At 71.0% G+C, this 112,321-nt stretch carries 105 protein-coding genes and 1 pseudogene; 52 read left to right on the top strand and 54 right to left on the bottom strand.

Annotated features, from left to right (window positions below; translation table 11 throughout):
- Positions 1-24: 24 nt before the first annotated feature.
- From ACLBYG_RS23235 to ACLBYG_RS23215, 5 genes and pseudogenes are all read right to left on the bottom strand, one after another.
- On the bottom strand, positions 25-1,674 hold the full coding sequence (locus tag ACLBYG_RS23235) for an ABC transporter ATP-binding protein (RefSeq protein WP_447683046.1): 1,650 nt from the start codon (positions 1,672-1,674) through the stop codon (positions 25-27).
- 390 nt (positions 1,675-2,064) lie between these two features.
- Positions 2,065-2,379 (bottom strand): hypothetical protein, encoded by a 315-nt coding sequence (locus tag ACLBYG_RS23230; RefSeq protein ID WP_020095892.1) that lies wholly within the window; start codon positions 2,377-2,379, stop codon positions 2,065-2,067.
- A gap of 301 nt (positions 2,380-2,680) precedes the next feature.
- Positions 2,681-3,502, bottom strand: coding sequence for a hypothetical protein (locus tag ACLBYG_RS23225; RefSeq protein WP_447683045.1), 822 nt, complete (start codon positions 3,500-3,502; stop codon positions 2,681-2,683).
- Positions 3,503-3,961: 459 nt separating this feature from the next.
- A pseudogene (locus ACLBYG_RS23220) lies at positions 3,962-4,112 on the bottom strand (IS3 family transposase); the annotation flags it as partial.
- 48 nt (positions 4,113-4,160) lie between these two features.
- Positions 4,161-4,565: a hypothetical protein gene (locus ACLBYG_RS23215; protein WP_244534999.1), complete on the bottom strand. Its 405-nt coding sequence runs from the start codon at positions 4,563-4,565 to the stop codon at positions 4,161-4,163.
- A gap of 191 nt (positions 4,566-4,756) precedes the next feature.
- Between ACLBYG_RS23215 and ACLBYG_RS23210 the strand changes: the two genes are divergently transcribed.
- Complete coding sequence (locus ACLBYG_RS23210) at positions 4,757-4,981, top strand: hypothetical protein (protein WP_447683053.1); 225 nt, start codon at positions 4,757-4,759, stop codon at positions 4,979-4,981.
- Between the two features lie 114 nt (positions 4,982-5,095).
- A complete protein-coding gene (locus tag ACLBYG_RS23205) occupies positions 5,096-6,553 on the top strand; it encodes an FAD-dependent monooxygenase (RefSeq protein WP_447683052.1) in 1,458 nt (485 codons plus the stop codon).
- A gap of 185 nt (positions 6,554-6,738) precedes the next feature.
- On the opposite strand, the gene ACLBYG_RS23200 is transcribed toward ACLBYG_RS23205, so the two are convergent.
- Complete coding sequence (locus ACLBYG_RS23200; protein WP_447683044.1) at positions 6,739-13,089, bottom strand: autotransporter outer membrane beta-barrel domain-containing protein; 6,351 nt, start codon at positions 13,087-13,089, stop codon at positions 6,739-6,741.
- A 599-nt stretch (positions 13,090-13,688) separates the two neighbouring features.
- On the opposite strand from ACLBYG_RS23200, the gene ACLBYG_RS23195 reads away from it, so the two are divergent.
- The 3 genes from ACLBYG_RS23195 to ACLBYG_RS23185 all read left to right on the top strand — a co-directional run bounded on the left by ACLBYG_RS23195 (position 13,689) and on the right by ACLBYG_RS23185 (position 15,205).
- On the top strand, positions 13,689-14,012 hold the full coding sequence (locus tag ACLBYG_RS23195) for an ArsR/SmtB family transcription factor (RefSeq protein WP_020095886.1): 324 nt from the start codon (positions 13,689-13,691) through the stop codon (positions 14,010-14,012).
- A gap of 314 nt (positions 14,013-14,326) precedes the next feature.
- On the top strand, positions 14,327-14,752 hold the full coding sequence (locus tag ACLBYG_RS23190; RefSeq protein ID WP_056524264.1) for a YeeE/YedE family protein: 426 nt from the start codon (positions 14,327-14,329) through the stop codon (positions 14,750-14,752).
- 3 nt (positions 14,753-14,755) lie between these two features.
- Positions 14,756-15,205: a DUF6691 family protein gene (locus tag ACLBYG_RS23185; RefSeq protein WP_042673736.1), complete on the top strand. Its 450-nt coding sequence runs from the start codon at positions 14,756-14,758 to the stop codon at positions 15,203-15,205.
- Positions 15,206-15,452: 247 nt separating this feature from the next.
- On the opposite strand, the gene ACLBYG_RS23180 is transcribed toward ACLBYG_RS23185, so the two are convergent.
- Genes ACLBYG_RS23180 through ACLBYG_RS23160 form a run of 5 tightly spaced genes read right to left on the bottom strand, consistent with a single transcriptional unit; the run spans position 15,453 to position 20,140 of the window.
- Positions 15,453-16,340 carry a VOC family protein gene (locus tag ACLBYG_RS23180; RefSeq protein ID WP_447683043.1) on the bottom strand — a complete coding sequence of 296 codons (888 nt, stop codon included), beginning with the start codon at positions 16,338-16,340 and terminating at the stop codon, positions 15,453-15,455.
- Between the two features lie 52 nt (positions 16,341-16,392).
- On the bottom strand, positions 16,393-17,340 hold the full coding sequence (locus ACLBYG_RS23175; protein ID WP_447683042.1) for an efflux RND transporter periplasmic adaptor subunit: 948 nt from the start codon (positions 17,338-17,340) through the stop codon (positions 16,393-16,395).
- Between the two features lie 57 nt (positions 17,341-17,397).
- Complete coding sequence (locus ACLBYG_RS23170; protein ID WP_056524255.1) at positions 17,398-17,607, bottom strand: DUF1656 domain-containing protein; 210 nt, start codon at positions 17,605-17,607, stop codon at positions 17,398-17,400.
- The gene (locus tag ACLBYG_RS23165) at positions 17,604-19,646 is read right to left on the bottom strand and encodes an FUSC family protein (protein WP_447683041.1); all 2,043 of its coding nucleotides are present in this window, start codon (positions 19,644-19,646) and stop codon (positions 17,604-17,606) included. The genes ACLBYG_RS23170 and ACLBYG_RS23165 overlap by 4 nt, the downstream gene beginning before the upstream one ends.
- Positions 19,643-20,140 (bottom strand): MarR family winged helix-turn-helix transcriptional regulator, encoded by a 498-nt coding sequence (locus tag ACLBYG_RS23160; protein WP_447683040.1) that lies wholly within the window; start codon positions 20,138-20,140, stop codon positions 19,643-19,645. The genes ACLBYG_RS23165 and ACLBYG_RS23160 overlap by 4 nt, the downstream gene beginning before the upstream one ends.
- Positions 20,141-20,494: 354 nt before the next feature.
- Between ACLBYG_RS23160 and ACLBYG_RS23155 the strand changes: the two genes are divergently transcribed.
- Positions 20,495-20,686 (top strand): DUF1127 domain-containing protein, encoded by a 192-nt coding sequence (locus tag ACLBYG_RS23155; protein ID WP_100253134.1) that lies wholly within the window; start codon positions 20,495-20,497, stop codon positions 20,684-20,686.
- A 14-nt stretch (positions 20,687-20,700) separates the two neighbouring features.
- Here the strand turns inward: ACLBYG_RS23155 and ACLBYG_RS23150 are convergent, their stop codons facing one another.
- On the bottom strand, positions 20,701-21,366 hold the full coding sequence (locus ACLBYG_RS23150) for a phosphatase PAP2 family protein (protein ID WP_447683039.1): 666 nt from the start codon (positions 21,364-21,366) through the stop codon (positions 20,701-20,703).
- Between the two features lie 273 nt (positions 21,367-21,639).
- On the opposite strand from ACLBYG_RS23150, the gene ACLBYG_RS23145 reads away from it, so the two are divergent.
- Entirely contained in the window at positions 21,640-21,858 is a 219-nt protein-coding gene (locus ACLBYG_RS23145) for a hypothetical protein (protein ID WP_020095876.1), read from the top strand.
- An 819-nt stretch (positions 21,859-22,677) separates the two neighbouring features.
- Here the strand turns inward: ACLBYG_RS23145 and ACLBYG_RS23140 are convergent.
- Positions 22,678-25,500, bottom strand: coding sequence for a hypothetical protein (locus tag ACLBYG_RS23140; RefSeq protein ID WP_447683038.1), 2,823 nt, complete (start codon positions 25,498-25,500; stop codon positions 22,678-22,680).
- Between the two features lie 422 nt (positions 25,501-25,922).
- Between ACLBYG_RS23140 and ACLBYG_RS23135 the strand changes: the two genes are divergently transcribed.
- From ACLBYG_RS23135 to ACLBYG_RS23120, 4 genes are all read left to right on the top strand, one after another.
- Positions 25,923-27,803, top strand: coding sequence for a di-heme-cytochrome C peroxidase (locus tag ACLBYG_RS23135; protein ID WP_447683037.1), 1,881 nt, complete (start codon positions 25,923-25,925; stop codon positions 27,801-27,803).
- A 154-nt stretch (positions 27,804-27,957) separates the two neighbouring features.
- Positions 27,958-29,097 (top strand): helix-turn-helix transcriptional regulator, encoded by a 1,140-nt coding sequence (locus ACLBYG_RS23130; protein ID WP_020095872.1) that lies wholly within the window; start codon positions 27,958-27,960, stop codon positions 29,095-29,097.
- A 59-nt stretch (positions 29,098-29,156) separates the two neighbouring features.
- Positions 29,157-30,473, top strand: coding sequence for a cytochrome P450 (locus tag ACLBYG_RS23125; protein WP_447683036.1), 1,317 nt, complete (start codon positions 29,157-29,159; stop codon positions 30,471-30,473).
- A gap of 184 nt (positions 30,474-30,657) precedes the next feature.
- The gene (locus tag ACLBYG_RS23120; protein ID WP_447683035.1) at positions 30,658-31,998 is read left to right on the top strand and encodes a peptidoglycan-binding protein; all 1,341 of its coding nucleotides are present in this window, start codon (positions 30,658-30,660) and stop codon (positions 31,996-31,998) included.
- A gap of 50 nt (positions 31,999-32,048) precedes the next feature.
- On the opposite strand, the gene ACLBYG_RS23115 is transcribed toward ACLBYG_RS23120, so the two are convergent.
- From ACLBYG_RS23115 to ACLBYG_RS23085, 7 genes are all read right to left on the bottom strand, one after another.
- Positions 32,049-32,231 carry a hypothetical protein gene (locus ACLBYG_RS23115; RefSeq protein WP_020095869.1) on the bottom strand — a complete coding sequence of 61 codons (183 nt, stop codon included), beginning with the start codon at positions 32,229-32,231 and terminating at the stop codon, positions 32,049-32,051.
- A gap of 26 nt (positions 32,232-32,257) precedes the next feature.
- A complete protein-coding gene (locus tag ACLBYG_RS23110; RefSeq protein WP_020095868.1) occupies positions 32,258-32,959 on the bottom strand; it encodes a GntR family transcriptional regulator in 702 nt (233 codons plus the stop codon).
- A 279-nt stretch (positions 32,960-33,238) separates the two neighbouring features.
- Entirely contained in the window at positions 33,239-34,540 is a 1,302-nt protein-coding gene (gene oxlT, locus ACLBYG_RS23105) for an oxalate/formate MFS antiporter (RefSeq protein WP_091682085.1), read from the bottom strand.
- Positions 34,541-34,969: 429 nt separating this feature from the next.
- Positions 34,970-36,388 carry an FAD-binding oxidoreductase gene (locus ACLBYG_RS23100; RefSeq protein WP_447683034.1) on the bottom strand — a complete coding sequence of 473 codons (1,419 nt, stop codon included), beginning with the start codon at positions 36,386-36,388 and terminating at the stop codon, positions 34,970-34,972.
- Between the two features lie 236 nt (positions 36,389-36,624).
- Positions 36,625-37,926: an MFS transporter gene (locus ACLBYG_RS23095; RefSeq protein ID WP_447683033.1), complete on the bottom strand. Its 1,302-nt coding sequence runs from the start codon at positions 37,924-37,926 to the stop codon at positions 36,625-36,627.
- Between the two features lie 129 nt (positions 37,927-38,055).
- On the bottom strand, positions 38,056-39,228 hold the full coding sequence (locus ACLBYG_RS23090; RefSeq protein WP_447683032.1) for an alpha/beta fold hydrolase: 1,173 nt from the start codon (positions 39,226-39,228) through the stop codon (positions 38,056-38,058).
- Between the two features lie 131 nt (positions 39,229-39,359).
- Positions 39,360-39,569, bottom strand: coding sequence for a hypothetical protein (locus ACLBYG_RS23085; protein WP_091981529.1), 210 nt, complete (start codon positions 39,567-39,569; stop codon positions 39,360-39,362).
- Positions 39,570-39,792: 223 nt separating this feature from the next.
- Here ACLBYG_RS23085 and ACLBYG_RS23080 point away from each other — a divergent pair, with 223 nt between their 5' ends.
- A complete protein-coding gene (locus ACLBYG_RS23080; RefSeq protein WP_010685278.1) occupies positions 39,793-40,707 on the top strand; it encodes a manganese catalase family protein in 915 nt (304 codons plus the stop codon).
- Between the two features lie 61 nt (positions 40,708-40,768).
- On the opposite strand, the gene ACLBYG_RS23075 is transcribed toward ACLBYG_RS23080, so the two are convergent.
- On the bottom strand, positions 40,769-41,059 hold the full coding sequence (locus ACLBYG_RS23075) for a hypothetical protein (RefSeq protein ID WP_026605349.1): 291 nt from the start codon (positions 41,057-41,059) through the stop codon (positions 40,769-40,771).
- A 281-nt stretch (positions 41,060-41,340) separates the two neighbouring features.
- Positions 41,341-41,559 carry a hypothetical protein gene (locus ACLBYG_RS23070; protein ID WP_020095860.1) on the bottom strand — a complete coding sequence of 73 codons (219 nt, stop codon included), beginning with the start codon at positions 41,557-41,559 and terminating at the stop codon, positions 41,341-41,343.
- A 412-nt stretch (positions 41,560-41,971) separates the two neighbouring features.
- Between ACLBYG_RS23070 and ACLBYG_RS23065 the strand changes: the two genes are divergently transcribed.
- The 4 genes from ACLBYG_RS23065 to ACLBYG_RS23050 all read left to right on the top strand — a co-directional run bounded on the left by ACLBYG_RS23065 (position 41,972) and on the right by ACLBYG_RS23050 (position 43,018).
- A complete protein-coding gene (locus ACLBYG_RS23065) occupies positions 41,972-42,139 on the top strand; it encodes a hypothetical protein (protein WP_020095859.1) in 168 nt (55 codons plus the stop codon).
- Complete coding sequence (locus tag ACLBYG_RS23060; RefSeq protein WP_447683031.1) at positions 42,132-42,479, top strand: hypothetical protein; 348 nt, start codon at positions 42,132-42,134, stop codon at positions 42,477-42,479. The genes ACLBYG_RS23065 and ACLBYG_RS23060 overlap by 8 nt, the downstream gene beginning before the upstream one ends.
- A gap of 91 nt (positions 42,480-42,570) precedes the next feature.
- Positions 42,571-42,765 carry a hypothetical protein gene (locus ACLBYG_RS23055; RefSeq protein WP_132368208.1) on the top strand — a complete coding sequence of 65 codons (195 nt, stop codon included), beginning with the start codon at positions 42,571-42,573 and terminating at the stop codon, positions 42,763-42,765.
- Positions 42,766-42,784: 19 nt separating this feature from the next.
- Entirely contained in the window at positions 42,785-43,018 is a 234-nt protein-coding gene (locus tag ACLBYG_RS23050; protein ID WP_056524217.1) for a hypothetical protein, read from the top strand.
- Positions 43,019-43,738: 720 nt separating this feature from the next.
- On the opposite strand, the gene ACLBYG_RS23045 is transcribed toward ACLBYG_RS23050, so the two are convergent.
- Positions 43,739-45,853, bottom strand: coding sequence for a prolyl oligopeptidase family serine peptidase (locus tag ACLBYG_RS23045; RefSeq protein WP_447683030.1), 2,115 nt, complete (start codon positions 45,851-45,853; stop codon positions 43,739-43,741).
- Between the two features lie 410 nt (positions 45,854-46,263).
- Between ACLBYG_RS23045 and ACLBYG_RS23040 the strand changes: the two genes are divergently transcribed.
- Both ACLBYG_RS23040 and ACLBYG_RS23035 read left to right on the top strand, forming a co-directional pair.
- Positions 46,264-46,815, top strand: a complete 552-nt coding sequence (locus tag ACLBYG_RS23040) for a lipocalin-like domain-containing protein (RefSeq protein ID WP_244527019.1) — start codon at positions 46,264-46,266, stop codon at positions 46,813-46,815.
- Between the two features lie 66 nt (positions 46,816-46,881).
- Positions 46,882-47,316: a YybH family protein gene (locus ACLBYG_RS23035; RefSeq protein ID WP_056524205.1), complete on the top strand. Its 435-nt coding sequence runs from the start codon at positions 46,882-46,884 to the stop codon at positions 47,314-47,316.
- Between the two features lie 45 nt (positions 47,317-47,361).
- On the opposite strand, the gene ACLBYG_RS23030 is transcribed toward ACLBYG_RS23035, so the two are convergent.
- From ACLBYG_RS23030 to ACLBYG_RS23020, 3 genes are all read right to left on the bottom strand, one after another.
- A complete protein-coding gene (locus tag ACLBYG_RS23030; RefSeq protein ID WP_020096171.1) occupies positions 47,362-48,768 on the bottom strand; it encodes an MFS transporter in 1,407 nt (468 codons plus the stop codon).
- A gap of 83 nt (positions 48,769-48,851) precedes the next feature.
- Positions 48,852-50,375, bottom strand: a complete 1,524-nt coding sequence (locus tag ACLBYG_RS23025; protein WP_447683029.1) for an aldehyde dehydrogenase — start codon at positions 50,373-50,375, stop codon at positions 48,852-48,854.
- 95 nt (positions 50,376-50,470) lie between these two features.
- Entirely contained in the window at positions 50,471-51,103 is a 633-nt protein-coding gene (locus ACLBYG_RS23020) for a GntR family transcriptional regulator (protein ID WP_447683028.1), read from the bottom strand.
- A gap of 126 nt (positions 51,104-51,229) precedes the next feature.
- On the opposite strand from ACLBYG_RS23020, the gene ACLBYG_RS23015 reads away from it, so the two are divergent.
- Both ACLBYG_RS23015 and ACLBYG_RS23010 read left to right on the top strand, forming a co-directional pair.
- Entirely contained in the window at positions 51,230-52,015 is a 786-nt protein-coding gene (locus tag ACLBYG_RS23015) for an alpha/beta fold hydrolase (RefSeq protein ID WP_056524196.1), read from the top strand.
- Positions 52,016-52,111: 96 nt separating this feature from the next.
- Entirely contained in the window at positions 52,112-52,351 is a 240-nt protein-coding gene (locus ACLBYG_RS23010; protein WP_012329666.1) for an Lrp/AsnC ligand binding domain-containing protein, read from the top strand.
- Positions 52,352-52,409: 58 nt separating this feature from the next.
- On the opposite strand, the gene ACLBYG_RS23005 is transcribed toward ACLBYG_RS23010, so the two are convergent.
- Positions 52,410-53,018 (bottom strand): helix-turn-helix domain-containing protein, encoded by a 609-nt coding sequence (locus ACLBYG_RS23005; RefSeq protein WP_020096176.1) that lies wholly within the window; start codon positions 53,016-53,018, stop codon positions 52,410-52,412.
- Positions 53,019-53,221: 203 nt separating this feature from the next.
- Here ACLBYG_RS23005 and ACLBYG_RS23000 point away from each other — a divergent pair, with 203 nt between their 5' ends.
- The 5 genes from ACLBYG_RS23000 (at position 53,222) to ACLBYG_RS22980 (ending at position 57,420) form a co-directional block, all read left to right on the top strand.
- Positions 53,222-54,550, top strand: a complete 1,329-nt coding sequence (locus ACLBYG_RS23000) for an MFS transporter (RefSeq protein ID WP_091682098.1) — start codon at positions 53,222-53,224, stop codon at positions 54,548-54,550.
- Positions 54,551-54,640: 90 nt separating this feature from the next.
- A complete protein-coding gene (locus ACLBYG_RS22995) occupies positions 54,641-55,030 on the top strand; it encodes a Rid family detoxifying hydrolase (RefSeq protein ID WP_447683027.1) in 390 nt (129 codons plus the stop codon).
- Positions 55,031-55,050: 20 nt separating this feature from the next.
- Complete coding sequence (locus ACLBYG_RS22990; protein WP_447683051.1) at positions 55,051-55,620, top strand: MOSC domain-containing protein; 570 nt, start codon at positions 55,051-55,053, stop codon at positions 55,618-55,620.
- Between the two features lie 14 nt (positions 55,621-55,634).
- Positions 55,635-56,582 carry a PDR/VanB family oxidoreductase gene (locus ACLBYG_RS22985; protein WP_447683026.1) on the top strand — a complete coding sequence of 316 codons (948 nt, stop codon included), beginning with the start codon at positions 55,635-55,637 and terminating at the stop codon, positions 56,580-56,582.
- Between the two features lie 553 nt (positions 56,583-57,135).
- Positions 57,136-57,420 (top strand): helix-hairpin-helix domain-containing protein, encoded by a 285-nt coding sequence (locus tag ACLBYG_RS22980; RefSeq protein WP_234083251.1) that lies wholly within the window; start codon positions 57,136-57,138, stop codon positions 57,418-57,420.
- A gap of 69 nt (positions 57,421-57,489) precedes the next feature.
- On the opposite strand, the gene ACLBYG_RS22975 is transcribed toward ACLBYG_RS22980, so the two are convergent.
- Both ACLBYG_RS22975 and ACLBYG_RS22970 read right to left on the bottom strand, forming a co-directional pair.
- Positions 57,490-57,903 carry a thioesterase family protein gene (locus ACLBYG_RS22975; protein ID WP_091927586.1) on the bottom strand — a complete coding sequence of 138 codons (414 nt, stop codon included), beginning with the start codon at positions 57,901-57,903 and terminating at the stop codon, positions 57,490-57,492.
- Between the two features lie 185 nt (positions 57,904-58,088).
- Positions 58,089-58,868: an alpha/beta fold hydrolase gene (locus ACLBYG_RS22970; protein WP_447683025.1), complete on the bottom strand. Its 780-nt coding sequence runs from the start codon at positions 58,866-58,868 to the stop codon at positions 58,089-58,091.
- Between the two features lie 271 nt (positions 58,869-59,139).
- Here ACLBYG_RS22970 and ACLBYG_RS22965 point away from each other — a divergent pair, with 271 nt between their 5' ends.
- From ACLBYG_RS22965 to ACLBYG_RS22955, 3 genes are all read left to right on the top strand, one after another.
- Positions 59,140-60,288 carry a hypothetical protein gene (locus ACLBYG_RS22965; RefSeq protein WP_447683024.1) on the top strand — a complete coding sequence of 383 codons (1,149 nt, stop codon included), beginning with the start codon at positions 59,140-59,142 and terminating at the stop codon, positions 60,286-60,288.
- 146 nt (positions 60,289-60,434) lie between these two features.
- Entirely contained in the window at positions 60,435-61,463 is a 1,029-nt protein-coding gene (locus ACLBYG_RS22960; protein WP_056524304.1) for an amidohydrolase family protein, read from the top strand.
- Positions 61,464-61,631: 168 nt separating this feature from the next.
- Complete coding sequence (locus tag ACLBYG_RS22955) at positions 61,632-62,087, top strand: hypothetical protein (RefSeq protein WP_447683023.1); 456 nt, start codon at positions 61,632-61,634, stop codon at positions 62,085-62,087.
- A gap of 125 nt (positions 62,088-62,212) precedes the next feature.
- Here the strand turns inward: ACLBYG_RS22955 and repB are convergent, their stop codons facing one another.
- From repB to ACLBYG_RS22930, 5 genes are all read right to left on the bottom strand, one after another.
- The gene (gene repB, locus ACLBYG_RS22950; RefSeq protein WP_447683022.1) at positions 62,213-63,289 is read right to left on the bottom strand and encodes a plasmid partitioning protein RepB; all 1,077 of its coding nucleotides are present in this window, start codon (positions 63,287-63,289) and stop codon (positions 62,213-62,215) included.
- A gap of 4 nt (positions 63,290-63,293) precedes the next feature.
- Positions 63,294-64,469 carry a plasmid partitioning protein RepA gene (gene repA / locus ACLBYG_RS22945; protein ID WP_020096188.1) on the bottom strand — a complete coding sequence of 392 codons (1,176 nt, stop codon included), beginning with the start codon at positions 64,467-64,469 and terminating at the stop codon, positions 63,294-63,296.
- A gap of 121 nt (positions 64,470-64,590) precedes the next feature.
- Positions 64,591-65,928 carry a plasmid replication protein RepC gene (gene repC, locus ACLBYG_RS22940; RefSeq protein ID WP_447683021.1) on the bottom strand — a complete coding sequence of 446 codons (1,338 nt, stop codon included), beginning with the start codon at positions 65,926-65,928 and terminating at the stop codon, positions 64,591-64,593.
- Positions 65,929-66,119: 191 nt separating this feature from the next.
- A complete protein-coding gene (locus tag ACLBYG_RS22935) occupies positions 66,120-67,208 on the bottom strand; it encodes a replication protein RepA (protein WP_100253112.1) in 1,089 nt (362 codons plus the stop codon).
- Positions 67,209-68,638: 1,430 nt separating this feature from the next.
- The gene (locus ACLBYG_RS22930; RefSeq protein ID WP_447683020.1) at positions 68,639-69,037 is read right to left on the bottom strand and encodes a RidA family protein; all 399 of its coding nucleotides are present in this window, start codon (positions 69,035-69,037) and stop codon (positions 68,639-68,641) included.
- A gap of 141 nt (positions 69,038-69,178) precedes the next feature.
- On the opposite strand from ACLBYG_RS22930, the gene ACLBYG_RS22925 reads away from it, so the two are divergent.
- Entirely contained in the window at positions 69,179-69,766 is a 588-nt protein-coding gene (locus ACLBYG_RS22925; RefSeq protein ID WP_447683019.1) for a TetR/AcrR family transcriptional regulator, read from the top strand.
- A gap of 348 nt (positions 69,767-70,114) precedes the next feature.
- On the opposite strand, the gene ACLBYG_RS22920 is transcribed toward ACLBYG_RS22925, so the two are convergent.
- Positions 70,115-70,420 (bottom strand): hypothetical protein, encoded by a 306-nt coding sequence (locus tag ACLBYG_RS22920; protein WP_091927594.1) that lies wholly within the window; start codon positions 70,418-70,420, stop codon positions 70,115-70,117.
- A gap of 200 nt (positions 70,421-70,620) precedes the next feature.
- Entirely contained in the window at positions 70,621-72,120 is a 1,500-nt protein-coding gene (locus ACLBYG_RS22915; protein ID WP_447683018.1) for a carbohydrate porin, read from the bottom strand.
- A gap of 152 nt (positions 72,121-72,272) precedes the next feature.
- Between ACLBYG_RS22915 and ACLBYG_RS22910 the strand changes: the two genes are divergently transcribed.
- The 4 genes from ACLBYG_RS22910 (at position 72,273) to ACLBYG_RS22895 (ending at position 73,484) form a co-directional block, all read left to right on the top strand.
- Positions 72,273-72,593, top strand: a complete 321-nt coding sequence (locus ACLBYG_RS22910; RefSeq protein ID WP_026605361.1) for a PsiF family protein — start codon at positions 72,273-72,275, stop codon at positions 72,591-72,593.
- Positions 72,594-72,834: 241 nt separating this feature from the next.
- Positions 72,835-73,059 carry a hypothetical protein gene (locus tag ACLBYG_RS22905; RefSeq protein ID WP_020095939.1) on the top strand — a complete coding sequence of 75 codons (225 nt, stop codon included), beginning with the start codon at positions 72,835-72,837 and terminating at the stop codon, positions 73,057-73,059.
- A gap of 13 nt (positions 73,060-73,072) precedes the next feature.
- The gene (locus tag ACLBYG_RS22900; protein ID WP_020095938.1) at positions 73,073-73,282 is read left to right on the top strand and encodes a hypothetical protein; all 210 of its coding nucleotides are present in this window, start codon (positions 73,073-73,075) and stop codon (positions 73,280-73,282) included.
- Positions 73,266-73,484 carry a hypothetical protein gene (locus ACLBYG_RS22895; protein WP_020095937.1) on the top strand — a complete coding sequence of 73 codons (219 nt, stop codon included), beginning with the start codon at positions 73,266-73,268 and terminating at the stop codon, positions 73,482-73,484. The genes ACLBYG_RS22900 and ACLBYG_RS22895 overlap by 17 nt, the downstream gene beginning before the upstream one ends.
- 56 nt (positions 73,485-73,540) lie before the next feature.
- On the opposite strand, the gene ACLBYG_RS22890 is transcribed toward ACLBYG_RS22895, so the two are convergent.
- The gene (locus ACLBYG_RS22890) at positions 73,541-73,963 is read right to left on the bottom strand and encodes a hypothetical protein (RefSeq protein ID WP_447683017.1); all 423 of its coding nucleotides are present in this window, start codon (positions 73,961-73,963) and stop codon (positions 73,541-73,543) included.
- Positions 73,964-74,557: 594 nt separating this feature from the next.
- Between ACLBYG_RS22890 and ACLBYG_RS22885 the strand changes: the two genes are divergently transcribed.
- The 3 genes from ACLBYG_RS22885 (at position 74,558) to ACLBYG_RS22875 (ending at position 78,389) form a co-directional block, all read left to right on the top strand.
- Positions 74,558-75,604: an ABC transporter ATP-binding protein gene (locus tag ACLBYG_RS22885; RefSeq protein WP_447683016.1), complete on the top strand. Its 1,047-nt coding sequence runs from the start codon at positions 74,558-74,560 to the stop codon at positions 75,602-75,604.
- 81 nt (positions 75,605-75,685) lie between these two features.
- Positions 75,686-76,711, top strand: a complete 1,026-nt coding sequence (locus tag ACLBYG_RS22880; protein ID WP_020095934.1) for an extracellular solute-binding protein — start codon at positions 75,686-75,688, stop codon at positions 76,709-76,711.
- 16 nt (positions 76,712-76,727) lie between these two features.
- Positions 76,728-78,389, top strand: a complete 1,662-nt coding sequence (locus tag ACLBYG_RS22875; RefSeq protein WP_447683015.1) for an ABC transporter permease — start codon at positions 76,728-76,730, stop codon at positions 78,387-78,389.
- 111 nt (positions 78,390-78,500) lie between these two features.
- On the opposite strand, the gene ACLBYG_RS22870 is transcribed toward ACLBYG_RS22875, so the two are convergent.
- Entirely contained in the window at positions 78,501-79,286 is a 786-nt protein-coding gene (locus ACLBYG_RS22870) for an SDR family NAD(P)-dependent oxidoreductase (protein ID WP_447683014.1), read from the bottom strand.
- Positions 79,287-79,400: 114 nt separating this feature from the next.
- On the opposite strand from ACLBYG_RS22870, the gene ACLBYG_RS22865 reads away from it, so the two are divergent.
- Together ACLBYG_RS22865 and ACLBYG_RS22860 are read left to right on the top strand one after the other, a co-directional pair.
- Positions 79,401-80,297 carry a LysR family transcriptional regulator gene (locus ACLBYG_RS22865; protein WP_447683013.1) on the top strand — a complete coding sequence of 299 codons (897 nt, stop codon included), beginning with the start codon at positions 79,401-79,403 and terminating at the stop codon, positions 80,295-80,297.
- A 357-nt stretch (positions 80,298-80,654) separates the two neighbouring features.
- On the top strand, positions 80,655-80,927 hold the full coding sequence (locus ACLBYG_RS22860) for an usg protein (RefSeq protein WP_020095930.1): 273 nt from the start codon (positions 80,655-80,657) through the stop codon (positions 80,925-80,927).
- A gap of 141 nt (positions 80,928-81,068) precedes the next feature.
- Here ACLBYG_RS22860 and ACLBYG_RS22855 read toward each other — a convergent pair whose 3' ends face one another.
- The 3 genes from ACLBYG_RS22855 to ACLBYG_RS22845 form a co-directional block, all read right to left on the bottom strand.
- Positions 81,069-82,637 (bottom strand): GMC family oxidoreductase, encoded by a 1,569-nt coding sequence (locus ACLBYG_RS22855; RefSeq protein WP_447683012.1) that lies wholly within the window; start codon positions 82,635-82,637, stop codon positions 81,069-81,071.
- Between the two features lie 108 nt (positions 82,638-82,745).
- The gene (locus ACLBYG_RS22850; RefSeq protein ID WP_244527024.1) at positions 82,746-83,282 is read right to left on the bottom strand and encodes a gluconate 2-dehydrogenase subunit 3 family protein; all 537 of its coding nucleotides are present in this window, start codon (positions 83,280-83,282) and stop codon (positions 82,746-82,748) included.
- Positions 83,283-83,350: 68 nt separating this feature from the next.
- Positions 83,351-83,656 (bottom strand): VOC family protein, encoded by a 306-nt coding sequence (locus ACLBYG_RS22845; protein WP_447683011.1) that lies wholly within the window; start codon positions 83,654-83,656, stop codon positions 83,351-83,353.
- A 253-nt stretch (positions 83,657-83,909) separates the two neighbouring features.
- Here ACLBYG_RS22845 and ACLBYG_RS22840 point away from each other — a divergent pair, with 253 nt between their 5' ends.
- Complete coding sequence (locus tag ACLBYG_RS22840) at positions 83,910-84,350, top strand: ribbon-helix-helix domain-containing protein (RefSeq protein WP_447683050.1); 441 nt, start codon at positions 83,910-83,912, stop codon at positions 84,348-84,350.
- 78 nt (positions 84,351-84,428) lie between these two features.
- A complete protein-coding gene (locus ACLBYG_RS22835; protein WP_447683010.1) occupies positions 84,429-85,274 on the top strand; it encodes an aspartate dehydrogenase in 846 nt (281 codons plus the stop codon).
- Between the two features lie 151 nt (positions 85,275-85,425).
- Here ACLBYG_RS22835 and ACLBYG_RS22830 read toward each other — a convergent pair whose 3' ends face one another.
- From ACLBYG_RS22830 to ACLBYG_RS22820, 3 genes are all read right to left on the bottom strand, one after another.
- A complete protein-coding gene (locus ACLBYG_RS22830; protein WP_447683009.1) occupies positions 85,426-86,775 on the bottom strand; it encodes a dicarboxylate/amino acid:cation symporter in 1,350 nt (449 codons plus the stop codon).
- A gap of 82 nt (positions 86,776-86,857) precedes the next feature.
- Complete coding sequence (aspA, locus tag ACLBYG_RS22825) at positions 86,858-88,309, bottom strand: aspartate ammonia-lyase (protein WP_100253099.1); 1,452 nt, start codon at positions 88,307-88,309, stop codon at positions 86,858-86,860.
- A gap of 227 nt (positions 88,310-88,536) precedes the next feature.
- Complete coding sequence (locus tag ACLBYG_RS22820; protein WP_447683008.1) at positions 88,537-89,436, bottom strand: LysR family transcriptional regulator; 900 nt, start codon at positions 89,434-89,436, stop codon at positions 88,537-88,539.
- A gap of 850 nt (positions 89,437-90,286) precedes the next feature.
- Between ACLBYG_RS22820 and ACLBYG_RS22815 the strand changes: the two genes are divergently transcribed.
- From ACLBYG_RS22815 to ACLBYG_RS22805, 3 genes are all read left to right on the top strand, one after another.
- On the top strand, positions 90,287-90,613 hold the full coding sequence (locus ACLBYG_RS22815; RefSeq protein WP_139257097.1) for a hypothetical protein: 327 nt from the start codon (positions 90,287-90,289) through the stop codon (positions 90,611-90,613).
- Between the two features lie 229 nt (positions 90,614-90,842).
- Entirely contained in the window at positions 90,843-92,414 is a 1,572-nt protein-coding gene (locus tag ACLBYG_RS22810) for an ABC transporter substrate-binding protein (RefSeq protein ID WP_056524301.1), read from the top strand.
- A 221-nt stretch (positions 92,415-92,635) separates the two neighbouring features.
- Positions 92,636-93,817 carry a serine hydrolase domain-containing protein gene (locus ACLBYG_RS22805; RefSeq protein WP_447683007.1) on the top strand — a complete coding sequence of 394 codons (1,182 nt, stop codon included), beginning with the start codon at positions 92,636-92,638 and terminating at the stop codon, positions 93,815-93,817.
- Positions 93,818-93,874: 57 nt separating this feature from the next.
- Here ACLBYG_RS22805 and ACLBYG_RS22800 read toward each other — a convergent pair whose 3' ends face one another.
- From ACLBYG_RS22800 to ACLBYG_RS22790, 3 genes are all read right to left on the bottom strand, one after another.
- Positions 93,875-95,839, bottom strand: a complete 1,965-nt coding sequence (locus tag ACLBYG_RS22800; protein WP_447683006.1) for an alpha/beta hydrolase domain-containing protein — start codon at positions 95,837-95,839, stop codon at positions 93,875-93,877.
- A 167-nt stretch (positions 95,840-96,006) separates the two neighbouring features.
- Positions 96,007-96,438, bottom strand: a complete 432-nt coding sequence (locus ACLBYG_RS22795) for a hypothetical protein (protein ID WP_234083319.1) — start codon at positions 96,436-96,438, stop codon at positions 96,007-96,009.
- Positions 96,439-96,619: 181 nt separating this feature from the next.
- Positions 96,620-96,874, bottom strand: coding sequence for a hypothetical protein (locus tag ACLBYG_RS22790; protein ID WP_026605357.1), 255 nt, complete (start codon positions 96,872-96,874; stop codon positions 96,620-96,622).
- A 521-nt stretch (positions 96,875-97,395) separates the two neighbouring features.
- On the opposite strand from ACLBYG_RS22790, the gene ACLBYG_RS22785 reads away from it, so the two are divergent.
- The 5 genes from ACLBYG_RS22785 (at position 97,396) to ACLBYG_RS22765 (ending at position 99,668) form a co-directional block, all read left to right on the top strand.
- Positions 97,396-97,533, top strand: a complete 138-nt coding sequence (locus tag ACLBYG_RS22785) for a hypothetical protein (protein ID WP_157861912.1) — start codon at positions 97,396-97,398, stop codon at positions 97,531-97,533.
- 536 nt (positions 97,534-98,069) lie between these two features.
- Complete coding sequence (locus ACLBYG_RS22780) at positions 98,070-98,201, top strand: hypothetical protein (RefSeq protein WP_020095914.1); 132 nt, start codon at positions 98,070-98,072, stop codon at positions 98,199-98,201.
- A 37-nt stretch (positions 98,202-98,238) separates the two neighbouring features.
- Positions 98,239-98,637, top strand: coding sequence for a DoxX family protein (locus ACLBYG_RS22775; RefSeq protein ID WP_427510361.1), 399 nt, complete (start codon positions 98,239-98,241; stop codon positions 98,635-98,637).
- Between the two features lie 344 nt (positions 98,638-98,981).
- Complete coding sequence (locus ACLBYG_RS22770; RefSeq protein WP_026605355.1) at positions 98,982-99,242, top strand: hypothetical protein; 261 nt, start codon at positions 98,982-98,984, stop codon at positions 99,240-99,242.
- Positions 99,243-99,455: 213 nt separating this feature from the next.
- A complete protein-coding gene (locus tag ACLBYG_RS22765) occupies positions 99,456-99,668 on the top strand; it encodes a hypothetical protein (protein WP_447683005.1) in 213 nt (70 codons plus the stop codon).
- Between the two features lie 71 nt (positions 99,669-99,739).
- Here the strand turns inward: ACLBYG_RS22765 and ACLBYG_RS22760 are convergent, their stop codons facing one another.
- The 5 genes from ACLBYG_RS22760 to ACLBYG_RS22740 form a co-directional block, all read right to left on the bottom strand.
- The gene (locus ACLBYG_RS22760; RefSeq protein WP_447683004.1) at positions 99,740-100,144 is read right to left on the bottom strand and encodes a response regulator; all 405 of its coding nucleotides are present in this window, start codon (positions 100,142-100,144) and stop codon (positions 99,740-99,742) included.
- A gap of 285 nt (positions 100,145-100,429) precedes the next feature.
- Entirely contained in the window at positions 100,430-100,606 is a 177-nt protein-coding gene (locus ACLBYG_RS22755) for a hypothetical protein (protein ID WP_020095909.1), read from the bottom strand.
- A gap of 158 nt (positions 100,607-100,764) precedes the next feature.
- Positions 100,765-101,895, bottom strand: coding sequence for a plasmid replication protein RepC (gene repC, locus ACLBYG_RS22750; protein ID WP_447683003.1), 1,131 nt, complete (start codon positions 101,893-101,895; stop codon positions 100,765-100,767).
- Positions 101,896-102,076: 181 nt separating this feature from the next.
- A complete protein-coding gene (locus ACLBYG_RS22745) occupies positions 102,077-102,301 on the bottom strand; it encodes a hypothetical protein (RefSeq protein WP_020095907.1) in 225 nt (74 codons plus the stop codon).
- A gap of 733 nt (positions 102,302-103,034) precedes the next feature.
- Entirely contained in the window at positions 103,035-103,724 is a 690-nt protein-coding gene (locus ACLBYG_RS22740) for a sigma-70 family RNA polymerase sigma factor (RefSeq protein WP_447683002.1), read from the bottom strand.
- A 438-nt stretch (positions 103,725-104,162) separates the two neighbouring features.
- On the opposite strand from ACLBYG_RS22740, the gene ACLBYG_RS22735 reads away from it, so the two are divergent.
- A complete protein-coding gene (locus ACLBYG_RS22735) occupies positions 104,163-104,417 on the top strand; it encodes a hypothetical protein (protein ID WP_447683001.1) in 255 nt (84 codons plus the stop codon).
- Positions 104,418-104,502: 85 nt separating this feature from the next.
- On the opposite strand, the gene ACLBYG_RS22730 is transcribed toward ACLBYG_RS22735, so the two are convergent.
- On the bottom strand, positions 104,503-104,829 hold the full coding sequence (locus tag ACLBYG_RS22730) for a helix-turn-helix domain-containing protein (protein WP_020095904.1): 327 nt from the start codon (positions 104,827-104,829) through the stop codon (positions 104,503-104,505).
- A gap of 373 nt (positions 104,830-105,202) precedes the next feature.
- Here ACLBYG_RS22730 and ACLBYG_RS22725 point away from each other — a divergent pair, with 373 nt between their 5' ends.
- Genes ACLBYG_RS22725 through ACLBYG_RS22715 form a run of 3 tightly spaced genes read left to right on the top strand, consistent with a single transcriptional unit; the run spans position 105,203 to position 111,291 of the window.
- Entirely contained in the window at positions 105,203-106,966 is a 1,764-nt protein-coding gene (locus tag ACLBYG_RS22725) for a type I secretion system permease/ATPase (protein ID WP_447683000.1), read from the top strand.
- Positions 106,967-106,969: 3 nt separating this feature from the next.
- The gene (locus tag ACLBYG_RS22720; protein WP_447682999.1) at positions 106,970-108,334 is read left to right on the top strand and encodes an HlyD family type I secretion periplasmic adaptor subunit; all 1,365 of its coding nucleotides are present in this window, start codon (positions 106,970-106,972) and stop codon (positions 108,332-108,334) included.
- A 38-nt stretch (positions 108,335-108,372) separates the two neighbouring features.
- On the top strand, positions 108,373-111,291 hold the full coding sequence (locus tag ACLBYG_RS22715) for a hypothetical protein (RefSeq protein WP_447682998.1): 2,919 nt from the start codon (positions 108,373-108,375) through the stop codon (positions 111,289-111,291).
- Between the two features lie 230 nt (positions 111,292-111,521).
- Here the strand turns inward: ACLBYG_RS22715 and ACLBYG_RS22710 are convergent, their stop codons facing one another.
- Complete coding sequence (locus tag ACLBYG_RS22710; RefSeq protein ID WP_447682997.1) at positions 111,522-112,031, bottom strand: sigma factor; 510 nt, start codon at positions 112,029-112,031, stop codon at positions 111,522-111,524.
- Between the last annotated feature and the right edge of the window lie 290 nt (positions 112,032-112,321).

Here is a 112,321-nt window from a genome sequence, read left to right as displayed (position 1 = left end):
CGGCTGTCGACCCATCTCAGACGGTTACGCCTGTGGTGGGGACGCCGACAGGCGGACGTTCTGATCTCCTGGCCGTATCATGGAGGTGCGGTGCGTGACGGCGATGATGGTCAACCCGTCAACAAGGTCACGTAAGCCGTCCATGATGTGCCGCTCGGTCTCGTCGTCGAGGGCCGAACTGGCTTCGTCCAGAACGAGAATCGCCGGTTCGCCGTAGAGCGCCCGCGCGATGGCGATGCGTTGCCGTTCACCGCCCGACAGCTTGAGGCCCCGTTCGCCCACGACGGTCTCAAACCCTTCCGGCATGGCCTCGATGCGCGTGAGGATGGAGGCCTGCGCGGAGGCCCGGCGGAGGCGCTTCGCGTCGAACGGACGGCCCAGCACGATGTTGGCCGACAGCGTATCGTTGAGCAGTGTCACCTCTTGCGGCACGACGCCGACATGGTTGAACCAATCATCGCTCGCGATGCGAGTCAGGTCGGTTCCGTCGGCGAAGATGTGGCCGCCGTTCGGTTGCAACCCCTTCAACAGCAGGCGAACGACGGTTGATTTGCCTGCACCGGTCTCACCCGTAAGGAAGGTCGGCGTGCCGCGGCGAGCGACGAAGGAGAGGTCGGCAACGCCACGACCATTGGCGTAGCGAAAGCTGACGTTCTCGAAAGCGACGATGCCGAGGGACGGGCGGTAGGGCAGCGGATCGGCGGGCTCGAGCTCTTCCGGTGCTCTCCACATCATCGCTAAGGGCCGGAAGCGGGCCGCTGCTTCGACCGACTCCTTGATGGCCATGCCGACCATGTGGAACGGCTCATTCAACTGGATCAGCAACGTGTTGAAGAGCACGATGCCGCCAATCGAGATCAGGCCGCCCTCGAACCGGGGGACGAGGATCAGGAACGTGACCGTCAACTGCAAGGCTGCAGCGATGCCCAGAAGCCCACAGAAGGCGCTGCTCACCAGCGCGTAGCGCCGCAAATTCGCGAAGGCATCACCCGCGCTGGCAGTAAAACGCTCGGTGATCCATCGTTCGCCGCGTGTCTGGCGCAGGGTGTCGATGACGGCGATGGCGTTGCCGACCAGGCGCGCATTGGCCTGACTTTGATTCATCGCCTCATTGAGAGCGGGTTTGACTTTGCCGATACGCGTGTAGTCGAGCGCGATCACGACCACGCCGTAGATGAATATGATCAGGGCTATGTCCCAGCTGACGAGGTTGCCGAGGACTAGGACGCTGAAGGCGATCTGGACGCATCCAGGGAGCAAGCCTCCGAGCCCGAGCTGGGTGATGAGGTTCAGCGTCTGGGTTCCCTGCTGACGGGCAGTCCCGATCTCCGCGGCGTTGTGCTCCAGGAAGAAGGCTGGCGTCTTGTGTAGGAGGCGCGCAAAGAAGGCCGTATTTGCAATGAACGATAGACGCTCCGCGCATAGCACGATCAGGAACCGTGATCCAATGCCCAGAGCTTTCGCGCATCCGAACAGGAATGCGTAGGACATGAGGAGCGGGAGCGCGTCGGACCGCACTTGTCCGCGGGCCAGATCGTCGACGGCGCGTGAGAAAAGGTACGGAGCCGAGATCGAGGCCAATGCACCGAGCAAACTGGCCGAGATCACCGCGATGGTCGTCAGGCGGGCGTCACGCCAGTAGGCTCGCAGCAACGCGTTCAGAATCGATATCATTCGAAATTGCCAGGGAAAATCCTGAGGGCGATTTTCGAATCCCTCGCAAGCTTGAGGGATGCAAGATTTTTCGCGGCAACCCGCGACTGGATCTGTCCGCCGCGATGCATCCGCCGTCCGGGAGAGGACAGGCAAGAAGCCAACTATCCCGAATAGTTGCCCTGTTCTGATCTATGACCGAATGACGATCGAATACCCGATATCAACACGCGACATGTCCAGCGCGGGATACATCACACACTGCCATGCCAATCGATTATCCCTCACGCAATCCGGAAATTCGACCTGCTCCGACCCAAGCATCAATACAAGTTCTATTTTGCGGAGAACCAGAATGAACCAATAGTACCTGAGTACGAGAGCACCGCTTGACGCAGATCTGCACGCGATTCAATTGGGTTTCCCATCTTCCGCGATGTCCGCCGTGAGCGGGCCGGCGGCCATTTCCTCAATGTGTTCAATCGCGGCTTTCAGACTTATGAACGCGCCGAGCGGGCCGCGCAGGTGTACGACTATCTTTCGCCGACTGATCGGGGTGCCGTCCGCGCTGGGCTCGGAGAGCATCATCTCGAGAGCGAGGCGACCGACGCCTCCTCCGACGCCATGCGTCGATGTGGCTTCGAAGTAGATGACGGGAGCTTCGAGAGTACCTTCGACCTCACTGGGGACGATCGGAACGGAGCTGATCTTGGGACGGCTGGTCAACGGTGTGTCTCCGGTGTTGGCCGCGTCGAGGGTGCAACCGGCCACATTGAGCACGCCATGCGGGCGTGCGCCTTCGCCGAGGTCCTTCCATCGCTGCCTGTTCGACCTCCTCTGTCGCGTGCCAACGGTCGCCCGACAGAGCCACGGTGCGCCCCTATTCAAAAGTGTCGGGACGATCATCGTCTCCCTGAGAGAGCGAACAGAGGACGAGCGTCACCCGGATCGAGAGGCGGACCGTCGATCCTGAGCAGAAAATGCTCCGGCGACGGCACCGCCCCACCCTCGACTTCGAGAGTTCCGCTCACGGGATGACAAAGGGATCCTCGAAGTCGTCGGGATACGTCGAGCAGGCCGGGGCGTCATTGAGCTTCCGACACGGCCATTGCGATCGGGTAATTCGATCGACGAGCTCGAAACGAGAACCGGTCCAGTGGACGAAGCCGAAGTGGGCCCAAGGGCCCGCGGCCTTCGGATCGTCCTTCTCGAGTGGTGGCGAGTCAGGATCGAATTCCATGATCCAGCGCATGGTGGGCGCATAAGGCAGCTTGTCGTCGAGCAGAAACAGGACGCTGCCGCCGTACTTCGTCTGACGCACGCGGTCGTCGGAGCTCAGGACCGGATCCGTCGGCAGCACGTCCGCACTGACATCCCGCAAGGCGCCGTCGGCAGCGAACCGAAAAGCCTTCCGACCCATGCCGTTGTAGCAATTCAACCCCGCCTCACCCTCGTCGCATCGTACGGGCCAGATCAGGTACACGGTGTCTCGGGGGTCCGCTCCCTCGAAGCTGCGGACCATGAACGCGCCGGCCCCCAGCGTGAAGTCAGGACGGCGCCCGAAGCCGGGAGCCGCCAGGTAAAAAGCTTTGCGCAGATCCTCACGGCGCGTGTCACGTTCGAGGTCGAACGCTCGGACAGGGAGGGCCAAGACAGCGTGTGCCACATGCTCAGGAGCCGGGCCGAAGCAGTGATCGTCGAAATGAAGCCCGAGGAACGAGGTCCCTCCGCCCGCGTCGTGGGGCTTGCAGATCGCCCCCATGGTCCGCCCAACCTCGAGGGGCATCCACGGACTTGGCATGATCGCCGGGACCCGAGGAAAGACGGGCTCGGCGTCAAACAGCTTCATGGCCGCGGGACGCACGATGGCCCCACGTGCGTCACCCAGTCCCGGAGCATGCCCTCGCGCGCACCCAATGCTGTAAAATCCGACCAGTGATGCGGCCACAAAGAGACGGGATAAGGAATTCATCCGACGACCTTGTCGCACGTCCGCAAATAAGCGACGTCACCAGCTATGGTTCAGCAGGAACTCGGCCCTGTATGGTAGGCGAATGTTAGGCTTGCTCATTGCCGCGAGCCACCAACATTCCTGCTCTGACTTCGGCAACCGTCGCATACCCGTCGGACAAATCCGAGTCCGCGCGGCGCAAGCGCCTGTGTTTCTGTACGCCGCGTAACAGGCGTCGTCACGCCACGGCGATGAGCTAGTCCGCTGGACAAGCTCATCGAGGTCTATGGTTTTGCGGGCCTGCGCCGTCACCCGCAGTGAACCGCGGCGGCTTTCCCGGAGCCTGTCCGGTTCGGGTCAGGCGGCCAAGGCTCGGACCTCGGCTTCGGCAGAAGCGGCGGGTTTCCGTCTCGGCGGAAGGCAGCGTGCCGATCGGTTCGAGCGGCCGCCGGTGGTTGAACCAGTCGACCTATTCGAGGGTGGCGTACTCGACCGACTCGAACGAGCGCTCAAGATCTCACGCCGCAGCGTCCATCGCGCCCGACAGGACGCAGCATCACCGGAATCGCTCGGGCCGTCCCCGCCCCTCGAATGACTGGTCGGGCCGCTCGCGCCCCTCGTGTGACTGTACCATCGGGCTCCAGAAGCCATCCGGCGACCAACTGTGCGGCTGCACGGGAACATGCCCGCCGTCCCAGTTGCGAGGCCTCATGTCGGCGATCAGCCTCGACCCAGTGTCGTAGCGGTACATCTCACGGCGGTCGCCATCGGCGCGGCGTCGCACCGCGCTCAGGTCCGTGGTGATGTCGATGGGAGCCATCTTCCGGGAAGCGCTGCGCGGCGCGCGCTTCGCGGTCACGGGCTTCGCATCGAAATAGTCACGGTAATCCCCGTACGACTCGACCGCCATCGCGCCGACCGTCGATCCGAGAAGTATGGCGGCTGCGAGCAACGTCTTCACTATCCCACACCTTCTGCATGCATGGTGGCGTCTAGCAGATCCGCGTTTACGTCGGCCCGCCGAACTGTGTAGGATTGTAGGCGATCTTCCAGAGATTGCGGTGACGTGCAGCACAGGCCGGATGCCGCTCAGGCCGCACGAAGGCGCGGCTCTCCAGCTCTCACGCGGCTCCTGATTTTGCTCCGCCGCGCATCCCGATCTTCCTGGCGCAGGGCAGCACGGACAACCGCGTGCCGCCGCGGGTGACCGAGGACCATCGCGCGTGGCTGTGCCGAGCCGGCAGCCGGGTCGCGTTCGACCGCGTGCCTGGCGTGGGACATCTGTCGATGGCCGAGGACGCTGCGCCGGCGGCTCTCGACCGGATCGGTGACCGCTCCGCCGGCGTGCGGGCACCGAGCGAGTGCGGCGAGCCTTGACCGCCGGACGGCGCCCTTTAGGGTCGGGTCTCTCCGCTGGGCGAATTCGAGACTGAGGTGAGACCGCCTCAGGATATGCGACCGAGCGAGCCACGTGGCGCGGGAGGCGGGTCCATGACGGACATTCTCATCGTCGGCGCGGGGCCGGTCGGTCTGACCATGGCGGCGGAGCTGGCCCGCTACGGCGTCGGAGTGCGCCTGATCGACCGCGCCCCGCGCGCCACGGAGACCTCGAAGGCCCTCGTGGTCTGGTCGCGCACCCTCGAACTCATGGATCGCATGGGTTGCACGCGAGCCTTCCTGGATGCGGGACTGCGCGCTCCCGGTGCCTCGATCCGCAGCGGCGGCAAGGTGCTCGGCAGCCCGCGCCTGGAAGGCGTGGAGAGCGCCTACAACTTCGCCTTGATGATCCCACAATGCGAGACGGAGCGCCTTCTCACCGCGCAGCTGGGCGCCTTCGGCGTCGAGATCGAGCGTCAGGTCGAGCTGGTCGACTTCGCCGAGACGGCGGACGGCATCGACGCGCACGTGCGACACGCCGACGGACGCGAGGAGACGGTGAGGACGCCGTGGCTGATCGGCTGCGACGGTGCTCACAGCACGGTCCGGCACAAACTCGGCATCCCGTTCTCCGGCTCGGCGCAGGGGGACGACTGGCTGCTCGCCGACGTGCGCCTCGAGGGGCCCGCAGCACCGCCGGCGGACGAGATCGCGACCTACCTGCACCGTGACGGCCCCTTCGTCGTCTTTCCGATCCCGGGCGGTCGGGCGCGCGTCATCGCGACGGTGGGCAAGGCGGATGCGGCGCACCCGCGGCCGGAGCCCACCCTCGACGACGTGCAAGCCCTCGTCGATCAGCGCGCCGGCGGCGGCTTCCGCGTGTCTGACCCGGTCTGGTTGACGCACTTCCGCATCAACGAGCGCAAGGTCGCGGATTACCGGCGCGGGCGCGCCTTTCTCGCCGGCGATGCGGCGCACATCCACAGTCCCGCAGGCGGACAAGGGATGAACACCGGTATGCAGGACGCGGTGAACCTCGCCTGGAAGCTGGCGATGGTGGTGCGCGGTCAAGCGAGCGCGTCCCTTCTCGACAGCTACAGCCCAGAGCGCAGCGCGGTCGGGGAGCTGGTCCTGCGCAACGCGACCCGGCTGACCGACATGGCGACGCTGTCGAACCCGGCGGCGCAGACGGCGCGCAACCTCGCGCTGCGCTTCCTGCTCGGCCTCCATGTCGTCCGCGACCGGATGGCGACGCAGCTGAGCGAGATCGAGATCGCCTATGCCGACAGCCCGCTCTCCCTCGGACACGGCGCCGGGGCGCGTTGGGAGCCTGCTGCCTACGCGGGACCGCCCCCGGGCGCCGGCAGCGAGCCGCGCTTCGTCCTCTATGCGGCGGACGCGACGCGTGGGGCTGAACTGATCGAGCGCTTCCCCGGCCTGCTCGAACCGACCCGTCGGTCGCGGCCGAGCGGTTCCGACCTCATCGTTGTCCGACCCGACGGCTATATCGGTCTGGCTGCGAGGGACGGCGCGTGGGAGACCGCCGAGCAGTATCTGCGAGCCCTCGCGTAAGGTCCGAGCACCACCTGCTCCGCGCTCGTCTTCTGACCTCGCCGCATGCCCGACTTCTTCGGTCCTGGCCGATCCTCTCAATCAGCCCGGTCCAGAGCCAGTCGGTCAGGTCACACCGGCCTGTCCGTCACGCCCGCTTCGTCACCTCCGCCTACGCGACGGCCCGGAAATGGTCCACGTCGCGCTCAGAAGCGCAGCTGCATCCGAGCAGTCCCCGCATGCGAGAGGAAGTGATCGCCGACTTGACCCTGATACTCGCCGGTCACCTCGATGCCGCCACCGAGGCTGATCTGAAAGCCCAGCCCCATCTCGCCGAGGCGATCGGGGATCGACGATTCCGTAGCGAACAGGCCGAGGGCGCCGGTCCCCTGGAAGCTCGCCCGACCGGTGAAATGGTCGTCCGAGAGGAGCGTCACGCCGAGGATACCGTAAGGCCGGATCCAGCGCCCCGCATCGAGGTCGATCCGGCCGCCGATCTCCAGCATCGGGCTGAACGCCACCAGAGTCTTGGCGACCGGTCGCATGTCGAGGTTGAAGCCGGGGGCCCCGGTCTCTGAATAGGCGGGACTGTAGCTGTAGAGCAGATCCAGATCCGCGTAGGGCTTGAGATACCAATCACCGAACAGGACTTGGTAGCTTGCCCGCAGCCGCCCGCCCGCCGAGAGGATCCCGGACTTGCTGCGCGCCGTGGCCGTGGCGCCGCCGAAGTCGATCAGGCGCCTGTTCTCGGCCCAGGAATAGCCGAGATTGGCCGATGCCGCGAGCAGCCAAGGGCCGATCTGGTGCTTGAGCGCCGCCGAGACATCGCCGGCATCGCTGGTCGTCCCGGTGATCCGGTCGGGATCGCTCTGGATGGCGCGTGTGTAGGCGCCGGTCAGACCGAAGAACCAGTCAGGGGCGAACTCGGTCTGGAGGCCGGTCTGGTAGCTGAGGGCGGTCTGGCGATAGCCGCCGTCCTCCGCGGTCGCGGAAAGGGTCGTGTGGGCGCTCGTGATCCGCCCCCAGACACACTCGCCCTCACGCAGGAGCGTGCCGGTGCCGCTGAAGGCCGGACAGCTCATGGCCCGCTGAAGACCTTTGCGGGTGTCGAGCGTCCGGTCGGTCAGGCTGTCCTGGTTGGACTCGGGCTTCAACTCGTCGAGGGCGGCGGCGTAGGCCTTCTGGCTGTCGACCGAGAGGAAGCGCCCGTAGAGCGTTCCGAGCTGCCTGGTATTGCCGTCCCAGGCATCCTGCAGGCCCTGCGCGACGCTGCGCTGGTCCGGCGTGAGCGTGACGCCCGTCGGCTCCGTGAACCGGGCTCTCGGGACCAGGGAGAGGGTGTCGCCCGACGCGACGATCGACCAGGAGATCGGAACCGCGCCGGAATGGAGGCTGCCGCCGACAGCCATGGCGCCGCTCTCCACGACCTGACCGGCCCGGAGGAAGGCGTACCGGCCGGGCAGCAGCCCGTCGATCAGATGCGGCTCGACGAGGCCCTTCAGCGATGCGGTGCCGGTGACGGTGAGGAGATCGGCGCGCAGGGCCCCCTCCGGGGCCAGGGGCGCCACGTCGACGAGCATCCGCCCGTACGCGCTCTGCTCGAAATTGCCGGTCACCGTCGCTCGGGCGACCTTGCCGACGCCGCCGATGTCGAGGGTGGCGCTGTTGTGCAGGCGGCCGTTCGGCCCCAGGGCGATGACGCCTTCGGGTCCGGTGCGCAGGATCGCCGAGGTCCCACCCGTGTTCTGGAAACCGCCGTTGACGAAGGTGACGCCCCCCGCCTGGCCGGCGGCCAGGTCCACGTCGCCGATCACGGTGCCGTAATTGTTGATCTCGCCGGCGGAGAACACGCCGACGATGGCCCGGCCCGAAGCCGCGCTGACCACGGCGCGCCCGCCGATCACGATCGTAGTGGAGCGCCCGCCGTCGATGCGGATCGCCGCCCCGGTGCCGCTGCCGCCCGTGACGAGGCCGTTCACCTGGAGGTTGATCGTGCCGCCCCGCTCCGGGTCGGGTTCGAGGCTCCCGTCGGTGCGTTGGACGCCGGACTGGACGAAGATCGCGTTCGCGTCGCGGCCCGACGCGATGATCGATCCGGACGACGCGACGGAGATGTCGCCGCCCTTGCCGGTCGCGTTCAGACGGCTCTGACCCGACGCCCCGGCGGCCGGGCCGGTGAGGTCCAGGAGCAGGCCGCCGCCGCCCCCGAGGCTCTGGGCGAGGAGGCCGTGGGACTGGGCGCCCGACGTGCGGATCGCGCTGCCCTCCTCCAGCGTCACCCGGATCGTCCCACCGTTGCCGTCGGACCCGTCGCGCAGTGCGTAGGGCACCGCGTATCCCATCGCCTGGTGCGCGCCGCCGTAGCCACCGCCGCCGCCGATCGACTGCAGCAGCAGCGCCGGCGCCGCGTCGCCGACGGTGGAGACCTGCGCGCCCGCGGTCAGGCTCACCCCGACCGGGCCGCCGCTCCCCGAGGCGCCGCCCGCGCCGCCGATCCCGAACGTGTAGCGGTGGCCGCCCGGGCCGGCCGCCACCGAGGCGAGGCCGCCGCCGCCGCCGATGCTCTGCGCCAGGATGCCCACCGCCCCGAAGCCCGTCGTGGCGACCGTGCCGGATTGCACGATCGTCACGCCGCCACCATCGCCCGCCACGCGCCCGGAGCCGCCGAGCGTCAGGCTGCCGGATCTCTCGGAGACGCCGGCCGGATCCTCCGGTGGGGCGATCCGCTCGATGTCGAGCGCGGCGAGCAGGGCGTCCGCCAGCGCCTGGGCGTCGCTCTTCGTCCCGCTCTTCGCCTCGCTCTTGGTCTCGCTCTGAACCTGGCTCGCGGCCGGCTCCTTGGATGATTCCGTCCCCTCCGCCGCGGCGGGGGTGGCAGCGGCGGGGGTGTCGGCCTCGGCGGAGGGCGCCGAGAAGCTTCCGCCACCGCCGCCGATGCTCTGGGCGACGACGGCATGCGCCTCGGCCCCGGCGGTGGTCACCGAGCCGCGGTTATCGACCCGGACAGATCCGCCCCGGGCGCCGGTCCCTCCCGATCCGCCGACGGTCAGGTTGAGCGTCAGGCCCTTGTTCGCTTGGCTGCCGGCGACCGTGGCGCCGACGCCGTTGCCGCCGCCGCCGCCGATGCTCTGCGCGTAGAGGCCGTAGGCGGCATCGTCCGCCGTGGCGACGGAACCGGAGTTCACGATCTTGGCCGTGCCGCCGATGTTGCCGCTGCCGCCCGTGCCGCCGAGCGTCGCCGTCACGGTCGTCCTGTTGGTCGCCTCCGCGTAGGCGAGGCCGCCCTGGCCGCCGCCGCCGCCGATGCTCTGCGCCAGGATGCCGTGCGCGCCGATCCCCATCGTCCGGACGGTGCCGCCGTTCTCGACCGAGACGCGTCCGCCGTTCCCGCCCTGCGCGCCGCTCCCGCCGAGCGACAGGGTGAACGCCACGTCGGGCAGCTTGGTGGCGCCCTTCTTCTGCGCGTCCAGATAGCTCGAGACGCTGCCGCTGTAGGACTTGAGCGCCTTGCCAAAATCCGAGTTCTTGAGCTGATCCGCCAGGCCCTTGTACGTGTCGCTGGACTTGATGTCCTTCAGGAATCGATCGAGATCGTCCTTGTTCTCCTTGTCCTTCGCCCACTCCTGGTAGGCGGCGACACCGATCGTCTTCTTGATCTGCGTCCAGATCGTTCCGACGGTGTCGGGGTCGGAAACGTCACGCGCCGCGACGCTGCCGCCCATGCCGCCGCCGCCGCCGACGCTCTGCGCCACGATCCCGTGCGAGCCGTCGCCGCTGGTCGCGATCACGCCGGCGGCGGCATTGGTGACGGTCACGTCCCCGCCGCTGCCGCCGCTGCCGCCCTGGCCGCCGAGCGTCAGGCCGACGGTGAGCTTGCCGACGGCCGATCCGGACACGGTGCCGCCGTTGCCGCCGCCCCCGCCGATGCTCTGCGCCTCGATGCCGTGGGCGTTCGACCCCTCGGTCGTGATCGCGCCCCGGTTCGTCACCGTGACCGCGCCGCCGACATTGCCCTTGCCCTTCCCGCCGCCGATCGTCTCCGTCACCGAGAGGGTATCGGCGATCGGAAGCTTTCCGACGAGGCCGTTCAGGGTCTTGTCGAAGGAGAAGCCGGGGGCCGCGAGGCTCGCGGCGTTGCCGCCGTTGCCGCCGCCCCCACCGATGCTCTGCGCGAGGATGCCGACCGCGCCGGCTCCCCCGGTGGTGACGCTGCCGGACTGCGTGACCGTGACCGCGCCGCCGACCCCGGCGACGCCCGCGGTGCCGCCGATGCTCCGCGCCACCGTGACGTTCTGCTTGAGGCTCAGGCTGTTGCTCGTCGCGGTCGCGCCCCCGCCATTGCCGCCGCCCCCGCCGATGCTCTGGGCCTGGATGCCGATCGCGCCGTCCCCGGACGTGCGCACCGCGCCGCTATTCGCGGCGGTGACGGTGCCGCCATTGCCGCCGCCGCCGCCCGTCCCGCCCAGCGTGGAGGTGGCGGACACGGCCATCTGGCCCGGCGGAGCGACCGCCAGCGCGTAGGCGGCGGCATCGCCGCCGATCCCGCCGCCGCCGCCGACGCTGAGGACCAGCAGCCCCGCGGCCGCGTCGCCGTAGGTGGTGACCCGGCCGGCATTGATCACGCCCGCCGGGCCGCCATTGCCGCCGTCGCCCCCCGAGCCGCCGATCGCGGTGGAGAAGGCGAAGCTCGGCAGCGACTGCCCGCTCGGCGTGGCCAGGGGCGTCGTGATCGCCGTCGCGCTGGCCAGGCCGCCGACGCCGCCGCCGCCGCCGATGCTGAGGACGGCCAGGCCGTCCGCCCCGAGACCGGCGGTGGTCACGGTGCTGCTGCTCTCGATGCGGGCCTCGCCGCCGTTGCCCCCCTTGCCGCCGGATCCGCCGATCGCCCACGAGGCGGAGAGGGCCGCGCCCACCGCGATGCTCCTGACGTCGCCGCCGGCGCCGCCGCCGCCGCCGATGCTCTGCACCAGCACGGCCGTCGATCCCGCCCCGCCGGTCTCGATCGCGCCGGCCCGGCCGGTGAAGCGCGCGAGACCGCCATCACCGCCGCCGCCGCCGCTGCCGCCCAGGCCGACCGCGAAGAAGGCCCCGGCCGGGAAGGCGCCACCACCGCTGCCGCCGCTGCCACCGATGCTCTGCACCAACGCCCCGAAGGCCGAGTCGCCCTCGGTCGTGATCCGGCCACCCGCGTTGACGATCTCCGCGGTCCCGCCCGCGCCCCCGGTCCCGCCGGCCCCGCCGCGGCCGAACCAGAGCGAGATGCCTCCGGCCCCGCCGCCGCTCCCGGGCGCCACGTCGAGGGCCGCGAGCGGCAGGGCCGAGAGGGCGCTGCCGCCGCCGATGCTCTGCGCCACGAGGCCGGTCGCCCCGGCGCCGGACGTCGTCACCGTCCCGCTGTTGGTCAGGGTCACCGATCCGCCCGGGGCGGCATCGCCCCCGCCGCCGCCACCGAACACGCCGCCGCCGCCCTTGCCGCCCGGCCCGCCGACCGATTGCGCGACGAGGCCGAGGGCGTAGTCGCCCGCCGTGACGATCGTGCCGCTCTGGGTCACCGTGACGGTCCCGCCGTCACCGCCCCGGCCACCGGGCCGGCCGCCGGCATCGGGCTGTATCCCGCCGTCGCCGCCGATGCTCTGGACGAGGCCGCCGAGGGCAGAGTCGCCGGAGGTCCGGATGGTCCCGGCCATGTCGAGGCGCGCGGTGCCGCCCGCGCCGCCCGGCGTCACGAAGGGGTTGCTGTAGAAGGTCCCGGACCCGCGGATCGAGCCCGCGCCGCCGATGGACTCGACAATCACCGCGGTCGCCCCGACACCGTCGGTCGTCACCTGCCCGGAGCGTGTCACCGTGAGCGCGGCCGCGCCGCCGGCGCCGCCCCGTCTGGAGGCGGTCTGGTCGGCGTCGGTGCCCCCGCGGCCGGCATCGCCGCCGACCGCACTGACCCGGACCCCCAGGAAGGCCTGCCCCTCGGTCGCGACGCGGGACGACAGGGTCAGGGTCGCCGGCCCGGCATCGCCGCCGGCGCCGACATCCTTCTGGGCGTCGCCGCCGTTCCCACCCCGGGAGAAGACCCAGAACCGCGGGATCGGCCGGAACTGGAGCTGGGAGACGCGGGCGCGCGTCGTGTAGCCGACCTGATCCCCCTCTCCGCTCACATCCTCTCCGAGCGTCACCGCGACGGCACCGCCGCGCCCACCGCTCGCGCCCGGGACGGATGCCAGCCCCGGGATCGCGTCGCCGCGCCCGCCCGCTCCGCCCACCGAACCGGTCCGGATCGTCGCGGCGAGGTCGTTGCCGGCGGCCGCGGCATCGACATTGATCAAGGACAGGTCAGGGCCGTCAGCACCGGCCGTCGCGACGACATTCGACGCGATGACGTTGGCTCTACCATCGCGGCCGCTGGTGGCGGTCACCACCTCGGGCCGAGGTCGCTCCGCGGCGCGCGCCGGCAGGTCGAGGACCAGGACCAGGCCGGTGCTGGCCGCGACGACGAGCCGTCCGCCATCGCGGATCTTCCGGTCGCGGCGTGGGACACAGAGCTGACCTGGCCGGTGACCCATCAGGAACGCGTCTCTCTGCGCCGCTGTCTCAAGAAAAAAATCCGGGCCCTCGCGGCTCAGGGCACCCAGCGATCGTCCACACGAAGTTTTGAATGCATTCCTCTCACATGGTTAACAAAACGTTTAGAACGATCTTTCGGGCCGATGATGGTCCTATTTTTCCCAATTCTGGAGCAAATGTGCGGACTGAGATCGATATTTCTGACAGCGGCCGAACCCATATTTCTTGGTGAATTCACGATTTTTAGTATCCGACTCCATGTTTCAATGTCCTCAGATATTCGAGGCCGCGCCTGGAGCGAATTGCATGCGCTGCTGGTGCAGCAATGTAGGTGCGGTGGATTTCAGACGGTCGGCGTTGCCCACCCCGTCGGGGGACGCGTTTCACACCGCCACAGGCCGGAGACGGGACAGGAATGACGGCTGTCCCTCGGCGACCGTCCTCTCGGGTCTCGTCGCCGTAGCCGGCCGTCGGAACCGGACACGCTCGCCGAGCTGCTCGGTGAGGCGAGGCGCGCGCCGGCGTGGCAAACGGCGACGCCCGCGGTATATTAGGATCCGCTAAATAAGAGATCCTGAGAACGCCCGGATCCGGACCGATGGACGTCGTCACGCCGAACGAACTGCTGCGCCTTCAGGACAGGGCCGGCGACGCGGCCCGTCTGCTCCGTCTCCTCGCCAACGAGAAGCGCCTGCTCATTCTGTGCCTGCTGGTCGCCCGCGGCGAGATGGACGTGACGAGCCTCGCCGAGGCGGTCGGACTCAGCCAGTCGGCCCTGTCGCAGCACCTCGCCAAGCTGCGGGAGGACGGGCTGGTCGCGTACCGGCGCGAGAGCCAGACGCTTCACTACCGCCTGGAGGATCCCCGGGTCGCCCGCGTGCTGGCGACACTCAAGGACATCTTCTGCCCGGAACTCGCCTGACCGCGTCAGCCACGCAGGATCTCCACCGCGAGTCCCGAACGGTCCGGCCGGTTGCGCAGCCGCAGGCTCGGCCCGCTGCGGCGTGACGCCATCGCGGCGATGGCGAGAGCGAGCCCGCGGCCCGTCGCGCGCGGCGACCGCGGAGGAAGCCCGCGCGCTCCGGGAAGCCGGCCGGCGCGTCGCTCCGGCGCTCGCAGGCTTGCCGCAGAACATTAGGGTGCGCTAAATAAGAACCGTCTAATGTTCTCGCGTGGGACAGCGTTCTCCGCCGCCGAGCCGGGCCTCGCCTGGACCGGAGCTGTAGGCAGATCGAGATGGATCACTTCACCCCGGTGGGCGCCCTTCTCGGCGGAGCGATGATCGGCGCATCCGCGTCGCTCCTCCTCCTCCTCACCGGGCGCGTCGCCGGCATCAGCGGCATCCTCGGCAGCCTCCTGGTCCCGCCCGCGCGCGGGACCGCTTGGCGGGCCGCCTTCGTGGCGGGCCTCGTCCTGGCGCCGGTCGCTTACAGCGGTCTCGGGGGCGACCTGCCGCCGGTGACGATCGGGGCGTCGTTCCCGCTCCTCGTCGTCGCGGGTCTGCTGGTCGGCTTCGGCGCGCGCCTCGGATCCGGCTGCACCAGCGGCCACGGCGTCTGCGGCATCGGCCGCGGCTCGCCCCGCTCGCTGGCCGCGACCGGCACGTTCATGACCGTCGCGATCCTCACCGTCCTCGTCGCGCGGCGTCTCGTCGGAGCCTGAGCCATGGCCAAGACCGTCTCCGCCCTCGCCGTCGGCCTCCTGTTCGGCCTCGGCCTCCTCGTCTCGGGCATGGCCGACCCGGCCAAGGTGCGCGCCTTCCTCGACGTGACGGGCCGCTGGGACCCGAGCCTCGCCCTCGTCATGGCGGGTGCCGTCGCGGTCTCGGCCGCCGGTTACCGCCTGGCGCTGCGGCGCGGCCGGCCGGTGCTCGCGCCCAGGTTCGATGTCCCGACCCGGCGCGACCTCGACCTGCGTCTCATCGCCGGGGCCGCGATCTTCGGCCTCGGCTGGGGCCTGGTCGGCCTCTGCCCCGGCCCCGCCCTCACCATCCTGACGGTGGCCCCGGCCGAGGCCCTGACCTTCGTGGCGGCGATGGTCGCCGGCATGCTGCTGTTCCGCCTCGTGCCGCCGGTGCGTCCGAAGCCGAAGGCCGTGCCGGGAGCCGGCGCCTGAAGCGCACCACTCGGGCGAGCGGGTTCGCTGCGTCGGGATCGGACGCTCCCGCCATGTCGTCCGCGTGCCGGCGTCGCCGTGCGCTCGCGGTCGACAGCCTCAAGGCGACGCTCTGCGGGCGCGGCGGGCACGGCTCGGGTCCGGAGGCCGGCATCGCTCCGGTGGTGGCGGCCGCGACGGTGATGCGGCTCCAGCCTTCGGGTCTCGCGCTCCGCGCATCGCGCCCGACGGAGCGTCGGCGGCGCTGTCAGTCGGTGGGCTGGAGCCGCAGAGTTATGCCCCAGGGATCGCGGACGACGAGCGCGCCGTCGTCCGCGCCGAGGGGCGCGTCGGCCTCGCGCAGACGGGCTCCCGTCGATGCCAGGGTCGGTCGATCGACCAGCAGCAGCACCTCGGCGAGGCCCGTCCGCCCCTCGGATCTGACGGCCGCACCGCGGCTGTTCCAGACGTTGCCGGCCAGCTGATGGTGGTAGCCGCCGGAGCCGAGGAACAGGGCTCCCGGATAGCGGCACATCACGTCGAAGCCGAGCAGGTTCGCGTAGAAGCGCTCTGCCGCTCCGAGGTCGCCCACTTGGAGATGGACGTGCCCGACGCAGGCGGCGGCCGGCATCGCCGACCAGGGACGTGTCGCGGCACCGACGATCCCCGCCTGATCGAGCCGTTCGTTGCGCATCACGACCGAACCGTCCGACGCACGCGGCCACGCCGATGCCGGGCGATCGACGTAGATCTCGATGCCGTTGCCTTCCGGATCGTCGAGGTAGACGGCCTCGCTCACGAGGTGGTCGGCGGCGCCCATGAGCGCGATGCCGTGCCTCTCCGCGTGCAGGAGCCAGGCACCGAGGTCACTCCGGTCGGGCAGCAGGAACGCCGTGTGGAACAGGCCGGCCTCGCGCGGGTCCCGTGACCGCGCGTTCGGGTCACGGCGCAGGACGAGGCGCGTCGCGTCGCCTGTCCCGAGCTGCACGGCACTCTCGGTCTCCGAGAGGAGGCCGAGCCCGATGATGTCCCGGTAGAACCGCGTGAGCGCGTCGAGGTCGTGCACGGCCAGGGTCACCGCACCGATCCGGTACGGCGCCTCGGCCAGGACGCGGTCCGGCCCGGCCTGGGGCCGGCTCGAAGCGGGTGTCGCCATGGTTCGTCTCCCGATCTCTGTCCGTCCGGCAGGTGGGATCGCCGGCCGGTCCTCAGCGGCTTCTCGTCTCCCGGGCGGCGGGTTCCGGCGCCCCGCGCCAGGATCCGAACAGGCTGAAATGCGGGGTCCCGCCCTCGGACGCGACCGCGACCGTCGCCGTGCGGCCCGCGACCAGGCGGGTCTCGTCGGGAACGTCGTCCAGCTTGATCCGCACCGGGATGCGCTGGGCCAGCCGGACCCAGGCGAAGGTCGGGTTGACGCTGGCCAGCAGGTTCGAGCCCGCCGTGCGCTCGCGGTCCTCGATGCCGCCCGCGAAGCTCTCAACGCGGCCGTTCAGCGTCGACGTCTCGCCCATCAGGCGGACGCTGGCCTTGTCGCCGACATGGATGCGCGGGAGCTTCGTCTCCTCGAAATAGCCCTCGACGCGCAGCGTGTCGCTGTCGATGAGCGCCATCACGCCCCGCCCGGTGGACACGTAGGTGCCGGGACGCAGCTCCATGTTGGTGATGCGCCCGTTGACCGCGGCCTTCACCGCGGAGCGTTGGAGGTTGAGCTTGGCGAGGTCACGGTCGGCCACCGCCTGCCCGTACGCCGCCCTGGCCTCCAGGTCGGTCGCCCGGGCGGCCTCGACCCTCTGCTGGGACGCGGCGGCGTCGCTGAGCTTCTGATAGCGGACGTAGTCGGCCGCGGCCCGCTCGGCGGTCGCCTGCTTGCCCTCGACCACCGCCTCCGCCTGGCGCAGGGCGAGATCGAAGCGCTCGGGATCGATGCGGAACAGCACGTCGCCCCGCTTCACCACCTGGTTGTCCGCCACCAGCACCTCGGTGACGAGGCCGGAGACGTCGGGGGCCACCTGCACCACGTCGGCGCGCACGCGCCCGTCGCGGGTCCACGGCGCCTCCATGTAGTAGTCCCACAGCGCCAGCCCGACGACGATCGCGGCGGCGACCGTCCCGAGGGTGACGAGGAGGCGGAACGAGAGGGCGAGAAGCCGGGGCATGGAGGGATCCGGAAGGTGTGGGCAGGGCGAGACCGGGCGGCCGGACGAGCCCGCCGGTCAGGAGGTGAGAGGGACCGCGACCGAGACGACGAGGCCGAGGAGCACGACGTAGAGGGCGAGGTCGAACAGGGGCCGGTGCCAGACCATGCGGTAGAACCCGGTTCGGGCCAGCACCCGCCGCAGGAGCAGGCTCAGGGCGAAGGCGATCAGCATCCAGGCCGCGAGGCTCGGCACGAACACACCGTACAGGTCGAGTTCACCCGTCATGCCGCGAGCTCCGGATGCGTGGTGGTGGGCAGCGTCGACCGGTAGGGCGGCGCGTCCGGGAACAGGCCGCGCCGGACGCCGACGAGACCCATCAGCGCGGCCCGGCCGGCCGCCTGCCGCGCGTCGCGGGAGACGGCGTCGAGGGCCCCGTCGACGGCCTCGAGCAGGCCGGGGGCGGGCTTTCCCGGCTCGGCCGCGAAGTGCCGCGACAGCGCGACGAGGAGTGCTTCGACCGCCGCCCGGGCCGGCTCCGAGAGCTGCCGCCGGTCGCGCCGCAGTTCCACGACGTTGATGCCGACCCGGACCTCGGCGAGGAGGTCGGCGGTCCATTCCGCGTCGTCGGACGGCAGGGCGGCCAGCCGCGGCGCGATCAGGCCGACCCGATCGAGCATCAGCGCGGCGAGTTCGAGACCGTTCTGCGCGCCCTGGCGCCCGGCGGCGCGGGCGAGGCTGCGGCGGTTGACGGCCCGCAGGCGCCGCGCCGACCAGCCGGCGCCGACCGAGCGGACGAGGCGCGTGACGATGGCCGCGACCCACATGCCGACGATGACCGCGACGGAGGCGTTGGTAGAGGCCGCGAAGTCCCCCGTGTAGCTGCCCTGGAGGGCGATCATGGCCGAGCCGTTGACCGCCGCGCCCATCGCCAGGGGCGCGGTCCTCGGCTGGGCCATGAACACCCCGCAGGCCAGGAGGGCCGGGGACAGCGCCAGGGCCAGCATCTCGAAGGTGGTGGCCAGCGGCAGGACCGCGAACAGGTAGGCGCCCGCCCCCAGGGCGCCGACGATGGCCGAGTTGGCGAAGCTGACGATGAACGGGGCGGGATCGTCCTGGGCGGCGAAGAAGCAGCAGCCGACCGCGGCCATCATCGGGGCCGCCGAGCCGTGCGGCCATCCGGTCGCGATCCAGATCGCGCAGGTGACCAGGATGGTCAGGAACACGCCCAGGGCCGACAGCAGCGCCATGCCGTGGTCGCGGTGGCGGATCGTGCGCGCCGCCGCGGTGTACCGGAAGGTCAGGTCCTCGGTGACCGGCGTCCCGTCCGCGATGTGCCGCTGCAGGATCCGGGCGTCCTGGCGCAGGTCGATGAAGTCGCGCAGCCGCGCCAGGAGGCTCGCCAGCACGAGGGCGTCCCAGGACGGCCGCTCCCCGAGCCCGGGTTCGAGGGCGTCCGCCTCGGCCTTCAGGCGGTCGGCCTCGGCCTGTTCGGTGGTTCCGGAGGCGAGCCAGCCGGCCATGGCGTCGAGGAGGGCGCGCAGGCGCTGCGGCAGCGCGCTCGCCCGCTCCAGCGTCTCGATGCGGTCCGAGACCGCCGAGGCGATGGGCAGGAACATCAGCATGTGCTGGCGCAGGGTCGCCATGGCATCCGCCGAGCGTTCCGCGCCGGTCATGTCGTAGCGCAGCGGCGTCGCCAGGGCATCGAACGCGACCGCGTCCGAGGCCAGCTTCAGCCGGGTGGCCTGCGTGTCCGTCGTCGCGCGGGTGCGGCCGAGGACGTCGATGACCCAGCCCCGCGCGTCGCGCAGCCAGAGGTCGAGCCGGCCGGAGATCACCGGCGCCACCGACTGCGGCAGCACGATCGTGTTCACGAGGCTGGCGCAGAGGATGCCGAGGGTGATCTCCTCGGCCCGGGCCACCGCGACATCGAACATCGTCCCGGGATCGCCCACGGCCGGGAAGCCGATCAGCGCCGCCGTGTAGCCGCCGAGCATCATCAGGTAGCTGCGCGGGGTCCGGTCGAGGAGGGAGAAGTACAGGCACGTCGCGACCCAGGTCGCGATGGCGAGCGTCAGGAGCTCCGGCGCGTTCACGAGGTTCGGCACGAGGGCGACCGTGACCACGGCCCCGAGCAGGGTGCCGAGCACCCGGTAGAGCGCCTTGGAGCGGGTGGCGCCGGCCAGCACCTGGCTGGTGATGTAGACGGTGCCGAGCGCCCAGTAGGGGTTCGGCAGATCGATCCAGAACGCCAGGAACAGGGCCAGCATGCCGGCACCGAAGGTCTTGAGCGCGAAGGCCCAGTCGCGCCAGCCGGGGAGCGTCATTCCGCGGCCTCGCCGCGACGCGCCCCGGCCTCCGCCCCGTCGAGCCAGGCCTCGCCGCGGAGATGATCCTGCAGGGCCTGGAACACCCGCAGGCCGGCCTCCAGGTCCGCGGCGCTCACGGTCGCGAACACCGTCTCCCTGAGGCGCTCGAGATCCGCCTCGATCCGCGCGACGACCGCCTGTCCCGCGGGCGTCAGGGTCAGAACCTTCGCGCGGCGGTCGGTGGGGTCCTCCCGGCGCGCGACGAGGTCCGCCTTCTCCAGTTGATCCAGGAGCCGCACCAGCGACGGCCCCTCGATGCCGATCGCGTCCGCCAGGGTGGTCTGGCGCGGCTCGCCGCCCATGCGGGCGATCAGCACCAGCGGCAGGGCCTTGGCCTCCGAGATGCCGTGGGCCTCGGTCGCCGCGTTGGCCAGGCGCCGCCACTGCCGTCCGGAGAGCAGCAGCGTGTGGGTGTAGGCCAGACGGAGCTGCCGCAGGGTCTTGGCTGCCATCTCAAGCCTCCCGGCGGATCGTGGTGACGCGCATCGGGCGGCCCCGCACCGATATTGATAGTAACCTATCGATTGGCGCGGCGCTGTTCAAGGGCGCGCGCCGGCGGGCCACAACGCGCGGTGGTCCATCCCGCGGATCTTCGAGGCCGGAAGCCCGGTCCGCGAGGAACGCGACGCCGGCCTCGGCGATGCGCCCCTCGCGGCCGATGAGCCGACGCCGGCGCCGTCTCCGCCTGGGGCGCCCCGGCAACGCGGCGTGTGCGGCCGGGGGGCTCCCACCGTCCCGCCCATGCGGCGGGCCAGGTGTCCGGGCGTCCGTGACCTTCGTCACGGTCGCGGAGCGGCGCACAGGGCATGTCAGCCTCCGCAGGCCAGGAGGATCAGATGACGGCTCCGTTCTCCCTCATCAGGCGATGGCTCGACTGCCGTCGCGCGCGGAGCGAACTCGCATCGTTCAGCGAGCGCGACCTCGCGGATCTCGATCTCGTCGGCTGTGACGTGAAGCGCATCGCCTCGGCGCGGTCCGTGCGGAGAGGCGCGGCCTGAGGATCCCGGCGCCGTCAGCGCGGCGACCTGCGCCGGTCGCGTGTCAGGCGGTCGACGGCGAACTCCGCGGCGATGCCGATGACGGCACCCGCCAGCACGTCGGCGGGGAAGTGCGCCCCGCGGAGAACCTGCGCGGTGACGACGCCGGCTGCGGCGGCGTAGGACGGTCCCCTGATCTCCGGATAGGCGCGCGCGGCGGCGCGCGCGACGGCGGTGCTCAGGGCGGAATGACCCGAGGGGAAGGATTGCCACGGACCGATGCCCGTTCCCGGCCATCCCCGCACGTAGACCCCCTCATCCATCAGGACGTTCGGCCGCGTCCGATGCACCGCCCGCTTCAAGCTCGTCTTGACGACACCGGCCAGGAGACCGGCTTGCAGCATGTGCCGCCCCGCTTCTGCCATCCGGCGATCGCGCACCATGAGCCCCAGGACGAGGGTGCCGGCAGACAGCGAGAGCAGGGACTGCCAGCTCCCGATCTCGCTCGCCGTCCCCACCGTTCGAACGACGGGGTGGTCTTTCGCGCGTGCCAGCCCGACGCCGAGGGCGACGTCGGCCGCCTCGAATCGGTTGGCGGTGTCGCGTGCTCTGACGTCGGACGGGCTGTTCGGGGATCGCGCAAGCATGGCCATAAACGCGCCCGACGGGCGTTCGTTCGATGCGGCCTCCGCGAACGGCACCCGCCACCGCACCCGCGCCCGATCAGGGACGCGCGCCGCGTCGGCGAACTCACGGTCCGGACGGAAGAGGCCGTGATCGCCTGAACTCGGGCTCGGCGGATGGAGAGAATCGGCCAGGATCTGAGCCAGGATCTGAGCCAGGATCTCAGTCAGGACCGGCGGAATCGGACATGCGGCTCGGCCCCGAATACCCGTCAGGCCGGCCCGGAGTTGACGGAATCGGACAGATTGGACAGGTTCCAGTGACTAACCTGTGTTACAGTCAGGGCGACGATGTCCACTGATCTCCCCCAGGGTAGAGTCACGTTCCGCGGCCGCGGTCTGGCCTTCGCGCACGGCGCCAAGCTGGTGCTGAAGGTCTGCCCGCTGTGCTCGCAGTGGAACGCGCCCCGGGCTGCCGACCTCGGGCAGTGCGGCTGGTGCGCCTACACCCCGTCCTGTCGCGACGTCGAACCCGCGCCGAGCCGCCACGACACCGACGTCACCTCGTGAGACCGCGGAGGCTCGGACCGGCGCGCGACGCCGCGCATCGCGACGGTGCGGGCGCGGCGTTCCGCACCGATGCCGGCATGCCCCGCGCCGTTCAGCTGTACTGAAGCTCGGCCCGCGCGCGGGAGAGCTTGCGCAGGATACGGCGGATGTGCTCGCGGAGCATGAGGGTCTCGTCCGTCGGGTTCTCTTCCGAAGCCATCGCCGACACATCCAAGACACTTACGGCCCGGTAGCGCATCCGCTCCTCCGCACGACATCACGACGTGTCCTAGCAGCTACTTTCAATTAACGCATCCATCATTTGATCGATTCCGCGCCTCTGCAGCGCGCAAGTTTACGTAGATTTCTCAATCGATGCCCTGATCGGGCCGCGCAATAGAGTTTCCACGTCCCTCGCTTCACCGATCTGGCTTGCGTACGAAATAATCCCGGCCCCGATCAGCTTCGGCCGCTCGGTCTCGTGGCAGACGGTGGCCGGCTCGACACAGACCGCGCGCGGGTTCGAAGGACTTCCCTGCCCCGCCGGCCGGGCGGCGCTCGGGATGCCGCGGACAGGGGGCGCTCTGGTCGAGCCGCGATGCCTTGAACGACGTGCCGAGATCCTGAGCGCGGCCGGATCGGCATCGGCTTTCCTGCGCTTTGACCGCCCCGGAAGGAACTGATCTTCCGCTCTGCTACGACGCGCCGCCGCCGGGGCGCGGCCGGCGCGACGGACACCTCACCCCGGCGCCGGTCGTCCCGGACCTGCGCGTCCGCGCGGCCGCAGCGTTCGGCCGAGCGACCGTGATCGGGAGGTGCGCGCGTCCGGCGTCGCCCGCGCTAGGAATCCGCGGTCCGGCGCCCGATCTCGCTGTCGAGATACACGGACCAGTCCGACAAGGTCGTGAGCTGCGAGCCGAACATCTTGCTGACCTGGTAGTAGCCCAGGGCGCGATAGCTCTCGAACTGGCTCTCCGAGAACCACTGGTTGGCCGTGCTCTCGTGCGGGAAGGCCGGGCTGGTGGCGCCGTAGGCGCGGACTTCGGCGGGGATGTCGTCGAGGAAGCTCGGCTTGATGTAGATCAGCGAGGCCGCGTCGCGGCCCCCCGGATACGCGATCGTACCCCGCGCGTAGCCCAGCGCACCGGCACGCTTGCCCTCGCGCTCGATCGTCGCGCGGGGGAGAATGCGCATCTCGCCCATCTGGACCTTCGCCAGCCCGTCCACCTCGGCCTTCCGGATCACGTTGCCGAGGTCGAAGAACGTGCAGCGTTCGTCCTGGCCCGCGTCGATCACCACGATCCACGCGCAGCGCCGCCGCAGCATCTCGTAGACGCCGAGATTGTCGAAATGGCCGCCATCCGAGAGGTAGATCGCCTGCCGGACATCGGTGCTGCGGCCGCCGAGCTCGCTCAGGAGCGCGAGCACGGAGTTCCTCGGCTTCGCGAGCTTGAGGTCGTCCCGGCGCGCCACCGCGGGGTTGGGCAGCCAGGCGCCGAGCCGGACGTTGAACAGGGTCATCAGGAACGCGATCAGGCGCGACGAGTGATAGCCCCAGTTCGGGCTGACCGCCGCCCCGGAGATCGTCAGCAGACCGCCCAGCAGCGGCCCTCGGCCCGCGCTGACACGGTCGCCCGGAGTCTCCATCCCGGCATATTGTGACGTGCGGATGTAGGCCCCGCGCGGGCCGACGGTGCCGGGCCGGTCGCGCGCCCTGTCGGCGCGGTCGAGGATCGCCGAGCCGCAGGCGAAGGGTGTCGCGGTGAACGAGGCGGCCTTCCGCTCCGCCCACTCGGTGTGGAGGAGATCCGTCAGATTGAGCGTCATGTTGACGACGGGCAGGAGCCGCTTCTCGGTCCCGAGATCGGCGATGCGCGGGCTGTCCTCCTCGTCGAAGTCCGTGAACGGATCGGCGTCGCGCCGCGTCCGCGCCGAGCCGAGGAAGCCCCGGGTCAGGCGGTTGCGGTAGACGCCGTGCATGGAGAAGCGGTTGACGTTGACGCGGCCGAACAGCCAGACGGCCCCGGCCAGGATTGCCGCCACCGCGACGTCCAGGATCACGATCATGCCGTAGGGGTTGATGCCGCAGACGGAGCCGGCATCCGCGCCGGTGTCCGCGCCGCCGAGCGCCCGGCGCGGCAGCAGGCAGTTGCCCCACCAATCGTGCGCCTGGCCGAGGAAGCGGCCGAGGCACCAGCCCATCAGGGCGAACAGGCTGATCCCGAAGACCGCCGCCATCGCGCTGAGGCCGATCATCACGAGGTCGTCCATGCGTCCCTTGGCGGCCAGGGACTGCGCGCGTACGAAGACCTGCTTGCCCAGGAAGGCGGCGGCCGGGCCGGTGGCGAGGGCGCCGAGCGCACCGAACAGGGCGGGGATCTGCGCGTCCTGGCGGCCGAGGGCGTCGGCGGACAGGACGAGGCAGCACAGGCACAGGCCTGTCCAGCCCATCGCGGCCAGCAGGAGCTGGCCGTCGACCCGCGCGACCCACTCGCGGTCGAGGTCGGCGCACTCGGCGCTCTTCCGGAACCCGATGAAGATGACGCTCTGGAGAAGGTGGATGACGATCAGCGCCGGCGGGGCCGCGACCGTCAGGATCTGAGAGACCTCGGCCTTCGCGGCGTCGAAGCCGGCAGCGGAGCCACCGACCAGCCAGCCGATGGACGCGTCGGCGCAGACGCAGATCAGCCCGGCCGAGACGAGGCTGCTGGCGAGCCAGGGACCGAGATTCCGCTCGTACAGCCAGAGGCCCGGATGGCCCTTCGAGGTCTGCCAGATCAGGCCGCTGAGATAGGCCGCGACCTGCACGGCGAAGTAGGCGAGGCCCAGGCGGCACAGGGAGAGGCCCGAGACCGGCAGCGGCTGCTCGAACAGCGCGCGGAGCGTGAACGGCAGCGCGAGGGCCCAGACGCAGGTCGGCGCGATGATGCAGGCCGCGATCCGCGCCGGGGACGCGTACGCCGTGACGCCGCCCGTCCGCGGCCGATGGCTCGGCAGGAGGGTGCAGGCGCTGAACGTCGCGACGAACAGCGCCGCGCTGCCGAGCACCAGGGGCAGCCACAGCGTGCTGCCGCTCGCAGCCTCAAGCGCCGTCCGGTAGGCGAGCAGCGCGAGGGGGACGAACAGCAGCAGCGGGAAGATGATCAACCAGTTGAGGATCGTGTTCCGGATGTAGAGAACGATGCCGGCCCAGGTGTCGCGCGACAGGATCCCGACCTCCGGGGTCAGGTAGTTCGTGTAGCGCCGCAGCTTGGCGAAGATCTCGTTGCCCGAGCCGCCGAGCTGGCGCTCGGCCTCGGCGATGCTGCCGCACTGACGGATGAACGTCTGCAGCCAGCCGCCGGCGAAACCGCCCCCCGATACCGTCGACAGGTAGTGGAACTCGCCGAGCATCCGCCGGCTGGCCAGGGCCTGCAGGGCGCCGAGGCAGAAGGTGGCGCTGCGGATCCCGCCGCCGGACAGGCACAGGGCGGCGAGCCGGGCCTGGTCGGCCCGCGCCTGCCAGGGCGCGCGATCGCCGGACTCCGGCGGCCCGCAGAAATGATCCATCTCCTCCGCGAGCGCCTGCTCGGTGTCGAGGAACCACGCGTCCCGGCCCGTCGTCAGGGCGGGCAGATGGTGGGGAGAGGCATCCGCCTGGATGTCCGCGACACTGGCGCTCATCGCTCCTCCTATCGCCCGCTATCGCCCGCGCGGTGCCGGACCGTGCCGGACTGTGCCGGACTGTGCGGTTCAGCCGCCGGGGCACGACAGCGACCGTACCCCGGCCGTCCTGATCGGTGACCTCTCGAACATCTCCCCGCCCGATGTCGAAACAAGTGACGATAAAATTTTACGGAATCAGTAACCGCTATATAAACGATATCGAGAATAACGATCGGGAGAACAGGTTACCCGAATCAGCATTGCGGCCGAGCAGGGGCGCCGCACGACCGAAGCCCGAAACTACCGGCGCGCCGACCCTCACAGAAAAACTGTATTCGAACATCATCCATTCGAATGACGCGCGCATGGGGATCGGCGTTTATTGAAATCGGCGAGACGCTTCGCGAAGGCAGGGTTCCCGCCATGTCCCAGGTGCGATCGTGACCCGCTCCCAGGCCGCCCGCCAGACCGCCCGCCACGCCGCCCGCCACGCCGCCCGCGTCGTCGCGCTCACCGCGGCGATCCTGCTCCCGGCGCAGGCCGGATCGCGCGCCGCCGACCGAGGACCGACAGACAGGCCGGGTGACGGGCCGGCAGACGGGCCGAGCGACAGGCCGGACGGCACCCCGCACTTTCTCGAACAATCCTGGACGCCGCAGGAGCGCGCGTGGTTCTACCGGGCGAGCCAGGGCTCGCAGATCATGCCGTATGCCTGGTTCATGTCCCTGGAGCGCCCGGACGACGACACGCTCTTCGTCGCGGACGGGCTCGCGCGCTTCGGCTACCTGCCGAACCCGTACGACGGGACGCGCGGATCGGACCGCAGCGGGCTCCCCATCGGGTTCGTGAAGGACGTCGACGATCGCGGCGAGTGGATCGGCATGACCTGCGCCGCCTGCCACGTGAACCGGGTCGACCTGCGCGGTCGGTCGATCCTGATCGACGGCGGCCCGGCCGATGCCGACATGTTCGCCTTCATCGAGGAACTCGGCCGCGCCCTCGCGCGGACGCGCGACGACCCGGCGCGCTTCGAGCGCTTCGCCCGCCGCGTCATCCCGGCGGAACTGTCGGCGCCGGGGACGGGCCCGTCCGAGCCCGACCGCCGCCGCCTGCGGGCCAGCCTGACGCGGCTGGCCGAGGACTTCTCCCGTTACGTCGCGTCGAGCCGGACCGCGGTGCCCTGGGGGCCGGCACGCCTGGACGCGTTCGGCATGATCTTCAACCGGGCGACGGGCATCGATCTGCGCGACCCGCACAACATCGCCCCGCCCGACGCGCCCGTCAGCTACCCGTTCCTGTGGGATACGTCGTGGCACGACCGGGTGCAGTGGAACGGCTCGGCCGCGAACGGGCTCGCCGTCGAGCGCCTGGGCCGGAACGTCGGCGAGGTGCTGGGGGTCTTCGCCCGCACCGACATCCGGGAGCCGACCCTGCCGCCGCTCTGGTTCGAGACCTCGGCGGACCGGGTCAACCTCCTGCGGATCGAGAACCAGCTGGGCGCCCTCACGGCGCCGGCCTGGCCCGACCGGATCGCGCCGCGCACCGAGGCGCAGGTCCGGGACGCCGCGGCCGGCAAGGTCCACTACGACCGGTACTGCCTGTCCTGCCACGCGATCGCCCCGACCGGCGCGAACCGCACGCTGACCGTGACCCTGACGCCGCTGGCGGAGATCGGGACCGACCCGAAGATGGCGACGAACGCCGTGTCCCGGCGCGCGCGGACCGGGATCCTCGAAGGGATCCGGATGCCGTTCCTGGCGACGACGCCGCCGCTGGCCGCCGAGACGAGCAGCCTCGAACTCGTGGCCACGCTCGTCGCCGGCGCGATCCTGGCGCCCCTCGACCGTGGACCGGACCCGGCGGGCGTCGGGGCGGACCAGACCGTCATCCTCGACCGGCTGCTCAAGCGCGGCACCGCCGCCCTCGAGGCCCGCAACGCGATGCTCGACGACGTCTCGACCGCCGGCGGCAAGGGCCTCGTCGCCGCGTTCGTCGGGTCGCGGAGAGACCGCGACCTCATGGTCTACAAGGCGCGGCCGCTCAACGGCATCTGGGCGACGGGCCCGTACCTGCACAACGGCTCGGTGCCGAACCTGTACGAACTCCTGCTGCCGTCCGGCCGGCGATCCAAGACGTTCCGGGTCGGCAGCCGGGAGCTGGACGAGGACCGGATCGGGTTCCGGTCCGATGTCGGGCCGTTCCTGTTCGACACCGCGCTGCCGGGCAATGCCAATACCGGCCACGAGGGGCCGACCTACGGGACCGAGCAGCTCGACGACGCGCAGCGCCGGCAGCTCCTGGAGTATCTGCGAACCCTGTAGGCGCACTCCGCGGTTTCGATTTCTATCTTATCAGTATTGATTTGTCGTTCGATTGCATCCGTAATGGAACAACCGATTTCGGCACCTGTCGGTCCGACCGGATGGCTGGAGATCTGACAACACTCAAGACTCGCACTCAGCGCGGAGCGTGGCCATGCAGGATCTCGAGGCGTATTCGGTTCTGGTGGGGTCGATCTACGACCGCGTCGGCCAGCCGGAGGAGTGGTCGGCGCTCCTGGAGGATCTGACCGATTTCGTCGGCGGCCGGGTCGGCCAGCTCGCCGTGTTCAGCCTCGACGGGAACCGCAAACCGCTCTGGGCGGTGTCCGGCTTCGAGCGGTCGCGGTACCGCGAGTTCCTCTACCGACACGCCACCGAGGATCCGCGCCTCCCCTACATCCTGTCGAACCAGGGCAAGGTCATCCGCGCCGAGGAGGGGGTCGACGCGGTGCAGTTCCGCGAGTCCGCCCTGTTCAAGGAGGTCGTGCAGCCCTTCGAGATCGAGCACAGCCTCGTCACCTACTTCGCCAAGGAGGCCGACGTCATGGCGACGCTCGCGGCGATGCGGGGCGAGGAGGGCGGCCCGTTCCGGTCCGACGAGGTCCGGCGCCTGGCGATGCTCGTCCCGCACCTGCGCCGGGCCTTCGAGCTGTACGCGCTGATGCGGCAGGCCTCCGAGCGCACGTCCGATCTCGCCTCCGCCCTGGACCTGCTCGACGCCGCGGTGATCCTCACGGATTCCGACCTGCGCGTCGCGCACGCCAACCGCGCCGCCGAGGCGCTGGCGCGGTCCCGGACCGGCCTGTCCTTCGTGAAGGGCAGCCTCGTCCTCAAGGACAGCCAGACCGGGCGGCGGATCGCCCGCGCGGCCGGCGAGGCGCTCGCGGCCGCGAGCGGCGACGTCGCGATCACGCAGGCCGACCACATCACCGTGACCTGCGGCGAGAGCGGCATGCCCTACCGGGTGTCGCTGCACCCGCTGTCGAAGCGGCCGGCCGGCACCGGGTCGAAGGTGCGGGCCGAGCTGGCGATCGTGATCCGGACCGGGACCCCGAAGGTCCAGGGGAGCAACGCCGCGCGGCTGCAGAAGCTGTTCGGGCTGACCGTCGCCGAGTCGATCCTCGCCAACGCGGTCGCTTCGGGACGGTCCCTCGACGACCACGCCCAGGACCGCGGCATCGCGATCTCGACCGCCCGCACCCAGCTGCGCGCCCTGTTCGCCAAGACCGAGACGCACCGGCAGGGCGAGCTCGTGGCGCGCCTGCGCGAGGGGCTGGACGTCTCGCTCAACTGACCACCGGGCGCCGGGCCGGACGGCCCGCGCCGCTCCGCGAACGCCACAGGAGGTCGTGCATGCGCGCCGCCGCTCCCGAGACGCCCTGCCTCGCCTTCCTGGAGGCCCTGCCGGTGGCGGAGCGCTGGCAGCGCGCCCGGGACTGGATCGCCCGCGCGCCCCGGCCCTTCTTCGCGCAGCTGCGCGCGCGGCGGACCGCCCTGGATTGCGGCGCGGCCATCCTCGTCGCCGGCCGCGCCGAGGTCGAGGAGATCCTGTCCCTGCCGCAGGTCTTCTCCGTCGCGCTCTACAAGCCCAAGATGGGCGAGTTCATGCTGGCGCTCGACGGCACGGAGGTGAATTACCGCGACAAGGCGGTCATGCGCGCCGTGCTGTCCTGGCGCGACCTCCCGGCGATCCGCGCTCTGGCGGGCGCCGAGACCGACGCGGCCCTCGACGCGGGCCTCGACCAGGGGCTCGACCAGGGGCTCGACCAGGGCGGCGGATCCATCGACGTCGTGGCGTCGGTCTCGCGCCGCGTGCCGCTGCGGATCGTGCAGCGCTTCTTCGGGTTCGCGGCGCCCGATGCCGACCTGCTGCGCTGGTCGTACGCGAACCAGTTCGACCAGTTCAACAACCTCCCCTTCGACGAGCGCCCGGACGCCGACGCGATCCACGCGGCGGCGGATCTGGCGCGCCAGGAGATGCGGGCGGCCTTCGCCAGGATCATCCCGGCGCGCGTCGCGGCGATCGAGGCCGGTGCCGACCTGCCCGACGACGTCCTCACCCGGCTGCTCCGGCTGCACCTGCCGGCGGCGACCGGCTTCGGCATGGACCGCGTCGTCATCAACGTCGGCGGCCTGCTGATCGGGGCCATCGAGACCACGTCGGAGGCGGTGGTGCACGCCCTCGCGGAGCTCCTCGGCCGGCCGCAGATCCTCGCGGCGGCCCGCGCGGCCGCCCGGACCGGCCCCGCCGCCTTCGACGGCTACGTGTGGGAGGCGCTGCGCTTCGCGCCGATCGTCGCCTTCATGTTCCGCCAGGCGGAGACCGACCACGTGCTCGGCCGGGGCAGCCCGGCCGAGAGCCGGATCGCCAAGGGCCGGGTCGTCCTGCCCCTCAGCCTGTCGGCGATGTTCGACGCGACCGGCGTGCCCGACCCGGACCGCTTCGACCCGGACCGCCCGGAGCAGACCTATCTCCATTTCGGCCGGGGCCATCACGAGTGCCTCGGCCGCTACGTGGCGGGCGCGATGGTCCCGGAGATCGTTCGCCGCATCCTCCTGCGCGACGCCGTGCGGGCCGAGGGCGCGGTCGAGGACGGGGGCACGCCGTTCCCGACCGCGTTCCGGATCTCCTGCGCCGGCCGGCCGGCGGGGGCCGCCGGGCCCGGTTAGCCCGGCGCGCGCAGGACGTCGCCGACACCGCGCCCGGTCCCTCCGTCGCGAGCCCGGGCGGCGCGCGACCGCGCGCGCCCGGATCCGGGGCGTCGCCCGGAGCCCCGCCCGATCGGCGCCCGGCCGCGCGCAGGTGCCGGCCGTCCCATCAAGGCTTCGTCACCGCAGAGCCCGGAGCATCGACATGGCATCCTTCCAGGATTTTCAGAACGGCTACGAGCGGACCTGGGCGTCGCTCCAGATCCGGCCGGAGAAGCTCGCGACCGTGCGCAAGCTCGCGCAGCAGCTCGCCGCCGGCAAGCCGCGCTACCAGGAGATCGAGGCGCGCACCGGCGTGCCCTGGTGGTTCATCGGGCTCTGCCACTACCGGGAATCAGCCTTCGATTTCGACACGTATCTCGGCAACGGACAGAAGCTCGGACGGCGCACCACGATCGTCCCGAAGGGGCGCGGGCCGTTCACGGGGCCGCAGGCCTTCGTCGAAGGGGCGGTCGACGCGCTGCGCCTCCAGGGCCTGGTCGGGCTCGGCGACTGGAGCGTCGCGCGGGCCCTCTACCGGCTCGAAGGATTCAACGGCTACGGCTACCACGGCCGGGGCGTGAACTCGCCGTATCTCTGGGGCGGATCGACGGCCTACGGGCCGCCGGGCGCGCGCGGCGGCAAGTTCGTGCGCGACCACGTGTTCGACTCGAACGTGGTCGACACGCAGATCGGCACCGCGGTGATCCTGCGGAGCCTCATCGACCTCGACGCGACGGTCGCGCTCGCGGCGCCGCGCGCCGTCGAGGCGGCCGTGTCCCGCGAGCCCGACGACGAACTCGCCGACAGCACGCTCTGGGTCCAGCAATCGCTCAATCGCCTCGGCGCGACGCCGCCCCTCGTCGAGGACGGCCGGAACGGGCCGCGGACCATGACGGCCGTCGCGACGTTCCAGGCGCGGTGCGGTCTGGACGATACCGGCCTCGCGGACGCGCGCACGATCGCCGCCATCCAGGAGGCGCTGCGGCCGGCGGCGCCGGACCACGCGGTGCTGACGCGGATCCAGGACCTGGAGCGACAGCTCGCCGCGAGGGCGGTCACCCCGATGCAACCTGCCTCGATGCCCCCGGTGGTGATCGCGCCGGCCGCGCCGCCCGCCGACGTCGCGGCGCGGCTCGACGAGTTCCTCCAGGCCCTGCGCCGACAGATCGACGGTGCGCGCCTCCCGACCGCCCCGATCTTGCCCGGCCCGCCCGCGGCGCGTCCCGACGGCGCGGTCCTCGGGCCGGTCAACGGCGCGCTCGGGCAGACGATCGGGCAGCTGCTCTCCGGCAAGAAGTCGGCGATCGGCATCATCGGCGCCGTCGCCACGCAGATCCTGTCCCAGGTTCCGCTCAACACCGGTCTCGGGCAGGTGCTCGCACAGCTCACGCCCGCCTTCGGGCTGAGCCCCTACACGATGCCGATCTTCATCGGGCTGACGGCGTGGGGCGCGCTCGGAAAGTTCGAGAAGTGGAACGCACGCGGGGGGCAGGCGACCCCGTAGCGCGCGGCGGTTCTCCGGGAAGTCCGACGCTCACGACGCGCCGCGCCCGCTCACTCGGCGAGCACGAAGGCGAGGCCGAGGATCGCCACCAGCAGAGCCCCGCCCGCGAGCTCCTCGCGCGGCTCCTCTGCGAAACGCGCGGACCGGCTCGCGCTGGCGATCCCAGCTGCGGCGAGCCCGATGATCAGGAAGCCGAGGCCGAGCAGATCGGTCGTCTGAACGGACGGTAGCATCGGTGGTCCTCCGTCAGAGGTGCCTCTCACCCCTCTGGCCAAACCCAGTGCGCCTCGACATGGGCGATCAGCCCGAGCGCGTGATCGCGGACGAGGATCGCGGCCCGATCCGCGTCGCGTGCCTGCAAGGCGGCGATGATGGCGGCATGCTCGCGCATCGAGTCCTCGAGCCTCCCGGCCCGATGGAGGAAGGCCGACCGGATCGCCCGCATGTGGATGAACAGGTTGGTCGTCATCTCGACCATCAACCCGCAGCCGCCGAGACGGATGATCGTCCGATGGAAGTCGAGGTTGGCCTCGTCGTAGGCCTTCAGATGGTCGGGCAGAGTCGCGATATCGAACGCCTCGAAGGCCCTGCCGAGCGCGCGGAGATCGGCATCCTCGGCGTTCCGTGCGGCGGCATGGGCCGCCATGCCTTCGAGTGCGGCCCAGACGGTGATCATCTCGACGATCTCGCGCTTGTTCTTGCGCGTCACGAAGAGGCCGCGGCGCGGCACCGTGGACACGAAGCCCTCCCGCTCCAGGAGCGTCAGGGCTTCCCGGACCGGCGTGCGGCTGATGCCGAGATCCTGCGCGATCTGGTGTTCGTGCAGCCGGATCTGCGCCGATCCGGCGTAGAGATCCATCGCCAGGATCGATTGCTTGATGCTGTCGTAGGCCTGTTCACGCAGACTCAGCGTCTGTCCGATCGAGGCTAGACCCAGAGAGGTCTCGGAAGGCTGCAGCACAGTCGAACTCCGGGAACGCGAGAATGGATTCTGGCCTCAGGTCCTGGAATGGCGCCGAGCGCGGCCGGGCTATCGCGTGAGAGCGAGGCGCCAGGAAAGCCGCCCCTCGCCCGATCGTCGATGCGCGCCCGAACATGCGCGATCGTCCGCGGCGCCCTGCGTCTCGACGAGACGGTCTCCGTGCGGGCCAGCTGCCCGGTGCTGGCCGACCCGGCTCCGGAATTCCGGAGCCGGGTCGGGGAGGCTTCGCCCCGGCCGCGGAGCGGCCGGGGCCGTCGCTCAGGCGTGGGCCAGCTTCATCGCCGGAGCCGCCGCGTCGTTGTTCGCCGCGTGGTGCTGCTTGAGCATCGGCCGCAGGACCGCGATCGCCAGGACGGCGGCGATCAGGTCCATGGTCGCCACCGTGTAGAGGACGGTCGCCCAGGTGCCGGTCGCCTGCATGATCAGGTTGCCCACCGGCACGAACAGCGCGGCGAAGCCCTTGGCGCAGTAGAGCACACCGTAGATCTTGCCGATGTGCTTCGAGCCGAAGGTGTCGGCGGCCGTGGCGCTGAACAGCGAGTAGACCTCGCCCCAGGCCAGGAACACCACACCGGACAGGATCACGAAGGCCCACGGGTTGGAGCCGAAGTAGCCCAGCGCCACGATGCCGATACCCTCCATCGCGAACGCGATGAACATCGTCTTCTCACGGCCGATCCGGTCCGAGACGAACCCGAAGAGGGGGCGCGAGATGCCGTTCATGATCCGGTCGAGCATCAGCGCGAAGGGCAGCGCGGCCATGGCGAAGAAGTACAGGTTGACCTGGAAGTTCTTCACCCCGAGATCCTGCGCGATCACGCCGAGCTGGGCCACGGCCATCAGGCCGCCCGTCACCGTGCAGGTGAACATCAGCAGCATCACGTAGAACACGGGGGTGCGCAGCGCCTCGCCCAGGGTGTAGTCGCGCCGCGACTGCAGGACCTTGGTGGAGAAGGGCACCTGATCCTTGCGCGGGGCGCGCATGGCGATGGCGGCGGCGATGATGATGGCGCCCTGGATCAGGCCGAAGACGAAGAAGGCCTGGGCGTAGTTGCCGCCGTCGATCATCTTGGCGATCGGCAGGATGGTGAGCGCCGAGCCGGCGCCGTAGCCGCCCGCCGTGAGGCCGACCGCGAGGCCGCGCTTGTCCGGGAACCACTTGAGCGCGTTGTTGACGCAGGTGGCGTAGACGCAGCCGACGCCGATACCGCCGGCCACCGAGCCGAGGTAGAAGCCGCTCAGGCTGGTGGCGTAGGAGTTGATGACCCAGGCCAGGCCCGTCATCAGACCGCCGAACATGACGACGCGGCTCGGGCCGTACTTATCGATGAAGTAACCCTCGATCGGAGTCAGCCAGGTCTGGACGACGACGAAGATCGTGAAGGCGACCTGGATCGCGGCGCGGTCCCAGCCGAAGGTCTTCTGAATCTCGGGGACGAACAGCGTCCAGGCATACTGGATGTTCGCCGCTGCAACCATGCAGATCACGCCGAGCACGATCTGCAGCCATCGATTTGTACTGGGTACTGCCGTAGCCGGCGTGGCATTTGGCATGGCCATGAGCTTCCTCCCTCATTCCTGCGCTGACATTCAGCGACGTGCTATAGGATTGGCGTGCACGCCGACGAATTCCTTGCCCGCGCCGGAACCTTATGTCGGGTTCCGAAATTGGCACGGCGGCATGCATTATTCTGTGTGCCAGGAACGTATGGCAAGCAGAATAATTCATCCATTTCGGCCGAGAATTCGGGATTAGAGGGCGATCTCGCGCGTGCTACCGGATCGCGCGGCCGGCCGCCGCTCTCGCGGATGCCCGTCCTCGGTGTGCCGGCGCCATCTGAGACCCGGCCCGCGGCGTCGGCGCGATCCCCAGCTTTGAGGATCGGACGACGTGATCGCTCGGCCCTGAACAGCACCGATGCAGACGATCGGCCCGGATTGGGGGGATCGACGGGCGACGCGGACGGCGGCGCCGGGTCGCGGGGCGCGTCAGGGAATCAGCTTGCCGGGATTCATGAGGTTCCGGGGGTCGATCGCGCGCTTCAGGGTCCGCATGAGGCCGAGCGCCTCCGGCCCGTGCTCGCTTTCCATGAAGCGCATCTTCTTCTGGCCGATCCCGTGCTCGCCCGTGCAGGTGCCGCCCAGGTCCAGCGCGCGGGCGACGAGCCGGTCGAGGAAGCCGGCCACCGCGGACATCTCCGCGGGGCTGTCGGCATCGACGAGCGGCAGGGTGTGGAAGTTGCCGTCGCCGACATGGCCGGCGATCGGCGCCGTGAGCCCGGTCGCGGCGATGTCGCGCTTCGTCGCCTCCACGCATTCCGCGAGCCGCGAGATCGGCACGCAGACGTCGGTCGACATGTTCTTGATCGTGGGACCCGGCCGCAGCGCGACCGAGGCCCAGTACACGTCGTGGCGCGCCTGCCAGAGGCGCGCGCGCTCGTCGGCCCCGGTCGCCCAGTCGAACGGGCCGCCGCCGAGATCGGCGGCGATCTCGCCGAACCGCTCGGCCTGCTCGCGCACGCCCGCGTCCGTGCCGTGGAACTCGACGAGGAGCAGCGGGGTCTCCGGCAGGGCGAGCTTCGAGTAGCGGTTGCAGGCCGCCACCTGCACCTCGTCGAGCAGCTCGATGCGCGCGACCGGGATGCCGGACTGGATCGTCAGGATCGTGGCGTCGCAGGCCGCCTTGATCGAGGGGAACGGGCAGATGCCCGCCGAGATCGCCTCGGGGATGCCGTGCAGGCGCAGCGTGACCTCGGTGATGATCCCGAGCGTGCCCTCCGAGCCGACGAGGAGCCGGGTGAGATCGTAGCCGGCCGACGACTTGCGCGCCCGCCGGGCGGTCGTGACGATGTCGCCGTTCGGCATCACCGCGGTGAGCGCGAGCACCGCGTCCTTCATCGTCCCGTAGCGCACGGCGTTGGTGCCCGACGCCCGCGTCGCCGCCATCCCGCCGATCGTGGCGTCCGCCCCGGGATCGATGGGGAAGAACAGGCCGGTGTCGCGCAGGTACGCGTTCAGCGCCCTGCGGGTGACGCCGGCCTCGACCGTGCAGTCGAGGTCGTCGGCATGGACCGCGCGGACGCGGTTCATCGCCCCCGTGTCGATCGAGACGCCGCCGAACGGCGCGTTGACGTGGCCCTCGAGGGAGGTGCCGACGCCGTAGGGCACGATCGGCACGTCGCGCTCGGCACAGGCGCGCACGACGGCCTGCACCTCCGCGGTGGAGTGCGGGAAGACCACGAGGTCCGGCGGCTCGCACAGCGCCCAGGTGAGCTGGTTGGCGTGCTGCTCGCGCACCGCCGGGCTCGCCGTCACCCGGTCCCCGAGCACGGCCCGCAGGGCCTCGGCGAGACCCGCGATCGTCGCCGCGTCCGGGCGAGTCCGCGGGGCGGGAACGGGGGCGTTCATGGGCTGCTCCGATGGGCTCGAACTGGGGCGTCGCCGGGGACGGCGCCGGGGACGGCGTGTCCCGGGGGTCGCGCGGCCCGGCGACACGGCCGCTGCCGGGACGACATGGCGACGCGACCGTAGGTCGATCGGCGGCCGCCCGCCACCCGGGCGCGGCAGGGCGGCGGCGCTGCCCCCTCCCCCCCCGGGTCGCGTTCACCCACCGCGTCTGCCCCGCCGCGTCTGCCCCGCCGCGCCTACTCCGCCGCCCGCGCGCCGCGCGCCGCGGCCTGCTCCAGGTGCCGGTCGTGAGTGAGGCAGAGGACCGTCACCATGGCGGCGAGGCCGGCCGCCGCGATGAGGAGGAGGCCGCCCGTGAAGGTGCCGGTGGCATCCTTGATCGCGCCGACCGCGTAGGGCGCGGCGAAGCCGGAGAGGTTGCCGAGGGCGTTGATGATGGCGATGCCGCCGGCCGCCGCGGCGCCAGACAGGTAGGCGGTGGGCAGCGTCCAGATCACCGGGAGGCCGCCGAAGATGCCGAAGGCCGAGACGCTGAACAGGGCCATCTTGGCGTAGGGATCGGAGACCAGCGCCGCCGCGGCCGTGCCGCCGGCCGCGAGCAGGAGCGCGAAGGCCGCGTGCCCCTTGCGCTCGCCCCTGCGGTCCGAGGAGCGCCCGAGGGCGAGCATGCCGACGATCCCGATCGCGAAGGGGATGAGACTGACGAGACCCGTCTGGAGGTTCGTGAGGTCGAAGCCCTTGACGATCTGCGGCAGGAAGAAGCTGAGCCCGTAGAGCAGCGCCACGTTGCCGAAATACACGAAGGCGACGGCGAGCACGCGCCGGTCGAGGAGCGCCTCCGCGACGCTGTAGCGGCGGGCGGATTCGCGCGCCCGCCGCTCCTGCGCGAGGCGCCCGGTGAGCCACGCGCGCTCGTCCTCGGGCAGCCAGGCCGCCTGCGCCGGCCGGTCCGTCAGGAAGGCCAGGACGATGCCCGCGAGGATGACGGCGGGCAGCGCCTCGAGGACGTAGAGCCACTGCCAGCCCTTGAAGCCCCAGACCCCGTCGAGGCCCAGCAGCGCCCCCGAGACCGGCGAGCCGATGACGCTCGAGAGCGGGACCGCGGCCATGAAGGCGCCGATGATACGCGCGCGGTAGCGCGCGGGGAACCACAGCGTGAGGTAGAAGATGATGCCGGGGAAGAACCCGGCCTCCGCGGCGCCCAGCAGCAGGCGCACGGCGTAGAAGCTCTTCTCGCCGACGATGAAGGCCATCGCGCCCGACAGGAGTCCCCAGGTCAGCATGATGCGGGCGATCCACACCCGCGCCCCGACCCGCTCCAGGATCAGGTTCGACGGCACCTCGAAGACGAAGTAGCTCAGGAAGAAGATGCCGGCCCCGAGCCCGTAGGCCGTGGCGGAGATGCCGAGGTCCCCGTTCATGGTCAGCGCGGCGAAGCCGACATTGACCCGGTCGAGGTAGGAGATGAAGTAGCAGGTGATCAGGAGGGGCAGGAGCCGCCTGCTGACCCGCCGGATGGCGCGCGCTTCCACATCCATCGTCGCCCCCTCGAGGATCCGGAACGGACGCCGGGCGCCCGATCCGACCGGGCCTCCGGTCAATTCGCGGGAGACATAGCCGGGCCGTCGGCGCCCCGATAGGAGCGGACGCGGTGCGGCGGCGGGCGCCTACGCGCCGGGGCGGGATCCGGCCCCGCCGCGACCGAGCGCGTCGAGCAGGAGGTCCGCGACGGCCCGGGGCTGCTCCTGCTGAACCCAGTGCCCCGCCCCCGCCACGAAGTGGCAGCCGACCAGGCCCGCGCCGGCGGCCTCCTTCATGCGCTCCAGCGCGCCCGGCGCCTGGAACGGGCCCCAGTCGCGCGCCCCGGACACGAACAGGAGGGGGACCTCGATCCGCCGGCCGGCGAACCGCGCGAGGTCGCGGTCGATGCTGCCATCCATGCGGCACCGGTAGCCCTGGAGCGCGCCCTGGAAGCCGGAGCGCGCGTACTCGGCCGCGTAGACGGCGAGTTCCGCTTCCGTCAGCCAGGCGCAGTCCGCGCCGCCCCGCTCCGGCATCTCCGGCGCCACGGTCGCGGGCATCGTCCGGCCTTCATCCATCACGTAGTAGGTCGGCATCTCGGCGAGGGCCTCGGCCGTCCAGCCGGCGAGCGCGCGGGGTCGATTGTCCGGCCAGTCCGCGCTCTTGTGGTGGAAATAGGCGCGCAGGAACGCGGCGAGGCCCTGGGGACTGCGCTCCATGTCGGCGGCGGCGCGGCGCGTCGCGTAGTAGCGGTGGTAGTGCGTGCGCGGGCGCGGCAGGGCGGCCAGCGCCGCGTGGATCGGGTCGTCGGCCGGCGTCCGGAGGCCGCCGGCCAGGGCGTCGAGCCCCGGCGCCCCCGCGAAGGGCGCGCTCATGAGGGCGACCATGCCGAAGAGATCGGGCCGCGCCAGGGCGCAGTAGCCGCAGACCCAGGACCCGTAATCGTGTCCGACGAGCGCCGCGACCCTGTCGCGCTTCAGGGCGCTCATCAGGCACAGCAGGTCGAGGAGAAGGTTGTGCAGCCGGTAGGGCGCGAGGTCGTCCGCGAAGGCGACCGGCGCGTCCGCGGTGCGGCCGTAGCCCCGGAGGTCGGGGGCGACGACGTGGTAGCCCGCCGCGGCCAGCGCCGGCATGACCTTCCGCCAGGAATAGGCGATCTCGGGGAAGCCGTGCACCAGGAGGATGAGCGGGCGGTCGGGACCGCCGTCGCCCGCCTCCAGCACGTGCATGCGCAGGCCGTTGACGCCCTCGACGAAGCGGGCGCGGATTCCGGCCGGGAGGGCGGCCGGATCGAGCGGGGGCAGGACGTTCGTCACCATGGCCGCGCGCTCCCGTGCCGATTGTTCGACGGCCGCCGAGCGTACACGCTCCGCGATCCGACCGCGAAATCCGACCCGCGCGCATCCGGCCCCGCCCCACCTCCGCGCCCGGTCGGTGCGCCGCCGAACCGTCAGGCGGTCAGGGCGGCGGGGGCCTGCCGGTGCCCGGCCTCGGCCCGCCACGCGTCGCGCTCGGCCTCCAGGCCCTGGATCCGGGCATGGAGCTGCCCGGCATCGATGGCCGTCTCCATCAGCATGTCCTGCGCGCTGGCGAGCTGCTCGCGCAGCTCGGAATTCTCGGTCACGAGGGTCAACAGGATCGCCGCCACGTCGTCGCCCATTCGTCCACCTGCCTCACCGTCCGGGGTCGCGGCTGGTAGGACCGGCATGGTTACCGCTCCGGAAAGGATGGCGGCCGGGCGCCCGCGCCGAGGCCACTGTCCACAGCCGGATGGCGCCGGCCGCCGGGAGGCCGCCCGCGGGCCGCCCCGTCTCAGCCGCAGGAACAATCGTCCGTGCGGGAAGATGCCGTCATGCGCACCCCGCGCGAACGGAGCTGCTCGCATGTTCATGAAGCTCGACCGCCTTCAGGCCGAACTGCCACAGCCGAAGAAGCCCGATCCCAACGCGGCGGCCGCGCTGCAGGAGCTGCTCGGCGGCAAGTACGGGGAGATGTCGACCCTCGGGAACTACATGTTCCAGAGCTTCAACTTCCGCAACAAGTCGAAGCTGCGCCCCTTCTACAGCCTCGTGTCGAGCATCTTCGCCGAGGAGCTCGGGCACGTGGAGCTGGTCTCGACCGGCATCGCGATGCTCAACAACGGCCCCGGCGACGACACCGAGGAGGTCGACGTCTCGAAGGCCCCGTTCCACGACATGCAGGACATCCGGCTCGCCGGCAGCTTCCTGAGCAACGGCGGCGGCGCGACACCGGTCAATTCCAACGCGCAGTCCTGGAACGTCGACATGGTGACGACGACGGGCAACATCATCATCGACCTGCTGCACAACTTCCACTTGGAGTGCGGCGCGCGCCTGCACAAGCTGCGCGTCTACGAGACCCTGAAGGACCCGACCGGCCGCGAGGTCTGCGGCTACCTGCTCGTGCGCGGCTCGGTGCACGCGCACGCCTACGCGCTGGCGCTCAAGAAGCTGACCGGCGTCGAGATCGAGAAGATGCTGCCGACCCCGAACATCGTTCTCGACAAGATTCCGGAGTGCCAGAAATATCTGCAGGAGGGCTCGCACCGGCGCCTCTACCGCTTCAGCCCGGACGACTACAAGGAAGCGGCCGGCGTCTGGTCGAACGACGAGGTCGCGCTGCCGGGGGATCCGCCCGGCAACCTGGAGGTCGTCGACGGCCTGCCGGAGGGCGGCAAGATCCCGGAACTCGACGGCAATTACGGGGCCTTCGCGCCCAACTACGCCCCCGAGGAGATCTTCGAGATCGCCAGCAAGCTCTACAAGAAGGGGCGCTGAGGCGCGCTGAGAACCGGGCAGGGCCCCGCGGTCTCAGAACCGCGGGCCGCGCCGTCCCCGGTCAGTACCAGTCGTCGTCGTCGGCGGGCGATCCCGGCGGGAGGGGGCCGTCACCCATCACGCCGGGATCCCCGTAGTTGAACGGAGGTCCGTCGAAGCCGACCACACCGTCCGGATTGTCCGGCGTCACGTTGGGGTCGACCTTCAATTCGGTATCCTCGCGCCCGAGCCGTTGATCGAGGCGATCCATGCGCTTGAGATCCTGCTGGATCGGGATGTCCTGCTGGGCCTGCGCGACGATCGCGGGACTTGCGAGGGCGAACACCAGCGCGGCGACGGTCAAGCGTGTCATAGCAATCGGCCCTTCGCGTCCCGGCGCGCTCCTGAAGTCGATGCATACCGTGGACGGACCACCGAGCATAGCATTGACGGCCGTCAACACTAATCGCGCGTGCATGTCGACCGGGCGCGCGCTCGGCGAATGCGCGTCGCCGCCCGGCCCGACCGGATCGAGATCTGCTATCGCGCCGTGAGACGTGCCCTCCCCGCCAGGCATCATGCGGGCACCGTGCAGGCCTCGTGCAGGTCAGATCGCGGAAGGCCGGCAATCCTGCGGGCGCCGGGCCTGACCGGTCAGCGCGGCTGGCGGCCGGCCGGGCCGGCGACGTGCGGGCCGGCGGAGCGGTCGGCCGGCACGGGCCGGTGGTAGGTGACGGAGATCTCGGGCAGCATCACCGCGGTGACGTCGGACAGGCCGTGGCGTGCGGCGGATCCCTGCGCGGAGGCGGGCGTCGCGAGGGCGGCGGCGAGGGTCGCGGCGAGCGCGGCGGCAGCGAACAGGCGGACGGTCATGGCAAACCTCTTCTGACTTCGGCACGAAGTCATCCGGTCAACTGTCGCGAGTGAGGAAGATCGTCGTTCCGGCGGTCTTGATCGCCTCGGCTCTGTCGGGCCGAATGTCATCCTTCAACATGGATGTTAGGCCGGCGGTTGCCGCGAATGCGTGCGACGCCGCACAATCGTCAGTATCGGATCGAGCGCGAGGTCTCTTCGTCGCGCCGGACCGGCCCCTTTTGGGCGCGCCCGGCACCGCGGCTCGATCCGGCGCGGCGACGGCCGGCATCCGCGACTCGCGGGCGCGCCGGGGCGCTCCCGCCGGGATTTCGTGAACGGACGTTCGCTTTCCGTACTCATGTGGCATCGGAGTGGCAGCCGGCGCGCGACGGCTCCGCTACGGTGCGGACGTCTCCCTGAGGCGCCCTCGATGCTCATCCCCGCCCCGACCATCCGCCGTCTCCTCATGCTGGGGCTCGTGCTCGTCGCCCTCGTCGCGCTCGCGGACGGCGTGGCCCGCCACGAGTTGCGCACGGCCGCGCGCGCGATGACCCTTGCCGACGCGGCCCCGCAGACGGAGCGCGCGTCGGATGAGTAGGCGCTCGCCCCTCGCGGCCGGCCAGGCGCTCCTCGCGGCCCTGGCGGGGGCCGAGCCTGCCGCGGCGCTGGCAGCGGAGCCGGCCGACCTGCCGGGCCTGGAGCGGGCGTGGCACGGCTGCGTCCGCGAGGCCTTCGACCAGCAGCCGGCGCACCGGAGCAGGCCCGGCCGGGAGCGGGGCGCCCTGGACGCGTGCAAGCCCCAGGAGGACGCCTACGTGGCGGCCCTGATGGCCGCCCGGCCGATCGACGCGAACCGCCCTGCCCTGGCCTGGGCGCGGACCTGGATGGCCTACGTGGTGGATCCGCTGAGGGACTGGATCGCCGCGCTGCATCGCTGAGCTGTCCCAGCCGCGGCTGGGCGGATGTCGGGCGCGGACGGCCGCCCGCGCGGGGCGGGACGCAAGCAGGTCTCGCGCAGCTCTACCGAAGGTGCGCCCCGAGCATTCGCGCCAGTATTGTGCATCCCTTTCCGATGTTCGCGCGTTCCAATCTCGAACCGGCCGATATTTCGGTGCGATTGTCGACATAGAGGAGGCGCGAATGCTGCGCGGTGGATTGCTGTGGCTGCTGGGAATCCCGCTGCCGATCATCCTGTTGCTGTATTTCCTCGGCGTGTTCCACTAGGTCGCGGCGGACGGTCGTCGTGCCCTACACGGTCGAGATCACTACGCCGCCGGTGCGGATCGACGGCGCCGAGCAGGCCTCGCGGATGTATCAGCTGCCGGACCCGTTCAGCACGCTGGCCGAGGCCAAGGAAGCGGCGATCGCGCATATCGGCGGCCTCGGCCTCGATCCGGCCGGCATCCTCTACACCGTCTTCGATCGCGAGGGGTTCACGGTCGCCTCCAACGCGGATCAGCGCGCCGAGGCCGGATAGAGCGGGCCGGCGGATCAGGGTCCCGTCCCGCTCTGCGGGGCCCTCCGAGCCCGGAGGCGGCCTCCCTGCCCGCCTCCGGCCGGTGCGCGGCCCGGGATCCGTGCGCGAGCGGCGGCCCTGCAGGTGTTCCGGGACACGCCGGACCTGAAAGCTTGGGCGTACATCGGGATCACACCGCGAACACAGTCGCGAACCCGATGGAGACGACGATGACCTGGACCAACCGCATCGCCCTGGCGGCGACCCTGATCGCCGGCGCGGTCGCCCTCGTGACCTACGCGCAGGCCCTCAGCCTACCGGCCCATTTCGCGTGAGCGAGACGGGCCCGGCGGCCGTCTCGCCCACCGTCGCCGCCTGAATGCGCGCCGAACGGTTCCGCGGCGCAGCGTGACTCTTCGCACCGCACGCAGCCGGCCGATCCGGCATCATCATTGCAGTCGGTGATCCCGGGTCTCGCCCGAGACCCGCTGCTCGATGAGAGGCGTGCACGACATGGTCCTGAAGGGCTTCTCCTACGCGATGATCGGCGCCTTCCTGGGCGGCCTCGCGATGACGGTGACCGGCTCGGCCGGGGTGCTGATGGGCTTCTGAGCCGCGGCGGTCCTCGAGGCCGCCCCGGGCGACGGACTGCCCGAACGGACGGCGGGAACGGCGGGGCGAGAGCCCCGCCGTTCCCGTATGCGGACCCGGACGATGCCGCGGTTCGGGTCGAGGCCGTGCTCACGCGACCGGGTCATCCCATCCGATGGCGCGGCGCAGGAAGGTGAGCCCCAGCGCCCGGAACGCCGCCGTCTGCTCGCTGTCCTTGCCGGCGCCGTGCCCGCCGGTCGCGGGCTCGTAGAAGGCGACGTCGCAGCCGAGGACGCGGAGCTTCTGCGCCATCTTCCGCGCGTGGCCGGGATGGACCCGGTCGTCGCCGCGGCTCGTGGCCAGCAGGATCGGCGGGTAGGCCCGCCCGGCCTCGGCGGCGTGGTAGGCGGAGATGCCGGACAGGAACGCCCAGTCCTGCGGGTCGTCCGGATCGCCGTACTCCCCGATCCAGCTCGCGCCGGCCAGGAGCTTCGTGTAGCGGCGCATGTCGATCAGCGGGATCGTGCAGGCCAGCGCCCCGAACCGCTCCGGGTAGCGGGTGAGCATGTTGGCGATCAGCAGGCCTCCGTTCGAGCCGCCCTCGGCCGCGATCCGCCCCGGCCGCGTCACGCCGCGGGCGACGAGATCGGCGGCCACCGCGGCGAAGTCGTCGTGCGCCCGGGCCTTGCCCTCGCGCCGGCCCGCGTGGTGCCACCGGGTGCCGAACTCGCCGCCGCCGCGGATGTTGGCGGTCACGCAGGTGCCGCCCCGCTCCAGCCAGAGCTTGCCCAGCACGGGCTGGTAATCCGGCAGGCGCGAGAGCCCGAACCCGCCATAGGCCGTCAGGTAGACGGGGGCCGCACCGGTCTCGGCTTCCGGCCCGACCTGGCTCCCGACCTGGACATAGGGAACGCGCGTCCCGTCCGCCGACACGGCCTCGTGGCGCGTCACCCGGATGCCGCGCGCGTCGAAGGCCGGGGGCGCCCGACGCAGGACGGCCGGGGCATCGAGCGCGGGCGGGAAGGCGAGCAGCGCCGGCGGCGTCACCGGGTCGTGGGCCAGCGCCAGCAGGGCTCCGTCCGCCCGCTCCGGATCGCCGTCGAGGGGCCAGAGATGGACGGAGCCGAGGGCGGGCAGCCCCGCGAGGGGCCGCTCGGTCCAGCCGCCCGGCCCCGGCTCGAAGACCCGGTAGGTGGGACGCAGGTCCTCGAGCACGTCCACGATCAGCCGCCCGGCCGACCAGAACACCCTCTGCAGGGCGAGCCGCGCGTCCGGCCGCCAGAGGACCGTGAAGGCGCGACCTCCCGCCAGCAGGTCGGGGAGCGCGATCGCCAGCACCGTGTCGGTGTCATGCGCGACGCCGTCCACCGTCCAGGGCCGCCGCAGCCGCACGGACAGGTGGTCGCGGTGCAGCTGGACCCCGGCATGCGTGGGCAGGTCGAGGCGCGCGCGCAGGCCGCCACGATCGCCGATATGGACAGCCGCGTCGAAGAAGCCGAGCTGCTCGACGACCGTGATCCGCTCGGTCCCGGTCTGCCGGTCGGACGCGCCCCAGACCGCCATGCTGGTCTCGGCGGTCTCGAACAGGACGGACGCGTCGCGCGGGTCCGTGCCGCGCGGCCAGAGCCGGACGGTGCGCGCGTAACCGGACCGCGTGGCCATGCCCGGGCCGAGGGCGCTCGACAGGAGCACCGTCTCGCGATCGAGCCACGTCGCGCCGCCCTTGCCCTCGGGCAGGACGAAGCCGTCGGCCACGAAGGTGCGGGTGTCCAGATCGAACTCGCGGATCACGGCCGCGTCCTTGCCGCCGCGGCTGAGGCGGACGAGGGCGCGATCGAGCGCGTCCCTGAGGATCGTCGCCCCGGCCCAGACCCAGTCCTCGCCCTCGGTCGCCGCGAGATGGTCGAGATCGAGCAGGATCTCCCAGTCCGGGACCGCGGCGCGGTAGCCGGCCGCGTCGACGCGCCGCCACAGGCCGCGCGGATGCGCGCCGTCCGTCCAGAAATTGTAGAGCCAGGCGCCGAAGCGCTGGACGAACGGGATGCGGTCCGGCCGGTCGAGAAGCGCGCGGGCGATGTCGCGGTCGCGGAGGAAGCCGGCATCGCCGTAGCGGGCGAGCGTCTCCGCGTTGCGCGCCTCGACCCAGGCGAGCGCGTCGGGCCCGTCGACCTCCTCCAGCCAGACGTACGGATCGTCGTCGGGCCGCGCGAGGGTCGGCCTGGGGTCGGGGTGGGGGTCGGGGTGGAGGTCGGTTGCCGCGGACATCAGTGGGAGCGTAGCCCCTGCGCGCCACCCTCGATAGGCGCGCGGCATTCTCCCGATGAGCGGTCAATCGTCTCGGACGCGCAGATGTTCGCACGCCTCGCGCAGGTGGAAAGGACGATCCGGACACGCGGATCAGGACGTTTCCGCATGCGGGCGGCCGATCTCCTTCCCGAACGTCGCCTCCGCGCGCGCCGTCGACTCGGCCGGCAGGCCGCGCAGGTCTCTCGGGCGCATCTATACTTATCTTTCCAGCATCATTCGGACCATATCAGATTTTTGACTGTTTTCGTTTTTATCAAATCAGCACATATGCCTTGCATTCGCACCGATCATGGTATTCAATGATGGTTCGGTCGCGTACGGTCTGGTTCGTGCTCTGAGTCCCCATGGCCTTACCGAGGGTCGCTGCGATGCGCGTCGTCGAACAGGGGTTGCGCAGGTCTCGGCTCGCCGAGGCGGCGATGGTCGGCGTCGCGGGCGCCGCCGTCCTGGTCTCGGGTTGTCTCGGCATCTCGCCCGGGTGGGCGGTGGACGCGGACGCGGTCGTCGGGACCTGGCGCCTCGCCGCGGCCACGCGCCGGATCGTGGACACGGGAGAGACCATCGACGCCTACGGCGGCCCGAAGCCGACCGGGTGGATCCATTACGGCCGCGACGGGCGCATGATGGTGGTCTGCGCCCACGAAGGCCGGGAGCGGCCGATCGCCAACGACAAGATGTCCGACGCGGACCGGATCAAGCTCCACAAGACCTTCTTCGCCTATGCGGGGACCTACCGGCTCGAGGGCGACCGGATCGTCCACGACATCGACACGTCCTGGAACGAGGCCTGGACCGGGACCTCCCAGGTCCGGCACGTCGCGCAGGAGAACGGGCGGCTCGTCCTCACGACGGTGCCGTTCAAGTTCAACGTCGACGGCAGGATGAGCGTCATCACGCTCACCTGGGAGAAATACCCTTAGTCAAGATCCGGAGCTCCCGCGCCTTCGCACCGTGATCGACCAGAACACTTCACGATGGAGGAAGACATGCTGCGCCCCCACGTCCTGCACGCGACCGTATTCGCTGTCGCCCTGATGACGCCGAGCCTGTGCCGGGCGGACACCGTCCAGGCCGACGCGCAGAGCGCCGCGAGCCAGTGGGACGCGGCGTATAACGGCGGCGACATGGACGCGCTGGCCAAGCTCTACACGCCCGACGCGATCGTCGTCACGAAGGGCGCGCCGCAGACCAGCGACGGCATCCAGAAGTTCTTCGCCGGGCTGAAGGCGAAGGGATGGGACGAGCACAAGACGACGGTCAAATCCGCGCTGCCGAAGGACAACCTGCTCATCGTGTCCGGCCGCTGGGAGATGACCGGCCCCGGGGACGGGGGCGCGAAGAAGAAGTTCGAGGGCAACTGGGTGAACGTGCTGGAGAAGCGCGACGGCGCCTGGCGCACGGTCCTGCACACCTGGAACTGATCGCCTCGCCCGGCCGGGGACGGCCGGGCGGAGCGCCTCCCGGTCTCAGTGGATCGGGCGCGGAACCGTGCCCCGCGCCCGGGCGGCCGGGCCGCCCTCGGCCGGCGCGACGCCGGCCTCCAGGCTCTCCAGGCTCTGGCTGCGCGGCTCGACGCCGAAGGCCGCGACCGCCACGATCTGCAGGGCGAGCAGCCCGATCATCAGGCCGGTCACGCCCGCGATGCCGTAGGTCTCGAACAGGGTGACGACCAGGAAGGGCGTCACGATGGTCGCCCCGCGCCCGACCGTGTTGCACAGGCCCGACGCCCGCAGGCGCACCTCGGTCGGGAACAGCTCGGGGATGTAGATCCCGAACAGCAGGGCCACCAGCACGTAGATCGGCACCGTCAGCCCGAACCCGACCAGCGGCAGCAGGACCGGGTCCAGGGTCATCGGGTAGAGGATCCCGAACAGGATGGCCGTCGCCGAGGCGCCGATGATCGTCGGCTTGCGGCCCCAGCGGTCGGCGGTCAGGGCGCCGATGGCGCTGCCCACCGGCGCGCCGAGCCCCATCAGCAGCGCGTAGCCGAAGGAGGTCGCCACCGAGAGGCCCTGCCGGATGAAGAAGGTCGGCAGCCAGGTCACGAAGCCGTACAGCAGGGTGTTGATCACCACGAGGCACAGGCAGCCCAGCAGCAGGCGCGACAGCAGCGGCGGCCGGAACAGGGCGGCGAGCCCGAGCTGCGTGACGGGCGCGGCCGCGGCGGCGGGCGGCAGCGGCGCGCCGCGGGCCGCCTCGGCCTCGATCGCGCGCATCAGCGCCTCGGCCTCGGCGTGGCGCCCCACGGCCTCGAGCCAGCGCGGCGATTCCGGCAGGCTCTTGCGGGCGTACCAGACGGCGAGCGCCCCGAGGCCGCCCAGCGCGAACATCGCCCGCCAGCCGAAGGTCGGGATGATCAGGTAGCCGATCAGGGAGGCGGCCGGCAGGCCCGTGACGACGAACACCGCCATGAGGCCGAGGAAGCGCCCGCGCGAGCGTGCCGGCACGAACTCGGTCATGGTCGAGTAGCCCACGACGTTCTCGGCCCCGAGCCCCACGCCCATGATGAAGCGCAGCACGATCAGCACCGTCATGTTGGGCGCGAAGGCCGCCCCGATGGCGGCCAGCCCGAAGACCAGGAGGTTGGCCTGGTAGGTGAAGCGGCGCCCGTAGCGGTCGCCGAAGAAGCCCGTCAGGAACGAGCCCGCCATCATCCCCACGAAGGTGGCCGAGACGAACCACGCGTTCTGCGGCAGGGTCGAGAAGCCGCTCTTCAGGGTCGCGCCGAGCACGGTGGCGGCGATGTAGATGTCGAACCCGTCGAAGAACATGCCGATCCCGATCAGCCACATGATGCGGCGGTGGAACGGGCCGATCGGCAGGCGGTCGAGGCGGCCTCCGGCGTTGACCGCCGGGCTCACGGCTTCGGACATGGGGCGTTTCCTTCCTCGGGTTCGGGGCCGGCGCGGAAGGGGTCCGTCTGGCGCGGACCTCGCATCCCCCGCGCCGCCGGTCGTCAGTTCAGGCGGCGCTGGCCGGCCGTGTCGCGGTACCAGTCGAAGGGCCCGTCGCCGGTGGCGACCATCACGCTCTTCACGTCGAAATGGTCGTTGAAGCTCTCGATCCCGCACTCGCGGCCGAGCCCGCTGTCGCCGACCCCGCCCCAGGGCGAGGCCGGGTCGAGGCGGTGGTGGTCGTTGATCCAGACGATGCCGGCCTTGACCGCGTGCGCCACCCGGTGGGCCCGGGCGACGTCGCGGGTGCGCACGGCCGCGGCGAGGCCGAAGGGCGAGTCGTTGGCCAGCCGGAGCGCGTCGGCCTCGTCCTCGAAGCGGGTCACGCTGGTGAAGGGCCCGAACACCTCCTCCTGGAAGATGCGCATGTCGGCGGTGACGTCCGCGAACACGGTGGGCTCCACGAAGTAGCCGCCCTCGAAGCCCGGCACCCGGGCCGCCCGCCCGCCCGCCACCGCGCGGGCGCCCTGGTCGCGGCCGTAGCCGGCATAGGCGAGGACGCGGTCCCGCTGGCGCTCGGAGATGACCGGCCCGAGCTGGGTCGCCGGGTCGAAGGGGTCGCCGAGGCGGATCGCGGCAGTCTTGGCGGCGAGCCGCTCCACGAACTCGTCGTAGATCGAGGCCTGGACGAGGTGGCGGCTGCCGCACACGCAGGTCTGGCCGGCGCCGATGAAGGCGCCGAAGGCCGCGTAGTTCACCGCCCGCTCGACGTCGAAGTCGTCGAACACCATCACGGGGGTCTTGCCGCCGAGCTCCATGGTCTGGTGGGCGAAGACCTTCGCGGCCGCCGAGCCGGCGATCCGGCCGGCCTCGGTGCCGCCGGTGAGCACGAGCTTGTTGATGTCGCCGTGCTCGGCCAGCGCCTTGCCGGTCGAGGCGCCGAGTCCCAGCACGATGTTGAACACGCCCGGCGGCAGGCCGGCCTCGGTGAAGATCTGCGCGAGCTTCAGAGTCGTGAGCGGCGTGTACTCGGAGGGCTTGACCACCGTGGTGCAGCCGGTGGCGAGCACCACCGCCAGCGACTTGCACAGGATCATCAGCGGGTGGTTGAACGGCGTGCAGTTCGCCACCACGCCGATCGGGGTGCGGCGGGTGTAGTTGAGGTAGTTGCCCTCGACCGGGATGACGTCGTCGCGCCGCGCCAGCGCCACGCCCGCGAAGTAGCGGAAGAAGTCCGGCAGCCGCGAGAGCTGCGCCCGGGTCTCGTTGACCGGCCGGCCGTTGTTGGTGGTCTCCAGCCGGTAGAGCGTGTCGAGGTTGGCCTCGAACGCGTCGGCGAGCCGGTTCACCAGCCGGGCGCGCGCCCGGATGTCCATCCCGCCCCATTCCCGGCCCTCGAAGGCCGCCCGGGCCGCGCGCATCGCCCGGTCGACGTCGGCCGGCCCCGAATTGGGGATCCGGGCGATCACCGCGCCGGTGGCGGGATTGCGCACGTCGATCAGCGTCCCGTCGCCGGCCTCGACCTCGCGCCCGTCGATGAAGTTGCCCCGTGTTTCGACGGTCGGTTCCGGCGCGTGCAGGGTCATGGCGTCTCTCCCGTGTCGGGTCCGTTGTCGGGCCGGGTCGGGCCCGGTGTCGTGTTCGACCGCGTCCCTCGGCTCCGCGCCGGGCGCGGGCTCGTTCAGAGGACGATCGCGCTGCGTTCCAGGGCGGTCAGGATGCGGCGCTCGGCCTGGGCGACGTGCGCGCGCACGAGGCGGCGCGCCCCGCGCCCGTCGCGCCGCTGCACGGCGTCGATGATGGCGGCGTGCTCGTCCACCAGCTGCGCCGGGTCGCGCCCGCGGATGCCGTCGAGGCTGACCCGGACGAGCCGGTCCGCCTGCTCGACGAGGTCGCGCACGGTCGCGGCCATGCGGCGGTTCCCCGACGCCTCGGCGAGGGCGATGTGGAAGGCGCGGTTCTCCGCGATGAAGTCGGCGCCGTCCGCGACGGCGCGGAACGCGTCGAGGGACGCCAGGACGGAAGCGGGCGCGCCGGCCGCGGCCTCGGCCGCGCAGGCCGGCTCCAGGGCGAGGCGCATGCGCAGCAGATCGCGCGCGTCCGCCACCGAAATCGCGTTGATCTGATATCCCTGACGCGCGTAAACCGTGACGAGCCGCTCGCGCTCCAGGCGCAGCAGCGCCTCCCGGACCGGCTGCCGGCTCACGGCGTAGCGCTGGGCCAGTTCCTGCTCGCGCACCTCCGCGCCGGGGCGCAGGACGCAGGCCAGGATGTCGGCACGGATCGCCGCGTAGATGTTGTCTCTGAGCAGCACGCACGGCCTCGTTCGATCGACACATGCTGCCATTCGTGAAATATCACGTCAACCGGATTGCGAGCGAACGCGTCGGATGCGACAGCGTCGTGGAGCCGCCGGCAGAGGCGGCGGGGGAGGTCTCGGATGCAGGCGATGTTCGCGGATGGCCAGGTCGCGGTGACCCTGTCCGGCGAGGGCCCGCCCCTCGTCCTGCTGCACTCGCTGCTCGCCGACCGGACGAGCTTCGACCGGGTCACCCCGGCGCTCGGCCGCGACTTCCGGCTCCTCCTCCCCGACCTGCCCGGGTTCGGCGCCTCCGCGCCCGCGCCGGGCGGCCTCGAGGCCGTCGCCGACCGGGTCGGCGCGGCATTGCGCGCGGCGGCCGGGGGCCGGCCGGCGGCGGGGCTGGGCAACGGCTACGGCGGCTTCGTGCTGCTGCTCTGCGCCCTGCGCCACCCCGACCTCTTCGACCGGCTCGTCTTCGCCGATTGCGGCGCCTGCTTCCCGGAGCCCGGCCGAGCCGCGTTCCGCGGCATGGCCGGCGCGGCGGCCGAGAAGGGGCTCGCGGCGCTCGCCGACACGGCCATGCGCCGGCTGTTCGCGCCCGCGTTCCAGGCCGCGCACCCGGACCTGATGGCCGAGCGCCGGGCCGCCTTCCTGCGCACGGACGTCGACGTGTTCCGGGCGGCCTGCGCGGCCCTGGCCGGCCTCGACCTGCGCGCGCGCCTCTCAGAGATCCGCGCGCCGGCGCTGGTGCTCGTCGGGGAGGAGGACGAGGCGACCCCGCCGGCCATGGCCCGCGAGCTCGCGGCCGGGCTGCCGGACGCGCGGTTCGTGACGCTGCCGGACTGCGCCCACGTCCCGCAGCTCCAGGCCCCCGAGATGTTCGCCCGCGAGGTCCTGGCGTTTCTCCGGCCGGGTGCCGCCTGAGCGGACGCGCGGAACGGTGCTAGGTTCGGCCGCTCCGGCGGGGTCGGCGGCCCCGATCCGCGCGGCCGCGGCGGCGCGCCATCCAGCGAGACGGACATGAAGACATTTTTCGTGCAGATCAAATGCGAGATCGGCAAGACTTACGCCGTGTCCGACGCGCTCGTCGCGATGGAGATCGCGTCCGAGATCTACTCCACGGCCGGACGGTTCGACATCATGGCCAAGTTCCACGTGGACAACGGCGTCGATATCGGGCTGTTCGTGAACGACTTCCTCCTGCGCCTCGACGGCGTGAAGGATTCCGAGACGATCATCGCGTTCAAGGCCTTCCACTGACGCGCCCGACCGGGACCGGCGGCCGGCCCCGCGCGCCGCGGACGTCCGGGGCGCCGGCTCAGCGGACGCGCGACGGGTCGATCACCAGGAAGTACTCGCACGCCTCTGTGCCGACGTTGGTGAAGGCGTGCCCGGCATCGGCCTCGAAATACAGGCTGTCGCCGGTCTCCATGATGACCGCGCGCTCGCCGATCACCGCCCGCAGGCGGCCGCGCAGGACGTAGATGTACTCGGACACGCCGCGGCGATGGGCGGTGAACTCGCCGGTGCTGGCGCCGGGCGGCAGCGTGTTGAGCACCCAGTCGATGCCGCGCCCGGGCAGGACCGGCGAGATGCAGCGCCGCAGGTAGCCGGACGCCTCGTCGCGCAGGATCGGCTGGCGGCTCGCCGGGATGACCAGGATCTCGCGCTCCGTCGCGGGCGCCATCAGCCGCGAGAAGGTGACGCCGAGCGCCTCCGCGAGGCGGGACAGCACCACCGTCGACGGCACGGCCTCGGAGCGCTCGATCTTGGAGATCATCGAGCGGCTGACGCCCGAGCGCGCCGCCAGCGTCTCCAGCGACAGGCCCTGCTCCCTGCGGCGCCGTCGGATCTCCTCGGCGATGTGGATCTGCGGGGACGTCTCCGTCGCTGCCGGGTCCGCCCCGATGATCGTCCTCGCCGTCATGCCCCGTCTTCCGCGCCCGCGTCCGGGCCGCGCGACCGGGGCGCGGCACCGAGAGAGTCGCCCCCGCCTAGCGCAGGGGCTGCCGAAATGCACCTTGCGCCGCACCTTGCGCCGAGGCGCACTCCGGAACGCGCGTCGCCCGGCTGGCACGCCGCTTGCCTCCACAAGAATGGATTTTTATCCATCACAGTGGAGGATGTGCCGTGGCCGATACCGCGTTGCCCCTTGAGGCGTCCCCCGTTCTCGATGCCGGCCCGGTGCCGGTCGCCGACCGGCGCCAGATCGTCTGGTCGAGCGTCATCGGCACGACGGTCGAGTGGTACGACTTCCTGATCTACGGGACGGCCACGGCGCTCGTGTTCAACAAGCTGTTCTTCCCGAGCTTCGACCCGCTGGTTGGCACCATCGCGGCGTTCGGCTCCTACGCGGTGGGCTTCCTGGCGCGCCCCCTCGGCGGCGTCATCTTCGGGCATTTCGGCGACAAGATCGGCCGCAAGGCGATGCTGTCCCTGACCATCATCATCATGGGCCTCGGCACGTTCCTGATCGGGTGCCTGCCGACCTACGCGCAGATCGGCATCTGGGCCCCGATCCTGCTCGTGGCGCTGCGCCTGGTCCAGGGCATCGGGATCGGCGGCGAGTGGGGCGGCGCGGTCCTGATGGTGGTGGAGAGCGTCCCGGCGGAGCGGCGCGGCTTCTTCGGCAGCATCGTCCAGCTCGGCTACCCCCTCGGCGTCATCGCGTCGATCGGGGCCTTCGCGCTGTGCGGCTTCCTGCCGGAGGCGGACTTCCTCGCCTGGGGCTGGCGGATCCCGTTCCTGGCCAGCGCGCTGCTGGTCGGCCTCGGCCTGTTCATCCGCCTGCGCCTGCACGAGACGCCGGCGTTCCAGCGGGTGAAGCGGCGGTCCGCGGTGGCGCGCCTGCCGGTCATGGAGATCCTCACCGAGCACCCGCGCACCTTCCTGAAGGCCGTGGGCCTCAAGGTCTCCGAGATCGCCTACGTCAGCGTCGTGACCGTGTTCTCGATCTCCTACGTGACCGGCCAGCTCGGGCTGTCGCGCAGCATCATCCTGAACGGCATCCTGGTGGCGGCGGTGATCGAGCTCTTCACCCTGCCGGCCTTCGGCTGGCTGTCGGACCGCTACGGCCGCCGGACCCTGTTCGTCGCCGCCTGCCTGTTCTCGATCGCCTTCGCGTTCCCGCTGTTCACCCTGCTCGACACGCGCGACCCGACGATCATCACCCTGACCGTCGCGGTGGCCCTGAGCTTCGGCCAGGGGATCATGTTCGGCACCGGCGCCGCCTGGATGTCCGAGCTGTTCGACGCGCGCCTGCGCTACAGCGGCGCCTCGCTGGGCTTCCAGGTGGGCGCGGCCCTCAGCGGCGGCTTCACCCCGCTGATCGCCGCGGCCCTGCTGGGCTGGAGTTCCGGCGCGACCTGGCCGATCTCCGTCTACCTGATCGCCCTCGCCTGCATCACCCTGACGGCGACGCTCCTCGCCCCGGAGACGGCGCGGAAGCCGATCGACTGACCGGATGAGCCGCCCCGGACGCGCGCGGCGGCTTCCCATAGAGTGGATTATCGTCCACTATCTGAAACAGACCGACGCGAGATCGACCGCATGACGAAGCACACCATACGCACCGAGAAGGCCGCCCTGGCGGTCGGGCCCTACGCCCAGGGAATCCGGGCCGGCGGGCTGGTCTTCGCCTCCGGACAGCTGCCGATCGATCCCGCCACCGGCGCGTTCCCCGAGGGGGTCGAGGCGCAGACCCGGCGCTCCCTCGCCAACCTCGCCGCCGTCCTCGAGGCGGGTGGCGCCAGCCTCGCGAGCGTCGTGAAGACGACCGTGTTCCTCAAGGACATGGCGGAGTTCGCCGCGATGAACGCGGTCTACGCCGAGCACTTCCCGGGCGAGGCCCCGGCCCGCTCCACGGTCGAGGTCGCGCGCCTGCCGCGCGACGCCCGGGTCGAGATCGAGGCGATCGCGCTCGCCACGGAGGCCGCATGACAACCGAGGCGACCAGCACGATGACCGGCGAGACCGCACCCCGCATGGTCGAGGCCTTCGCGCACGCGGCCGGATCGGCCGCCGTCCGGGTTCCGGGCGGCGCCGCCGGCTGGGTCGGCAGCCTGACCCACATCCACATCGCCCCCGCGGCGAGCTACGAGATGGAGGAGGTGTCCGAGGCCGTGTGCGTGGCCGGCCGCGGGATCGAGGGCGACCGCTACTTCCTCGGCACCGGCACCTACTCGCCCAAGCCCGACGTGCGCGAGGTCACGCTGATCGAGCAGGAGGCCCTCGACGCCCTCAACCGCAACGACCCGCCCCTGCAGGAGGGGCCGCTGCGCCTCCTGCCGGGGGACCATCGGCGCAACCTCACGGTGCGCGGCGTGCCGCTCAACCACTTGGTCGGCCGGCGCTTCCGGGTCGGCGCGGTGATCCTGCGGGGCGGGCGCCTCAATTTCCCCTGCCGCTATCTCGAGGAGCTTCTCGGGATGCCGGTCTACCTGCCGCTCTACAATCGCTCGGGCCTGAACTGCGGGATCGAGAGCGGCGGCGTGATCCGGCCCGGCGACGCGATCGAGCTGCTGGACTGACGGAGCTGCGCGCGATGACGGCCCGCCTGATCATGAAGCTGCGCGTCGCCGACGCGGTCGCGACGACGCCGGAGGTGCTGCACCTCGGTCTGGTCCATCCCGCGCGCCCGGAACTCCCCGCCTGGACGGCCGGCGCCCACGTCGACCTGCGCCTGCCGGACGGGCGGGTGCGGCAGTACTCGCTGTGCGGCGACCCGGCCGACCGGAGCCGCTACGAGATCGCGATCAAGCGGGAGGCGGCCGGCCGGGGTGGCTCGGCCTGGGCGCACGAGACGCTCGCGCCCGGGGCGTTCGCCCACGTCTCGGCGCCCCGCAACAACTTCCTCCTCGACCCCGAGGCGCGCCGCCACCTGCTCGTGGCCGGCGGGATCGGGGTGACGCCCCTGCTCGCCATGGCGCGCGCGCTCGCCGCGTCGGGAGCGGAGTTCGCGTTCCACCTCTGCGCCCCCTCCCCCGAGGCGGCGCCGCTGCTGGCAGCGGTGCGGGCAGTCTGCGGGCCGCGCCTCCGGTGCTGGTTCGGGTCCGAGGGGCGGCGCTTCGACCCCGACGCCCTCGGCCCGGCCGAGACCGGGACCCACGCCTACGCCTGCGGGCCGCGGCGCCTCATGGACGCGGTCCAGGAGGGTCTGGTGGTGCGGGGCTGGCCCGCCGAGCGGGTGCACAGCGAGCATTTCGAGCCGCTGCGCGACGAGGGCTTCGTACCGGAGCCGTTCGAGGCGCGCATCGCCTCCACCGGGCAGGTGCTCCACGTGCCCGCCGACCGGTCGCTGCTCGACGTGCTGCGCGGCGCGGGGCTCGACCTGCCCTCCTCCTGCGAGCTCGGCGTCTGCGGCGCCTGCGAGTGCGGCTATCGCGACGGCGCGGTCCTCCACCGCGACGCGGTCCTGCCGCTCGCCAAGCGCGGGAGCCGCATGATGCCCTGCGTCTCGCGTGCGCGGGACGCCGTGACGCTCGAGCTCTGACGGTCGGACCCGCGCTGCGGCGTTATCAGACGTGTGGCCCCGCGCGGGCGACGACGCCGGCCGCCTCGCCGCGCGGCCCGCGCGACCGTGAGCTGCGCCAGCGCGCCGCACGATTCGGATCAGCGAACCTCACGCGGCGGATGGCGATGCCGGTCGGGCTGGGTTAGCCCGCCTCGACAGTGCCATCGCCGTGGGGCAGTGCCCCGCCCGCCAAGAGGAGGTTGTGAGAATGAGCCGATCCACGCTGTCCATCAGCGCCGGTCTGGCGGCGGCCGCAGTCGTCCTGGCGGGCCTCTGGATCTCCTACGGGCCCCGCCCTCACGCGAGCCGCGACAGGCAGGCGTCCACACCGATTCCCGTGTCCAAGCAGGACCGATCCGGGATCGACCCGCAGGGCGAGGCCATCCGGTCCGTCTATCCGGGGCCGAACGCCGGATCCGCCCCGCGCGTCGCCCCGGCACCGCGGAACGCGACAGCCGCCCCCCCGTCGTCCCTGGCGGCAACCCCGCCCGCATCGCCGCCCGCATCGCCAGATGCCCCCGCGGCGAGCGGGGTGGCGAAGCCGGCGGCGCCGCCGCAGCAGGCCGAGGGCGCGCCGGGCTCCGGCCAGCCGCCGGCCTCTCCGGGCCAGGGCGTCGACCTCAACACAGCGTCCGTCGAGGAGCTGAACGCCCTCGGGGCCGGCATGATCGGGCGCCGGATCGTCGCGTTCCGGCCCTACGGCTCCCCGGAGGATCTCGTGACCCGGCGTGTCCTGAAGAAGGCCGATTACGAGGCGATCAGGGCTGCCGTCGCGGTGCGGCAGACCGAGTCCGCTGGCGCGGGCCGCCCGGATTGAGGGTCGAGGCCCGTCGGCACCGAGCCGGGCTCGCCGGTCCCACGGGTGCCAGGGGCCACGGCCCGGACGCTACGCGCGCTTCGACGGGGCGGGCTGTTTGGCGGCGAGACGTTTGCCGAGCCGCTCGATGTCGACGATCATCCGCTCGTGCGTCCCGGCCCCGATCTGCTCCGACTCGTCCCAGGCCGCGACGCGGAACTGGATCTGGCGTCCGGCGACACCGACCACCTCGGCCTCCGCCCGGACGCGGTGCCCGACCGGGGTCGCCGCCATGTGGGTCACGTCCACCTTGGTCCCGACGGCGCTCTCGCCGGGATCGAGGTACTGGCGGACGGCGTTCAGCGCCGCGTTCTCCATGATCAGGACCATCATCGGCGTGGCGAAGACCGGCGGCAGGATGTTGTCCTTGAACTGGCTGGCCAGATGTGACGGCCCGACCAGCATGGCGAAGCTCCCCTTCGCCCCCAACGGGATGTCCTGCATGCGCGCGCTCCAGATCCGTTTCGGCCCGATGACCGATAGGTAGGGCCGAGGGACCGCGTCCGGACATCCCGGGACCTTCGCCGCACGCAGCCCAGCCCCCTCCCCGCCGCCCGGCCAGGCACGGGAACTCCGGACCGGGCCGCTGGGAAGAGAGGGACGAGCGCCCGCAAGCGAGCCGCGTCCGGTCAGCGCCAACGGGGGGGCTGGCCGGCCGCCTCGAGGATGAGGTCCGCGATATCCGGAGCGCGCGAGATCAGGGACAGGTGGCTCGCCCGGAGCTCGACGGTCCGCGCATTCATGCGCTTGGCCATGAACCGTTCGAGGTCCGGGTCGATGGTCCGATCCTCGGTCGACACCGCGTAGAAGCTCGGCTTCGAGCGCCAGGCGGCCTGGGTGGTCCGTCCCGTCAGCAGGGCCTTGCGGAACGGCTGCTGGACCGCGAACAGCACCCGCGCCTTCTCCACCGGCAGGTCGCCCGCGAAATCCCGCAGGAACGCCGCCTCGCTCAGGCGCCCCTCGTCGCCGTCGAACACGATGCCGGCCGAGGCGGGCGGGGTCGGGTAGGCCTTCGCCAGCGCCGCGTAATCCTCGTTCGCGTCCGGCGCCCGCGCCGCCACGTAGACCAGCGCCGAGACCTTCGGGTCGATCCCGGCTTCGGTCACGATCATGCCGGAGAACGAGTGGCCGACGAGGACGGTCGGTCCCTCCTGGCGGGCCAGCACGCGCTGCGCCGAGGCCACCGCTTCCGCGAGGGTGGTCAGCGGGTTCTGCACGGAGGTGACGGAGAGGCCGGCCGCCTGCAGGTGCGGGATCACCTCCGACCAGCACGACCCGTCGGCGAACAGCCCGTGGACCAGCACGACGTTGCGCGCCCGCGGGAGGTCCTGGGCGGTGGCCGGTCCGGGCAGCAGCGCGGCGGCCGCGCCGGCGGCAAGGGTGCGGGTCAGCGTTCTGCGCGTCATCATGGGGGCGCCTCCATCCGGACTCGTCGATGCGGGACGTACCGTCCCTGTTCGCCGCCGGCGCGGGAAGGATACAGCCTCGGGCCGCCCAGGGCGCATCTCGGCGCGCATCTCGGCGCGACCCGGCGGCCGCCGGGACCGCGCGCGGACGGGAACATCCGCGCGCAAGCGTCCCGGGATGTTACCCGGATATGCTGCGCGATGCTGGACGAGGGCGGCCTTTCAGCCTCTCATGGCGGCACGAATTGAGTAAAAATCGGGAGAGGAAACCGAGATGCTGCGACGCGTGCTGCGTCGGCTGACGGCTGCGGCCTCGCTGACAGTGCTGACATTCGCCGTTCCGGCCTTCGCCGAGGAGCCGCTGCGCTTCGAGGTCGATCCGGCCTGGCCGCAGCGCCTGCCGAACGACTGGATCATGGGTCAGGCGGCGGGCGTCGCGGTCGACGCGCAGGACAATGTCTGGGTGATCCAGCGGCCGCGCACCCTCACCGACGACGAGAAGGCCGCGAGCCTCGATCCGCCCCGCACCCGCTGCTGCAAGCCGGCGCCCCCGGTCCTCATCTTCGACCAGGCCGGGCGCCTGGTGAAGTCCTGGGGCGGCCCGGGCGAGGGCTATCAGTGGCCCCAGAACGAGCACGGCATCCACATCGACCACAACGGCTTCGTCTGGCTCGCCGGCAACGGCGACACCGACGGCCAGATCCTGAAATTCACCCCGGACGGCAAGTTCGTGCTGCAGATCGGCAAGCAGGGGCCGCAGACCGACAGCCGGGACACGAGCCGCCTCGGCAAGCCGGCCGGCATGATGGTCGATCCGGAGACGAACGAGCTCTACGTGGCCGACGGCTACTACAACCACCGCGTCATCGTGTTCGACGCGGAGACCGGCGCGTTCAAGCGGATGTGGGGCGCCTACGGCAAGCCGCCGACCGACGACAAGCTCGGCCCCTACGATCCGGCGGCGGCCCCGTCCCAGCAATTCGCCAACCCGGTGCACTGCGTGCAGGTCGCCCGCGACGGCCTCGTCTACGTGTGTGACCGAACCAACGACCGGATCCAGGTGTTCCGGAAGGACGGCACCTTCGTGAAGGAGATGTTCGTCGAGAAGAACACCCGGGCCAACGGCTCGGTCTGGGAACTCGCCCTGTGGCCGGACGAGCGCCAGACCTACCTGCTCAACGCCGACGGGGCCAACAACGAGGTCCGCACCCTGAGCCGCGACACCGGCGAGATCCTCGGCCGCTTCGGCCGCAACGGCCGGATGGCCGGCGACTTCCACTGGGTCCACAACCTCGCGATCGACTCCAAGGGCAACGTCTTCACCACCGAGGTCGACACCGGGAAGCGGGCGCAGAAGTTCCTGTTCCGGGGCGACATGGTGCTGCGCAAGCGTGCCGCCCTGCCGGAGGGCGGCGCGCGATGATCGCGGCGGCCGATCCGGCCACGCCGGTCGCCGGCGCGGGCTGCGCGTGCTGCCTGCCCCGGCGCGGCTTCCTGGGCCGCCTCGCGGGGCTGGGGGTGGCGCTGACGGCCGGCGCCGCGCGGGCCGAGCCGTCGCGCTACACGGGTCTGGTGATCGACTGCCACGGGCACTACACCACCGAGCCGGCCGCCATGCTGGACTGGCGCAAGCGCCAGATCGGCGCGCTCAACGACCCGGGCCAGTCCCCCAAGCCGTCGGACCTGCAAGTCAGCGACGACGCGGTGCGCGCCAGCGTGAGCGGGCGGCAGCTCAAGCTCCAGTCCGAGCGCGGCATCTCCCTGGCGCTGTTCTCGCCGCGGGCCGGCGGGATGGGCCACCATATCGGCACGGCCCGCACCAGCCTCGACTGGTCGATCGTGTCGAACGACATGATCCACCGGGTGACGAGCCTGATGCCGCAGAACTTCGTCGGCGTCTGCCAGCTGCCGCAATCGCCGGGTGTCTCGCCCAAGAACTGCACGGCCGAGCTCGAGCGCTGCGTCAAGGAACTCGGCTTCGTCGGCTGCAACGTCAACCCGGACCCGTCCGGGGGCTACTGGACCGATCCGCCCCTCTCCGACCGGTTCTGGTACCCGCTCTGGGAGAAGATGGTCGAGCTCGACGTGCCCGGCATGGTGCATGTCAGCGCCTCGGCCAATCCCAACTTCCACGCGACCGGGGCGCACTACATCAACGGCGACACCACCGCCTTCATGCAGTTCGTGACCTCGGACCTGTTCAAGGACTTCCCGACGCTGCGCCTCATCATCCCGCACGGCGGCGGTGCCGTGCCCTATCACTGGGGGCGCTACCGGGGGCTGGCCCAGGACATGAAGCGGCCGCCGCTGTCCGAATTGATGCGCAACGTCTTCTTCGACACCTGCGTCTACCATCAGCCCGGCATCGACCTGCTGCTCAAGGTCGTCCCGCGCGAGAACGTGCTGTTCGCCTCCGAGATGGTCGGCGCGGTGAACGGGGTCGATCCCGAGACCGGCCACGCCTACGACGATACCAAGCGCTACGTCGAGGCCGCGGCGATCCCGGACGCGGACCGGGCCAAGATCTACGCCGGGAACGCGCTGCGCGTGTATCCGCGCCTCGCGGCGCGGCTCCGGTCGGCCGGCGTGACGCCGTAGGGCCGCCGAGGGCCCCGGAGGAGTCGCAGAGGCGGGGCGGACCCGATCGCGGATCCGCCGGCGCGCGCCTGCCGGTGACCGGGCGAATGTGTCTCAGATCGACGGCGCCGCCGCGCGAACGATGTTGGTCCCAGGGCCGGACCGGCGGGTGAAGCGGGGATGTCGTTCATGAGGGTCACGATCTGCGCCGTCGCACTCTGCCTTGTCGCGGGCCCGGGCCACGCTCAGGAGGCCGGACAGACGGTCGTCGGCGAGGGCGACTGGGTGCTCAGGAAATCGGCGGCCCCGTCGAGCGGCGACGCCGCCTGCGTTCTGGCGCCGAAGGCGCGGTCGCGCATCCAGATCGTCGGCGACCGCATCGAGATCACCGGCCTACCGAAGAATTCCATCTTCAATTATCAGTATCGGATCGACGACGGAGCTGTTTCAAACGCGATGTTTCCCACAACGCAGATGCAGGACGCCGGAGTTATCACGCTGAATGGGGACGTATTGAAAGACATTCTGGCCGGTCGACGCTTCAGCATCCGCCTGCTGGACCGATGGCACGAGGCCATCACGGAGGAGATCAGCCTCTCCGGGCTGCGCGGCCTGATCGACAAACGGGCCGAGGCCTGCAGGTAGCCGGCGCCTCACGCAGCGCGCCGGAGCCCCCTCCCCCGTGCGGGGGATCGCGCGCGGCGGATCTCGGGGACCGGCGGCCTCGCGACCGGTCCGCCCCGGCGGCGCGAGGCCCGCGCGGCGCGACCTCAGAGCCCGGATCGCTCCGGACCGCGCGCCTGCTCGCGCTCGTAGGCCGCGAACAGCTCCGGGAGGCGGGCGACGAGGAAGTCGCCGAAGGCGGGATGGAGCGTCTCGTCGATGATCACGCCCACGGTCGTCGGGGTCCGCTCGATGCGCGCCAAGCGGCGCCCGTCCTCCGCCAGCCCCGCCTCCGGCCCCGCGCGGACCACCGGCGGCGCCAGGGCCGGGACCGGCGCCACGGCCGCGTACACGCGCACGAACCGCTGGTCGGAGGACAGGGTCGCGAAGGCGTCCGCGGCGACGATCTCATCGACCCGCGCCCGCATCTCCGGGCTGGCGAGGCGATCCGCGAGGCTCATCCACCGGCGGCGTCCCGCCTTCGGGGCGGGACCGATGGCGGCGATCACGGAATCGGGCAGGGCGCGCCGCGCCGCGATCAGGCGCGACAGCTCGGTCTTGTCGACGAGCAGGGCGGCCATGATCACGTCGCGCCCGTGCCCGAGCCGCTCCAGCGTCAGGGCGAAGGCGGCCCGCTCGATGAAGCTGAGATCGGCCCGCGCGTTGTTCTCCTGACCCTGGGCGACGACGAGTTCGGCATCCGTGAGCGTCCGCACCAGCGCGCGGACCGGTCGGCCGAGCGCGGCGGCGGCCCGCAGCCGCCGGTGGCCGAACGCGACCTGATAGCGCCCGCTGACGGTGGGATGGGGCCGCACCAGGATCGGGGTCTGCTGCCCCTGCGCCCGGATGACGGCGACGAAAGCGTCCTCGCCGGGGCCGTCGATCACCGGCAGCCGGTCGGGGGCCGGCGACGGGTCGACGAGGCTCGGATCGAGATCGACCGCGACGCTGCCGGACCTGAGCTGGTCCTCCGCGGCGCGCGCCGAGACGACCTCGGAGGTCAGGCGCTCCAGGGACCGGCTCATCGCGCCGACCGCGCCGCGGCCGGTGAAGCTGGGAACGGCCGGGGCGGGGCCCCGCTCCGATCGCCCGGCCGCCGCGTCGTCGCGGGGCGAGTTGACCGCGGTCAACTCGGTCTGGTCGGCCGGATCGAGCAGGCCGGCGAGGAGGTTCTTGCGGGCCATCGGATCAGCGTCCCCATGCCGTGCGGATCAGCGCCTCGATCTCGCCGTTGACCGCGTCCAGGCTCTCCATCGCGCGGTCGTAGGTCGCGCGCGTGAACTGGTCGCGACTGACCTCGAACAGGGTCTGCTTGGTGATGCCGGCATCCGAGACCGCCGTGCTCTTCAGCATCGCGTTGGTGAGCACGCGCTCCCCGAACAGGGTCCGCATGAACGCGACCATCTGGGTCTGCGGACCGTCGGTCGGCTCGTAGCGCGTGACGAGGTAGCGCATCCAGTCGTAGTTCATGTCGCCGCCGGCCTTGGCGACGACCCCGAGCATCTCGGAGGTCATCAGCAGGAATTGGCACATCGACATCACGTCGAGCATCTGCGGATGCACGGTGACGAGCACGCTGGTCGCCGCGCACAGGGCCGAGAGCGTCAGGTAGCCGAGTTGCGGCGGGCAATCGACCACGACCACGTCGTAGCGGTCGGCGACCGGCGCCAGGGCCTGGGCGAAGCGCGTGAAGAACAGCGAATCGCCGTCGCTGCTCCGCTGGAGGAGGGCGCGCGGTGTCTCGTGCTCGAACTCCATCAGCTCGAGATTGCCCGGAACGAGGTCGAGCCCTGGGAAGTAGGTCTTCTGGATGACGTCGGTCAGGGGACGGCGCGCCGCGTCGTACCGGATCGCGGCGTAGAGGGTCTCGTTGTCCCGCACGTCGAATTCGGGCTGGATCCCGTGCAGGGCCGACAGGCTCGCCTGCGGGTCGAGATCGACGGCGAGGACGCGGTAGCCCTGCAGCGCCATGTGCTGCGCGAGATGGGCCGCCGTGGTGGTCTTGCCCGAGCCGCCCTTGAAGTTCACCACCGCGATGATCTGGAGATGCTCCTCGGCCCGCCGCTCCTTCCGGTACCGCCGGCCGGTCTTGGCCCCCTCGTCCAGCATGCCGCGCAGCGCCTGGATGTCGGCGCTCGAGTAGGATCGCCGCCCGGACGGCCCGATCTCGGGAGCGGGCCCCTTGCCGTCGAGCGAGAGGCGCCGCAGGTAGCCGTCGTCGACCCCGATCAGCTTGGCGGCCTCGCCGGACGAGAATCGCCGCAGCTGCTTGCGCGCCTCGGGCGGGAACAGCCGCTGCCGGTGCGACTGCAGTTTGGCCGACAGCGCCTGCGCGTCGCCGGCGATCAGATCGTGCATCGCCATGGAGGTTGACCCCGAAGAGGGTAGGGCGGCGAGCGCCGCGGGGCTGGCCACGGTTCCGAACTCCTGTCACGGTTTTCGCGGCCGCAAACGCCGCCGCACCGTGACAAGATCACAGTCAACCTTAACAGAATGTTGACGCTCGCGCCGCCCCGCTTCCGAGCGGGCGAGCGTGTTGACCGCGGTCAACTCCCGCGACGCGGAGGGGACCGCTTGGGCCGTCGGCTGACGCTCGACGGCGCTGGCGCCACAGGGCGAAGAGCATCGGCCAGGCCGAGAACCGGCCGGAGTGGGCCTTCCGCGTCAGATCGCGGAGATAGGCGCCGGGCGCGCCGATCGACTCGGCGCGCTGGAGGATCGCCGACAGCGCCACCAGCGCGTGGTCCCGCCCCATCGCGGCCAGGGCCGCCTCCCAGACGTCCGGGCCGATTCCTAGCGCCGGACGAACGACCTCCGCCGCGCCGGCCAGATCGGACCAGCTCCGGATACCGTCGCGGGCGTAGAGCACGACGTCGGGACAGGCCTCGAGCACTATCGGCAGAGGCAGGGGCGAGGGGAGGGAAGAGGGGACCGGCGCGGGGAGGGGACGCGGCTGGCCGGGCGCGGGAGCGACGTCGGCTCGCGCGGCTCCGGCCGGGCCTCGCCGGGGGCACCGTTCAGAATCGTCAGCAGGATCTGGATCTGAATTCTGATGGTGGCGCTCACCGTGAGACGCAGTGCCGACCATTTTCGGCGCATTCGCCAAACTTGGCAGCCACTTGTCCACCTCCCGGCGCAGCGCGCGCAGCGGTTCGGCGGCGGCGTGCAGGTGGGGCTCGCCGGCGGTCCGACCCGGCATGCCGCCGCAGGCCGCGAACCGGTCCGCGAGCGCCGCCCAGGGCCCGGACCATCCGGATTCGGCGGCCAGGGCGAGGATCTTCGACAGGTCGCGGCGGTGCAGGGCGATCTCCTCGCGCAGGAGCAGGCGCCGGCGCGCGGCCGCCCGCACCGCCCGGGCAAGAACGGCGAATTCCCCCGCGCGCGCCACGAGCGGCGTCAGGTCGAACCCGAAGGCGCGCGCGATCGCGCCGGCACCGTCGCGGCGCGCGTAGCGCTTGCCGTTCGGGCTGTCCCGCCGGATCACCAGGCCGGCCGCGACGAGCTGGGCCAGCGCGCGCCGCAGCGTCGCCGGGGACGGGCCGTGCGACCGCAGCGACAATTCGCGGTTCGACGGGAAGACCACGAGCGGCGAGCCGGGCGACAGCGCCGTCTCGGGATGGAACGTGAGCAGCGCGCTCAGCACCGCGAGGGCGCGGTCCGAGACGGCGAGGTGATCCTTCGCCTCGGTCACGTCGCGGAAGATGCGCCATTTGTGCCCGACCGCGTCGTCGGGGCAGGCCTTGGCCGCCGCCTGCGCGGCCATCATGCCGAGCGAGAGCGGTCGCCGCCCGAAGGGCGTCGTGGGTTCGTGTCCGGGAAGCATGGTCCTCGCCCGCGATGAGGCAAGAGAGCAGCGCCCGCCGAGGCGATGGCCGCGTCGCGTGGTTGACGGCGATGTCCGGGAGTGATTCTCTGAGGTTGTCCAGACGACAGAGAGGGCTTCCGGGGCGAACGTCTCGGGGGCCTTTTCTTTTGCCGGGTTGCTCCGTCTAGAGGAGTGGGGGTGGGCCGCCGTCAGGCGCGCGCGGCACCGGCCGGCGTCAGCAGGTCCGCGCTCTCGCAGGGGCCCGTCTGATCCGGGACCCGCGCGGCCTTGCGCGCCCGCGGCGCGGCACGGGCGCGACGGGTCGGGCCCCCCGCGACGGCGACGAAGGCGCGCCGCAGCTCCGCCGGGTCCGAGTGCCGCAGCACCAGACCCTCGGCCGTCATCGCGACGTTGGCTTCCGGGTACGCGTCGAGGGTGCGCTTGATCGATTCCGAGAAGGCCTGCTTGAAGCGGGAGGCGAATTCCGAGGAGCCGAACTGCGCCATCAGATCGCGCCAGGTCAGCAGTTCGCTCTCCCCGCGCGACAGCAGCGGCAGCCGGTAGCAGAGGTACACGAGGATATCGATCGCCATGGCGTTGTGGGCGACCTGGCGCAGCCTGGCGGTCGGCACCGGGATCGAGTGCCGCGTGAAGCGGTCGTAGGCGTTCTGGCTGAGCATCAGCGCTTCCGGCCAGCGCATGGCGCTGTGTCCCCCGGCAGCCCAGACCTCGAGGTCGTCATCCTTGAACGCGCCCCCCTCGATCAGGCTCTCGCGCTTGAACACGTGGCCGCCCTCGTCGCCGTTCAGGACCATCGTGAAGATGGGGAAGCTCAGCCGGACGAGCTGGTCCTTGGTCGGCCCGATCGAGCCCCGCTCGCCGCCCGTGACCGGCAAACCGACGGCCTTCAACCACTCGGTGATCCGCCCCATCTCCATCCAGCGGTCGCCGGCGCTCCGGCGCGGATCGCGGGCCTCCGTGGCCAGCCACATGGAGAGGAGGCGCGCCTTGGGTCCGAACGGGACGCCCACCTCGATCTGGCGCCCGTTGGGCAGGACGAACCGGGCCGGCTCGACGGTCAGCGAGAAGCGACCGTCGCGCCGGTTCCACGGCTCCATCGTGTTCTTGGGCCGGCGCAGCGGCAGGCCGGCGATGCAGAAGCCCTTGTGGAGGAACGACACATCCATGCGGCCGTCGAGCGCGGGACCGAGCCCGGTCGTCGGCCGGTCAGCTCCGGCCTCGGGGCGCAGCAGGCTCTGCTCCCACAGGCTCAGCTGGCGGGTCTCTGCCGCGTTCATGCCGGTCTCGCTCTCCTCGTGCCGAGCACAGGGCAATTTGGAGGCTATCAGTCGCGAGTCGCCGACCGGGCGCAATCATCGGGTTTCCAAATCTCAGCGCGCCGACCGGGATTCTTTACAAAACTCAGCGTCGGCGGCCTACGGCCGCACAGCGGTCGAGCCGCGACGGCGTCCCGGCACGGCTGCGACCGCCGTTGGCGCCGGTCGCGGCGGCGCGAGTGCGAAAAATCAGCGCTCGCCGACCGTCCGCTGGCAAAAGTCAGCGTGGCGCACGCCGTCGGTGACGGGTGAGGGCGCTTGGCGACCTTCCAAACCGCGGCAAGCGCGTCCACCTGCGCTGATTTTTGTAAGTCCCGCGCCGTCGGACACCGCTGGGGCCGCGCTGAGTTTTCTCAGGAGCGGACCCGGGGGCGCTGATTTTTGTAAGCGGTCGCGTCGCAAGGCCCGGCATCAGCGCATTGGGTGGCCACTGACCGGCGACGCGTCTCGGGCGCGCTCGGACGCCACTGGACAGAGACGCGAGGCGGGCGATCAGCCGAAGGGTGGCGACCCGGCCTGCTCGGGACCTCGCCGACGCGCTTCCAGCGGCGGACCGTAACCCGCGCGCCCGTGAGGCGGCGTGAACCGATCGGCAGGGACGACCCAGATGCGAGCCGCGCACCGCAGGATCGGGATGGTGGTGCGGCGACGCGTCGGATGGTGGCGTCGCTGACCGGCAAGGTCCCGTGATCCGGAGACGGTCGGGCATCCGGTCGCGGCCCGCGACGACGCGGTCGGTGACCGCCCGAGACAGATCGATGCGAAGTGGAGCGAGACAGGCAGGGGAGGGGAGGACGTCTTCGGGCCGCTCGCGCGACGGGCGTCGGCACCGGGCCGGTCATGGACGCCCCGTGCGCCCCTGCGCGGGCCGCGCGTCCCGTTCACTCATCGCCTGCGAAGTTCCAGGGCGTGCCGCGTCGCGGGCGGCAAGTTGTCGCTCGAGGACAGAACGCGCGCATCCGAGGTGAACCGAATCTTCCTGTCGTTGTTTACGCTCGCCACCGAGGAGCGTTGACGACGTGACACCCCGATACGGTGTGTGACGCGGCGCTCCGGGCCGTCTTGCCTTCCCGGAGCGCGGTCGCGCGCCGCGATCTCTGTCGACGCCCGAAGATCCGATTTGTCAGGAGGAGATCCATGAAGGGATTCACGAAAATCGTGTCGTACGCGGCGGCCGCGGCGGCGGTCTGCATGCTCGCGGTTGTGGTGGTCCAATCGGCGGGGCTCCTCGCTGGGTGATGGACCCCACGCGGTGATCCAAGTTCAAAGTTCGTACGGGGTCAGGAGCGATCGTCTAAATCTGTCTCATCGACGATGATGCCGGTATCGGGACCGTGGAGGAACAAGCGGCTTGGCGATTCTTCCCGGCATCGTCCGAGCCGAACACCGACTCAGACCGGGGTCGGAAGACGGGCGATGACCTTGATCTCGAAGTCGAATCCCGCGAGCCAGGTCACGCCGACGGCAGTCCAGTTCGGATAGGGCGGTTGGCCGATCATTACGTCGCGTACCGCCATCACTGTGTCGAACTGCGTTTCAGGGTCGGTGTGGAAGGTTGTCACGTCCACTACGTCGTCGAAACTGCAGCCGGCCGCCGCGAGAACGGCGTTCAGCCTGTCGAAGGCACGGCGAACCTGCGCGCCGAAATCCGGTTCAGGCGAGCCATCCTCGCGGCTGCCGACTTGGCCGGAGACGAAAAGCAGGTCGCCGGACCGGATCGCGGCCGAGTAGCGGTGCTTGTCGTAAAGGGCTTGCCGTCCGGGCGGAAAGACTGCATCGCGCTTCGACATATCGCGTGTCCTCTGCGAAGGGTGCCGATGGCTTCCATCGACCTCGCGGCACCATTCACATACGCCGCGTATGTAGGGGCATCGTGACATACGCGACGTATGTCAACACATGCGGGCCTACGTGAAGGATCGAGGCATCCTGTGGCATCGGGACGGCGCGCGCTGAAGATGGAGGAAACCCGCGCGCGGCTGATCCGCGCGGCGCGTGCAGCCTTTGCCGAGAAGGGCTACGCAGCGGCGTCGATGGATGAGCTGACGGAAGCGGCCGGCCTGACGCGTGGCGCGCTCTATCACAACTTCGGCGACAAGAAGGGCCTGCTTCAAGCCGTCATCGCGCAGCTCGACGCCGAGATGGTCGCTAAGGCGCGGGTCGCGCGCGCGAGGGCGCCAACGCCCTGGCTCGGCTTCCTCGACGAGGGCGTCGCCTACATCGAGTTGGCCCTCGAGCCGGAGATCCAGCGCATCGTGCTCCTCGACGGACCGGCAGTGCTGGGCGATCCGTCGCGGTGGCCGGGCCAGACCGCCTGCCTGCGCACGACGACCGAGACGATCCAGGCCCTCGTGGAGGCCGGGACGGTCAAGCCTGTCGATGCCGAGGCCGCGGCGCGCCTGATCAACGGCGCGGCGCTTAACGCCGCGCTCTGGGTCGCCGCGTCCGACGATCCGCCGGCCGTCCTCGCCAGGGCCACCGAGGCCTTCCGGTGCTTGGCGAACGGCCTCCTGAAGTAGGCCGCCCCGCCGGTCTGGACGCGTCATCCGCAGGCGCGCGCGACGCGTTCGTCGGGGGACATCTTGCAGGGTGGCCTGCGCGCAGACAGCGAGAGAGGAGACGACAACGACGTCTGCCTCGAACCCATGTCGCTCGAAGGCGGACCAGCCGGAAGCCATCCATCTGAGACGTTCAGGCGGGCGTCGCGCGATGACGGAAGCTGGCCGAGAGCGGAATGGCCGCCGTGGAGCGCGACCGCTGCGAATGCGGACGGCCTCCCACCGACCCGACCCTGCCGTCAGAGCGTATCGGCACGTGTCCCGGAAGCTGATCTCCAGCGTGCAGAGACCGGACGATGCGCGCCCTGCTCAGTGCGCCGGCGATCGGTCCGATGCGTCCGACGAGCGCTTCTTCCTCTTGCGCTTGCTCGCTTTCAAGACCACGTCCGCGTTGTCCTCGGCGATGCGCTCAGCCAGCGCGAAGTCGTGAAGCTCCGCGGTCGCGCCCTCGGTAGCGGTCCGCCCTTCTGTCACGGCGTAGAACGCGGCGCGGACGATCTCCTTCTTGCTCGCCTCCGGATGCCGCTCACGGATGGCGGAACGGATCGCCTTCGGCTTCATGCCCGGCGCGGCGATCCTCCTCAGCGTGTCCGCGATCTCCCGGATCGATGCCATACCGCTACCTTCACCTGACCCCTTCTGCCGGCTCACAAACCCGTCAGCCGACGGGGCGTTCCGATACCGCGGCCACACAGGCGGCTTCCCGCGCGCGACGTCCCGCACCCGCGGACGTGAGCTCGCGCCGAACCGCCGCGCTCCTCCCGAGACCGCAACGCGCTCGGCGCGCGGGGGCACGCAAGCGGGCCGCGTTCACCTCAGTAGCGGGTGATGGCACGCAGGCCGAACACCGCGGCGCCGCGCACCCGCTTGCCGTCAGGATCGCGCGGATTGGCGATCCCGCCACCCGGATGGGCGATGTACTGCACGGTCGGCTGCAGGGCGATGCCGGGCGCGAGCACGGCCTGATAGGTCGCCTCGAGCAAGATCTCGGCGCTCCGGCGGGGTGCGGGTGTCGTGCTCTGGAGCGCGGCGATCGCATCGAGCCGGCGTGCCGCCGGGGAGATGCGGGTGATGCCGACGGCGAGGCCCAGCGTGTCGTCCGACCGTCCGGGGATCAGGCCGCGATAGGCGATGCCGCCGTCGATGTAGAGATCCACCAGATTGCGGTCCCCCGGCGAGACGGACGCACGCAGGAAGACGCTGGCGCCGTCGTTGGGATCGTCCGGCTCTTGGTAGATCGTCTGGTCGATGAGCCCGTAGAGGCCCGAATTGCCCGAAACCCTCCGATCGAGGCCACTCACCGGATCCGGCGTGAGGGCATCGACGCGGCCGAAGCGGTGCCAGCCGCCCAGCGTGACGGTGCCCGGCCGGCCTTCGGAACCCGGACGGGTGTTGTAGGCGTAGGCGACCTCGGCGATGACGAGCGGGGGGTCGGAGACGGGGAAGCGGATACCGTTCGGATTGCGGCGCTGCGGGTCTACGCCCGAGCGGGGACGGCCGCCGCCGGGTGTGCCGTCGATCACGCTCGCCTGGAACGAGAGATCGGGCGTCGGGACGTACTTCAGGCGGACGGTCGGCGCCGAGAGCGGATAGGCCGGCCCTCCGTCCACCATGTTCGCGGCGAAGATCTCCGGCCAGCCGAAGGTACCGTTGGTGAACAGGATGCTGGTCTGGCTCACCATGTACTCGGTGTCGGCGGAGAGCTGGCCGATACGGACGGACAGCCTGTCGTCGAACAGGCTCTGCTCCAGCCACAGCTCCGAGAGCCGCGAAGCCGGCAGGGCCTCGATCTCGCTGATCGTCATGAGGTTGCCGACGCGGCTGCGGGAGGCTCCGCTGCCCTGGATCTGGTAGACGGTGGCGTGGGCCGTCGCCCCCTTCCACCCGGCGAGCGTGTCGAGATCGACATCGACGTCGAGATCGAGCAGCGTCAGGCCCGTGGAACCCCGCCGCAGGCCGCCGCGCAGGTTGCGGTAGGTCTCGGCCACACTGATCAGGCCGAAGGTGATCCCGCGGCTCTCCAGGAAGGCGCGGTACCCGCCGGGATCGCCGGCGGCCCCGAGGAGGGGCTGGAACGAGGTCGTGACCTCCGCCGCGCGACCGGCCGAGAACACGGGCTGAGCGACCGAGGTCTGCGGATCGCCGCCTGCGCCGGAGGGTGAACCGATGGCGAGGCCCTCCGCGGCGACCCGCGCGGCCGTCGCCAGCGGATCCGCGGCCGGTTCGGCCAAGGCACGGCCGACCGGTGCGATGAGAACGAGCGTGATGCCAGCGAGGGCGCAGATGACAGAGCGCACCAGGACCTCTGGAGACATCGGGCTCGGCGAACGAAGGCATAGCCTCGTGACCATTCGACGACGGCGGTGGCGAGACCTCGCCGCGAATTGATGGGACAGACGCGGCACTGACGCTGGCTCGTACAACCGCAGGTCGCTAGGGTTCTCCGCATCACCGGAGGTCCTCCACCGTGCGTACGCTCGCTCTCGCCTCGGCCCTCGTCTTCGCCTGCACGGTGTCCGTCCGAGCGCAGGCCCCCGCACCCTCGGCGGCTCAGACCGCGCAGCGGGATCGGATGAAATCCTGCAACGTGGATGCTGGGACGCAACGGCTGTCGGGCGCCGCCCGCAAGAGCTTCATGGCGGATTGCCTCGCGGGAAAGAGCGCCGCGCCGGCCAAGGAGCTGACGCCGCAGCAGATGAAGATGAAGAGCTGCAATGCGGATGCCTCGGCCAAGAGCCTCAAGGGCGCCGAGCGCAAGGCGTTCATGAGCACGTGCCTCAGAGGTTAGTCGCCTGCGCCCATACCGCGTCCCTGTTCGGCTTCTGACCAATGTCAGGGCTGCGTGAAACGGATGCCGTTCGAGATACCGACCGATCTCGGGCGTCCTGAACGTCACTCGGGCTTCCACGAAGCGGTCGACGTCCCCCTCACTCTCCCCCCGCTCCGTCGCGGAACGGTTTTGCCAGCCTCGCCGTAACTGACCCATCGAGCCGCGACGGCGCGGGTCAGATGGCCGAGGCGGTCCCAGCATGAAGCGCGCTCCCTTCCGCATCCTGATCCGCATCGAGGGCGATCGGCGCGTCCTGCGCGCGACCTCGGAGCGCGAGGCGGCGCTCAAGGCCGAATCCGTTCTCCGGCGCTACGACGTCCTGCCCGGCGGCGCCGGCCTCATCATCGAAGCGTCGGACACCCGGGCGAGCGCGCGCATCGCGGCCTATCTGGCCGACGTCGCGCTCGAGATGGAAATCGCGTGATCGGCCTCCGAGTATGACGGTCTCGGACAGCGCGGTCCCCTACGTGCTGGGCGCTGCGGCGGTGCGCTCGGTCGAGGTCATCGACGGCGGCGGCACACTGGCGATCCGATTGCGGTCGCCCGACGACAGTGAGTTCTGCGTCCTGCTGCCGATCGGTGTCGTGGGCGACCTCCTCTTTCAACTCGCGGATGTGATGAGCGTCAGCCTTGACCCACGCCCATGACCGAGAGGATGCCCACCTGGGCGAAGGGGATGACCCGGTGCTCGACGCGGTCGCCGTGCTTCGGTGCCGCGGGTACACGGTCGAGCCGGATGACGACTGCGCGCGCTGGCGGATCGACGGTGCTGACTGGATCACGCTCAGCGACCTGTTCGCGCGGGCTCTGCGGCTCGGCTTGAGAGACGGGCCGGGACGCGCGCAGTAATCCCCGGCCAGACCCGGAGTTGGACCGCTGAGGGATCGACCGGCGGGATCAAACACCTAGTTGATCAGGCAGAAGCCGGCTTCCGCCCTGTCGACGCCGCCGACGCGCCTCCCGGTCTCGCAACTCGGGGCGACGGCGCGCACCGCTTGGACACGCGGCGTTTCGGCCGGCGGGCGGAGGAGGGTGTGCTGTGGCCGAAGCTCCGGCTCGCGCGCTTCGGCCGGCGTGTTCGCCACCGCTGCCGCGGCCGCCGCAGGAACGGCCGCAGCGATGGGGGCCGGCGCGATCGCGATGGTGGGACGGTAGCCGGCACGGCCGCTCGGGGCCGTGTGGGTCGCGGCGACAGACGGAGGCAACGCGGGTCGCTGCGCCGTCGACGACCGCCCGAAGAACAGACGCCCGCGCCCGCGCGCCTCGACGGTGTCGATGCTACCCACAAGTGTAGAGATCACCACACCTGCCACCAGCCACGCGCGCATGATGTCCCCCACCGCACGCGAGGAGTATGGCAGCGAACCAATTCAATAGTGCTGCCATGACCTTTCAAATTCGATTGATTTGATGAATGCAGAGCGCGGGATCTCCGCGCGCCTGACCTGTCGGCACCGAGCCGCGATCGACCGGACAACGCGATCCCTCGGCAAGAGCGGCTCCCGGCGTGCCGATGACCGATTGCGCCGTGCACCGTCCGCCGTGTCGCGTGCTGAGCCGACCGATACGGTGTGGCCGCGCAGCCGGGAGGACACGCCCCCGCGGCAAGTCTCGCGGGCAGGACTTCCGGGCACGACCCACCGGCAAGCCTTCTTACGCCCCCCGGACCCGCGGTGCCGGAGACCGGGGCCGAGACAGCCGGACGTCAGGTACCGGGGCGGCCCAACCAACGACACCCTGGAGCCGCACCGCCCGGCGGGCCGCGCCGTGCCGGAGGGCCGGATGAGAACGGTGACTCCACCCGTTCTCGATCGAGGGCCCATCGCCCGCCGGATCTCCTGCCCGTGTTTCGACGCCGCAAGACTTCTCCGACCGACGCGTCGCCCGGCGCCGGTTCAGGTCCCGCCGCGGGGCAACTCGCGGTGTCGGGCGTGAGCCGACGCTACGGCCGGACGCTGGCGCTGGACAACGTGTCGCTGACGCTCGGTCCGGGCGAGATCCTGGCGGTGCTCGGCGCCTCCGGCTGCGGGAAGAGCACGCTGCTGCGGCTCATCGCCGGCCTGGACGCGCCGGACGCGGGCGAGATCGCCTTCGGCGATCGCCGCGTCGCCGGGCGCGGCCGCAACGCGCCGCCCGCGAGCCGCGGCGTGGGCCTGATGTTCCAGGACTACGCGCTGTTTCCCCACCTCACCGTGCTGGCCAATGTCCGCTTCGGCCTCGCCCATCTCCGCGGCGCGGACGCGCGGGACATCGCCCGCGAGCGCCTCGATCAGGTCGGGCTGGCACACCGCGCCGACAGCTATCCGGGCACGCTGTCGGGCGGAGAGGCGCAGCGGGTGGCGCTCGCCAGGGCGCTCGCCCCGCGTCCGCGGGTGCTGCTCCTCGACGAGCCGTTCTCGAACCTCGATGCCGGCACCCGCGAGCGTGTCCGCGCCGACACCCTGGCGGTCCTGCGGCGGGACGGCATCGGCGCGATCCTCGTCACGCACGACGCGGCCGAGGCGGTCGCCTGCGCGGACCGCATCGTCCTGATGCACCGGGGTCGGATCGTCCAGAGCGGCAGCGCCGAGGCGCTGTACGCCGCGCCGGCGACGCCGTTCGCCGCCCGGGCGCTCGGCGAGATCATCGAGATTCCGGGCCGCGCCGTCGACGGCCACGTCGCGACACCCCTCGGCACGCTGCCCCGGCCCGACGCCGTGCCGGAGGGCGCGGTCAAGGTCTGCCTGCGCCCGGAGGCGATCCGCCTCGGGCCGGCGGGTGCCGGGGTGCCGGCCAGGATCCTGGGCCGGGCCTTCGCGGGGCCGCGCCTGCGCCTGGACATCGCGGTCGCGGGCCTCGGCGCGCCGCTTCGCCTCGACCTCCCGCCGGAGGCCGTCCCGGGCGAGCAGGTCGGCATCGAGCTGCTGCCCGGGCGCGCCCATGTCTTCCCGCTGCCGGACAGAGCTCAAGTGTTGTCAGATTGTAATTAGAACATATCTAAATAAATCCGCCTTGCGGGGCGCATTCTTACTGTATAGCACCGGCTCGTCGCTCGACGAACGGGGTTTATCATGTTGGACGTCTGCAGAACCGGAGCCTGGGCGAGCCTGTGCCTGTCTCTCTGCTTCGGCGGACCGGCCTACGCGGCCGAGGTCAACCTCTACACCACCCGCGAGCCGGGCCTGATCCGGCCCCTGCTCGACGCCTACACGGCGCAGAGCGGCGTCACCGTGAACACGGTCTTCGTGGAGAAGGGGCTGGCCGAGCGGGTCGCCGCGGAGGGCGCGCGCTCGTCCGCCGACGTCCTCATGACGGTCGATATCGGCAACCTGATCGAACTCGTCGACCGCGACCTGACCCAGCCGGTGCGCTCGCCCGTGCTCGAAGCGGCCGTGCCGGCGCCCCTGCGCGGCGCCGACGGGCGCTGGTTCGCCCTCTCGATGCGCGCGCGCGTGCTCTACGCCGACACGGGCCTGAACGATCTCGCGGCCGCGACCTACGAATCGCTCGCCGACCCGCGCTGGAAGGGCAAGGTGTGCCTGCGCTCGGGCCAGCATCCCTACAACACCGCCCTGATCGCCGCCTTCCTCGTCCGCCACGGCGCGGAGAAGACGGAGGCGTGGCTGCGGGGCGTGAAGGACAACCTCGCCCGCAAGGCGACGGGCGGCGACCGGGACGTGGCCCGCGACATCGCGGCCGACCTCTGCGAGGTGGGCCTCGGTAATTCCTACTATGTCGGACTGATGCGCTCGGGTCGCGGCGGGGCGGACCAGCAGAAATGGGGCGCGGCCATCAAGGTCGTGCTGCCGACCTTCGAGGGCGGGGGCACGCACGTGAACGTGTCGGGGGCGGTCGTCGCCAAGAACGCGCCGAACCGCGACCAGGCGGTCAAGCTCCTCGAGTACCTCGTCTCCGACGCCGCGCAGGCGCTCTACGCCAAGGTCGACTACGAGTATCCGGTGAAGGCCGGCGCCCCGATCGAGCCGCTGCTCGCGGAACTCGGTCCGCTGAGCGTCGATCCGACGCCGCTCGTCGAGATCGCCCGCAACCGCAAGGCGGCGAGCCTGCTCGTCGACAAGGTCGGCTTCGACAACTGAGTTCGAGCCGGGCCGGATGTCGGTGACCCGCTCTCTGGGCTGGGCGGGGGCGGTCGCCCTGGCGGCGCTGCTGCTCGCGCCCGTGATCTCCCTGGGCTTCACGGCGTCCGAGGGCGGCGGCGAGCTGTGGCCGCACCTCGCCGCCTACGTGCTGCCGCAGGCGATCCGCGACACCGCCCTGCTGCTCGCGGGCGTCGGCCTGCTGGTGATCGGGCTCGGGACCGCGACGGCGTGGCTGGTCGCGGCATTCGACTTCCCCGGTCGGCGCCTCCTCGAGGCCGCCCTGCTGCTGCCGCTGGCGATGCCGACCTACGTGGTCGCCTACGCCTATCTCGACCTGCTGCACCCGCTCGGGCCGTTCCAGGTCGGGCTGCGGGGCCTGCTCGGCCTGTCGAGCCCGCGCGATCTCGCCCTGCCGGACCTGCGCTCGCTGCCGGGCTGCAGCCTGCTGCTCGGCTTCGTGCTCTACCCTTACGTCTATCTGCCGACCCGCGCGCTGTTCCTGATGCAGGCCGGCTCGCTGCTGGAAGCCGCGCGCACGCTCGGGGCCGGGCCGTGGCGCAGCTTCCTGCGGATCGCCCTCCCGCTCGCGCGGCCGGCGATCGCCCTCGGCACCGGCCTCGCCCTGATGGAGGCGCTGAACGATGTCGGCGCGGCCGAGTTCCTGGGGGTGCGCACACTGACGGTGCAGGTCTACGCCACCTGGGTGAACCGCTCGGACCTGCCCGGCGCCGCGCAGATCGCGCTGGTGATGCTGGCCGCGGTGGTCGCGGTCGTCGGCCTCGAACGGCTCGCGCGGGCCGGCCGCGGCTATGCCGGGGGCGCCCGCCGCCACACGGCCGGCGCGCGCCGCCGGCTGGACGGCTGGCGGGCCGGGGCGGCCCTGGCCCTGGGCACGGCCCCCGTCGCGATCGGATTCCTGGTGCCGGCGGGCTCTCTCGGCCTCGAGGCGTGGCGCCGGATCGACGCGGGCGGCTTGCCCGACGCGCTCGCCGCCCAGGCCCTCAACACGGTCTACTACGCGGGCCTCGCCACGGCGGTGACGGTGCTGGCGGGCCTGGCGGTGGCGGCCGTTCCCTCCCTGCTGAGCGCCCGGGCCGGGCGCCTGCTCATCGGCGCGGCCGGGATCGGCTACGCCATGCCGGGGACCGTGCTGGCGGTCGGGCTCCTGGGTCCTCTGGCGCTGGTCGAGGCCGGGTTGTTCGAGGCCGGCCTGACGACCGCACGGGTGGGACTCGGGACCGGCGCCGCCCTCGTCATCGCCTACGCCCTGCGCTTCCTGACCGTCACGGTGGGCGCCAGCGAGGCCGGCTTCGCGCGGATCCCGCGCACCATCCCCGACGCCGCGCGGGTGCTCGGGCGAGGTCGGCTCGCCACGCTGGTCACCGTGCAGCTACCGCTGGCCTGGCCCGCGGTGCTGAGCGGCGGCCTCCTCGCCTTCGTCGACATCGCCAAGGAACTGCCGGTGACGCTGCTCCTGCGTCCCCTCAACGTCGAGACGTTGAGCACGCATCTCTACGGCGAGGCGGCGCGCGGCACGTACGAGGACGGCGCCGTCGCCGCCGTGCTCATCGTGATGATCGGTCTCCTCCCGGTGACGCTCCTGCTCAGGCTCGACCGGAACGCGATCGGGCCGGGACGGTTGGCCGGGGAAGAGCCGCGGACCGGCCGGGGATAGGCCGGGGAGAGGTCGGGGAGAGGTCGGGGATCGATCGCCCGCCCTTCGCGCCGCCCGCTCCCCGCACCGGTATCCGTCCCGCGCCCGTCTCCGCGTCGCGGGCCTCGGCGGTCAGGCGATGGTCGGCACGATCCCGCCCTCGACCCGGAGCGCGGCGCCGTTGGTCGCGGCGGCGAGGGGACTCGCCAGGTAGGCGATCATGGCGGCGACCTCGTCCGGCTCGATCAGGCGCTGGATCAGCGACAGCGGCCGATGGAGCCGGAAGAACTCCGCCTCCATCGCCTCGGGCGACAGGTCGGGATCGGAGGCGACACTCTTCAGGAAATCGCTGATCCCGTCGGAGCGCGTGGGCCCGGGCAGCACCGTGTTCACGGTGACGCCGCTGCCCTTGGTGAGTTGCGCGAGTCCGCGGGCGATCGTCAGCTGGGCCGATTTGGTCACGGCGTAGTGGATCATGTCGGGCGGCGGCACGATCCCGGACTCGCTCGAGACGAACAGGACGCGCCCCCAGCCGCGCGCCTGCATCCCCGGGAGATAGGCCTGCGCGAGCCGGGCCCCCGACACGACGTTGACCGCGAACAGGCGGTGCCAGTCGTCGTCGGCGATGTCCGGGAAGGCCTTGGCCTCGTAGATCCCGAGATTGTTGACGAGGATGTCGACCGCGGGGGCCGCGCGCACGAGCGCGGCAGCGCCCTCGGCCGTGGCGGGATCGGCCAGGATCGCGCGCGCGCGGCCCGCCGCGGCGACCGCGGCCGCGGCCGCGTCGAGCTTGGCCTGCTGGCGCCCCGCGATGATGACCTCCGCGCCCTCCGCGGCCAGCCGTTTGGCCACGGCGAGACCGATCCCGGCGGTCGAGCCGGTGACCAGGGCGCTTCGTCCCGTGAGCTGCAGATCCATGACGGTTCGTCCTCGTTGCCGTGTCGGTCCCGAGGAGATGGACGGCCGCCGGATTGCTGAGTAGCAGGCATCGCGGCACGATGATCGTGACTTGGATGCACGAGTCGCGGCGCGATGGACAACCGGCTCGGGGACATGGAGGCGTTCCTCCAGGCGACGCGGTGCGGCAGCTTCGCGGCGGCCGCCAAAGCCCTGCGGCAAACCCCCTCCGCCGTGAGCCGGGCCGTCGCCCGCCTCGAGGCGCGCCTCGGGGTCGCGCTGCTCCGGCGCACGACCCGATCCCTGACCCTGACCCCGGAAGGCGAGGCCTACCGCGAGCGGGCCGCCGAGCTGATGGCGGAACTCGACGCGATGGAGCGGGGCCTCACCCAGACCGCCGCCGAGCCGAGCGGGCGGCTCCGGGTGAACGCCTCGGTCCCGTACGGGACCCACGTCGTCCTGCCGGTCCTGCCGCGCTTTCTCGCGCAGCACCCGCGGATGAGCCTGGATCTCGCCCTGACCGACGAGGTGATCGACCTGCCCGCCACGCAGGCGGACGTCGCGATCCGGATCGGCCCACTCCGCGACACCCGCCTGCGGGCCCGACGCCTCGGGCGCAGCCGGATGATCGTGGTCGCCGCCCCCGCCTATCTCGCGCGGGAAGGTGTCCCGGAGCATCCCGACGACCTCGCGGCGCACAATTGCCTCAACTTCAGCTTCCGCCGCTCCCTCGATACCTGGCCGTTCCGCGTCGGAGCCGGTCTCAACCAGCGGCCGATCCAGGGGAATTTCTACGGCAATTCCGGCGAGGTGGTGCGCCTGATGGCGCTCGGCGGCGCCGGGATCGCCCGCCTCGCCCGGTTCCATGTGGCGGCCGATCTCGCGGCCGGTCGGCTCGTGCCGGTGCTGGAGGCGTTCAACCCCGGCGATGCCGAGGACGTCCACGTCCTCTATGTCGGCCACGCGCGCTTGGCGCTGCGCATCCGAAGCTTCGTCGATTTCCTCGCCGCCCACGCGACGGTGGAGGAATGACATCGGCGCGGCAGACGCTTCACGAGCGATGCCTTGACTGCAGTAATATCGAGTTTCATTGCTCGAAGACGCGCAATATTTGAGAAACTTGGGTCCTGAACAGGTTCAGATCCGGCGACGGAGAGGCCGGCTCGCGGTCCGGGCGTTGGAGCCGAGCGTCGCCGAGCCCGTCATGCGCGGCCCGACCTCGGTGCAGCGCGCGCGTGCGCGCGACCCCGAACCGCTCTGGCAGCCATCGGCCGCTCTGAGTGCTAACCGACTGAGATCGCGGGCGATTCGGCGTTTGTTAACAGCTCAGCCGGCAACTTTCTTGCTTCGTCGTGGGTCACTCTCACGATGCGCGCAGGAGGGGCCGCCATGAGCGTTTCGACCGCCTTCCGTCGTCAGCTGGAAGGCTACAGCCTGACGACAGCCGAGATCCTGTATCACCTGCCCGACCATCCCCACCTGCTCCAGACCTTCATCTGGCAGCAGCACGACCTCTTCCCCGTCTTCCCGGAGCTGAAGCGCTTCCTGGCCTTCTGGCAGGGCGCCCTCGATGGGCCGCTGCATTCGGTGAAGGTGGCCCACAGCCGCCTGATCAGGCCCGCGGAATTGCGGGCCGTCGGCAGCGAGTTTCACCTCCACTGACGCCGGGGGCGGGAGCCGAGCTTTCCGCGGACCCGCGCGGGAAGCGCGATCGCGATGGTCGCGGAGGTCGCGGAGGTCGCGGAGGTCGCGGAGATCGCGGAGATCGCCTGCGCCGGCCGGATGCGGGTGCTGGGTCCGCGCTCAGATCTCGCCGCGACTCATCCGCTTGGCGATGTGGTCCGCCTGCCGCAGGGCCAGCGCGACGATGGTGAGGGTCGGATTCTCCGCGGCGCCGGTCGTGAACTGGGAGCCGTCCGAGACGAACAGGTTCTCGACATCGTGGGCTTGGCCGAAGCGGTTGACGACGCCGTCCCGGGGCTTCTCGCTCATGCGGTTCGTGCCGAGGTTGTGCGTCGACGGATAGGGCGGGGTGCGGATGGTGCGGACCGCGCCGACGGCCTCGTAGAGGGCGCTGCCCTGCCTGTAGGCGTGCTCGCGCATCGCCTCGTCGTTGGGATGGTCGGCGAAATGGACCGACGCGACCGGCATCCCGTAGGCATCCGTGTCGTCCGACAGGGTGATGCAATTGTCGGAACAGGGCATGTCCTCGCCCACGATCCAGAGGCCCGCCATGTTCCGGTACTTGTCGAGGGCGCCGGCGAAGTCGCGGCCCCACGTCTGCGGGTCGAGGAACGCCGCCATGAAGGGCAGGCCCAGGGAGAGCGTCTCGAGCTCGTAGCCGCCGACGAAGCCGCGGCTCGGATCGTGCCGGGCCTCGTCGCGCACGATGCCGGCCATCGTGGTGCCGCGGTACATGTGGACCGGCTTCTCGAAGATGGCGTAGACCGAACCGGTCGTGTGGCGCATGTAGTTGCGCCCGACCTGCCCCGACGCGTTGGCCAGACCGTCGGGGAACTTCGCCGAGTGCGAATTGAGGAGGAGTCTCGGGCTCTCGATGGAGTTGCCGGCCACGGCGACGGCCCGCGCTCTCTGCCGGTGCTCGACGCCGTCCTTGTCGGCGTAGACCACGCCGGTGACCTTGCCGCCGGGATCGTGCTCGATCCGCAGCACCTGGCAGCCCGAACGGACCTCGAGCCGGCCCGTGGCCTCGCCCTTCGGGATCTCCGCGATGAGCGTCGACCACTTGGCGCCCGACTTGCACCCCTGGAAGCAGAAGCCGAGCTGCATGCACGCGGCACGGTCGTCGCGCGGCTCGGAGTTGATGGCCATCCGGCCGGTATGCACCTCCGTGTAGCCGACCTTGCGGGCGCCGGCCTCGAGCACCTTGAAGTTGTTGTTGCCCGGCAGGCCCGGGATGCCGTTGGTGCGCGTGACGCCCATCCGGTTCTCGGCCATGGCGTACCAGGGGTCCATCTCCGGGAGGTCGACGGGCCAGTCGAGGAGGTTGGCCCCCTTCACGGCGCCGTAATGCGTGCGCGTCCTGAACTCGTGCTCCTGGAAGCGCAGCGACGCGCCCGCCCAGTGCACGGTCGAGCCGCCGACGGCCTTCACGATCCAGGCCGGCAGGTTGGGGAACGTCTTGGCGATCGGCCACGGCCCGGTGGCGTGCCGCTTGTCCTTCCAGGCGAGCTGGGCGAACGAATCCCACTCGTCGTTGACGAAGTCGAAGGTCTCGTGCCGGTCGCCCGCCTCGAGGATGACGGTGTCGATGCCCTTGAGCGCGAGTTGGGTCCCGAGGGTCCCGCCGCCGGCGCCCGAGCCGACGATGACGAAGACGGAGCCGTCGCTGAGGTCGTAGGGAGCTGACATGGTTTCCTCCTGCCGCGGATCGGCCCCGTCCCGTCTTCGCGCGGGATGGTCGGACCGAGCGGTGAATGCGTGTCGCGCGCGGCCGCCGGCGCGGGCGCCGGGCCACCGTCAGAGCCAGTCGATGTCGTCGAAGCCGCGCTCCAGGTAGCCGCCCTTGTCGAAGGAGGCGCCCTCGTAGCCGAAGATCGGCCACAGCTCCTTCTGGTTGTAGAGACCGACGATCAGGTTGGCCCGCACCTTCTGGAAGAACGGGGTCGGCTCGATGGTCTCGAGGAGGGCCGCCCGGTCCGTATCCTGCGGAACCTTGGCGTAGGGCAGGCGGTGCCTCTCGACGGCCGCCCGGTTGAGCGCGGCCATCCCGTCCTCGAGGAGCGTCAGTTCTCCTGGAGCGGTCCGCGCCGCGTCGTCGAGGATCTGCACCGCGGCGGCGTAGTACCTGTCGGCGACGCGGTCGTGCGGGTAGCAGTCGCGCGACATCTGCACGAGCGAGGCGAAGGTCTCGGGCTTCGTCGCCTTCGGCATCTGCGCCCAGGCCCGCCCGGTCACGCTGCCGTCCGGCATGACCGCGACCGCGAGCAGCGTCGAGCCCGCTGCGCCCAGGAACCCGCGGCGGGACAGGTGCGCGCCCGTCTCCTGCATCCTCATCCCGTCCTCCCCTGTCCGTGTCGGTCGTGCCGGTGCCGCGGCGGCCGATGGCGGGCCGTCGCGGGTCATCAGGCGAAGCGCCAACCGCGGGCGAGCACCTCGATCTTGTGCTCGTCCGGGTCGTCGATGAAGCAGGAGCGCGCCGTGCCCGGGGCGGCCCCCACGCCCAGGCCGCAGGCGCCGTCGTGGCCCGTGTTGACCGTCAGCGCCGACGCGAGACCGGACGCGGCATGCGCGAGATCGATCGGGGTGAAGGTTTCGAAGCCGGGACGGTCGGCGGTGTCGAGGCCGAAGGCGGCCCGGTAGAAACGCGCGGAGCGCGCCGCGTCCCGGACCCGGATCATCGCGGGGATCCGCTCGGGCATGTCGGACATGTCGCGCATGATCCCCCTGTCGAGGCCCGAGGCCGACGGCCCCGAGGGGTCCCGCCGAGCGGAAACTTAGAGCCGCTCCAGCGTGCGGTGGTAGTATCATGCTACTGCGGAGCGGGCCCGCGACGATCCGCGGAGCGCGTTATGCCAGAGCCCGGAAGGCGGTGGAAACGGGCGCGCGCTGCATTATTATTCCTCATCCCGGGGAAGCGCGGGCGGTCGCCGCGGGTGAGCGGCGCGGATCGCAGGGGTGGACATGTGCAATCTGTACTCGGGGATGCCGTCCGCCGACTACGAGGGCGAGACCCGCTCCATCCGGCTCGGCGGACACTCGACCTCGATCAGGATCGAGGTGATGTTCTGGAACGTGCTCGAGGACATCGCCGCCGCTCAGGGCATGCCCCTTCCGCGCCTCGTGACGCTTCTCTACGACGAAGTGCTCGCTCTCCACGGTGAGGCACGCAATTTCGCCTCGCTCCTGCGGTGCGCGTGCCTGAGGCACCTCGAGATGAAGGCGGACCGCCTCGCCTCGGCGCAGCGGCGCGCCGTGGAACAGCGCGGCAGGGTCGCGGGGGACGTCGACAGCGCCCTGGACCGGATCGACGACCGTGACGTCGGCGTCGGACACGTCGCGCGGACCGCGCGCGCCCTGCGCGGCGACACGGTCCGGCCGCGCGATGCCCGCGGCGAGGGCTGAGGCGCGTCCCCCCCGGCATGGCCGATGCAGAGGGCTGGCGCGGTCGGCCGCTCCGGCCCCGATGAACGGATACCCGACATGCCGCTGCAGGAAGCCCCGAGGTCGCCCATCCGCGGCGGTCGCATCGCGATCGCCGGCCTCGGCACCGTCGGGCTGGCCGTGGCGCGCGCGCTCGATGCGGGCGCCATATCGGGGCTGAGGCTGACCGCCGTCGCGGTTCGCGATGCCGCCAGAGCCCGGGCCGCCCTCGCGGCGCTCGCGGAGCCGCCGGAGGTCGTCACCGCGTTCGACGCCCTGGAGCCGCGGGCCGACATCGTGCTGGAATGCGCGCCGTCCCAGCATCTCCCGGCGATCGTGCGGCCCTTCGTGGCGGCGGGGAAGACCGCGATCGTGCTGAGCTGCGGCGCGCTCCTCGATCACGAGGACCTCGTGGCGACGGCCCGCGCCCACGGCGGTCAGATCGTCGTCCCGACCGGCGCGCTGCTCGGCCTCGACGCCGTGACGGCCGCCGCGGAGGGCACCATCCGCACGGTGCGGATGATCACCCGCAAGCCCGTGCGCGGCCTCGTCGGCGCCCCCTACCTCGCGGAGAACGGCATCGAGATCGGCGGCATCACCGAGCCGATGCGCATCTTCGCCGGCAGCCCCCGCGGGGCGGCCCGCGGCTTCCCGGCGAATCTCAACGTCGCGGTCGCGCTCTCGCTGGCCGGCATCGGTCCCGACCGGACCGAGCTCGAGATCTGGGCCGACCCCGGCCTGGAGCGCAACACGCACCGCATCGAGGTGGAGGCCGACGCCGCGCGCTTCGCGATGACGATCGAGAATGTCCCGACCGACGAGAACCCCCGCACGGGCCGCATCACGGCCCTGTCGGCCATCGCCTACCTGCGCAAGCTCACAGCCCCGCTCCGGGTCGGAACCTGACAGACCGGACCCGGCCGGCACGGCCCCTGACCCCGCGCCCCCGCGCCCGGAGCGGTGCCCGGGCGCGGTCGCCTCTCAGAGCCCGGAGCGATCCGTGACAGCGGCGAGCGGCGCGATCCCGTCCGCCATCGAGCGGGCCACGGCGGCGCCGTCAAGCGCGGGCGGCGCCGGCCGCGGGCCCCGCGGCGAGGTCGAGGCGCGGCCCCGCGGGCTCCGCGCCCACCTCCCGGACGCCGCCCGCGATCTCACCCCGCCACTTGGCGACCGCCGCGGTGGCGAGACCGTTACCGAGGACGTTCGTGACGGTGCGCCCCATGTCGAGGATCTGGTCGATGCCCATGATCAGCAGGATGCCGGCGGCCGGGAGACCGAACATCGGCACGGTGGCGGCGACCACGACCAATGAGGCCCGCGGCACGCCGGCGATGCCCTTGCTCGTCACCATCATGACGAGCAGCATCGTCAGCTGCTCGCCGAAGCCCATGTGAATCCCGAACGCCTGGGCGATGAACAGGGCGGCCATGGCCTGGTACATCATCGAGCCGTCGAGGTTGAACGAGTACCCGAGCGGCAGCACGAACCCCGTCACGCGCGGGCGCACCCCGAAGCGCTCCAGCACCTCGACGGTGCGCGGGAAGGCGGCCTCGCTGCTCGCCGTCGAGAAGGCGAGGATCATCGGGGCGCGCAGCAGGCGCAGCAGCTCCACCACGCGCCGGCCCAGCACGGCCCAGCCGGCACCGATCAGCAGCAGCCAGAGCAGGGACAGGCCCGCGTAGAAGCTGGCGATGAACTTGCCGTAATCGAGAAGGACGCCGAGCCCTTGGACGGTGACGACCGCCGCGATGGCCGCGAAGACGGCGATCGGCGCGAGCCGCATCACCGTGTCGGTGACCCTGAACATCACGCGGGCGAGGCCGTCGAGAAGCTGCACCATCGGCTCGCTGTAGCGCCGGTCGATCGTGCTGAGACCGAAGCCGAAGAAGATCGAGAAGACCAGGATCTGCAGCACCTCGTTGCCGGCCATGGCCGAGACGATGCTGGTCGGGAAGACGTGGACGAGGAAGTCGCGCAGGTTCAGCGAGGCGGCCTTCAGGCCGGTCTGCGCCCCCGCGTCGGGCAGCGGCAGGCCCAGGCCCGCGCCCGGCTGGAACAGGTTCGCGGTCAGGAGCCCGAGGGTGAGCGAGACGACCGAGGCGGTGACGAACCAGCCCATGGCCAGCGCGGCGACCCGGCCGACCGAGCGGGCGTCGCCGAAGCTCGCGATGCCGGCCACGATGGTGGCGAACACGAGCGGCGCGATGATCATCTTGATCAGACGCAGGAAGATGTCGGTCGCGAGGGTGAAGTGCGCCGCGAACGCCTTGGCCTCGTCGGGTCCGGCCGCCAGTCCGTGCAGGACGGCGCCGACGAGGATGCCGAGTGCCAGCCCGAGCCCGGTATAGAGCGTGAGCCGGCCCGAGCGCGATGTCGTGGAATCCGGGTCCGTATCGGCGTGCGTCATCCGTTGTCCTCCCATGGGATCGTGTTGTTCGGCGTGCGGGACTCGACCGCTGGCGTCGCGGACGCGGATCCCGGTTTCTGGATCAGGCCCCGGCGACGGCCCGGGCGATGACCGGATCGGGGGCTTGCGGGCGGGTCAGCCGCTCGGGCCGGAGGACCGCGTCGAGCTGCGCGCGGGCCATCAGCCCCTTCTCGAGCACGAGGTCGTAGACGCCGCGGCCGGTCGCGTGCGCCTCCATGGCGACGGCCGTCGCGTTGCGGTAGCCGATATAGGGGTTGAGCGCGGTCACGATCCCGATCGAGTGCTCGACGCTGGCGCGCAGCCGTTCGCGGTTGGCGGTGATGCCCCGCACGCAGTGGAGATCGAGCGTGCGGCAGGCGGCTTCGAGATGCGCGAAGCTGCGGAACAGGCTGTAGGCGATCACGGGCTCGAAGGCGTTGAGCTGCAGCTGGCCGGCCTCGGCCGCGAAGCTGATCGTCACGTCGTTGCCGATCACCTCGAACGCCACTTGGTTCACCACCTCGGGGATCACCGGATTGACCTTGCCGGGCATGATCGAGGAGCCGGCCTGCCGGGCCGGCAGGTTGATCTCGCCGAAGCCCGCGCGCGGACCGCTGGAGAGCAGGCGCAGGTCGTTGCAGGTCTTGGACAGCTTCACGGCCACCCGCTTGAGGACGCCGGACACCTGCACGAAGGCGCCGCAATCCTGGGTTGCCTCGACCAGATCCTCGGCCGTGACGAGCGGGATGCCGGTGATCTCGGACAGCCGCGCGCGGACCGCGGCCGCGTAGAGGGGATGCGCGGTGATGCCGGTCCCGATCGCGGTGGCGCCCATGTTGATCTCGCGGATCAGCAGCTCGGCCTCGCCCAGCCGGGCCTCGTCCTCGCCGAGCATGCGCGCGTAGGTGCCGAATTCCTGGCCGAGCGTCATGGGCACCGCGTCCTGCAGCTGGGTGCGGCCCATCTTGAGCACGTCCGAGAACTCGGCGGCCTTGGCCTCGAAGCTGCCGCGCAGCGACGCCATCGCGGCGACGAGCCGACGGATCGCGCCGATGCCGGCGATCTTGAGGGCCGTCGGGTACACGTCGTTGGTGCTCTGGCCCATATTGACGTGCTCGTTCGGGTGCAGCTGCCCATAGGCGCCGCGGGCGTGGCCGAGCAGTTCGAGCGCGCGGTTGGCCACGACCTCGTTGGCGTTCATGTTGGTCGAGGTCCCGGCCCCGCCCTGGATGAGATCGACCACGAACTGATCGTGCAGGCCGCCGGCCCGGATCTCCTCGCAGGCCGCCACGATCGCGTCGCAGCGCGCCGCGTCGAGCAGGCCGAGTTCCCGGTTGGCGAGCGCCGCCGCCTGCTTGATCGCCGCGAGCGCCCGGATCAGGTCCGGGCAGGTGGCCAGCGTGGTGCCGGTGATCGGGAAGTTCTCGACCGCGCGCAGGGTATGGATGCCCCAGTAGGCCGCCTGCGGAACCTCGCGGTCGCCCAGGAGGTCGTGCTCGGTGCGGGTGGCGGCGGCGGAAGCGATCTCGGACACGGCTCTCTCCTCGCGCGCGGAAGCGATCCGGCGCGCCGTAGGGCAGGACGGTTGGGCGGACGATTGCGCGTGAGCGACCGGCCCGCGTGAGGGGGCGTCGACGCTCTCGACGGTGCGCGATGAAGGGTCGCCGCCAGTCGCCCCGCCCTCACGGGCGGCCGCGCCTGACCGGCCGGCTTCTGATAGTCCCGGTGCCGGCGGGCCGCCAATGCTAGTTGCGACCAGAACTATTCCGAACCGGAATAGTTCTTCGAATCCGCGGCGGCGGCCGACCAGACGGCCTCCAAGAACGGCCGGGCCCGCTCCGCGCTGCGGTACAGCCGGATCTCCATCGACATCTCGGGGCTGACGATGGCGAGCGCGCCCGCCGCGATCTCGCCGGCCACGAGGCTCCTCGGCAGCCACGCGACCCCATGTCCCGCGAGCGCCATCGACCGCAGGGCCTCGGCCATCGAGTTCTCGTTCGTGTGGACCGGATAGGTCGTGGGCGCGCCCTCCCGGGCCTGGGCGATGGCGGCGAGCCGGCCCAGGAAGGAGCCGCGGGAATATTGCAGGAGCGGCAGGCGCCCTTCCCGGTCGCGGGGGAGATCCGTCGGCGCCGCCACGGCCACGAGGCTGTCCTGGCCGACGACGAGGCAGGGAAAGCGATCGGGCCCGAGCGGGATCGGGATGCCCGGATGGTGATAGGTCAGCATGAGGTCGTAGCCGCCCTCGACCAGGGCCTGGAGGCAGATGTTGAAGTTCTCCGGCAGCACGCGGCTGCTCATCGCACCGAGCTCGCCCCGGAGCGCGCCGAGCCAGCGCGGCAGGAAGGAGAGGCAGAGCGAATGCAGGGCCGTGATGGCGACGACGGGCAGGCTCGACCGCTCGCTGCGGTTGCGGAAGTCGGCGCGGCTGAGGGTGAGGAGGCGCACCACCTCCTCGGCGGTCTCGAGGAAGTGGCGCCCGTCCGCCGTGAGGGTGATCGGGTAGGTGCTGCGGTCGAGCAAGGCCGTGCCGAGCCAGACCTCCAGGGAGCGGATGCGGCGGCTGAACGCCGATTGCGTGACGTGCCGCGCCTCCGCCGAGCGTGAGAAGCTACGGGTCTCGGCGAGGCTGAGGAAGTCCTCGATCCACTTCAGTTCCATCGCCGGCCGGGCCACGTTCCAGGGGTCACGGCCTTGAAACGCCGAAAGGGCGGGCCCGGCAAGCGGGGCGGGCGCGTCCGCGCCGACGCGGTCCGGCGCCCGATCCTGGGCGATCGTGGCCGATCCTGCCGAGAACCGCGCGCGCCGACGGCGCGACCCGGAGCGGTCCGCCGGGCGGCCCTCGGACGACGCGAGGCGGCCCGATCGTGGGCTGCGCGATAAGTCTCAACGCGACGGTGGCCGTCGCGACGGCGTCGGAGGAGCGGCGCGGGGCGCTCCCCCGGCAGGCGGGCTCAGGCGAAGTGCGTCGGCAGACTCAGGGCCTGCGCGTAAGTCACCAGCGCGATCGCGCCGCCGATGAGGGTCGCGGCTATGGTGATGCGGTTCGTCCAGGTCATCGTCGTCTCCATCGGGCTCGCGACGGTCGTCGCGGTGTGATCCCGATGTAGGCTCAAGCTTTCAGGCCCGGCGTGTTCCGGAGCACCCGCGCCGGCGGCGTTGCCGGAGCGACGGGGTCGCCGTGGCCGCCGGCGCGGACCGCGGCCGGCTCGGGGAGCGCCCGACCGAACGGCCCCTCCGGCGGCTCCGCGGCGATCGTGCAGGCGTGCAGCACATCGAACGACACGGCGCAGCGATGTGACCGCGGGGCCTCAGCCGCGGGCGCGGCGGCCCGCGACAGGGTGCTACGTCCTTCGGTCGAGCACCGAGCACCACAAATGATGGCGACGGAAACGCCCGCGCGGGCTCTGCGCCTGGACAGGACTGGTCCGAGTCTGGGTCAGCCTCGACGGCCGGCCGCAAGATCAGCATGAGCCGGCTGGCCGCGATCCGAGAGCGTCGCAGGATACACATGCAGGAAACACCCCGCAGAGTCGTGATCCGAACGGATCCCGATTTCGAACAGGCCGTGATCGGCGGATTCAAGCTGGTCGAAGACGCCTACGCGCGCGGGATCATCTCTTGGATGCGCCGGTGCGCGTTGCTGGACCTGTTGGCGAGCGGTGAGTCCGAGCTGTACGAGAGGCGCACCTATGTGACGCCGCATTCGGACCCGGATGCGATCCAGATCGGCGTCTACTTGGAACCGACTTCGGCCTTCCTGATCGAACTCGGTCTGCTGACGCCGGAGATGACCGCGCCCGAACAGGCCGATTCCGGGGCCGACCGCGAGCGCTAGGGCCCGAGGCGCCGGGACGGAGGCTCCGGCCCGGCGGACGCGGGGTCGTGCAGGGGGCTCGCGGCGCGAGTTGCCCCGCCTCTGTGCCCCGGGCACCGCCCGCTGACGCGGCCGCGCGCGGCGGGGCGCGGCCCCGCGTTTGCCTCGCTGCCTCTCCGAGGGCACCATGCGACGCGACGAGGGTGACGGGCGCACGGTCTCCGATGGCATCCAGCACGAGCGCTCGCCGATGAGGCGCCGCGAGGTCCTCGCCGCCCTGGCCGCCGCCGCGGTCGCGCGGCCCGCCGTCGCGCAGCCCGCCAAGGTCCTGCGCTTCATCCCGGAAAGCGACGTCGCGGTGATCGACCCGATCTGGACGACGGCGACCGTGACGCGCAACCACGGCTACCTCGTCTTCGACACCCTCTACGGCCAGACCGCGGGCTACGAGTTCCAGCCGCAGATGGTCGAGGGCCACGCCGTCGAGGCGGATGGCCGCCTCTGGCGCCTGACCCTGCGCGAGGGCCTGCGCTTCCACGACGGCGCGCCGGTGCTGGCGCGCGACGCGGTGGCGAGCGTGCGCCGCTTCGCCGCCCGCGACGCCTTCGGCCGGGCGCTGATCGACGCCACCGACGAACTCGCGGCGACCTCCGACCGCGTCGTGCAGTTCCGCCTCAAGCGGCCGTTCCCGCTGCTGCCCGCGGCTCTGGGCAAGACCGGCACCTCGATGCCCTGCATCATGCCGGAGCGGCTGGCGAAGACCGACCCGAACACGCAGGTCACCGAGATGGTCGGCTCGGGCCCGTTCCGCTTCAAGGCGGACGAGCGCGTCCCGGGGGCGCTCACCGTCTACGAGCGCTTCGACGGCTACGTGCCCCGCCCGGATGGCGCGGCGAGCTTCACCGCCGGACCGAAGCGGGCCCATTTCGAGCGGATCGAGTGGCGGATCGTGCCCGACGCCTCCACCGCCGCGAGCGCGCTGGCGGCCGGCGAGGTCGACTGGTGGCAGAACCCGACGCCGGATCTGCAGGCGCTGCTCAGGAGCAGATCGGGGATCCGGCTGGAGGTGCTCGATCCGGCCGGCGGCATCGGCTGCCTGCGCTTCAACCACCTGCATCCGCCCTTCGACAATCCCGCGATCCGCCGGGCGCTGCTCGGCGCCATCGACCAGACCGAGTTCATGAGCGCGGTCGCGGGCGACGAGCGCGCCTTGTGGAAGGACCATGTCGGCGTCTTCAGCCCCGAGGCGCCGATGGCGACGCGCGCGGGCACCGACGGGCTGGTCGGCCCCCGCGACTACGCCGCGGTCAGGCGCGCCCTGGCGGAGGCCGGCTACCGGGGCGAGCGCGTCGTCATGCTCGACCCGACCGATTACCCGGCCACCCATCCCCTGGCCCTCGTCGCGGCCGAAGCCTTCCAGAAATGCGGCCTCGCCGTGGACCTCGTCGCGATGGACTGGGGGACCCTGGTGCAGCGCCGGGCGAGCCGCCAGCCCCCGGACAAGGGCGGCTGGAGCACCTTCGTCACCTACCTGAACGGCACCAACAACTTCGATCCCGCCGGCCAGCTCGGCATCCGCGGCAACGGCGACCAGGCCTGGTTCGGATGGCCCCGCGCGCCCCGTCTCGAGGAGCTGCGCGCCGCGTGGTTCACCGCGCCCGATTCTGCGGCGCAGAAGGCGATCTGCGCCGAGATCCAGCGACAGTTCTTCATCGACGTGCCGTACCTGCCGCTCGGCGCCTATTACGAGGCGACGGCCTATCGGGGCCTGACGGGCGTGCGCAACGGCTTCCCGCAATTCTACGACGTCAGGCCGGCCTAGAGCGCTCTCCACCGAAGTGGATACCGGTCCGGCTCACGAGAGCGCGTCGAAACAGAGGCTTAGAGCCGCGCCCGGTCCGTACGTGGCGCGCCATCCTTCGCCGGGCCGGACCGTCGCCCCGGCGCGCGGCGCCCCGAGGACACCGGAGCCGATGCGCGTCGCCGTCCGGCCTTTCGCGGCCGCGGCGATGTGGGCGCGGTGGCGCGCGCTACATCGGTGCCATGCGGACTGCGCCAGCCTTCTCCTCCCGCCACCTCGACCGCCTCGGCGACCGCCTGACGGCCGATGTCGACAGCGGCGCGATCGCCGGGGCCGACATGCTCGTCGGCGGCGCGGACGGGGCGATCTGGCGACGCACCGTCGGCTACCGCGACCGCGTCGCGCGCGCGCCCCTCGGGCCCGACGCGCTCTGGCGCATCTACTCCATGACCAAGGTCGTCGTCTCCGCCGCTACCATGGTGCTCGCCGAGCGCGGCGCCCTGCGCCTCGATCAGCCCGTGGCGGCGTTCATTCCCGCCTTCGAGCACCTGTCGGTGCTCGATCCGGACGGCGGCCTCAGGCCCGCCAGGGCCAGGCCGACCGTTCAGGATCTCCTGCGCCACACCGCCGGGATCGCCTACGGCTATCTCGGCGACGGGCCGGCGCGGCGCGCCTACGCGGCCGACGGCCTGCTCGCCGAGGATCTCGACAACGCGGCGTTCGCCGACCGGATCGCCCGCCTGCCGCTGGAGCACGAGCCCGGCACGGTGTGGCACTACTCGCACGCCACCGACGTGCTCGGCCGCGTCCTGGAGATCGCCGGCGGCGCGGATCTGCAGCGGGTCCTCGACGCGACCGTGCTCGAGCCGCTCGGCATGGCCGACACGCTGTTCCAGATCTCGGCCGCGATGGGATCACGCGTCGCGCAGCCGCTCCCGCAAGCACCGGGGCAGCGCCCTGTCTTTCACGATCCCGCGCAGCCGCGGCGCGGCCAGAGGGGCAATGGCGGCCTCGTATCGAGCACGGCGGACTGCGCCCGCTTCCTGCGCATGCTTCTCGCCGGCGGCAGTCTCGACGGCGCGCGCGTCCTGGCGCCGGCCAGCGTGCGACTCATGACCTCGGATCATCTCGGGGCGGTGATCGCGAAGGCCGCCTATTATCCGCCGGGGCCGGGCTACGGCTTCGGGCTCGGCGTGGCGGTCCGCCTCGCGGCGGGCGAGGCGCCGTTCCCCGGCAATGTCGGCGACTGGTTCTGGAGCGGCGTCGGAGGCACATACTTCTGGGTTGACCCTGTAGAGGGGTTCTTCGCGCTCCTGATGATGCAGACCTCCTCGGCCGACCAGCGCCAGCACTACCGCACGCTGACCCGCACCATGGTCTACGCCGCCCTGGAAGACCGTCGACTGTCCGAGACGTCTCCCTGAGTGACAAGGTCCGCCCGACGCATGTCTACGCCGGCGGCACGACCGAATCCGGAGCGGTCATGGCGCGGACTCCTGCCGCGCCGCCTGGACAAGGCGGTCGCCGTCCTCGCGCAGGAGCAGGCGATCCCGCACCAGCGCGTCCACGGACTTGGTCACGGCAGCCAGGTAGGCATTCGGATCCGGGTAGCGCTCCTCCAGCGAGGGCCGCGGATCCCCGTTGGCCTCCCGCTCCGCCCGGGTCCGGGCGAACGGAAGCTGGCTCCCCTCCCGGTCGCAGAGGGCCCCCGCCGGGAAGGGATCGGCGTAGAGATTCCAGCCCGTGAAGGTCGCGCGCGGTGCGGCGACGGCCGGCAGGCGAATGCCTGCCACGTCGTTGCCATCCGCGTCGACGCGGGGCACGAGCGGCCAGTACTGCGGCCCGCTCTCGGGCTTGGGATCGACGTAGGTGCTGAAGCGGGCGATCGTGTTCGGGGCGGTCGGGACCGGCACACCGACGATGAAAGGATAGCCGGCCTCGGCCGGCTCCACCAGCGTGCCGTCCGACAGGCGCGGGATCCGGCTGTCGGGCGGGGGCGTGCCGAGCGTCACCCAGTCCTCGAGTGCGACGAGAAGCGCCCGGAGGGCAGGCGCCGGATTGAGGGTGCTGCGCAGGTTGGCACAGGGGTCTCTGCTCGAGGTCAGTCCGGCGCGCCCGTAGTGGAAGCCGCTCGAGACCAAGTAGACGCGTGTCGTGTCGGGCAAGGCCAGGTCGGTGCGGCCCAGCGGATCCGTCGCCAGCAGCGAGGCACCCTTCTGCCAGTACTCGGTGCCGGTGTTCACCTCGATCAGCAGCGGGTCGAAGCCGTCGTCGCGCAGCAGCGCGCCGCTCCGTCCCGTCACCGGGTCGTGCTGAACCGCCGCGGAGAACGGGAAGGCATTCTCCGGATAGAGATGGTCCTCGTGCTGCGTGTTGGTGCGGGACGGTTGGCCGAAGCGCGCGTTCAGGAAGACGCCGCCGATCCCCGCGATGTGCGACAGCACGCCGTCGAAGACCCGGCGCCCGGCCTCGTCGCGATTGAAGCCCTGGGCGATGAAGTCGCGCAGGTACCGCCCGCTCTGGGAGATGCCGAGCGCGACCGCGTGCCGGATCGCTCCGCCCGCCGGGTTGGCGCCACCGGCGGCATCGCCGCGCAGGTAGGCGACCACGTCGCGCGTCGCGGCGAAGCCGATGCCGAGCACCTTCGGCTCGGTGGCGCGGTAGGTGAACTGGTAGATCGAGCCCGGCAGCGGCTTCGTTCCCTTGGGCAGGAGCTCGAGTTGCCGCGGCGTCGCGTAGTGCCACGCCTCCTCCGGAACCGGCCGCGGCGGGTCGGCCTCCCGGCGGCGCACGGTCAGCTGCGTGTCGGCCTTGTCCTGGCTGGCCGCCTTGAAGGTGAGATAGAAGGGCGCCTCCGGCGGCCCGCGCGTCGCGCTCACGAGTTCGTCGCGCACGATCTCCACGATCGGCTCGCCGTTCCTGGAGGCGACCGGCACGTCGATGGCCATGCCGCCCTGCTGGCGCAACGCGTCCGCCTCCCAGCCCGACCAGACGATCGTGTCGCCGCGACGCAGGACGAGGCCGGTTCCGGCGTCGACGGCGTTGCGCGGATCGTTGACGGCCTGGGCCCCTTGGGCCGGCGCGTCCAGCACCCAGTTGAAGAGGAACTTGCGGCCGCGGTTCAGCACCTCGAACAGCAGCGTACCGCTGCCGCGGGCAGGGTCCTTCGGGCGCAGGATGAACAGGTCGGTCCTGTATTCGACCATGCCGCGCGCGTTGCGCGGCGCCAGCGCGATGTCGACGATGCCGGCATTGGCCGGATCTGCCGGATCGAGCTCGCCGCGGGCGGCACCGATGACCCGCTCGTACGCGCCGGCAGGTCCGAATTCAGCGCCGTCGGCGAACGGCTCGACGGTGACGACCTCGATCTGAGTGATCCGCGCCTGGGTCGGCGTGACGCCGAGCGCGCAGCCGAGCGCGCCGGCAAGAACCCAACCGGTCCGCATGGTCCCCCCTCCCGCGCGGCTCGTTCTCCTGGCCGGCCGTGTCAGCAAACACAGATGGAACGGGCCGTCGAGCGCGCTGCCCGCGAAGGCATTGCGTTCCCGGACCGCCTGTCAGCCGGTCTCGGGAGGCCCCCGGGCGGGCAAGGCGAGCATCCGCGAGGGGCAGCCTAGCGAGGCGCGAAGATCGTCACGTTGCTGTTGATCTGGTAGGCGGCCGTCGGCTTCGTGTTGACCAACCGCAGATAGATCGGGCTCTCGCCGAGGATCGCGCCGAACGCCCGTGTCACCTTGAGCGGGAAGCAGCGTGCCAGCACAGCGGATGCCGCCTCCTCGTAGCGACGGTGCGCGTCCTGGTCGCCGACCAGTCGCCGCGCGGTGATGAGCGGCTTGCCCCGGATGGCACCCGTCTTGTCGAGGCCGAACCGGTAGGCAATCAGGGATCCCTCCGTGCCGGGCGGCACCGTCCAGCACGCCGCCATCGCCTCGCGGAACTCAGCCCAGTTGTTGACGGGCGCGACCTGAGATCGCGCCGGCAGATCTGACAGAACAGAGACGGCTGCTGCGAGCAGCAGCGTGGCAAACGGTTTTGCCAAGGGCACCTCCGCGATGACCGCCGTATCTCCGAAGTATTCTGCTCGAACAGGGCCGCGATCTCGTTGCCGCGGCTTCAGGTCATCGCCGACAGGGGAGGATGTGACGTCGACCCCGATGCCAGTGACCCGGGCCGATCCCGGGGCGTGCTCGACGTCGCGGACCCACCATCGACGCGCCCGGATTCGCTCACTGACGCGGTGCCGGCGCGGGATTCTGCGGCGACGCCCCCGGCTGTGCGGGTGCCTGCGGGATCGAGTTCTGAGGCGGAGGCGGCGGCTGCTGACCGGTGCTGGCCGGAGCCTGATCGTTCTGCAGGGTCTGGTTCGCCTGAGTCTGGATCTTGTCGGCCGTCTGCTGGCTGATGACTCCGTAGGAGACTGCAGCGGCGAGCGCGACGGCGATAACGGCTCCGATGATGGTCTTGGTCAGCTTGGGCGGCATCGTTGCGTCCTCCACGATCAAAGTCAGTCCGACGGCGGCTCCCGGTCAGATGACATAGGCGGCAACCGTGCCTGAGGTAGTTCCCCGGCCCGGATCAGCAGCCGCCCGGCCTCTGAGATCGGGGGGTCTGCCGGGACCGGAGCCGTCGGGCCCGAAATGCGGCCAGTGCCCGGGCTGGTGAGGGAAGGCGCGTCGCCGCGGCGATCAGGGCGGACTACCCGAGGGAGAAGGATCTCCAGCGCGCGCCGGCGCCGTCGGAACCCGACCCTGCCACCGGGTTGCAATCGGTTAAAGAACGGTTAAGCTTCTACGTAGGTAATACGGGGGAGCGGTCATGAAACCAATCTATCCGCAGCGTGAGGACGGTCTGCGTGTCCCGCAATCGACCGCGATCACAGTTTTCCCTCGGCACGAAGACGAGATCCTCCAGGAACAGATGCGGCGGCAGCACAATGCGCGTGCCCGCCACCGTTCGGCGCGCCGCCATCTCGCCGCGCGGGCCCATAGCTGAGGGCACGGCCATGCTCGAACCATTGCTCTTCATCGGCCTCATCATCGCCGCTGTGGCTGCCGCGACCCGGCTCGGGATCGCCGCCGCGGCACCGATGGCGCCGTCGCGCCTCGACGCGTGGGACGGACGCGCCGACGCGGACGCCTGAATCGGCAGCGTCCTCCCGACAGCACCGTCGTCGCGCCCGCGGACGGGCGGGCTGGACCCCAGGCGTCGCCGAGCGCCGCGCCCGTCTTCCCGGGTTGTCGGGTCCCCGCCGCGGAGGCTCACGGGGGCGGCGCGTCGGAGACCGTGGCGGTGTCGCCTGAGACACCGATCGTCGCCTATGAGCCAGTCGATCCGTCGGCGATCCGTCCCGACGCGAAGGTCTTCGTCACCGCCGAGCGGGACGGCGGCAAACTGACAGCGCTCCGGGCCAGCGTGGGCGAGGACGGCCTCACCCCGGCATGTAGCCGACGATGTGGCCGGCGGCGGTCGGTTGCCGCGCGGCCATGGCGTCGCGGCGCATCCCGGAGGCGTGCCGGCGATCGCGCGTGGCGCCGTGGATCGTTCACCGAGAACGGCGTCTCAACTGATTTCGTGCAATCCAACGCAATAATCGAAGCAATAACGGCGCAATCCAGCTTGGCCATATGACCGTCCTGGGACAGCCGATCCACGGCTGCACGGATGAGGCAACCACCGATGGCCACCAAGATGATGACCAAGGGCATGACCGTCACCGACCACATCGTGGCTTGGTCGATGCTGACTGGCTTGGCGCTCGCCGTCCTCCAGCTCGCCCTGACCGCGGCGCTGCCGACGCACTTCGTCTGATCCGCCGAGAGAGATGCCTGCTGGGAGGGGTATGGGGATGGCTCGGGTTCGGGATAGGCGGAGTGTCGGCAGCGTGGCGCTGCGAGGCCTGTTGACCGCGGTGTTCCTGGTGGCCGCCGGCATGAAGTTCGCCGCTGTGCCGTTCGAGGTCGAGGGCTTCGTCCGCTTCGGCTACCCGCTGTGGTTCATGGACGTGGTCGGCGCCCTGCAACTCCTCGGCGCGGTGCTCCTCTGGACGCCCGGTTGCGTCGCCCTCGGCGCCTGTCTGCTCGCCGTGCTCATGGCCGGCGCGGTCGGCAGCCATCTCCTCGCGGGCGACCCCGTTCTGATGCCGCTTCCCGCCTTCGTGCTTCTCATCCTGCTGGGCGGCGTCGCTCACGCGCGCCGGTCCGAGCTTCTGCCGTCCGGCAGCGACACGGAGATGCGGCAGGCCTGACCGTTCCGACAGGGCGGCTTCGGCCATTCACGTCCGCGCGGGGGCACAGTGGGGGCACAGTGGGGGCGCAGTGGGGGCGCAGTGGGGGCTCGTCGGTTCGAGCCTTGACCGGCGAGGCCGCGAGCGGAGTGACGGGCACGCGGCAGTCCGGACACCACGCCCGGCCGCCGCGGCTCGGTGCCGGCGACGTGGAAATCGTCCCCGGGCGCCGATCGATCTGCGGCGACGGTCACGCATGTCTGCCGTGCCGACACGGGTGTGGCGACCATCGCGAACCGCCGTTAAGCCCTCCGGCCCTACCGGCGACGCGGTACATGCGCCGGGCCTGGCCCATCGGGACCCCCATGAGAAAGTTGCTCGCGTTCGCCGTGGCCGTCGTCGTGTGCGCGGGTCCCGCGCTCGCCCTGGCCGATCAGCCGGCTCGGGATTGCGACCGGGACCCCGAGACGACGGGCGCGTTGCCCGGTGATCCCCGCAGTCTGTACCTGCCTGGCGAGCGACCGGTGAAGGCCGACCGAGACCCGCCAGAGGCCAGCTGGCAGGACGAGGCCCGAGAGACGTCCGAGCAGCGCAGGCGCGATCTCCTCGCCTGCGGCGTGGACTGAGGCGGGTGGCCGATCACCGCGACGGAAGGATCGGCGGCGTCAGCGTCAGCCTGGGACATCTTCGGTTCCCCGCCGGTGACGATCCCCTAACCGGGCCCAGGCACCGTGATGGCGGGCCGCGTTGCGTATCGGCTCACGGGTGGTGACACCGGACGCTCCCCCGCCCCGTGACGGGATCGGTGGCGCAGGACGGCCGAAGCTGGGGGGGCACGCATGAGGGACGAGCCGGACCAGACGCTCTCGGACGAGGAGCTGGACCGTCTGGCGCGCGAGCTGTTCGCCGAGGTCCGCGGCGAGTACTCGGAAGCGAAAGTGGAGCGGGCCCTGAAGACCGCCGGTGAGGTCGCCGGGGAAGTGCTTCCCGGGATACCGGACTGGCTGCTCGACGGTAGCGACGACGCCAGCGCCGACGACAGCGGGACCTGAACCTCGCCGTGATGCGGCCCGTCGTCGACGGCGCGGCTCTCCCGCGCCGGCGCACGCTGGGCTGGCCACCGTCAATGCGGCCCGGACCCTACGCCCCGCGTCGCCAGCACAGCCCCCAGCGCGCCGGCCAGCCCCTCCGGTGTGAACGGTTTGCGCAGGTAGCGAGCGCCCATCGGCATCTGCTCCTCGGCGGGCCAAGCCACACCCGACACGATCAGGATCGCCAGTTCGGGCCAGCGCGCCGCGACGGCTTTGGCCAGGGTGAAGCCACTCAAGGGCTCGCCTGCCAAGTCCACGTCCGCGACCATGGCCACAAGTTCGGGACGGGCCGCCAGATGAGCCTGGGCGGCTTCGACAGTGGCGGCCTCCGCGACTTCGTATCCCGCGTCGCGAAGGGCCGCAGCCGCATCCATGAGCTGCACGGGATTGTCCTCGACAATCAGAACAGCGCGTTGCGACGCGACGGCGTCTGCCATCCTGGATCTCCACACTTCGTCACCGCAGTAACGCAGTTGATCCCGATTGCGTCCCACACAAACCTGTCCGATGGGGACCGGGTTCGGGGCGATCACGCGCCGAACCCCTCGCACCGAGAGTGCCGGGTGCCGCGGTACCTGCCCGGCCTCCTGGCGGAACGGCACTGCAGGCGCCCGACCAATCCGGCATCGCTCACCGACACGTCACCGCGGCGGTCTTCCGTGAAGCGAGGGCGCCTGCCCGGCGCCCGCAGGGATCGGACTCTTCGCGTGGTTGTCGGCGCGCTAGACCCGGATCTCCTCGATGGCGAGTCCACCGGCCCGGAGATGGTCGGGGATGTCGGAATGATCGTAATACCCCGCCTCGTGCGCCATGGCGTCGAGGGCAGCGAGCGGGTCAGGCGCCGAGCCCGTCCAGAGGATGGCGCCCGTCACCTCGTGCCGGATCTGAAACACCTTCACCGCTAGCCTCCCATGTTCAACGGCCGCGCAAGCGTAGCGTGAGTTCCGGGTTCCGGAGGCTACCTACATCGGTCAGGATCCGGGTGCCCGGATTCGCTGCCGCGGCGTGGCGCATCTGCAGGGCTCCGCGGTCCGGGGTGGGTGACGTTCGCCCGAGGTCACGTCATCTTCCTCCTGCGCATCGCCATGAGCTCGGCTTCGAGCCCGTAGCGACCTTCGGAACACAGGCGGACGAGCTGCCTGAAGTAGCCGCCTGGGTTCTTGATGCGGATCTCACCCCGGCGCACGTCGTCGTCGTGGAGCTGCGCGACGATCAGCACGAGCACCGAGGCCCGGAACGGACCGAGGGCTTCGCAAGCCTCGCTCCAGGCCGACGGATGCGCGCCGATCCCGCCCCGCATCAGCCGGCCGATCTCGATGACATCCGCTTCCGTTCTGAGGGTGACGCCGAATTCGGCGGCGACAGGGCAAGCAGCCGCGACGAGTGACGGTTCGGGCCTACGGGTCGGCTCAGGCTCCTTCTCGGGAGCCTTTGCACAAGGATCGGTAGGAGATCCGGTGTTTTGTTCTATGTGGCGGCCGGAGTTGCCGGCAGAGGCGGCTTGAAAGAAACGATCCTCCGCCATGACTTGCAGTTCTCCCCAGGCATCGAGGACGACGTCAGGACCCGCGCCGGAAGCACGTCTCCTCGGCGTGCTGCGCTCCAAGGTCTCCTGCGCCGCGAGCAGATCGGCGGCATCCGTCGCCGGGAAGCGGGCGCGCAGGGCGGCGAGGGCCTCCGACACCGCGCGGCGACGAACGGTCAGGAGATCGAACGCGCGGCTTCGCTGAGCGTCCCTCGCGGTGGCTTCCATGATCGCGGTCGCCCATTCTCCCTTCCGGGCGACGATGGGAGTCAGGTCGAAACCGTACGCGTCGATGACGGCGCCGCCCGGCCCGCGGATGGCGAAACGCTTGCCGTTCGCGCTGTCCCGAGGTGTGATGACCTCCAGGGCCACCAGGTCGCGCAGGCCGTAGCGGAGCGCGCGCTCCGACAGCCCGGTCATCCCGCACAGGTGCTCGTTCGAGGGCCACACCACCAAGCGTTCCCAATCCTGCTCACCCCACACGGCGCAGAGCGCCGAGAGGATCGAACGCAGGGCAGGGCGCAGGTTCAGGGCCTTGGCCGCGTCCCGGCCCGCGGCCGAGAGCTCCCTGCGCGAGACCGTCCGCCCGTCTTCGAGCGCAAGTCTCCGGCCGGCGAGCGCGGCGCGCGTGAGCGGCCGGCCACCGGAATGAACTGTCTCCACCTCGTCCGCCTCCTCTCAGGAGGCAAAGCGGGACCGTTCACCCCGAAGGGTGTTCTTGACGACGGCCTGGGGGAGGGGGCATAAAGGGGGTGCGAATCGCCTGTCGCGCCCCATCCCAGGGTATGTCAGGTCCAAAGGCCTCGAGGTTCCCGCCTCGGGGCCTTCTGCTTTGCCCGTTACATCATGCCGACTTCTCCTCGAAGGCAGACGCGAGCGCCCACTCGATCGCCTCGGTACGGCTCCTGAACCGACCGTTCTGGATCGCCTGGTCGATGACGGCCTTGACCGACGGCTTCAGCCACACGTTCTGCTGGGTCATGCCCTTCTGCTTCAGAGCCTCCCTGCGACGTGTCTGACGGCGCGTGTCCGCCGCCTTCAGCTCAGCCAGCCGTTCCTCTGCGGTCATCGGTCCCCGCCCGATTCTGCCAACGTGACTGTTCATGTGGACCGATTCTGCAAAGTGAGTCCAGCGGCGACCCGGATTCGTACGGGGATGGGTGAGTTTGTTAAGGGCGACCTGTTCCGCGGCGGCACCGGAGACCGCGCCGAGAGTCTCCACGGCGAGGATGCCTGACGCGGCGCTGCCCGATGGTCGGTGACGCCACGCCGACCTTCGTGCGACACGGGCGGCGCGTGGAGGCGGAGCGTCCGTCGAGGCGCCCGGGGATGATCTCTGGCTCGGACCGGGACGAGCGGCCTGCTGCGGCGGCAGCGACCGGGACGGGCCCGAACCTTGCCGAAGCGCGGGCTGAACCGCGGCGTTGTCCATCGACGATGGCGGCCGCGTGGTGCAGTCGCTGCTCGCGACACGCTCGTGCGGCTTGAAGCGCGATGGGGGAGGGCGTCCCGCGGCGGTTTCGCGGTCGCGATAGGGGCCGAGACGGCTTTGCCGGCCTGCGCCTGGCCTTTCCCCGGCCTTCGCGCGTGTCGCGCGCCCGACCTCGTCTCTCTGCCCGGGCTATCCGTCCGACAAGGACGGTCGAACCGTCGAGGTTCGACTCCGGCCAGGGCGGCGGGGGACCGTTCCCAGGTCGTCGCCCGTCGGGACTCGCCCCAGGGCGGAGCGCGGATGGGCACCTGTCTCAACCATGCCGGGGCCGTCGAGCGTAGAAGATCCGCCCTCGGTCAGGATGCTCGTCTCAGGCGAGATGCGCGACGAGCAAGGCCCGGGCGCGGCTCACCCGGCTCTTCACGGTCCCGGTCTGACAGCCCATCACCTCCGCGGCAGCCTCGTAGGTCAGGCCTTGGGCCCCCACGAGGAGCAGGGCCTCACGCTGCAGTTCCGGCAGCTTGCCGATATGGGACCAGACGATCTGCAGATCGGACCCGTGCTCCTGGGCTGCGGGCGCCGTGAGCTGCGCCGCGGCGGCACCGTTCACGTCCTCGATCTCGCGCTTTCGCTTGCGGCACTCGGTGTAGAACTGGTTGCGCAGGATGGTGCAGAGCCACGCCTTCAGGTTCGAGCCCGGGATGAACAGATCCTGGTGCGCCCAGGCTCGGAGCACAGTCTCTTGGACCAGATCGTCGGCGCGCGAGGCATCGCCGACGAGCGAGAGGGCGAAGGCGCGCAGGCCGGGCAGCGTTTCGGTCAGGCCCTCGCGAAACGCGGTGGCATCGTCCTGGCGCGGCCCCTCCAGCGCTGCATCGAGCCGCGCGACGAGGTCCAGCAGACGCGGCGGTGTCTGTGCCCGTGTCACGGCCTCGTAGGCGGCGCGCAGCTGCAGGCCGAGATGATCCCGCACACCGGTGGGCAGAATCGCGGGTTCCGGAGGGTCCTGTCGGCTCGGCCGATCGACTCCGCCGTCTTGAGAAACCAGCGTGTCCGTCAACTCACGTCCTCTCAAAGCGCTCGCCGCACGAACCGATCTCGGGCCGCCGTGAACCCCGCCTGACGAACCGGCGATCTGCAGCGGGCCATCCGGCGGGAGTGGCCCGACCACGCGCGTCATCGAGCGTCCATCCCTCCAGATAGGACCCGCCACCTGACTGTACAGTGAACATCTAACCCCGCAAGCGGCGGATCGTTCGCCGCGGCCTACGCGTTGGGGCACGCTTCCGTCCCTGGAGGGCGGACATGTTGAACCGAGAAGAAACCGAAGATCATCGCGCGCGGAGGTGAACCCCGACGTGGTCTGAGGCCGAGCGAGGAACGACGGATCGAGGTGAACGAGTCACGTCGGCGAGAGGCGCGCGTTCGCCGTCAGACTGCGAGCTGCGTGCGCGGGGCGGCTGTTGCCGGCCAGGTGAGGATCTATTGGGCAGCGTCGATGCCTCAGAATGTCGAATACTGGATCACGGACAGGCCGGACGGCCGCTTCGACGTTGTTGTCCAGCTCGAATCCGGCAAAATCTTTCGCCGCAGCGGGTGCATCTCGCGGACCGAGGCCGATACGTGGATCGAGGGATTGCGAATGCTGATGGCGGCGATCGGCGCGCCCGTATCGGCCGCCGACGCGACGTCTGACGACCCATCGCCCCTCGGATCACAGACGGTGGACGGTGCGGATCACTCCACCTCCTGAGCTGCGCGGGCGGTCGTCTCCAGGCTGGAGCCGTCCCGCGCGCCTCGCGCATCCGAATGATCCGGGCCCTGAGAGCGTCAACGGCCTACGCCTCGTTGCCCTCAGGCTCCGCGCTCCGATCGCCGAACAGGATCTCGTGGGTGATCGGGTCGTAGAAGCGCATCACGTTCCGGACGAACGCTCTCGGCTCGATCGCCAGCGCCTCGGCCCACGCGCGGTACCGATCCGGAGGAATACGACCGCGCCCGGTCTCCAGCTGCGAGATGAAGGTGTAGTAATCCGCACCGACAAGAGCTGCGAGCTGTCGTTGCGACAGGCCGCGCGCCTCCCGCAGTTCCTTCAGATACCGTCCCCCCTCCCGACGCAGCTCCAGCACCTCCTCGGAGTCCAGGCGTTGCTGATGGGCATACACGGGGTTTCACCTTCCTGCCGACCGAAGCCACTCGGCGCGGCGCTTATACAGCAAACACCATATAGCTGGGACGGAGCCGCGCTGTCCAGATGCGCGGCGGCACCCGTCGTCCCCGCGCCCTCCCCGAACGGATCCCGTTGCTTGGCAACAACCTGAATAGCGCTATCATCCTGTAAGGAACGATTTGGAGAATGGCGCCGGATGCCCCACTACCGGTGCATGTCTCTGGATAGCGGCCCATGAAAGTCGAGTATCGCACGTACGATTGCCGCTCGCGGATCTGAGCGCCCGCGGGTCACTGACGCGAGCAGCACGGGAATCTGAGCCATCGGGTATCACCGATCGTGCCGATCGATCGCAGGAAGAGGGCAGAATGGGCGATCCTTCGCTGCAATCGGCATTGACCATCGGCCTGCGCTCGCTCCGGCCGGTCCTGGCGACCGCCGTGGTGTTCGGGCTCTTCATCAATCTGCTGCTGTTCGTCAGCCCGCTCTACATGCTCCAGATCTACGACCGCGTGATCCCTAGCCGGAGTGAGACGACCCTGGCGGGGATCACGCTGATCGCGGCGTTCGGCCTGGCCGTCTACGCGATGCTGGAGATGCTGCGCGCCCGCCTCCTGGTGCGCGGCGGTGTGGTGTTCGATCAGAAAATCGCCACGCCGATCTTCGATGCCGCCCATCGCGGCACCTTGCTCAGGCCCGGCGCGCAGCACGATACGGCGCTGCGCGACGTGGACGTCCTGCGGGAGTTTCTGACCGGCGCCGGCATGCTGGCGTTCTGCGATCTGCCCTGGATACCGATCTTCCTGCTCGCCTGCTTCATCCTCCATCCCTGGTTCGGCTGGATGGCGCTGGTGGGCGGCGGCACGATCCTCGGCCTCACGCTGCTCAACGAGGTCGCCACCCGTCGGACGCTCGACGCCGCCAGTCAGGCCTCGCGCGAAGCGGGGCAGAGCGCCGCCACGGTCTTTCGGAATGGGGAGGTGCTGCAGGCCATGGGCATGGTCGCGTCCATGCGCGGGCTCTGGGGGCGCCGCCACGACGACGTCCTGCTCCTCCAGGCGCGGGCCAGCGATCGCGCGGGCCTGATCGTCGCGGCCACGAAGTTCGTCCGCATGCTGCTGCAGACCCTGGTGCTGGGCATCGGCGCGTATCTGGCGATTCACCGCGAGATCTCGGCCGGGTCGATGATCGCCGCGTCCATCATCATCGGCCGCACCCTCGCGCCGATCGAGGCGGTCGTCGGCAACTGGAAGGGGTTCACGGCGGCGCGGGCGAGCTACCGGCGATTGGTCGATCTCGTGGCCGTCGCCGGCTCGGAGACGCGCCGCCTCGTCCTGCCGCGGCCGCGCGGCCTGATCGAGGCCGAGACCATCTCGGTGGCGGCCCCCGGCGCGACGCGCCCCATCCTCAAGGCGGTGAGCGTCCGGCTCGAGCCCGGCAGCGTCGTGGGGATCATCGGCCCGAGTGCCGCCGGCAAATCGACGCTCGTTCGCGCGCTCACCGGGGTCTGGCCCTTGCTGGAAGGCACGGTGCGCATCGACGGGGCCGACCTGAACCACTGGGACAGGGCCCTGCTCGGGCAGCATGTCGGTTATCTGCCTCAGGACGTCGAGCTGTTCGACGGGACCGTCGCGCAGAACATCGCGCGCTTGGCCGACCGGGACGACGCGCGCGTCATCGAGGTTGCCCAACGGGCTGGCTGTCACGCGCTGATCCAGTCGCTTCCGGAGGGCTACAATACGGTCATCGGTCGGGGGGGACACGGGCTGTCAGGCGGTCAGCGGCAGCGCATCGCTCTGGCCCGCGCGCTCTACGGCGAGCCGAGCCTGGTCGTGCTCGACGAGCCCAATGCGAGTCTCGACCAGCCCGGCGAGGCGGCGCTGATGCGCGCCGTCGCGGACCTGAAGCGATCCGGGACGACGGTGGTGCTGGTGACCCACAAGGTGAGCCTGCTGGAGGAGGCCGACCGTATCCTGCTCATGAGCGAGGGCCGCGTACAGCTCTCCGGCACGCCCGAGCAGGTCCTCGCCCACGTCACCGGCCAGCGGCCGGTCCCGACCCTGGTGCCGCCCGTCGGCCCCGCGGCATCCCAGAGCCGCCGCAGCTCCGACGAACAGCGGAGCGCGGGATAAGCGATGACCGTCACGCGCGCCGCGATCCCGAGCCCGTCCCCCGTGCGAAGAAGGTCCGATCGGGACCGGTCGGGCTCCGCCGACCTGACGAACTGGCGCGCGTACGCCGTCGCCGGCTACGCGCTCATCGTCGCGACGTTCGGGGTTGTCGGCACCTGGGCCGCGGTCGCGCGCCTCGACCGGGCGGTCATCAGTCCCGGGGTGGTGGTCGCGGAAGGCAGCCGCAAAGTGGTGCAGCACCTCGAAGGCGGCATCGTACAGGAGGTGCTGGTCCGGGACGGCCAGGTGGTTCGCGCGGGCGACGTCCTGCTACGCATCGATCCCGTGCAATCGCGAGCCAGCAACGATCTGCTCCGCGGCCAGCTCGACGGGGCCCTGATCCTCGAAGCGCGCCTCCGCGCGGAGCAGGGCCAGGCGCAGGATCTGCTCCTGCCGCCGGAGATCGCGGAGCGGCGCGCCGAGCCGGCCGTCGCCGGCCTGATCGACGACCAGGCCAGCCAGCTGTCGGAGCGCCGCGCGTCCTTCCAGGCGCAGCTCGGCCTCATCGAGGCGCGGGTCACGCAGCTGAAGACGGAGATTTCCGGGCTGGCGGTCGAGAAGGCCTCGGGCGAGCAGCAGGTCGCCCTGATCCAGCAGGAGCTGGAGGGCCTGCGCGGCCTCCAGGAGAAGAACCTCATCCCGCTCTCGCGCGTTCTGATGATGGAGCGCGAGCACGCGCGCCTCCGAGGCGTGATCGGACGGTCCGTGGCGGAGACCGCCAAGGCTCAGAACGGTATCAACGAGGCGGGGATGCAGACCGCGCAGCTCAAGCAGAAGCTGCAGGAATCGCTGACCGCGCAGCTCCTCGACACGCGCCAGAAGATCGCCGAACTGCGCGAGAAGCTCATCGTGGCCCGGGATGTCCTCCGTCGGCACGAGGTCCGGGCGTCGCACCAGGGCGTCATCCAGGGATTGAAGGTCTACACGATCGGCCAGGTGGTCCGCTCGGGCGAGCCGCTGATGGAGATCGTTCCGACGAACGACAGGCTCGTGATCAGCGTGCAGTTCGCGCCGAACGATCTCGAGGCGGTTCATGCCGGCATGCGGGCCGAGGTGAAGTTTCCGGCTTTTCAGACGCGCCGCATGTCGGCGATCTTCGGGACGTTGACGATGGTCTCCCGCGACCGCCTGATCGACGACGGCACCAAGCAGGCCTATTTCGCCGGCACCGTGGAGATCGACGACCATCAACTCCCGGACGACGTACGACCACGCCTCCTAGCGGGCCTGCCCGCCGAGGTCGTCGTCTCGGCCGGCGAGCGCACGGCGCTCGACTATCTGGTGGCGCCGTTCTTCGATGCTCTGGGACGCAGTTTCCATGAACGATAGAGTCCGCTTCTCAGTCATTGTGCGGACGTGAGGTCCCGATGGGCGCGGTCATCTCGTTCTTCCGACCCGCAACGACGTGCCAGGGCGGCTGGTCGCAGCAGGAGCTCGCGGAATTCTACCGCGTCGAGGCCGCGCTGATCCGAGCCGGCCTGCAGATCGGCAGCGAGCAGGGCCTGAGCGACGAGGCGGATCCCTGGTTCGTCTTCTGCCGGCCGGATGGCGACGCCGTCATGCATTTCGCCAGGATCGACGGCAGCTACGTCATCGCGTCCGATGTCTTGGACAGCCCGATGCGGGGCAGCGATTTCCGCGCCCTCATCAACGAGATCGCCCGACGCTATCCCGAGCTTCTCCCGATCCCGCAGGATGCCCGCGGGACGAAGCTCTCGGTTCACCCGGCGGCGCTGCTCGCGGCTCTCGTCGCGGCTGCGGCCCTGAGCCTGTCGCCCGACGACGCCCGCGCGGATGATGGGGAGCGATCGACCGAGAGCGCGGCGCAGCCTCCTCACGCGGGCCACGCGCAACAGCACGGGTCGTCCGAAGCGCGCGACACGGGCGATACCGATGAGCGCGACGGCCACCGTAAGCAGGTCGGGCTGATCGTGTTCTCGGCCATGGTCTTCGCCGCGGATGCCCTCGTCGACCACCCCGCTCAGGGTATCGAGGCGACATCATACCTCGGCGCGCGGGGTGCCAGCAGCGCCGTCCCGGGTGACCAGGGCAGCCTGTCGCCGACGACGGGTGGAGCGGCGAGCCCCGTCCAGTCGGAAGGACCGCTCGGCACCGGCCGCCACGAAGGTCCCGCGAGCGGCGCGGCCGGTCTCGTAACGGCCGAGTCGGCGGCGGTCGCTTCCGCCCGATCTGACGCCGCCGATTTCGGACTCATCGGCCTCAGAGACCCGGCCCTCAGCCATGGGCCGACCCGGGCAGGCGCGGAATCCGGATTTCAGCCGCTCGCGCGCGGCGCCGAGGCCAGCGCAGCCCTCGCAGCGGGTTCATCGTCGTCTCCGGATTCCAGATCGGACGGTGGCGCCGCGCCATCGGGGGACGCCGCGGTACGGGAACAGGGAGCCCCGTCGTCGAGCGCGACCGGTGAGGCGCCATCGCTGGCCCAGAGCGTGACCCCGACGACCGGTCACGCGGCATCGGAAGCTCCGCCAGCCCCGGTCAACGGGCTCAATGCCGCCGCACAGCCCGAGTTGAGACACGCGCAGCTCCCGGTCGAGGAGCGCTCCGGTAGCCCGGACAACGATCCGCGAACGGGCGTCTCGCCGGAGGCAAGGGGGCGGCACGACGCGGTCGCGCATGCGGATCCTTCAGGCATCGGCGCAGGTGCATCCGAACGGGAGGTGCACGGCGCGGCCGGCGACCCCAGTGCAGCATCCGATCCGAGCCCGCGTCCAACAGCGGGCCTCGCGCAGATCCGGGGGGAGGTCACCGATCAGGGCCGCGGTCAAGATGGCGACGGGCCTGGCCGGAGCGCCGATGCGCCAGGCCATCACAAGGACGCGGCGGCCGTTCCACTGGACGTGGCCGGCGGCGCGAGTCCGGATGAACCGCCGGGTCTGGCACAGGCTCAGACAAGCACTTCCGATCCAGGCCCGACGCGGGCCGGCGAAGGTCCCGGCCGGAGTGCCGCTGCGCCGGGCCACCTCCGGGGCTCGGCGCCGCACGCCCAGGACAACGACGGTCAGGGCACGGACACCGGCACGCAATCAGCGCCGCCCTCAGCCACCGTGCAGGCGAGCGGCGCGGTGGCTGCGCACGCTCAGGCCGGCGAAGGCCCCGGCCGGAGCGCCGAGGCACCGGGGCCTCTCCAGGGCCCGGCAGGGCACGCACAGGATGCCGGTAGCCACGGCACGGCGGCCACCGATCCCACCCCCTCAGCTCCGGCAGCCAACCTGCAGATCGAGGCCAGAGCCGCCGAACCGGATCACAGGCAGGCTGGCGAGGGACCGGTTCGGAGCGCGCTGGCGCCGGAACATGTCCAAGACACGGCGCCGCACGCCCGGGATGCCGGCCATCACGGCTCGGCCGCCAACACGGATCCGGTCCAACCATCCGCGAGCGCGCAGACGCAGGCGGATGTTGCTGATCCCGGTCACGCGCGGGCCGGCGCTTCACCTGGCCGGAGCGCCGAGGCGCCGGGACATCTTCACGATACGGCACCACCCGCACAGGATAGCCGCGGTCACGGCTCGGCCACCGACGCGGACCCAGGTCCGCCGTCAGCCGGCGCGCAGGCGCGCGCTGCCGATCCAGGCCACGGGCAGGACGATCGAAGCGGCGAGCCGCCCGGGCACCTCCAAGACGATGGACCGCACGCACAGGGTTCCGCCGTTCACAGCGCGGCCTCCGACGCGGACCCAATCGCTCCGTCAGCCAGCGCGCTGGCGGGGGTGAGAGCGGACGATCCAGGCCATGCTCAGACCGCCGACGGGCCCGGCCGCAGCGGCGAGGCTGCGGATCACGCCCGAGAGACCGAACCGCATCTGCGGAACTCGGACGGCTCCAACCCGGCAACCGGTGCGAACGCAGGCATCTCGCCGAGCGGCACGCAGGATCGAGCCGTCGAGGCGGATCCCAATCCCGCGAACCTCGACGCGGGCCCGCACCACACAGGTCACGGCACTGCCGTTGCGGCCGCGAACGTCGGCACCCCGGTGGCGTCAGACCAATCGCTCTCGCGCCAGGGATCGGGAGGTTCGACCGGCGTGAGCCGCGATCAAGAACCACCAGGCGAGCCGAGTCCCCCGACGAGCGGGGGCAGTCACGGTCCGAGACCGGCCGCCAGCATCGGCCCGAACGGCACCATCGAATTCGCGTCCGACAGCAAACCCGGCTCACCGGCCGGACCGAGCCACGCACCGGCGGACAGTGGCGTCCACGGAGACGTCGGCCTGATCGGGGTTTCAGATCACGGCGCCAACGCCCATCACTTCGACTTCCACTCCTGACGGGAAACCGAGGATCCGCGAACGGCAGGCATTCTCGTGAGTTCTCGACGGTGGCGCTCGACCGCCCTGAACTCGACCGGGGAGCGCGAAGCACTCGATCTGACGAAGAGCGGTTCATATCTCGACGCACGCAGTAGAGCGCGCGTCGATGATCGGCGTCGCCACATCCAGCACCGCCTCGTCAGAGAACGTGGCCGTCGCCATTCGTCCTGCGAGAACGCTCCGCGGTTTCACCGGTCAGGATCGATGCGTCGCCTGTCGGGTGCAGCGTTGCCGACATCCGTCGGATCCGCTGTCTCACGCTTGGAGGGCGAGAGGCTGCTCCGCATGATGGTGAATGTCCAGGCTCGAAGATTGCTACGAGGACGAAAGCGATCCTGACACAGCCAAGCCCTGAGCAGCGTCTCTTGAACCAAGTCCTCAGCCTGATCGGCCGTCTCCGCCATCGACTCCGCGAATCGCTTCAGGTCGGGCAGCATCTCCACGAGGGCTACTCGGAAACGGTCCGCGTCGAACGCCGGATCCCGATCGGCCGCCGCATTGAGATCCGCTGAGTGCGGACGACGCAGATCGATCTTGTCGGGGCCGGACGCGGCAGGCGGACACTCTGGTCCGCCATCAGCACTGAGGGACGGCGATCCAGCCCTATCACCGGGGACCGACCGTGAGCGCGTGTCCGGATGGCACGGCATGCGATGCTCGATTCCACACTGACCGGAGGCATTGTACAGCAGCAGCATAATAGAGGTTTGCTGTACAGCCCTCAAGGCCGCGCCTTCGGCACAGCGCGGTCGTCGGTGCCGGGCGAACGACGAGTGGCCGAGGCATTCGGCACGACCGGTCGGGAAAGGCTCGGAGCAGGCAGATGTCCGGGATCAGTCAGCCCTCGCGCGACGCGGGGAACCGCCTTCGCGGTTGCGCGCGATCTCTCGGCTGATCGGGATGGCCGTGCGGCCGATCGAACGCCCATCACAGAAGGTGACGTGGCTCAGAGAACCTGCACGGGTGCGGAGCGACCGATGAGATCCGG

The organism is Methylobacterium sp. D53M (genome assembly GCF_053345625.1).
The sequence above is the reverse complement of the archived record's forward strand: the minus strand, read 5'-3'. Positions and strand labels throughout refer to the sequence as shown.

Coding starts and splice junctions, on each gene's coding strand:
- ACLBYG_RS23030 (WP_020096171.1), bottom strand. CDS start 48,768: ATGTCCGAAGCCGTGAGCCCGGCGGTCAACGCCGGAGGCCGCCTCGAC.
- ACLBYG_RS22720 (WP_447682999.1), top strand. CDS start 106,970: ATGACCGTCACGCGCGCCGCGATCCCGAGCCCGTCCCCCGTGCGAAGA.
- ACLBYG_RS22810 (WP_056524301.1), top strand. CDS start 90,843: ATGAGGCGCCGCGAGGTCCTCGCCGCCCTGGCCGCCGCCGCGGTCGCG.
- ACLBYG_RS22920 (WP_091927594.1), bottom strand. CDS start 70,420: ATGGCATCGATCCGGGAGATCGCGGACACGCTGAGGAGGATCGCCGCG.
- ACLBYG_RS22850 (WP_244527024.1), bottom strand. CDS start 83,282: ATGAGGATGCAGGAGACGGGCGCGCACCTGTCCCGCCGCGGGTTCCTG.
- ACLBYG_RS22710 (WP_447682997.1), bottom strand. CDS start 112,031: ATGCTGCTGCTGTACAATGCCTCCGGTCAGTGTGGAATCGAGCATCGC.
- ACLBYG_RS22735 (WP_447683001.1), top strand. CDS start 104,163: ATGCCTCAGAATGTCGAATACTGGATCACGGACAGGCCGGACGGCCGC.
- ACLBYG_RS22860 (WP_020095930.1), top strand. CDS start 80,655: ATGAGCGTTTCGACCGCCTTCCGTCGTCAGCTGGAAGGCTACAGCCTG.
- repB (WP_447683022.1), bottom strand. CDS start 63,289: ATGGCCCGCAAGAACCTCCTCGCCGGCCTGCTCGATCCGGCCGACCAG.
- ACLBYG_RS22715 (WP_447682998.1), top strand. CDS start 108,373: ATGGGCGCGGTCATCTCGTTCTTCCGACCCGCAACGACGTGCCAGGGC.
- ACLBYG_RS23015 (WP_056524196.1), top strand. CDS start 51,230: ATGCAGGCGATGTTCGCGGATGGCCAGGTCGCGGTGACCCTGTCCGGC.
- ACLBYG_RS22900 (WP_020095938.1), top strand. CDS start 73,073: ATGACGGTCTCGGACAGCGCGGTCCCCTACGTGCTGGGCGCTGCGGCG.
- oxlT (WP_091682085.1), bottom strand. CDS start 34,540: ATGGCCATGCCAAATGCCACGCCGGCTACGGCAGTACCCAGTACAAAT.
- ACLBYG_RS23090 (WP_447683032.1), bottom strand. CDS start 39,228: ATGGTGACGAACGTCCTGCCCCCGCTCGATCCGGCCGCCCTCCCGGCC.
- ACLBYG_RS23140 (WP_447683038.1), bottom strand. CDS start 25,500: ATGAGCGCCAGTGTCGCGGACATCCAGGCGGATGCCTCTCCCCACCAT.
- ACLBYG_RS22815 (WP_139257097.1), top strand. CDS start 90,287: ATGCAGGAAACACCCCGCAGAGTCGTGATCCGAACGGATCCCGATTTC.
- ACLBYG_RS23170 (WP_056524255.1), bottom strand. CDS start 17,607: ATGACGGGTGAACTCGACCTGTACGGTGTGTTCGTGCCGAGCCTCGCG.
- ACLBYG_RS23160 (WP_447683040.1), bottom strand. CDS start 20,140: ATGGCAGCCAAGACCCTGCGGCAGCTCCGTCTGGCCTACACCCACACG.
- ACLBYG_RS22955 (WP_447683023.1), top strand. CDS start 61,632: ATGAGGGTCACGATCTGCGCCGTCGCACTCTGCCTTGTCGCGGGCCCG.
- ACLBYG_RS22965 (WP_447683024.1), top strand. CDS start 59,140: ATGCTGCGACGCGTGCTGCGTCGGCTGACGGCTGCGGCCTCGCTGACA.
- ACLBYG_RS23115 (WP_020095869.1), bottom strand. CDS start 32,231: ATGCTACCGTCCGTTCAGACGACCGATCTGCTCGGCCTCGGCTTCCTG.
- ACLBYG_RS22935 (WP_100253112.1), bottom strand. CDS start 67,208: ATGAACGCGGCAGAGACCCGCCAGCTGAGCCTGTGGGAGCAGAGCCTG.
- ACLBYG_RS22830 (WP_447683009.1), bottom strand. CDS start 86,775: ATGACGCACGCCGATACGGACCCGGATTCCACGACATCGCGCTCGGGC.
- ACLBYG_RS22870 (WP_447683014.1), bottom strand. CDS start 79,286: ATGGATCTGCAGCTCACGGGACGAAGCGCCCTGGTCACCGGCTCGACC.
- ACLBYG_RS23180 (WP_447683043.1), bottom strand. CDS start 16,340: ATGGCGACACCCGCTTCGAGCCGGCCCCAGGCCGGGCCGGACCGCGTC.
- ACLBYG_RS23075 (WP_026605349.1), bottom strand. CDS start 41,059: ATGACACGCTTGACCGTCGCCGCGCTGGTGTTCGCCCTCGCAAGTCCC.
- ACLBYG_RS22835 (WP_447683010.1), top strand. CDS start 84,429: ATGCCGCTGCAGGAAGCCCCGAGGTCGCCCATCCGCGGCGGTCGCATC.
- ACLBYG_RS23125 (WP_447683036.1), top strand. CDS start 29,157: ATGCGCGCCGCCGCTCCCGAGACGCCCTGCCTCGCCTTCCTGGAGGCC.
- ACLBYG_RS23045 (WP_447683030.1), bottom strand. CDS start 45,853: ATGTCCGCGGCAACCGACCTCCACCCCGACCCCCACCCCGACCCCAGG.
- ACLBYG_RS22760 (WP_447683004.1), bottom strand. CDS start 100,144: ATGGCAGACGCCGTCGCGTCGCAACGCGCTGTTCTGATTGTCGAGGAC.
- ACLBYG_RS23205 (WP_447683052.1), top strand. CDS start 5,096: ATGACGGACATTCTCATCGTCGGCGCGGGGCCGGTCGGTCTGACCATG.
- ACLBYG_RS23175 (WP_447683042.1), bottom strand. CDS start 17,340: ATGCCCCGGCTTCTCGCCCTCTCGTTCCGCCTCCTCGTCACCCTCGGG.
- ACLBYG_RS23035 (WP_056524205.1), top strand. CDS start 46,882: ATGCTGCGCCCCCACGTCCTGCACGCGACCGTATTCGCTGTCGCCCTG.
- ACLBYG_RS23165 (WP_447683041.1), bottom strand. CDS start 19,646: ATGACGCTCCCCGGCTGGCGCGACTGGGCCTTCGCGCTCAAGACCTTC.
- ACLBYG_RS22805 (WP_447683007.1), top strand. CDS start 92,636: ATGCGGACTGCGCCAGCCTTCTCCTCCCGCCACCTCGACCGCCTCGGC.
- ACLBYG_RS22790 (WP_026605357.1), bottom strand. CDS start 96,874: ATGCCGCCCAAGCTGACCAAGACCATCATCGGAGCCGTTATCGCCGTC.
- ACLBYG_RS22765 (WP_447683005.1), top strand. CDS start 99,456: ATGAGGGACGAGCCGGACCAGACGCTCTCGGACGAGGAGCTGGACCGT.
- ACLBYG_RS22770 (WP_026605355.1), top strand. CDS start 98,982: ATGAGAAAGTTGCTCGCGTTCGCCGTGGCCGTCGTCGTGTGCGCGGGT.
- ACLBYG_RS23040 (WP_244527019.1), top strand. CDS start 46,264: ATGCGCGTCGTCGAACAGGGGTTGCGCAGGTCTCGGCTCGCCGAGGCG.
- ACLBYG_RS23005 (WP_020096176.1), bottom strand. CDS start 53,018: ATGACGGCGAGGACGATCATCGGGGCGGACCCGGCAGCGACGGAGACG.
- ACLBYG_RS22865 (WP_447683013.1), top strand. CDS start 79,401: ATGGACAACCGGCTCGGGGACATGGAGGCGTTCCTCCAGGCGACGCGG.
- ACLBYG_RS23195 (WP_020095886.1), top strand. CDS start 13,689: ATGGACGTCGTCACGCCGAACGAACTGCTGCGCCTTCAGGACAGGGCC.
- ACLBYG_RS23200 (WP_447683044.1), bottom strand. CDS start 13,089: ATGGGTCACCGGCCAGGTCAGCTCTGTGTCCCACGCCGCGACCGGAAG.
- ACLBYG_RS22725 (WP_447683000.1), top strand. CDS start 105,203: ATGGGCGATCCTTCGCTGCAATCGGCATTGACCATCGGCCTGCGCTCG.
- ACLBYG_RS22845 (WP_447683011.1), bottom strand. CDS start 83,656: ATGTCCGACATGCCCGAGCGGATCCCCGCGATGATCCGGGTCCGGGAC.
- ACLBYG_RS23130 (WP_020095872.1), top strand. CDS start 27,958: ATGCAGGATCTCGAGGCGTATTCGGTTCTGGTGGGGTCGATCTACGAC.
- ACLBYG_RS22890 (WP_447683017.1), bottom strand. CDS start 73,963: ATGCGCGCGTGGCTGGTGGCAGGTGTGGTGATCTCTACACTTGTGGGT.
- ACLBYG_RS22855 (WP_447683012.1), bottom strand. CDS start 82,637: ATGTCAGCTCCCTACGACCTCAGCGACGGCTCCGTCTTCGTCATCGTC.
- ACLBYG_RS22970 (WP_447683025.1), bottom strand. CDS start 58,868: ATGATGACGCGCAGAACGCTGACCCGCACCCTTGCCGCCGGCGCGGCC.
- ACLBYG_RS23025 (WP_447683029.1), bottom strand. CDS start 50,375: ATGACCCTGCACGCGCCGGAACCGACCGTCGAAACACGGGGCAACTTC.
- ACLBYG_RS22990 (WP_447683051.1), top strand. CDS start 55,051: ATGACCGGCGAGACCGCACCCCGCATGGTCGAGGCCTTCGCGCACGCG.
- ACLBYG_RS22780 (WP_020095914.1), top strand. CDS start 98,070: ATGGCCACCAAGATGATGACCAAGGGCATGACCGTCACCGACCACATC.
- repC (WP_447683021.1), bottom strand. CDS start 65,928: ATGCTTCCCGGACACGAACCCACGACGCCCTTCGGGCGGCGACCGCTC.
- repA (WP_020096188.1), bottom strand. CDS start 64,469: ATGGCGATGCACGATCTGATCGCCGGCGACGCGCAGGCGCTGTCGGCC.
- ACLBYG_RS23190 (WP_056524264.1), top strand. CDS start 14,327: ATGGATCACTTCACCCCGGTGGGCGCCCTTCTCGGCGGAGCGATGATC.
- ACLBYG_RS22820 (WP_447683008.1), bottom strand. CDS start 89,436: ATGGAACTGAAGTGGATCGAGGACTTCCTCAGCCTCGCCGAGACCCGT.
- ACLBYG_RS23010 (WP_012329666.1), top strand. CDS start 52,112: ATGAAGACATTTTTCGTGCAGATCAAATGCGAGATCGGCAAGACTTAC.
- ACLBYG_RS22975 (WP_091927586.1), bottom strand. CDS start 57,903: ATGCAGGACATCCCGTTGGGGGCGAAGGGGAGCTTCGCCATGCTGGTC.
- ACLBYG_RS22745 (WP_020095907.1), bottom strand. CDS start 102,301: ATGACCGCAGAGGAACGGCTGGCTGAGCTGAAGGCGGCGGACACGCGC.
- ACLBYG_RS23155 (WP_100253134.1), top strand. CDS start 20,495: ATGTCAGCCTCCGCAGGCCAGGAGGATCAGATGACGGCTCCGTTCTCC.
- ACLBYG_RS23225 (WP_447683045.1), bottom strand. CDS start 3,502: ATGAAGCTGTTTGACGCCGAGCCCGTCTTTCCTCGGGTCCCGGCGATC.
- ACLBYG_RS22930 (WP_447683020.1), bottom strand. CDS start 69,037: ATGTCGAAGCGCGATGCAGTCTTTCCGCCCGGACGGCAAGCCCTTTAC.
- ACLBYG_RS22985 (WP_447683026.1), top strand. CDS start 55,635: ATGACGGCCCGCCTGATCATGAAGCTGCGCGTCGCCGACGCGGTCGCG.
- ACLBYG_RS22880 (WP_020095934.1), top strand. CDS start 75,686: ATGTTGGACGTCTGCAGAACCGGAGCCTGGGCGAGCCTGTGCCTGTCT.
- ACLBYG_RS23085 (WP_091981529.1), bottom strand. CDS start 39,569: ATGGGCGACGACGTGGCGGCGATCCTGTTGACCCTCGTGACCGAGAAT.
- ACLBYG_RS22915 (WP_447683018.1), bottom strand. CDS start 72,120: ATGTCTCCAGAGGTCCTGGTGCGCTCTGTCATCTGCGCCCTCGCTGGC.
- ACLBYG_RS22875 (WP_447683015.1), top strand. CDS start 76,728: ATGTCGGTGACCCGCTCTCTGGGCTGGGCGGGGGCGGTCGCCCTGGCG.
- ACLBYG_RS22800 (WP_447683006.1), bottom strand. CDS start 95,839: ATGCGGACCGGTTGGGTTCTTGCCGGCGCGCTCGGCTGCGCGCTCGGC.
- ACLBYG_RS23145 (WP_020095876.1), top strand. CDS start 21,640: ATGTCCACTGATCTCCCCCAGGGTAGAGTCACGTTCCGCGGCCGCGGT.
- ACLBYG_RS22785 (WP_157861912.1), top strand. CDS start 97,396: ATGCTCGAACCATTGCTCTTCATCGGCCTCATCATCGCCGCTGTGGCT.
- ACLBYG_RS23235 (WP_447683046.1), bottom strand. CDS start 1,674: ATGATATCGATTCTGAACGCGTTGCTGCGAGCCTACTGGCGTGACGCC.
- ACLBYG_RS22775 (WP_427510361.1), top strand. CDS start 98,239: ATGGCTCGGGTTCGGGATAGGCGGAGTGTCGGCAGCGTGGCGCTGCGA.
- ACLBYG_RS23095 (WP_447683033.1), bottom strand. CDS start 37,926: ATGGATGTGGAAGCGCGCGCCATCCGGCGGGTCAGCAGGCGGCTCCTG.
- ACLBYG_RS22840 (WP_447683050.1), top strand. CDS start 83,910: ATGTGCAATCTGTACTCGGGGATGCCGTCCGCCGACTACGAGGGCGAG.
- ACLBYG_RS23070 (WP_020095860.1), bottom strand. CDS start 41,559: ATGACCGTCCGCCTGTTCGCTGCCGCCGCGCTCGCCGCGACCCTCGCC.
- ACLBYG_RS23065 (WP_020095859.1), top strand. CDS start 41,972: ATGCTCATCCCCGCCCCGACCATCCGCCGTCTCCTCATGCTGGGGCTC.
- ACLBYG_RS23100 (WP_447683034.1), bottom strand. CDS start 36,388: ATGAACGCCCCCGTTCCCGCCCCGCGGACTCGCCCGGACGCGGCGACG.
- ACLBYG_RS22995 (WP_447683027.1), top strand. CDS start 54,641: ATGACGAAGCACACCATACGCACCGAGAAGGCCGCCCTGGCGGTCGGG.
- ACLBYG_RS23185 (WP_042673736.1), top strand. CDS start 14,756: ATGGCCAAGACCGTCTCCGCCCTCGCCGTCGGCCTCCTGTTCGGCCTC.
- ACLBYG_RS23080 (WP_010685278.1), top strand. CDS start 39,793: ATGTTCATGAAGCTCGACCGCCTTCAGGCCGAACTGCCACAGCCGAAG.
- ACLBYG_RS22905 (WP_020095939.1), top strand. CDS start 72,835: ATGAAGCGCGCTCCCTTCCGCATCCTGATCCGCATCGAGGGCGATCGG.
- ACLBYG_RS23060 (WP_447683031.1), top strand. CDS start 42,132: ATGAGTAGGCGCTCGCCCCTCGCGGCCGGCCAGGCGCTCCTCGCGGCC.
- ACLBYG_RS23120 (WP_447683035.1), top strand. CDS start 30,658: ATGGCATCCTTCCAGGATTTTCAGAACGGCTACGAGCGGACCTGGGCG.